Genomic DNA, 113,543 nt, shown 5'->3' on the forward strand with positions numbered 1-113,543 from the left:
CTGCGGCTGGCCGCCGCCGAACAGGAAGTCGAAGAAATTCTGCGCAGATGCCGTCTGCGGGGTCAGTCCGACGAGGCTCATCGCCGTCAGCAGCACCAGGGGACGCACGACACGCGAGGATGTTCGATTGTGACGCAACGCCAGCTCCGCGACCGCATGTCAGTGCCCGAGCGAAAACGCTCCGGTGCGGTGTCATGTTAGGGCGTCATGGTAAATGAATGGTAACCAGCGCGGCGCGCTAGATGAAAAACACCCATGTCATCACCAGGAAGACCGGGATCAGCACCGCACCCGACCACAGGATGTAACCGAAGAAGCTTGGCATTTTTATGCCCGCGTCGCGGGCGATGGCATAGACCATGAAATTCGGGGCGTTGCCGATATAGGTGTTGGCGCCCATGAACACTGCACCTGCTGAAATCGCCGCCAGCGTCGCCGCGCCCGATGCCATCAATGTCTTGGCGTCACCGCCGGTGAGTTCGAAGAACACCAGATAGGTTGGCGCATTGTCGAGGAACGACGACAGGATGCCGGTGAGCCAGAAATAGGCGGCATTGTTCGGCGTGCCGTCGGCATGGCTGACGAGCGCCACCAGCGGCGCAAACGGGCCATTGGCGCCAGCCTGCAGCATGGCCATGACCGGCACGATGCAAATGAAAATGCCGGCGAACAGCAGTGCGACTTCCTCGATCGGCCCCCATTTGAAATCGTTCGCCTTGCGGTGCTCGGTCTTTGTCAGCCACAGCGACGCAAATGTCACCAACACGAAAATCACGTCGCGCAGTAAATCCTGCAATGCGAGCGGCGTGCCGAGCACGGTGAAAGTGATGCCGGGCTTCCAGCTCGCGCTCATCAGGATCGCGCCGATGATTACGACCAGCAGCAGCAGGTTGATCTTGCCGTGCAGATGAACAGGCGAATCCGGCGTCGGGTCTTTCTTCCTGGGAAAGTTGCCTTCGCGATGATGCAAATAGACATCGAGCACCATGAAGATCGCCAGCACGATGCCGGCCGCGAACAGCGTTTCCGGAAAAATGTGCACCGTGGTCCAGAAGAAATCGACGCCGCGGAGGAAGCCAAGGAAGAGTGGGGGATCGCCGAGCGGTGAGAGCGAGCCGCCGATATTCGAGACGAGGAAGATGAAGAACACCACCACGTGGACGTTAGTGCGACGATCGTCATTGGCGCGGATCAGCGGCCGGATCAGGATCATCGACGCGCCGGTGGTGCCGACCACGCTCGCGATCAGCGTGCCGAAGCCAAGCAGCACCGTATTGGTGAACACGCTGTCATGCAGGTTGCCTTCGACATAGATTCCGCCGGCCACCGTGAACAGCGCCAGCAGGAGCAGAATGAAGGGCATGTATTCGAGCAGCACGGTGTGGGAGAGCGTGTGCACCACGGTCGTTGCATCAGTCACGAAGAACAGCGGCACGATCACCAACGCGGCCCAGAACGCGGCGAACTTGCCGTAATGGCGCTCCCACAGGTGATGATAGAGCACCGGCCCCGTGGCGATACACAGCAGGATGCCGGCAAATGGTAATGCCCACAGCAGCGACAGTCTGGTGCCATCGAGGCCGCCCTCGGCTGCATGCGCCATATCGGGCGCAAGCGTGACAATGAGGAGCAAAGCAGCGAGGGCGATGAAGCGAAGCAAAAGGTGACCTTTCACTGCGTCCTTGCGCGCATTGTGCGCGAACGGAGCCGATGAAGGATCAACCCTTCAGAAATTCCCCGGCCTTGTAAAGCGAGCGAAACGCCACGCCGGCCTTGGCAAAGGTTTCGGCTGCGCCTTCATCGCGATCAACCATGGTGAACACCAGCACGACTTCGCCGCCGGCCTCGCGCACGGCGTCGAGCGCCTTCACGGCAGAGCCACCAGTGGTGGTGACGTCCTCGACAATGACGATGCGCTTACCCTCCAGCGTCTCGCCCTTGGCGAGGCCTTCGACGGCGAGGCGCGCGCCATGTTCCTTCGGCTTCTTGCGGACGAAGAAGGCCGCGATCGGATGGTTCTTCAGCCAGGAGAGCTGCGCCAGCGCGCCGGCCAGCGGTACGGCGCCCATCTCCAGCCCGCCGACATAATCGAGATTGTCGTCGCGCAGCGCGTCGTAGGTCAGCTCGGCCAGCAGGGCCGCGCCTTCCGGGTGGCACATCGTGGGTTTCAGGTTGAAATAGAAATTGCTCTTGCGGCCCGAAGCCAGCGTGATCTCGCCATAACCGAACGAACGGTCGCGGATGATCTCGAACAGGCGGGCGCGGGCGGCTGATTTGGTCAATGGCATGTCTCTGTTGAAACGGTCTCTGTGCTGAACCGGGCGCAATCTATCGGCGCTTTCCGGCACATTCCAGACTGGCGCGGGCCTCGTCAACACTCTCGGGCCGTTTTACCGCCCATCGAGACGATGCTACAGACCGGGCAACAAGATCGGGCAAGACCGGAAGAGGAATCGCATGACTATCGAGCTGCACACCTGGAATACGCCGAATGGCCGCAAGATCTCCGTCGCACTGGAGGAAATGGGCCTGCCTTACAAGGTCTTCCCGGTGCATATCGGCAAGGGCGAGCAGATGAAGCCCGAATTCCTGAAAATCAGCCCGAACAACAAGATCCCGGCTATCGTCGATCCCGACGGCCCGGACGGCAAGCCGGTCAGCGTGTTCGAATCCGGGGCCATCCTGCTGTATCTCGGCGAGAAGACCGGCAAATTCCTGCCCAAATCCCTCGGCGAGCGCATCCCGGTGCTGGAATGGCTGATGTGGCAGATGGGGGGCTTCGGTCCGATGCCCGGCCAGGTGCATCATTTCATCGCGCTGGAGGACGAAACCCAGCGCGTCTATGGGCTGAAGCGCTATTCGGACGAGACGCGCCGGCTCTATGGCGTGCTGGATCGTCGCCTGGCCGACCATGAATTCGTTGCCGGCGCGCTCTCGGTGGCTGATTTCGCCATCCTCGGCTGGGCCTGGCGCCATGAGCGCCACAAGGTGTCGTTCGCCGATTTCCCGAATGTCGGCCGCTGGTACGATGCGTTGATGGCGCGTCCGGGTGTGAAGCGCGGCATGGACGCGAAGCTGGATTAAGCCCGCTTTGTCTCCAGCGCCATCCGCACGGCGAGACCGGCCAGCACCGTGCCCATCAGCCAGCGCTGCAGCTTGAGCCAGGTCGGTCGCTCGCCGAGAAACAGGGCGATCGACCCGGCGCCGAGCGCGATCAGCCCGTTGACGCCGACGCTGATGATCGTCTGCGTCGATCCGAGCACCAGCGACTGCGTCAGCACGCTGCCGGCCGTGGGATCGATGAATTGCGGCAGCAGCGCCAGATACAGCATCGCGATCTTTGGATTGAGCAGATTGGTGACGAAGCCCATGACGAACAGCTTGCGCGGGCTGTCGATGGCGAGCTTCTTGACCTGGAACGGCGAGCGTCCGTTCGGCTTCAGCGCCTGCCATGCCAGCCACAGCAGATAGGCCGCACCGGCGAGCCTCAGCGCGTCATAGGCGTAAGGGACTGCGAACAGCAGCGCGGTGATGCCGAAGGCCGCGCACAGCATGTAGAAGATGAAACCCAGTGCGACGCCGCCAAGCGACACCATGCCGGCCGCAGGCCCCTGCGTGATCGAGCGCGAGATCAGATAGATCATGTTCGGTCCCGGCGTCAGCACCATGCCGAGCGAGACGAGGGCGAAGCCGAGCAGGGACGTGAGATGGGGCATGGGACTACTCGCAGGCTGGGAATGGTCGTTGTGTAGCCCATGCGATGGCGTCGGACCATTTCGGATTCAGCATCGCAGATAGTCGAAATCCATCTGCAATGCCGTTCGTGGGCGGTAAAACTAGTGCGCCTCTTCCCAGTTATCCGCCGCGCGCGCATCGACCTGCAGCGGCACCGACAGCAGCACCGCCGGGAACGGCGCGTCCTGCATCGTGTGCTGCACGATCGGCAGCGTCGCCGCGACTTCGTCGTCGGGGACCTCGAAGATCAGTTCGTCATGCACCTGCAGCAGCATCTTGGCTGAGAGTTTCTTCTCCGCCAGCGCGTCTCCCATCCGCGTCATGGCGCGGCGGATGATGTCGGCGGCGGTGCCCTGCAGGCGGGCATTGATGGCGGCGCGTTCGTTGAAGGCGCGGATCGAAGCGTTGCTTGCCTTGATGTCCGGGTAGTGGCACTTGCGGCCGAACAGGGTCTGCACATAGCCGTGCTCCCGGCAGAAATCGCGCGTCTGATCCATGTAAGCGCGGATGCCAGGGAAGCGTTCGAAGTACTTCTTGATATAGGCGCCGGCTTCCTCGCGGGGGATGCTGAGCTGGTTGGCGAGGCCGAAGGCCGAAATGCCGTAGATGATGCCGAAATTGATCGCCTTGGCGCGGCGGCGGATTTCCGCCGGCATGTCCTTGACCGGCACGCCGAACATTTCCGAAGCCGTCATGGCGTGAATGTCGAGGCCGTCCTGGAAGGCCTGTTTCAGCACAGGGATATCGGCGATCTCTGCCAGCAGTCGCAATTCGATCTGCGAGTAGTCGGCCGACACCAGCTTGTGGCCGGGCGCGGCGATGAAGGCACGCCTGATCTTGCGGCCATCCTCGGTACGAACAGGGATGTTCTGCAGGTTCGGTTCGTTGGACGATAGGCGGCCCGTGGTGGTCGCCGCCAGTGCGTAGGTGGTGTGAACGCGATGGGTCTGCGGATGCACGTAATTCGGCAGCGCGTCGGTATAGGTCGAGCGCAATTTCGAGACCTGACGCCAGTCGAGAATCTTGCGCGGGAATTCGTGGCCTTGTTCGGCGAGGTCATCGAGCACCTGCGCTGAGGTCGACCACGCGCCGGTCTTGGTCTTGCTGCCGCCCGGCAGACCCATCTTGCCGAACAGGATATCGCCCAATTGCTTGGGACTGCCGATATTGACCTCCTCGCCGGCGATCTCCCGGATTTCGGCTTCGATGCGGGCAGCAGTCTGCGCGAAATCGGCAGAGAGCTTTGAGAGCACCTGACGATCGATGGAGATGCCGCGGCGCTCCATGCGGGCGAGCACGGAGATCAGCGGCCGCTCCAGCGTCTCATAGACGGTGGTCATGTGCTCGGCCGCAAGGCGCGGCTTCAGCACGTTCCACAGCCGCAGCAACACGTCGGCATCCTCGGCAGCGTAGGCCGTGGCGCGGTCGATCTTGACCTGTTCGAACGTCAGCTTGCCCTTACCGGAGCCGATCAGTTCGCCAAAGGTCAGCATGGCATGGCCGAGCCAGATCTCGGCGAGCGCATCGAGGCCATGGGCGTTGCGCCCGGCGTCGAGCGCATAGGACATCAGTTGCACGTCGTCATGATTGCGCAGGGTGATGCCGTGTTGTGCGAGCAGCACCGCGGTAAACTTGATGTTGAAGCCGATCTTCAGCAGGCCCGCGGATTCCAGCACCGGTTTCAGCGCTTCAAGCGCATCGGCAGCCTTGATCTGGTCGGGCTCGAGATCGGCGGCGAACAGGCCTGCGCCATCGCCGGATTGGCGATGGGCCAGCGGCACATAGCAGGCATCATTCGGACCGAGCGACAGCGCGATGCCGACCATGTCGGCCTGCATCGGATCGATCGACGACGCCTTGCATTCGAACGCGACGTGACCGGTATCGACAATCCTGGCGATCCACGTGTTGAGCTCGGCGAGCGTGCGCACGGACCGGTAGTTGTCGCGCTTCACCGGCATCTTGCGTGCGGCTTCGGCGCGTGCCTTGGCCAGCGAGATCGGGGTGAGCACATCCTTGCTGCCTGGACCGGTCGCATGGGCGCTACCGCTCACTGGGCCGGTTGCGCCTGTTTTGCTTTTCGCAGTGGATGTAGATGCAGGGGGTGCAGATTCGGTGTTCCCGAACAGATCGCCGCCTGCCTTATGAGCGGAGGGCGCGGAGCTGCTCTTCGTCGCGCTGTCGGCCTCCACATCCGCCGGATCGATCTCGGCATATTCAGCGACACGCCGCGTCAGCGTCGAGAATTCCATCGCCTTCAGGAACGCGATCAGCTTGCGTGCGTCGGGCTCATGCACCGCGAGGTCATCGAGCGGCACGTCGAGGGCGACCTTGTCGTCGAGCAGCACGAGCTGCCGCGAGATTCGCGCCTTCTCGGCGTGCTCGATCAGTGACTCACGGCGCTTCGGCTGCTTGATCTCGCCAGCGCGGTTCAGCAGCGTTTCGAGGTCGCCATATTCGATGATGAGTTGCGCAGCGGTCTTGATGCCGATGCCGGGGACGCCGGGCACGTTGTCGACGCTGTCGCCGGCCAGCGCTTGTACTTCGACGACCTTGTTCGGCGGCACGCCGAATTTCTCGATCACCTCGGCAATGCCGAGGCGACGATCCTTCATGGTGTCGTACATGGTGACCTGTTCGGTCACGAGCTGCATCAGATCCTTGTCCGACGACACGATGGTGGCGGTCGCGCCGCGCTCACCGGCTTCGCGGACATAGGTCGCAATCAGATCGTCGGCCTCGAAGCCTGATTGTTCGATGCTCGGCAGGTCGAAGGCGCGGACGGCGTCGCGGATCAGCGCGAATTGCGGGATCAGGTCGTCCGGCGCCGGCGGCCGGTGCGCCTTGTATTCGGGATACAACTTGTTGCGGAAGGTCACTTCCGACTTGTCGAAGATGATCGCCAGATGCGTCGGCCGGTTGTCCGGCGGCATGTCGCGGATCAGCTTCCACAGCATGTTGCAGAAGCCCAGCACCGCATTGACCTGCAGCCCGTCGGATTTGCGGTTCAGCGGCGGCAGTGCGTGATAGGCGCGGAAAATATAGGACGAGCCGTCGACCAGAAAGACATGGTCACCCTTCGCGAGGGCCTTGACGGCGGCGGGCTTGGCGGCGGTTGTTTCTGAGGTTTTCGGCATGGCCGCAACTTAAGGATTTTCGCCGGAAATGACAGTCTGTCAGCCAGTCATCCCGCCGGTTTTTGTGATGCCGCCCGGCTTGCGCCGCGCCCTGTTCCATGTGCCCTTGCGCCGGTTATTGCCAATCGAAGGACCATTCATGCCCGAGCTCGCCGAACTGATGGACAAGATGAAGGGCGTGGAGGCCGAGATCGAGGCCGAGCTGACCCGCCGGCGGGAAGAGCTGCGCTTCCGTTTCGAGCGGCGCAAGATCGTGTTCGAGCAGGATATCGAGAAGCTGCAGCGCGCCATCAAGGTGGGCGCGTCGAAATACCTCTTCAGCGCCAATCCGCTGATCGTGTTGTCCGCTCCGGTGATCTATTCGCTGATCATCCCCTTCGTACTGATCGATCTCTGGGTCATGGCCTATCAGGCGATCTGCTTTCCGATCTACGGTATCCCCAAGGTGCGGCGGCGCGACTATCTGGTGTTCGACCGGCATCACCTCGCTTACCTCAACATCATCGAAAAGGTGAACTGCGCCTATTGCTCGTATTGCAACGGGGTCGCTGCCTTTGTGCGCGAAGTTGCCGCCCGCACCGAAGTCTATTGGTGCCCGATCAAGCATGCGCGCCGCGTGCTCGGCCCGCATCCGCATTATGTCGGATTTGCGGATTTCGGCGACGCGGAAGGTTTCCGCGCCAAGATTGAGGGCATGAAGGACGGCGTGAAGCTCGATGACGGAAGGTCGCCGACGGCGGTGTAAGTTCTACTCCGCCGCCTGCAGCGTCGCGCTTTTCTTTTTCGGCGCAATCCAGAACGCGGCCGGGCGCTCGAACAGGAAGTTCGCACGGACCATCAGCGCGAGCCTCCAGATCACCAGCGCGCCGATGACGCCGCAGAGTGTCACCAGCAGCGAGATCGTGCCGATGTCGAACGGGCTGAATTTCAGCAACAGCGCGCGGGATGTCGCCATCGGCAGGAAGAAGGCGAGATAGATCACGATGGAATGCTCGCCGAAGAAGCGGATGAAGCCGAGCCACTGCATCTTCGCTAGCAGCGTGCCCATCACGATGATCGCGACCGCGCCGGCAAAGCCGAGCATCAGCGAGGTCACTGGCCATTCGCTGCAGCCGTCATAGACGAGAGCGGCATTGACCAGCGCCCAGGCCGCAAGGCCGACCAGCGCCATCACTGGTTTGGCCCGTGCGCGATCGGACAGCGCGAAGACCTGCGTCGCGAACAGGTAGCCCGAATAGAAATAGACGAAGCGCGAGCAGAACTCGTCGATCATCGTCCAGCCGGTGCTGATATGCGCCATCTCCAGTGCGGCGGCGATGCCCCAGATCAGCAGCGGCGGCACGCGCCGCGCCAGCTTGGTGACGATGAAGAACACCGGCAGCATATAGATAAACCACAGCGTACCGAACGGCTCGATGTAGGAGATCAGATAGAGATTGGCGACATAGGCCCAGCCGTGTTCGGCAGCAAAGCCGGGCGCCTTGAAGCCGAACTGGATGGTCACCCACAGCACATAGAAATACAGGAAGTGGACGACCTTGCGGTCGAGATAGGTCCGCCAGTCGCGGTCGATGACACGGGCCAGAAAGAGCCCGGAGATCAGGAAGAAATCCGGCATCCGGAACGGTTTGGCGAAGGCCACCAGCAGATGCATGTAGCCGGTCTGGCCGGCGGCCAGTTCGACGCCCAGCACCGAATGCATCATCACCACCATGATGATGCAGATGCCCTTGGCGTAATCGACCCAGTCGATTCGCTCTGTCCCTGACAGCGCCGCGCGATCGGCGACGGCGAAGGTGCCACTGGTGGTCATCGGTATCCCCTGTTCGGCGCTTCTTTTGGCCGGATCATGAGACGAGATCGGTTTCAATTGCCTTTCTCTAAACCCCAAATATGCCCCGCAAATGGTCGCGGCAGGGCGAGTTTGGCGGGGTGGTTAACGGGCGTTAAGGAGTGGGGGAATGGGGCGCAACGTCCTCTCCACCGTTATCGCCGGGCTTGACCCGGCGATCCATCTTCTCGCGAAGCAAGATGGATACGCGGGTCAAGCCCGCGTATGACACCTGAGATTGGTATGCCCCCGAGAACATCGCGAAGATGACGATTTGACCCGAACCTTCGATACATCCCTGCCCATCGATGCTGTGCTCGACGACCTGTCAGGCGCGCTGGAGGCCGGCAACGCCGCGGTGCTGGTGGCGCCGCCGGGCGCCGGCAAGACCACGCGCGTGCCGCTGGCGCTACTCGATGCGCCGTGGCTGAAGGGCAGGAAGATCATCATGCTGGAGCCGCGGCGCATTGCAGCCCGCGCCAGCGCCGAGCGGATGGCGAAAACGCTGGGCGAGCGCGTCGGCGAGACCGTCGGCTATCGCGTCCGCTTCGGCTCCAAGATCTCGCGCAACACCCGGATCGAAGTAGTCACCGAAGGCATCTTTTCGCGGCAGATCCTCGACGATCCCGAGCTGAAGAATATCGGCGCCGTGCTGTTCGACGAATTTCACGAGCGCTCGCTCGATGCCGATATGGGCCTCGCGCTGGCGCGCGATGCGCAGACCGGATTGCGCGAGGATCTGCGCATCCTGGTGATGTCGGCAACCATCGACGGCGCACGTATCGCGAAGCTGCTTGGCGATGCACCGGTCATTGCCAGCGAGGGGCGGGCCTATCCGGTGGAGACGCGCTATCTCGGCCGCAAGCCCGACATCCAGCTCGAGCGGCAGATGGCCGACGCCATCGCGACGGCCTTGCGTGCCGATCCCGGCTCGGTGCTGGCCTTCCTGCCGGGTGCCGCGGAAATCCGTCGCACGCAGAACTTTCTCGCCGAGCGCGTGCAGGACGCGTCCATCGAGATCGTCCCTTTATTCGGTGCACTCGATGCCGGCGTACAGGACCGTGCCATCCAGCCCGCGCCCAAGGGACAGCGCAAGGTGGTGCTGGCAACCTCGATTGCCGAGACCTCGCTGACCATCGAAGGCGTGCGCATCGTGGTGGATTCCGGCGTCGCGCGCGTGCCGCGCTATGAGCCGGACATCGGACTGACGCGGCTGGAGACCGTGCGGGCCTCGCGCGCTGCGGTCGATCAGCGCCGCGGCCGCGCCGGCCGGACCGAGCCCGGCATCTGCTATCGGCTATGGGACGAGCCGCAGACCGCCTCATTGCCGGCCTACACACAGCCGGAAATTCTCAGCGCGGATCTGTCAACGCTGGTGCTCGATCTCGCGCAATGGGGCGTCAGCGATCCCGCGCAACTGACCTTCCTTGATCCGCCGCCCGCGCCAGCGCTGAAGGAAGCACGCGGCCTGCTCGGCGAACTCGGCGCGCTGGATGGTGACGGCCGCATCACCGAGGAAGGCCATGCGCTGCGCGCGCTGGCGCTCCCGCCGCGGCTGGCGCGCATGATCGTGGATTCGGCGCGGTTTGGTTATGGCGAGGAGGCGTCCGAGATCGCTGCGGTCCTTACTGAACGTGGCCTTGGTGGCGACAGCGTCGATCTCGACCACCGCCTCGATCAGTTCCGCCGCGATCGCTCGCAGCGCGCCGGCAGTGCCCGGCAGCTCGCGGAGCGCTGGGCGTCGCAGGTCGAAGGCAACGAGCGCGGCGCTTCTGCTCCCTCCCCCCTTGCGGGGGAGGGCCGGGGAGGGGGGTCCACAAGTGAGGTCGGAGCGTGGGGCACCCCCATCCCCGACCCTTCCCCGCAAGGGGGAAGGGGGCTCGACCGCCGCAGCCCAACCTCGGATACGCTGACCACCGGCACCATGCTCGCTTTCGCCTTCCCGGATCGCATGGCCAAGAACCGCGGCAATGGCAGTTTCGTGCTGGCCAATGGTCGCGGGGCGTCGATCGAACAAAGCGCCGCGCTTGCGCGGGCGCCTTACATCGCCGTTGCCGAACTCACCGGAACCGCCGCCAATGGCCGCATCCTGCTGGCAGCGCCGATCGCGCAGGCCGATATCGAAACGCGCTTCGCCGATCAGATCGAGAATACCGACGATGTCAGTTTCGATCGCGCATCGATGTCGCTGCGTGGCCGTCGCAAGCGTGTGCTGCATGCGATCACGTTGTCGGAAGCACCGTTCACGCTGAAACCGTCCGAAGACACCGCGCGTGTCTTCGCCGACGGTCTGGTCGCCGCGGGTATCGACCGCCTGCTATGGTCCAAGGCGCTGCAGCAGTGGCGCGGACGCGTGATGTTCCTGCGTGCGTCGGAAGGCGACGCGTGGCCCGATCTGTCCGACACTGCGCTTGCCGCGACGCGCGAAAGCTGGCTGATGCCGGCGCTGTTCGACAAGATCTCGCTGAAGGACTTTTCGGCGGGCGATCTGTCCGACGCCGTGATGGGCCTGCTGCCCTGGGATCTGCGCGCGCGGCTCGACAAGGAAGCGCCAACGCATTTCGAGGCGCCGACGGGGACGGTGCTGGCGATCGATTACGAAGCCGAGCAGGGGCCGACCATTGCGGTCCGTCTGCAGGAATTGTTCGGGCTCAACACCCATCCGTCGGTCGCCAAGGGCAAGGTGCCGCTGGTGCTGGAATTGCTGTCGCCGGCGCAGCGGCCGGTGCAGGTGACGCGCGATCTACCGGGCTTCTGGCGGGGCAGCTACCTCGACGTGCGCTCGGACCTTCGCGGCCGCTATCCGCGACATCCCTGGCCGGAAGATCCCGCCAATGCGCTGCCGACGCGCCGCGTGAAGCCGCGCGGGACGTGATCATCAGGCAAAGTGCCGCTCATTAACGCTTCGCTCATCCTTTTCGCGAAAATAGCAGTCTGTAAGACCGTCCTGAACGGACGGTGGTGAGCCCGTGTGATGAACTCGCGGTTCCCCTGATTGCGTTCAGTGAGGTTGCGTATGCGTAGTATCATGTTCTTCGCGGCGATCCTGATCGGTCTGGGCACCGTGATGGCGCAGATGGCCGACAAGATGACGGCGACGACGCCGGCCATGGCGAAGGCGTCATCCCCTGCAGCCACCACACAGGGCAATGCAAAGGCCGGTGTCCGTAGCCTGTCGATTGCGCGCGATGCGCGCGGTCACTTCCAGACTGAGGGGAGCATCGAGGGCCAGCGCATCGGCTTCATGGTCGATACTGGCGCATCTGTCATCGCATTGAATGAAAAGTCGGCGGCACGATTTGGCCTGCGTCCCTCGCGTGCCGATTATAACGCCACGGTGACAACGGCGAACGGAACGCTGAAGGCTGCGCGCACGCGAATCGCTGTCGTGCAGGTCGGTGAGCTGACCGTGCGTGATGTCGATGCGATGGTGCTGCCCGATGAGGCACTGTCCGAGAATCTACTCGGCCTGTCGTTTCTCTCGAAGTTGAAACGCTTCGAATATGCAAATGGCCGGATGGTACTCGAACAGTAGTACCTCATATCCCCACGCATTTACGCCGCAGCCCAATTCTAAACAAACTCGCATCCTTGAATGCCCATGCGTCTTCCCACAGGCGTGCGCAAAGGCTAAGCCTGCGCATTCAAGATTGATCCCAATTGATGCGAGGTCCTGCGATGTTTCCGAAGCCGAAGCCCTTGCTCGTGCCGAATACCTACGCTTACGAATCCGAGCCGATGGTAAAGGCCACGGGTTTTCGCGAATATGACGCGCGCTGGCTGTTCGGCAAGGAAATCAACCTGATGGGCATTCAGGCGCTGGGCATGGGGCTCGGTGCGCTGATTGCAGAACTCGGCCAGAAGCAGGAAATCGTCACCGGACATGATTTCCGTGGCTACTCCGCCTCGATCAAATATGCGCTGATGACGGGCCTGATGGCCGCCGGCTGCAAGGTCCATGATATCGGTCTTGCGGTAACGCCGATGGCCTATTTCGCGCAGTTCGATCTCGACGTGCCCTGTGTCGCCATGGTGACGGCCTCGCATAACGACAATGGCTGGACCGGTGTGAAGATGGGCGCCAGCAAGCCGCTGACCTTCGGTCCGGACGAGATGACCCGGCTGAAGGAAATCGTGCTCAACGCGGAGTTCAAGAATAAGGCCGGTGGTTCCTATCAATTCCACGAAAACTATCCGGCGCGTTATATCGCCGATCTCACCAATCGCCCGAAGCTGAAGCGCAAGCTGAAGGTCGTCGTGGCCTGCGGCAACGGCACCGCGGGCGCCTTCGCGCCCCAGGTGATGGAAGCGATCGGCTGCGAGGTGATCCCGCTCGATACCGAGCTCGATCACACGTTTCCAAAATACAATCCGAACCCGGAAGACATGGAGATGCTGCACGCGATCCGCGATGCGGTGCTCGAACACAAGGCCGATGTCGGTCTCGGTTTCGACGGTGACGGCGATCGCTGCGGCGTTGTCGACAACACCGGCGAGGAGATCTTCGCCGACAAGGTCGGCGTGATGCTCGCCCGCGATATGTCCGCGGTTCACAAGGATGCGACCTTCGTGGTCGACGTGAAATCGACCGGACTGTTCGTGACGGATCCGGTGCTGCAGAAGCAGAATGCCAAGACGACCTATTGGAAGACCGGCCACTCCTACATGAAGCGCCGCACCAATGAGCTGAAGGCGCTCGCTGGCTTCGAGAAGTCCGGTCACTTCTTCTTCAATGCGCCGGTGGGGCGCGGCTATGACGACGGCCTCGTCTCGGCGATTGCGATCTGCGAAATGATGGACCGCGCGCCGGGCAAGACCATGGCCGATCTCAAGGACGCGCTGCCGAAGACCTGGTCGTCGCCGACCATGTCGCCGCATTGTGCCGACGAGACCAAATACGGCGTCGTCGCTGCGGTGGTGAAGCATTTCGAGGATGCGCAGAAGAAGGGCGACAAGGTCGCGGGACAATCGATCCGCGATCTCGTGACGGTCAACGGCGTGCGCGTCACCTGCGAGGACGGCAGCTGGGGTCTGGTGCGGGCGTCATCAAATAAGCCGGAGCTGGTGGTCGTGGTCGAAAGCCCGGTCTCCGAAGCGCGGATGCACGACATGTTCGAAGCCATGAATGTGGTGCTGCGGACGCATCCGGAAGTCGGCGCGTATAACCAGACGATCTGATTCTCGACGACGCTTGGCGGCGCTCCGCTAACCTCTCCCCGGCGGGGAGAGGTTAAGTTAGGGCGTTGCAATCATCTCCGACATCTCCCTTGCCGCTTGCGTCACATAGCGCTCCTTGTGGCGCAGCTGGATGAAGCGCCGTGTTGGCAGCGAGGCTTCGAGGGCGATGAGATCGCCGGTGCCGATCAAGGCGGCGGCAACCAGGCGTGAGATGATGCTCGCACCAGCGCCGGCCACGACGGCCGCGCAGACGGCTTCGTTCGACGGCAGCTCCATGGCGATACGGATGTCATCGGGCGAGCTTCCTGATTGGCCCAGCACCGATTGCGCGATGGCGCGTGTGCCGGAACCGGCTTCACGCAGCACCCAGTTCGTCTCGGCGAACCGACCCGGCACGACAGTGTGTTGCTTCGCCCATGGATGCGACCGGCCGACCACCAGCACGAGTTCGTCGTCGCCCACGGGCTGGGTCGCGAGTGCCGGATCGTCAACCGCGCCTTCAACGATGCCGAAATCGACTTCGCCGTCGCGCACCCAATCGGCCACCTGTTCGGTATTTCCGATGCGGAGGCTGAGGTCGATGCCGGGGAAGCGCTGGCGATAGTGCGCCATGACAGGCGGCAGAAAGTAGTTGCCGACGGTCTGGCTCGCGGCCAGCGCAAGGGAGCCGCGCGTCATGCCAGCCATATCGGTGAGGACGGTCGTCGCGGCGGCAGCGCGTGCCAGCACGGCCCGGGCTTCGATCAGAAAGGCGCGGCCAATCTCGGTCAATTCGATGCGGCGGCCGACGCGGTGAAACAGCTGCGTCGCATAGCGCGCTTCCAGCGCCGCAATGGCGGCGCTGGTGGCAGATTGGGTAAGATGCAGACTCTCGGCAGCCCGCGTCATGTGCTCGTGTTCGGCGACGGCGACGAAGATCCGGAGCTGTTCGAGCGTCATGGCATCTCCATCATGTAGTCAGTTTCACCAGCATGAGGCTGAAGCCGGCAATGAACAGGAAGGCTGCAGCACCCAGCAGCAGCGGGCGCAGGCCCTTGGCGCGCAGCTTCTGGATATTGGTTTCCAGCCCCATGGCGGCGAGCGCCATGGTCAGCAGGAAGGTCGTGATCGGAATGATCACGCTCATAGCTGCATGCGGCACGTCAACGAGGCTATTCAGGATCACCATCGCCACGAAGCCGAAGGCGAACCACGGCATCGGCACCTTGGCGCTGCCGGATTCCGCGCCGATGGAACGTGCACGTCGCGTCGCCAGCAGGCCGAGTGCAATCACCACCGGTGCCAGCATCATCACGCGCGCGAGTTTCGCGACGGTGCCGAATTCGCCGGCGTCGCGGCTGTGCTGGAAGGTGGCCGCGACCACCTGCGCGATCTCGTGGATCGATGCGCCAGCCCAAAGCCCGAAATGATGTGGGTCGAGCTGCAGCACGCTACCGAGTAGCGGATAGACGAACATGGCGATCGAGCCAAAGATGGTGACGCAGGCGACCGCGTAGGCGACATCCTCATCGGGCGCGCGGGTCACGGTGTTGGTTGCGATCACGGCGGACGCGCCGCAAATCGATGTGGCGGCGGCGATCAGTTCGACCAGTCTGCGGTCGATACCCATCGCGCGGCCAAGCCATGTGGTGAAGATGAAGGTTGTAAGGAGCGTCGCCGCGATCACCGCGAAGCCGATGCCGCCAACTTCCAGCAACTGCGCCGCGGTGAGCTGCAGGCCGAGCAGGATGATGGCGAAGCGCAGGATGCTGCGCATGGAGAAACTGATGCCGGCTTTGGCCGCAGCCGGCGCGCCGGATGTGTTCTGGATCGCGATACCGATGCCGATGGCCAGGATCATCGGACTGGCGAGGCCGATATAGGGGATTTCACGCAAGGCGAGTGCAGTGCCGGCGATGGCGCCGGTGAGCGCCAATCCGGGAAGAAGCGGGTTGCGAGCAGCAAGCGGGCTGGTGCGGTTCGCATCTTGGGCAAGAACGGTCATGGGCCAAACTCCGGTTTGGCCACATCCTCATGCCGTTTGACCAATAAATCTAATTGATCATTATTGTTGATTCAATCGAATTATATGATTGATCTGTTTCGGCGTCGTCGCCCGGTCCAACCGGGCGACGACAGCGCGGTATTTCTCAAGCAGCCGGCATCGGTGGCACCGGCAGTGCCGTGACCGACTTGATCTTCTCCATGGCGAAGCGGGAGGTGACGTTCTTCAAGGCCACGGCACTGATCAGCTTCTTGTAGAAGATGTCGTAGCTCTGCATGTCGGCCACGACCACGCGCAGCATGTAGTCGACGTCGCCGGCCATCCGGTAAAATTCCATGACTTCGGGCATGGCGCTCACGGCATCGGCGAACTTCTTCAGCCAGGCGTCGGAATGGTCGCCGCTCTCCACCGAGACAAACACCGAGATACCGAGGCCGATCTTGTTCTGATCGACCAGGGCAACCCGGCGGAGGATTACGCCATCGGCCTCGAGGCGCTGGATGCGCTTCCAGCACGGTGTGGACGAAAGTCCCACGCGATCGCCGATCTCGGCCACCGACAGCGAGGCGTCTTCCTGCAGGACGGTCAGGATCTTGCGATCGATTGCATCGAGGCGGCGGGTGGATTCAAGGGGCTGGTCGGCGACATCGGTCATGGGAAGAACTTTGTTCTAATTATGGGGTCGCGTAACCTCATATATAGAACATTCTTCCAAAGCAAGCCCTGTACCGCCTCAGCTAAGGGCGCCGACCCTGGATTCCCTCAAAAGCTGTTCGACTTCAGCACGTTGCGGGCAGGCAAAAGCACCGCCATAGCGGGTGCATTTCAGGGCCGCGGCGGCGGAGGCGAAGCGCAGCGCCTCCGGTACCGACTTGCCGCCCGCGAATTCCAGCGCGAAGGCGCCATGGAAAATGTCGCCGGCGCCGAGGGTGTCCACGGTGTGAACGGGGAAGGCCGGGGTTTCCTTGGGATGTCCGTGCTCGTCGAGCCACAGGGTACCGCGGGGGCCGCGGGTGACGGCGAGGAAAGACGAGGTCAGCGTCGCCATCTTCTGCAGCGCTTTCAGATTGTCGGTGATGCCGGCGGTCGATTGCAGCGCATCGTCCGAGAAGATCAGGTGCGAGGAGGCGGTCAGCAGGCCCTCGCGCTGCGACAGCGTGCTGTCGATATCGACGACGACGGGAATGCCGCGATGACGTGCCTCGATGCACAGCTCGGTGGCGAAGCCGGCGCAGCGGCTCTCGACCAGAATGGCGCTGCAGTCCTGCAGCAGCAGGTCGTGGTCGGGCAGTTTTACCTTCCAGAGTTCGGGATCGCGGAAGGTGACGATGGTGCGCTCGCCCGACGGGTCGATCATGACGGCCGAGATCGGTGTCACCAGGCCCGGCATATGCACCAGATGCGCGGAGTCGATGCCTTCCTTGGCGAGGTCATCGAACAGAAACTGGTCGGCGGTCTCGTTCTTGTCGCCCATCGGCCCGGTCATCGACGCCCGGCCACCCAGCCGGCTGACGCCGATGGCGGCGTTGAGCGCATTGCCGCCGATGATCTGGGCGAAACGTTGGGAGGGGAATTTCTGGCCACGCCCCGGGACGGCTTCGACGGCAAAGGTCAGGTCGCGAACCGGCAGGCCGATACACAATACGTGGACAGGCTTGGCACTCATGAAGGATTCCCCGTGGTCAGGCTTGGTCGGGATGCAGCCAGCGACCGAGCAGATGATGCGCGATGGCGAATGGGTGCGGCCCCGCGAGCCCGTCCGGGTGTTCGCGTTTCCACATCAGCATCGCCTCGTCACGGTCAAACCACCGGGCGTCCTCAAGTTCCATTTTGTCGACGGTAATCTCGTCGCTGATGGCGCGCGCCGAACAGCCGATCATCAGGGATGACGGGTAGGGCCAGGGCTGCGTCATGTAATAGGTGACGTCGGTGCAGCGAATGCCGGCTTCCTCGAAGATCTCGCGCTTCACCGCGTCCTCGATGGTCTCGGCCGCTTCGACGAAGCCGGCGAGGCACGAATACATGCCCGGCGCGAACTGCTTCTGGCGGCCGAGCAGGCATTTGTCGCCCTTCTCCACCAGCATGATGACGACAGGATCGGTACGCGGGAAATGCTCGGTCTTGCAGCTCGGGCAAACGCGCTTCCAGCCGCCTTCGGCCATTGAGGACTTGGCGCCGCAATTGGCGCAAAACCCGTGGCGCTGATGCCAGGAGACGAGCGACTTGGCCTGTGCAACCGCCGAGAGTTGTTCCGGCGGCACCATGCCCTGCATGGCCATGCCGCGGAGTTCGCTGACGACGACATCGTCGCGGGTCAACAGCTTTTCGACGGCGGGTGCGCCGATGCCCATGCCGAACACCGCATCGCCATCACGTAGGCCCAGAAAGACAGTGCCAGGATTGGCGCCGAATTTCAGCGCCTCGTCGATGGTCAGCAGCGCGCGCTGGGCATCGCCATCCTTCTTCATGACCAGCGAGTCGCGGTAGATCACATAAGCGCGCGAGGAGCTTTTGCCCTCCAGCGCGAACAGTTTCTCGTCGCTGAAGCGCAGATGCGCGGCGCGGTCGAGCGTGTTGGAGACGAAGGCCGGATGGCCGAGCGGAAACAGCTTGCTTGTCATGATGGTCAACCGAGCCAGATCTTGCGGCGGAGTTCTGAGATGAAGCGCTGCACTTCTGCCGCGTCATGGGCGAGTGGCGGCATTACGCCCCAGATCGGCCGCGGCCAGGCGGCATCGGTCTTGCGGCGCGCGATGATATGGACGTGCAACTGCGGCACCATGTTGCCGAGCGCCGCGACATTGAGCTTGTCGCATTTGGTGGTTTCTTTGAGCGCCCGGCCGACGCGGTTGATCTCGGTCATCAACTGGCCCTGCGCGACCTCGTCGAGATCGATGATCTCGGTCGTGTCGGCGCGGCGCGGCACCAGCATCAGCCAGGGGTAGTGCGCGTCCTTCACCACCAGCACGCGGCTGAGGGGGAGGTCGCCGATGTCGATGGTGTCTTGTTGCAGCTGCTCGTGCAGCGACCAGGAGGAGGGAGCGGCCATTCTGACTCTCGATTAAGGCGCACAGCGTCGCAGGAAGCGGCTGCGCAGACAACTCCCGTCATGGCCGGTTTTGCGCGTCTGGACCACGTTTTCTTGCGACTTTCCTGCGCAAAACTTGCGGCGGACTTGCGACACGCGCCGCGCTTGCTTTCCGACCATTTTGGCCCCAAATAAGCACCGGGAGATTGGCGGTGGACGAGCCACTCGCCAATCGGGTCAGGTCCGGAAGGAAGCAGCCCTAACGAGATCCGGATCGGGTCGCTCGTCAGTCTCCTACTTGTTTTATCGAGCAAATTCAGCGTCCTGCACATGGGTCGTTAGCTCGGTGGGCGCCTTGTTCGATGAGTGAGGCAGCATCGAAGGCCGGAACCTGTGTCCCGTTCCGCCTATGATGCGCCAGATGTTCCGCAAGCCGGCTTTACGAGACAACACATTGCGGATTCCTCGATGACCGACGCTGGCACGTCCCCTCCTGATGATCACCAGAACGGTTTCGATATGGGCGTTGCCCCGGCGCCTGCTGCCGCCACGCCCTATCGCGTGCTCGCGCGTAAATACCGCCCCGGCAGTTTCGACGATCTGATCGGCCAGGACGCGCTGGTCCGCACCGTTTCCAACGCGTTCGAGACCGGCCGCATTCCGCAGGCCTGGATCCTTACCGGTGTCCGCGGTGTCGGCAAGACAACGACGGCGCGTATTCTGGCGCGCGCGCTAAATTATGAAATGGCCGATGGCTCGGTCAAAGGGCCGACCATCCACATGCCAACGCCGGGCATTCACTGCCAGGCGATCATGGAAAGCCGGCATATCGACATTCTCGAAATGGACGCCGCGTCGCATACGGGTGTCGACGATGTCCGCCAGATCAATGACAGCGTGCGCTATGCGCCCTCCAGCGCGCGCTACAAGGTCTACATCATCGACGAAGTCCACATGCTGTCGACCGCGGCCTTCAACGCGTTCCTGAAGACGCTGGAAGAGCCGCCAGAACACGCCAAGTTTGTGTTCGCCACGACCGAAATCCGTAAGGTGCCGGTGACGGTGCTGTCGCGCTGCCAGCGCTTCGATCTGCGCCGCGTCGATGCCGATGTGCTAATGACGCATCTGTCGAATATTGCTGGTAAGGAAAACGTCGAGGTCGAGCCGGAAGCGCTGGGCATCATCGCGCGTGCCGCCGAAGGCTCGGTGCGCGATTCGTTATCGCTGTTCGATCAGGCCATCGCGCATGCCGCAGGCACCGTCCGCGCCGATGCGGTGCGCCAGATGCTCGGCCTTGCTGACCGCACCCGCGTGATCGACTTGTTCGATTCGCTGGCGCGCGGCGACATCGCCAGTGCATTTAAGGAATTTCGCGAACAATACGACGTCGGCGCTGATCCGATTGTGGTGCTGAGTGATCTTGCCGAATTCGTCAATTTCGTCACCCGCGTGAAGATCGTGCCGGCAACCGCCGACAATGTCGCGTTTGGAGAGACCGAACGTCTGCGCGCGCGCGATTTCGCCTCGAAGCTGTCGATGCGGGTGCTGTCGCGGATGTGGCAGATGCTGCTCAAGGGCATCACCGAGGTGCAGGGCGCGACGCGTCCCGCCGCCGCCGCAGAGATGGTGCTGGTGCGCATCGCTTACGTTGCCGATCTGCCGACGCCGGATGAAGCGATCCGGATGCTCGACCAGAATGGCGGGACGTCGCCGATGATCCCAACGAATGGTGGAGGCCGTGCCGCGCCATCGTCCGCTCCGTCGGCATCTTTGCCGTCAGCGCAGATGCCGTCCGCCATGCCGACGATGTCAGCGAGCGCGTCGCGTGGTCCGACCATGCAGCGCGGCGGCGCGGAACCATCGCCGCGGCCGCAAGTCGGCATGGCAGATGCACCGCCCGCAGCGGTGCTGAAGATTTCCACCTTCCCTGAACTCGTCGCACTGGCCGGCGAGAAACGCGACCTGATGGTGCGCGGGGCGCTCGAAGCCGATGTGCGCCTGATCAAGATCGAAGACGGGCGGCTTGAGCTGGCGATGGAGCGCACGGCGTCGCGCACGCTGATCAACGATCTGTCGCGGAAGCTCGAACAGTGGACCGGCCGGCGTTGGGCCGTGATCGTGTCCAACGAGCAGGGACAGCCGACGCTGCGCGATCAGCAGCTCGAGCAGAAGAACGAACGCCAGCGCGCGGCGGAAGCCGATCCGCGGGTCAAGGAAGTGCTGGCACGGTTTCCGCGTGCGAAGGTCGAGGTTCGTGTCATCGCCCCTGAGCCGCCGGACTTCAACGGCAGCGATAGCGACCTGATCAGCGATGACGCGACCGACGGTCTCAACGACGACGATTAATCGAACTGCGAAGGAAAACTCATGGCTGATTTTCTCGGCATGATGAAACAGGCAGCGCAGCTGCAATCAAAGATGAAGGCGATGCAGGACGAGCTCGACCATGTCGAGGTCGAAGGCATTTCCGGCGGTGGCCTCGTGTCCGTGCGGATGACCGCGAAGACCGAAGTGAAGGCTGTGAAGATCGATCCCTCGCTGGTCAAAGCCGACGAAGTCGAGATCCTTGAGGATCTGCTGGTCACAGCGCTCGGTGATGCGCGCCGCAAGGCGGAAGCTGCGATGCAAGAGAAGATGCAGGCGCTGACCGGCGGCCTCGGTCTGCCGCCGGGGATGGGCCTTACCTGAGATGGCATCCACGGCCGGTCCGGAAATCGAGCGCCTGATTCAGCTGCTGGCGCGACTGCCCGGTCTTGGCCCGCGCTCGGCCCGGCGTGCCGCGCTGCATCTGATCAAGAAGCGCGAGGCGCTGATGACGCCGCTAGCCGGTGCCTTGCAGGTGGCGATCGACCGGATTCAGGTCTGCAAGGTCTGCAGCAATATCGATACGCAGAATCCCTGCACGATCTGCACGGACCCGCGCCGCGATCCCTCGACCATCGTGGTGGTCGCCGATGTCGCGGACTTGTGGGCGCTCGAACGCGCCCATGCGACGACGGGCAAATATCATGTATTGGGTGCAACGCTGTCGCCGCTCGACGGCGTCGGCCCGCAGGATCTGACCATCGACGCGCTGGTGTCACGTGCGCATGATTCAGAGGTGAGCGAAATCATCCTGGCGCTGAATGCGACGGTTGATGGGCAGACCACGGCACATTACATCACCGACCTCCTGCAGGAGGCCAATGTGAAGGTGACGCGGCTGGCACATGGCGTGCCGGTTGGTGGTGAACTCGATTATCTCGACGAAGGCACGCTGTCGGCAGCAATGCGACAGCGGACGCTGTTTTAAGACTGGAAGAGCATTGATGACACGATATGACTTGAAGGCTTTGCCGACCTGGGCCGCTGCGATTTGTGCGGCCGGCCTGTTTGCTACGGCTGCCAGAGGCGCGACCGAAACGCCGGCTCCGCCAGCCGCACCGGTGGCACCGAAGACCATGAAGATCGGCGATGTGCTGACCGGGCAGCTCAACGCCATGCGCAGCCGCGATGCCAAGGGCAAGCGCACCAATGTGTATCAAGTGGTCAGCGAGCCGCGTCGGCTGCCGGCGCCTGCAGGGCTGTGCAATCTTGAGACCGGACCTGAGACGTTCGAGATCGTCGTTGCCAATGACGTGCAGGCCACGCAGCTGAAGAAGCTTGTCGGCCAGGAAGTTGCGCTCAAGGTTGCTGAAGTCACCTGCGCCGAGCAGGCCGGGCAGATGAGTGAAGCGCTGGTGACGAAATGGAGCGTGGTGACGAAGCCGAACTGAGTTCGCTTCGGTTAAACCCGTACCGGCCCCAGCATCTCGAAATGCGCGCGGCGCTGCAGCCAGATCAGGAGGATCAGGCTCGGCACCGCGACGACCACGCTGATGACGAAGAACATCGGCCATCCCGTCGCCTGCGCGACGTAACCTGCACCTGCCGACAGATAGGTCCGCCCCACCGCAGCGAGCGCCGTGAGCAGCGCATATTGCGTGGCTGTGTGCAGCGGGTTTTTGCACAGCGCCGAAAGGTAGGCCACGAAGATCACCGTACCGATGGCGCTGGTGAAATTCTCGACCGAGATGGCCAGTGCCAGCGCCCATTGATTGACGCCGACGATGGCGAGCCACGAGAATGCCAGGTTGGACAGCGCCTGCAACACAGCGCCGATCCACAGGCTCGCCGCCAGCGAATAGCGCCGCGCCACGAAGCCGCCAGCGAAGCCGCCGATCAGCGTGGCGGCAAGGCCGACGCCTTTGACGATGGCGGCGTAGTCGTTGCGGGTGAAGCCGAGATCAATCACGAACGGCGCTGTCATGGTGCCGGAAAAGGCGTCGGTGAATTTGAACAGCACGACAAAGGCCAGCGCGGCCCAGGCGTCCTTGCGGGCCAGAAACTCGGAGAACGCGCCGATTGCAGCCTGCAGCACGCGCGTGAAGGCGCTGTCGCCGCGCGTGGCGGCTTCGGCCTGCGCGGATTGCTCGGGCTCGGTGGCCGCAAGCGCTGTGACTGTGCCGATCAGCACCATCGCAGCCATCGCCACATAGCCCCACATCCAGGCGGTGGAGCGCGCGATGCCCGTGCTCTCGAAGGCGCTGACCAGAAACAGCACGCCGGCGGTCGAGATCAGCATGCCGATGCGATAGGCCGCGACATAAGACGCCATGCCGGCCGCCTGTTCGCTCTCCGGCAGGCTCTCCACACGAAACGCATCGACAACGATGTCCTGTGTCGACGACATCGCTGCGACCAGTAGCGCGCCGAGGGCGACGAACAGTGGCGAGCGGGCGGGGTCAGTGAGCGCCAGCAGCAGGATCGCGCCGATCAGCAGCAGTTGTGAAAATACCAGCCAACCGCGGCGGCGGCCGAACTGTCGCGTGAAGAAGGGCACATGCAGCGCATCGACCAGCGGCGCCCAAAGGAATTTCAGCGTGTAGGGCGTGCCAACAAGAGCGAACAGCCCGATGGTGCCGAGATCGACGCCGGATTCGCGCATCCACACCAGCAGCGTGGAACCGGACAATGCAAGCGGCAGACCCGACGACAGACCAAGCAGCAGCACGATCAGCACCCGCGGCTGCAGATACACCGCCATGCTCTCGAGCCAGGTGGCACGGGGCTTCAAGGCGAGGGCGGCTTCGGACGAGTCAGGCGCGCTGGTCATGGGGAAGGGTTAGCAGATTCGGGGGAAAGCGGCCTGTGGCCTATTCCCCCGCCTGCAGCTTGCGCGGCAGTGGCGCGAACATATCGGGGGCGGCGGTCTTCGCGATGACCGGGGCTATCTCGGCCGCCGGCTCGCTCTTGCTGAAATCCAGTTCCTCGATGCGGCCGGCGCGCTTTTCGATCTTGTCGGCGGAAATCAGTATCTGGCGGACGTCCTCATTGGCTTGTCCGAAATGGGTCTGCAGCTTTATCACGCGATCGCGCAACCGGGTGAGGTCGTCGCCCAGATTCAGTACCTCGGTGCGGATCTGGTCGGCGGCGTCGCGCATCCGCGCGTCCTTCAGGATTTGCTGCATCACCTGGATAGCCAGCATCAGCAGCGAGGGGGAAACCAGCACGACGCGGGCGCGATAGGCCTTCTGGATGATGTCGTCGAAGCCGTCATGGATTTCCGCATAGACGGATTCCGACGGCACGAACATCAGCGCCGTATCCTGCGTCTCGCCGGCAACCAGATACTTCTCGGCGATGTCGGTGACATGTTTCATCACGTCCGCGCGCAAGCGCTGCGCCGCGTATTTCTTCTCCTCGTCGCTGCGCGCGTCATGCAGCGCCGTGACGGCCTCCAAAGGGAATTTCGCATCGATGCACAGTGGACGCTGATCCGGCAGGAAGATCACGCAGTCCGGCCGTTTGCCCGACGATAGCGTGTGCTGGAACGCATAGGCGCCGCTCGGCATGCCGTCCTTGACGATGCTTTCCATCCGCGCCTGACCGAACGCGCCACGCGACTGCTTGTTGGCAAGTACGTCACGCAAGGTCGTCACCTGCGAGGTGAGGTCCGTGAGGTTCTTGTGGGCGTTGTCGATGATGCCCAGCCGCTCATGCAGCGCGCTCAGGCTTTCCATCGTGTTGCGGGTGGTCTGTTCCATGGATTGGCCGACGCGATGGGTCACCGAGTCCAGCCGCTCGGACACCGCGCGTGCCATGTCGGCCTGACGGCCGGCCAATGCCTGGCCCATGGCATCGACGCGGCCGGTGGCTTCGTTCTGTGCTTTCAGCACTTCGCTGAGGCGTTCTTCCAGTTCGTCGGCGCGGATCGCCTGGGCCATGGCCATGGCGGCGCCGCGGCTACCGGAGCGAGCGATGATGATGGCGATGGTGAGCAGCAAACCCAGCGCCAGAGCACTGAAGCCCATCAATGCCACGCCGGCGGTGACCGGCATGTCGCCGATCATGAAAAGAATCTCGTTCATCCCATCCTTGTAGCCGATTCGGTCGGTTGCGCGAACGAAGAGGGAACATTTATGGTTAATGCAAAATGAATTTTCCTGGTTAACCCAAGCCTAAGAAATGTGGTTAAGCAGACCTTAACCGACATGGTTAACCACACCTCAATTTTCATGGTTAGCGGGAAGTTAACGTCCTTCAAAGTCCAGCTTTTCCAGCGGATTGACCCGGACCGGCGCGCAGATTAAATCGCCGCCATGGCCATTCGTGAAATCATTATCCTGCCCGACAAACAGTTGCGGCTGATCTCCAAACCAGTCGAGAAGGTGACGTCAGAGGTGCGCAAGCTCGCCGACGACATGTTCGAGACGATGTATGACGCACCCGGGATCGGGCTGGCGGCGATCCAGATCGCGGTTCCGCTGCGGCTGATCACCATGGACATCGCCAAGAAGGACGATGAGGAGGACGGCAAGAAGCCGCGTGTCTTCATCAATCCGGAGGTCATCTCGGCCTCGGAAGAGCTCTCGGTCTATGAAGAGGGCTGCCTGTCGATTCCTGAATATTACGAGGAAGTGGAACGTCCGGCGACAGTGCGGATCCGCTATATGGACCTCGACGGCAAGACCATCGAGGAAGAGGCCTCTGGCCTGTTCGCGACCTGCATTCAGCACGAGATCGACCATCTCAATGGCGTGCTGTTCGTCGATTACCTGTCAAAGCTGAAGCGCGACCGCGTGCTGAAGAAGTTCACCAAGCTCGCCAAGCGCGCGGAGTAGGTTTCTCCGCGTAACGCTGCAACAGATCGGCTCCGACCTATGTCGCTTCGTTTGATCTTCATGGGCACGCCGGATTTCGCGGTGCCGACGCTGCTCGAACTCGTGGCCCATGGCCATGAGATCGTGACGGTCTATACCCGCGAAGCAAAGCCCGCGGGCCGTGGCATGAAGCTGCAGCCGACGCCCGTGGCGCGCGAGGCGGAACGGCTCGGCATTCCCGTGTTCACGCCGAAGACGCTGCGCACGCCGGAGGCGGAAGCCGAGTTCCGGTCGCACGAGGCCGAAGCTGCGGTCGTCGTTGCCTATGGCATGATCCTGCCGCAGAACATTCTCGATGTCCCGCCTCTCGGCTGTTTCAACCTGCACGGCTCGCTGCTGCCGCGCTGGCGCGGCGCTGCACCGATCAATCGCGCCATCATGGAAGGCGACGCCGAGAGCGGCGTCATGGTGATGAAGATGGATGTCGGCCTCGACACCGGCGATGTCGCCATGGCCGAGCGCCTGGCGATCACCGATGCGATGACGGCACTGGACCTGCATGATGCACTGGCGCCGCTCGGCGCCGACCTGATGGTGCGGGCCATGGGTGCGCTGGAAAGGGGACGGCTGAGCCTGACCCCGCAGAGCGCAGACGGCGTCACTTACGCGGCCAAGATCGACAAGGCGGAGGCCAAGATCGACTGGTCGAAGCCGGCGCGCGAGGTGCTCAGGCATTGCCATGGGCTGTCACCGTTTCCCGGCGCGTGGTGCGAAGTGCCGATCGAGGGCGAGGCGGTACGCGTGAAGGTTCTGCGCTGCGAGCTTGCAAAGGGCGCGGGTGCGCCCGGCGAGATCATCGACGATCAGCTCACCATCGCCTGCGGCGAGGGCGCGATCCGGATCATCGACCTGCAGCGCGCCGGCAAGCAGCCGATGAAGGCCAGTGAATTTCTGCGTGGCACGCCGCTGAAGCCGCCTCTGCAGGTGGGCTGATGCCGCGCTACAAGATGATCATCGAATATGACGGCGCGCCATTTTCCGGATGGCAGGTGCAGGCCAACGCGACGCTGACCGTACAGGGCGCGCTGGAGCGTGCCGCCGAGGCCATCTGCGGCGAGCCGATCCGCGTCCATGGCGCCGGTCGCACCGATGCCGGCGTCCATGCGCTCGGCCAGGTCGCCCATTGCGACGTGCCGAAAGTGCTGGTGCCGGGTCGCTTTCGCGATGGCATGAATGCCCATCTGCGGCCGCATCCGGTCGGCGTGCTGTCGGCGGATATCGTGCCGGATGATTTCGAGGCGCGGTTCTCGGCCATCAAACGCCACTATGTCTATCGCATCACCAATCGTCGCGCGAACCTCGCCGTCGATGCCGGCCGGGTCTGGCGCGTGCCGCGCCCGCTCAATGTCGCTGCCATGAGCGAGGCTGCGAAGCGTTTGCTCGGTCGACACGACTTCACGACCTTTCGCGATACCGAATGCCAGGCCAAGTCGCCGATCCGCACGCTCGATCAGCTCGATGTGGTGCAGAACGGTGAGGCGATCACTATCACGACCTCCGCACGCTCGTTCCTGCACAGCCAGGTGCGCTCGATGGTTGGCTCACTGGTCTGGGTCGGCAACGGCCGCTGGACGCCGGACGACCTGGCTGCGGCGCTTGCCGCGAAGGACCGCAGCGCCTGCGGCATCGTGGCGCCGCCGGATGGGCTGTATCTGGTAAAGGTCGACTACTAGACCTTCACGCCCTTCATCGCGTCCCAGAACAGATCCTGGCCATTCGCGACATTCGCCGTCCAATGCTCATGCGCAAAATCATTGGCGTCGTCGGTGATGAACTTGAAGGCGCGCCAGGGAATGCCGTGGCGCAGGCAGACCTGCGCGATGGCAAACAGTTCCATATCGACGATATCGACATTGTTCGTCACCAGCCAAGGATCGGTGGAGGTGACGAAACTGTCACCACTGCCGCAGATCACGCCGCGCTGGCCCGAGACCAGGCGGTCGAGATCGGGCGCAAAGGGCGTGCGGCCGCGCGGCGCCAACGGCTCGGCATTCATGTCGCGCTGGATCACGTCGCTGACCTCGATCAGGCCGTTGAGTTTGGTGTTTAGCTTGCCGGCGGTGCCGTAGTTCACGACGAGCTTTGGCTGCATGGCCTGCACAGCCTGAAGTGTTGCGATCGTGGTGTTGATCTTGCCGACGCCGGTGAAAATCACCTCGATCTCGGCAGGCGCGCGTGATTTGTCGAGCTCGCTTTCGAGCGCGGTGAGGACGAGAATCTTGCCGTTCATGCGAAATACCGATCCAGCACGCCACGATAGATTTGGGTGAGCTTCTCCAGATCGGCAACCTTCGTGTGTTCGTCGATCTGATGCATGGTCTGCCCGACCAAGCCGAATTCAATCACCGGGCAGTAGTTCTTGATGAAGCGCGCATCCGAAGTTCCGCCGCCCGTGTTGAGATCCGGTGTACGGCCGGTGACATCCTTGATCGCGGCGACGACCGTATCGGTAAAGGCGCCGGGCTTTGTGACGAAGCTATCCGAATTGCTCGGCTCCCAGATCACATGCGCGCGAATGCGATTGCCGGCGGCAGTTGCGACGCGTGCATCGATCAGGTCGCGCAATGACGCCTGCGTGTGATGGTCGTTGAAGCGGATATTGAACTTCGCCCGCGCTTGCGCGGGGATGACGTTGGTCGCCTTGTTGCCGACATCCACCGAGGTGAATTCGAGATTGGACGGCTGAAACTGCGCATTGCCCTGATCGAGCGGATCGCTGCTCAGCGCTGTGATCAACGCGGCGATATCCGGTACCGGATTCGATGCGCGATGCGGATAGGCGACATGGCCCTGCACGCCATCGACGACCAGCGTGCCTGATTGCGACCCGCGGCGTCCGATCTTGATGGTGTCGCCCATCTCCTCGACATTCGAGGGCTCGCCGACGATGCAATGATCGAACTGTTCGCCACGCTCGGCCGCCCATTGGAGCAGCTTCACGGTGCCATTGACGGCAATGCCTTCTTCGTCGCCGGTGATCAGGAAGGAGATCGAGCCGCCGCCGCCCTTTTGCGGCTTGCCGTCATTCGCCGCCAGATAGTCCAGCACGGCGGCGACTGACGCGGCGATGCCACCCTTCATGTCCACCGCGCCGCGGCCGTAGAGCAGGCCGTTCGTCACGTCGCCGGAGAAAGCGCCATGGGTCCACGCCGCTTCATCACCGGGCGGCACCACGTCGGTATGGCCAGCAAAACAGATATGCGGCGCGGAAGTCCCGATACGGGCATAGAGGTTTTCGATGTCGGCGCTGCCTTCCTCGCTGAAGGTGACGCGATGGACTTCGAAGCCGGCCGACGTCAGCAGGCTCTCAAGCACGCCGAGGGCGCCGGCGTCAGCAGGAGTGACTGAGGGGCAGCGGAGAAGATCTTGAGCGATGGAGAGAGCGTCGGTGGACATCAGACCCTTGGTGCAGTGGCAAGCGCGGCAAGCGGATCGGGACCGTATTCGTTCGGCCCGGCGGTGCCGCGCAGGAAGCCCAGTTCGACGATGGCCCAGATGGTCACGGCGAAGCTGGCGATATGAAAGACGAAGCTGGTGCTCGCGCTGCTGGTGCTGCCGATGCCGCTGAGGACGCTCGGCCCAAGCCAGAACACCAGGATCCACCAGCCGCTCTTCTCGCGGTCGTGCAGCCGCTTGATGCCGGTGGCGATGCCGGACCAGGTGCCGGCGACGATCAGGACGATAGCGGCCAGCCACAGCAGCAACGCGCCGCCGACCATGCTGAACAGCCGGTCGGTGTCGAATCCGCCGAGCCACATCACGGCAGCAGCCACGAAGGCGATCCAGGCCACTATGTAGATCAGGATCGCGAGCCAGTATTTGCCGCGGTTGATCCGTCCCTTGAAGCTGAAAAGCAGCGTGGTCCAGTCCATGGCAGCCCTCAATTCAACGGATCGGTCCGGTTTGCACGATGCTACGCGCAAACCGGACGAAACGACAAATCAGTCGCGCAGCAGTTCGTTGATGCTGGTCTTGGAGCGGGTGCGCTCGTCGACACGCTTCACGATCACGGCGCAGGCGGTGGAGGGGCCGATCTGGCCGTTCTTCATCGGCTTGCCGGGCAGGTTGCCGGGGACCAGCACCGCATATTCCGGCACTTCGCCGACGAACACTTCGCCCGTTTCGCGATCGACGATCTTGGTCGATGCGCCCAGGAAGACGCCCATGGCCAGCACCGCGCCCTTGCGCACGATCACGCCTTCAGCGACTTCCGAGCGGGCGCCGATGAAGCAGTCGTCTTCGATGATCACCGGGCCCGCCTGCAGCGGCTCCAGCACGCCGCCGATGCCCACGCCGCCCGAAATGTGCACGCGCTTGCCGATCTGGGCGCAGGAGCCCACCGTCGACCAGGTGTCGACCATGGAGCTCTCATCGACATAGGCGCCGAGATTGACGAAAGACGGCATCAGCACGACGTTCCTGGCGATGAAGGCCGACTTGCGCACGATGGCGCCCGGTACAGAGCGGAAGCCGGCGTCGCGGAAGCTGTTGTCGCCCCATCCCTCGAACTTCGAGGGCACCTTGTCCCACCAGGCCGCGCCGCCGGGACCACCAGAGATCTGCGCCATGTCATTGAGGCGGAACGACAGCAGCACGGCCTTCTTCAGCCACTGGTTCACGGTCCACTTGCCGTTGTCGGCGCGGACGGCGACGCGGGCCTCGCCCTTGTCGAGCAGGTTCAGCGCCTGATCGACAGCGTCGCGGACTTCACCCTTGGTCGAGGCGTTGACGTTATCGCGCGCGTCGAAGGCGGCATTGATGGTGGATTCGAGGGCGGTCAGCGACATCGCGATTTCCTTGGGCAGATCGTGGGTAAAAGGTGATTTCTTGAAGCTTTTGTCGGGATTTGGCCGGGGAGAGTCAAGACGCGCGGGCGGCCATCCCGTCCTACCGCGCCGCGTTCAGCGCGGCCAGAAAACCCGTCAGATCGTCGGTGACGTGGTCGACATGGTCGTCGTCGCGGCCTTCCAGCTCCCAGTCCTCGCGCACGACCTCCTTGGCGCCGTCGGGCACGATCAGCACGGTGGTCATGCCGAGTTTGTGCGGCACCACGAGGTTGCGCGACAGGTCCTCGAACATGGCGGCTTTGGACGGATCGACGCCGTGTAGGCGCAAGAATTTATCATAGGTCTGCTGAGCGGGCTTCGGTTCAAGATCGGCGGCGATGATGTCGAAGATCGCTTCGAACTGGTCGGCGAAACCGAGGCGCTCCAGTACCGCGCCGGCATGGGCGACCGAGCCGTTAGTCAGGATCAGTTTGCGGCCTGGCAGTTGTGCGATCGCGGCGCCCATCACCGGATTGGGCTCGAGAGGCGAATGATCGATCTCGTGGACGAAAGCCAGAAAGTCGTCGGCGCGGACGCCGTGTTCGGTCATCATGCCGCGCATGGTGGTGCCGTAACGCTTGTAATAGTCCTTCTGAACCTTGAAGGCCGCGTCGGGCGAAATCCTGAGGAAGTTCGCGACGAAGTCGCGGATCTTGCCATCGACCTGCTGCCACAGGTTCACGTGGTGTGGATACAGCGTGTTGTCGAGATCGAACACCCATGTCTCGACATGGGTGAAGGCGCGCGGCGATTTGGTCGGCAGGGTCATTGATTGTCTCTGTTGTCCGGTCGTCACGGCGTCGCAAAGCGCAGCGTCTTGCCGCCGCCCGACATGTCGACGATAGCGAAGCCGGCGCTGGTGAGGCCGCGAGTATTGCAGTCATTGTGTTCGCGAATCTCGAATTTGCTCTCGCGCGTGCACAGCATGCGAACGCCGCCCCAGTTCAGCGGCTTGTCGTTGAGCTTGATGCCGCGGCCATTGTCGTCGACGGCCTCGGCGAAACTGAGGATCTGGCGGGGTTGGCCGACAACATCCGGTCGCAGGCATTTGCCTGGTTCGATGCGATACCAGCCGCGGCTGACAACGCCCTTGCCATCATCGGTCGCGACTGACGCCATCACCTTGTAGGACGTGTCGTTGCACCAGGTGAGGCCTGTTGCGGAGGGCGCCTGCACGGCGGCGATCATTGTCTCGAAGAAATTCGGCGTTGAAACCACATCGGCAGCAAGACTACGGCTCTTGAGGAAGGACGAGAGCGCGCTCTGGGTCTTCGGCCCATCCACGCCGTCGATGGGCGCGGCGTCGTAACCGGCGATCACCAGCAGGCGCTGGATCGCGGCGAGCTTGGCCTGTTCGTCGTCATATTCGCTGTCTTCCGCGAGATAGGCGACCATGTTGCCGTCGTCGGTCTGCGTCGGCTTGATCATCGTGAACGGCACTTGTGACTGTCCGGCACGGCATTGCCGGGCAGCAGCGATGACGAAGTTATCCGGCGCGATGCACAGGTTGTCGGTGCCGTTCTGCGCCACGGGTGAGGCGCCATAGATGCTGAGCGCGCGGGCATGCAGCAGGATGCGGTCGGCTGTCAGCGTGCCCTGTACGACGACGCGGCACTGCGCGGGGTCGATGCGAAACCAGCCGCGCGTCGCGCTGGCGCTCTTGTCGTCGATGCCGATGGCGGCTTCGACGACATAGCTCATGCGGTTGCAAAGTTTGAGATCGGCGCGGGCGGCCGTGTTGGCAAATAGCCAGATGATGCTGGCGAGAAGCGTCAACGATGTTTTTCGCGCCCACCAGCCAGACGCGAATGGCCGGGACAAGCCCGGCCATGACGACGTGTGATGTGGTGCGTCCATCACTTGTGAATCAGTGTGCCCGTGCCCTGATTGGTGAAGAGTTCGAGCAGCACGGCATGCGGGGTCTTGCCGTCGATGATGACGACGCCTTCGACGCCCTGTTCGAGCGAATAGATGCAGGTCTCGACTTTCGGGATCATGCCGCCGGAAATAGTGCCGTCGGCGATCAGCTTGCGGGCATCCTTGATCGACAGTTCCGGGATCAGCTTCTTCGACTTGTCGAGCACGCCCGGCACGTCGGTGAGCAGAAGCAGGCGCTTGGCCTTCAGCGCGCCTGCGACGGCGCCGGCAAAGGTATCGGCATTGACGTTGAAGGTCTTGCCGTCTTTGCTTGCTGCGAGCGGCGCCAGCACCGGGATCAGCTCATAGCCGATCAGCTGGTTCAGCAACGTCAGGTCGACTTTTTCGGGCTCGCCGACAAAGCCGAGATCGACCACCTTCTCGATGTTCGAATCGGGATCGACCATGGTGCGCGTCGCCTTCGACGCGGTGACCATGTTGCCGTCCTTGCCGCAGAGACCAACGGCCTTGCCGCCGGCTTCGTTGATGTAGCTGACGATCTGTTTGTTGATCGAGCCGGCCAGCACCATCTCGACGATCTCGATGGTCGCCGCGTCGGTGATGCGCAATCCGGCGGCGAATTCCGACTTGATGCCGAGGCGCGTCAGCATCTGGGCGATCTGCGGGCCGCCGCCATGCACGACCACCGGATTGATGGCGGTCTGCTCCAAGAGGACGATATCGCGGGCAAATGCGCGGGCCGTATCCTCGGCGCCCATGGCATGCCCGCCATATTTGATGACGATCGTCTCTTCGTCATATTGCTGCATGTGGGGCAGCGCCTCCGACAGGATGCGGGCCTGGTCGAGAGCACTGATGATGGGCGCGTCGGTCATGAAGCGGATCTCACGGTGAGCAATCTGCGGCGCGTTCTAGCCGATTGATTGCCGCCGCGCAAAGCATCGCTGCTCTGTCCAGTGGCCCGGCGTCAGGTGGGGCGCGGCCAAGCTGCGGATACCGCCAGCGCCAGCCAGCTCAGGATCAGCAGGGTGCCGCCGGTCGGGGCGGCCATTGTGAACAAGCCGTGACCGACATATTGGCGCAGGGTCAGGTCGCCGGCGAAGATCGCGGCAGCAATGACGAAGCCGAACGCAGCTGTCAGGCCGATCTGCAGATGGGCGACGCCGCGCTCGATCAGGGCGACGGCACCGAGAATGGCGGCGGCATGAAACAGCAGCATCGAGGAGGCCGAGGCCAGCCGCGTCGCGTCCGGCTGATGCGCCGAAGCGGCGGCGAGAATGACGCCGTCGGCGCCCATCACGCCAGCCAGGATGACAAGAATGCGAAACAGGCTAAAGCGGGTCATCAGTTGCGCTCGTTCAACAGGCGGACCATTGCAGCCCGCAATTCGGCCATGCCGTCACCGGTGCGCGACGATGTAACCAGCACGTCCGGAAAGGCTGCCGGATGAGTCCGCAACTCGGTGCGGACCTCTTCGAGGGTCTTGTCGAGTTCGCTCTTCTTCACCTGATCAGCCTTGGTCAGCACGATCTGGTAGCTGACCGCCGAGCGATCGAGGGACTTGAGCACGTCGAGGTCGACATCCTTCAGGCCATGCCGGGAGTCGATCAGGACGTAGACGCGCGCGAGGCTCGCCCGGCCCTGGAGGAAATTGTAGATCAGCTTGGTCCAGGACGCGATCTTGACCTTTGGCGCCGAGGCATAGCCGTAGCCGGGCATATCGACGAGCCGAAAGTCGGAGCCATCAGGACCTTCGAAGAAGATCAGCTCCTGTGTGCGGCCCGGCGTATGCGAGGTCCGCGCCAGCGCGTTGCGGCCGGTCAGCGAATTGATCAGGCTGGATTTGCCGACATTGGAGCGGCCGGCAAAGGCAACTTCCATCCCTGCCATTGGCGGCAGCGTCTCGATCGAGGGCGAGGCCCAGATGAACGTCCATTCGCCTGCAAAAAGCAGGCGGCCCTGTTCGATCAGCTTCGCATCGGTGTCAGTGGTCATGCGAAGTGGCTTTCTGTGCTGCTCCGGCCCTCATGGTGAGGAGGCGCGCAAGCGCCGTCTCGAACCATGAGCGCCCCGCCCTCGTCCTTCGAGACGCGGCCAAGTGGCCGCTCCTCAGGATGAGGGCTCCAAGGGTTACGTCTTCTTTTCAGCCGGCTTCTTCGCGAAGGTCGACTTCACGTTGTCGAACAGTTCGACCTTCACGCCGTTGCGATTCATGATGTAGGCCTGCTGCAGCACCGAGAGGGTGTTGTTCCAAGCCCAGTAGATCACGAGACCAGCCGGGAAGCCGGCGAGCATGAAGGTGAAGATCAACGGCATCCAGTCGAAGATCATCTTCTGCGTCGGATCCGGCGGTGTCGGATTCAGCTTCATCTGGAACCACATCGTGATGCCCATGATGATCGGCCAGATGCCGAGCGCGAGGTAGTGACCGAACACCGGAATCGTCGTCGGATCGAAGGGGATCAGGCCGAACAGGTTGAAGAGATTGGTCGGATCATGCGCCGACAGATCCTTGATCCAGCCAAAGAACGGCGCGTGGCGCATTTCGATGGTGACGAACAGAACCTTGTAGAGCGAGAAGAACACCGGGATCTGCAACATGACGGGAAGACAACCGGCGATCGGGTTGATCTTCTCCTTCTTGTAGATTTCCATCATCTCCTGCTGCTGCTTCATCTTGTCGTCAGGGAAGCGCTCCTTGAGCGCCGCCAGCTGCGGCTGCACGGCCTTCATCTTCGCCATTGAGGCGTAGGACTTGCTGGCCAGCGGGAAGAAGATGATCTTCACCAGCACCGTCACCAGCAGAATGGCGATGCCGAAATTGCCGAACAGGTGGAAGAACCAGTCGAGCGCCAGGAACATCGGCTTGGTGATGAAGTAGAACCAGCCCCAGTCGATCAGAAGGTCGAAGTGGTTGAGGCCGAGCGCCTGATTGTAGCCGCCGAGGCCAACCGCCAGCGGGAAGTTGATGCCGACAGTGGCCGCTTCCTTGGCGCCGGCGAACAGGCGGGCATTGGCCGTGCCGGTGCCGCCGATGGCGATGGTCTGCGCGTCCTGCAGATAGTCGGTCTGGTAGGTCCGCTGGGTGCCGGTCAGGTTCGATGAGAAACGGGCTTGCAGCTGTGCATTGGTGTCGGGCAGCAGCGCCGAAGCCCAATATTTGTCGGTGATGCCGAGCCAGGCATTGGTGACCTTGAAATTCACCGCCTTGGCTTCGTCGATCTTCTTGTAACCGTATTCCTGCAGGCCCTGGTCGCCGAGATAGCCGACGAGGCCTTCATGCAGGATGTAATAGCCTTCGACATGCGGCGTGCCGTGGCGCGAGATCAGCGCGAAGGGATACAGCGTCACCGGCGCGTTGCCGATATTGCTGACGTCATCCTTGACCGAGAACAGGTAGCGGTCGTCGATCGAGATGGTGCGGGTGAAAGTCAGGCCGTCGCCGTTGTTGTACTTGAGCACGACAGGCGTGGTCGGCGTCAGGGCGTTGGAGCCTTCCTGCTGCCACTGGGTGTTCTGGTCGGGAATCTTGGTGTTCGCACCGGCGGCGGCGACCCAGCCGAACTCGGCATAATAAGGCGCGGCAGTGCCGGAGGGGGAGAACAACACGATCGCCGGCGACTTCGGATCCACGGTGTCGCGGAACTTGGTCAGCGAGATATCGTCGAGGCGCGCGCCCTTCAGCGCGATGCTGCCGGAGATGCGCGGCGTGTCGATCTTGACGCGCTGCGACGCGGCAATGGCACTATCGCGGCTGACGATCGGAGCGTTGGCCGGCGCCACATTCGTGGGTGCGCCGCCTGCGGCGGTGGAATTCGCGGTCGGCGTCGTGCTGCCGGGCGTGGCGTTTGGCTGTGCGGTCGGGTTGGCGAGCTGGGTCTGCGTCGCGGTCTGTGCGCGCTGCTTCTCCATCTGCGGGATGTTGTAGAAATATTGCCAGCCGATCAGCACCAGGCCGGACAGAATGACGGCAATGATGGTGTTGCGATTGTCGGTCATCGTTCAGGTCTCGTCATTCAAATGCGGGTGCGGCTCTCGCTTCCGGCTGCGCGCTTGTCGCAGGCTGAAAGCGTCAGGTCACGCTGGTTTTAGAAGATTGCGTCTTAGAAGATTGCCGATCGAGGCGGTGCAGCGCCGAGCGGAGGTCGTCGAGCATCATCGTGAAATCGCGTTGGAGCGCGACACGACGGCCGACTAGCACATAATCGCTGTGGGGTCGCATGGATAAGACATCGACGCGCTTCACCAGTTCGCGAAGCCTGCGCCGGATACGGTTCCGCTCGGTGGCGGTTCCGTTTTTTTTGGTCACGGTAAAGCCGACCCTGATCGGGCCGTCGTCGTCACGTCGCCGGGTTTGCATCACAAAGGCAGGGCTGTTCACCCGCGGCCCATTGGCAGCGGCGAGAAAGTCCGCCCGCTGCCGTAACCGGTCCATGATGAACTCTCGGAAGAGATCCGATCAGGCGCTGAGGCGCTTGCGGCCACGTGCGCGGCGCGCAGCCAGAACCTTGCGGCCGCCAACGGTCGCCAAGCGAGCGCGGAAGCCGTGACGGCGCTTGCGCACCAATTTGCTGGGTTGATAAGTCCGCTTCACGGGTCGTTCTCCGCTGACCGGGCAATTCGCCGAGTAATTTGAGGTAAGTCCTAAGATGTTGGCTCAACGAGCCATTTCCGGCCCAAAGACGAGCCGCACCCGATCCAAAACCGGGTCATCGCGGACAGTTGGCGGGCTTATACGGGAGCGTCCTGTTTTCGTCAATGTTGCCCTGTAGCGGTGTTCTGATCCGCCAAATTCTTGGAACCATGGGATTAATCCCAATTTCCCGGTGTTTTCAGGTTTTGGCGGTTGTGAAATTGCTCTATGGCTTAAGCGTGTTCGCTCAGCGGACAAATTTAAGAACTGGTCGCAAACATCATCGTAACAAATCGTCGTTGGACCCGTATCTCTCGATAGTTCAGCGTCAGACCGTGAGATCAGAGGCCAATATTGTGTCTTCGGCCGGCGAAAAGCCCATCGAGCCCGCGTTCAGGCTCGGCCCCATGCGACGGCTGGGGCTGTCGGGCAAGCTGTTGCTGCTCACTATTCCGCTGGTGCTGATTGCCGAAATTCTCATTTATGTGCCCTCGATCGCCAATTTCCGGATCAATAGGCTGAACGACAGGCTGGCCGCGGCCAATACGGCAGCACTGGTGCTGGACGCCGCGCCGCTCGGCATGGTCCCGGAATCGCTGTCGCGACAAATCCTGAGCAGCATCGGCGCCCGTGCGGTGGCCATCAAGATGGGCCAGCAGCGCCGTCTGCTCGCCAGCGCTGATCTGCCGGCGCAGATCGATCATGACATCGACATGCGGTCGATGACGGTGTGGTCGGCGATCGTCGATGCCTTCGAAGTCATGCTGGAAACTGGCGATCAGACGATGCGCATCATCGGGCCGGCGCCCGGCGGGGCGCAATTCATTGAAGTGGTGGTCGATGAATTGCCGCTGCGGCAGGCGATGTATCGTTTCTCCAGCAATCTATTGTGGGTGTCGCTCGGACTGGCGATTCTCTCTGCCGGGCTGGTCTATCTGGCGCTGCATTATCTGTTCGTGCGGCCGATGCGGAATTTGACGGCTAATCTCGTCGCTTTCCATGAAAACCCCGAGAGCTCGGCGCGGATCATCGTGCCGAGCCAGCGCGCCGACGAAATCGGCGTGGCGGAGCGCGAATTGTCCGACATGCAGCGCGATCTCGTTTCGATGCTGCATCAGAAGAGTCGTCTCGCTGCGCTCGGCCTCGCGGTCTCGAAGATCAATCATGACCTGCGCAACCTGCTTGCGTCGTCACAATTGCTGTCGGATCAGCTCGCCAGCGTGCCCGATCCGCGCGTGCAGCGCTTCGCGCCGAAGCTAATGCGCTCGCTGGAGCGCGCCATCGCCTTCTGCCAGTCGACACTCTCTTATGGCCGCGCGCAGGAAGCTGCCCCTGATCGCAAGATGATTCTCGTTGAGCCGGTGGTCAACGAAGTCCGCGAATCGGCCGGGCTTGCGACCGACGTGTCGATCGGCTGGGTCAACGCCATCGAGCGCGGGCTGATGATTGATGCCGATCCCGACCAGTTGTTTCGCATTTTGCTCAATCTGGTCCGCAATGCGGCCCAGGCGCTGGAGGGGCAGCCGCAGAGCGACGTCGCCCCGCAGCAGATTCGCATCACCGGCCGCCGCGAAGGCGCTGTCACCATTCTCGAAGTGTCCGACACCGGCCCCGGCGTCCCGCAGCGGGCACGCGACCACCTGTTTGAAGCATTTCAGGGCTCGTCTCGCCCCGGCGGTAGCGGGCTGGGCCTCGCGATTGCGGCCGAACTGGTCCGCGCCCATGACGGCGATATTCACCTTGTGGAAGGCACTTTGGGCGCCACCTTCCGGATCAGCCTTCCGGACCGGCCGGTGGAACTGCACAGCATCCGCAACGAACGCGCGCGGGCCTGAGCCGTTTTTTCCGGCTATGTCACGGTAGTGAAATAAGCGGCTCAGGGCGCTTGCCAAGCCGGGCTCGACCCGGTAGCTATGGCCCGCTTTCGCAAACATCGTTTCCGAAACGCATCCGGTGCTGGCGGCTTTCGCCCCACATCGCGGCACGCGCCCGTAGCTCAGCTGGATAGAGCACGTGACTACGAATCACGGGGTCAGAGGTTCGAATCCTTTCGGGCGCGCCATTTCCGCTTCATTGTGATGCGCCAATCATCGTCGCCATTGCTGCGCTTCTCGTAGCTTACGGGATCCTTGCCACAACGTCGGGCCGGTTTTTCTCGAGCCAGGCTACGGCCTCGGGTCCATCGACGACGCACTCGAAGGTTTCCCAGGTGGGGTCCTCCAGGGATTCCGGTTGCAGTCGCTTCGCTGCATACTCAACGAGGTCGTGCAAGCGTTCGTATCCTCGTCGGCTCTCGAGGGAATCTGCAATCGCTGTGCTGGCCCATCCGCGTTCGGCCAAATCGATAATGCTCGGAGCGTTAGCCTCGCTGAACCAGGGTGTGGCATCGAACTCGATGCAGCGGACATTATCAGCGGTATGGCAAGTAGCGTGGATCATTGGGGGGCTCCGTTCGCTGGCTAACAACCTGCGCTAGCATTGCTCTTTAGAGTTTCACATCGCTGCTACGCACGCCTCAGCCTTTGACCAAGTCCCCCAGCAGGTTTGCCGCCACCATCAGTTTGGCGAGCGTCAGGCCGCCAGCAGCAATCTCCTCGACTGCGCGGCGGATGCGCGTCGCCTCGGGATGAGCTGCAAGCCAGGTCTCCGCAGCCTGTTGGCCGGATTGGCCGGTTGCCAACATATCCGCAGCGAGGCCTCTTTCGGCAGCCGCGATCAGGTCGACGGCGCGGTCGATGGCGAGGCGTTCGAAACGATCGCTGGCCGGCACGCTGCGCGCGGCGACGATGATGCGATCGAGACGGAAATTGGCCTCGGCGGCAAAGAACGTCGCGGCGGCATCGCCGATGCTGCGGCCGGTGCGCTCGGCGACCGTCACGATGTCCGGCGCCGAGACCAAGGTGTCGAGATCGGCCAGTTCGCCGGCGAGGCCATACGGGACGCCGGCATCGGTCAGCTCCTGCCGGCGCTTGCCACGCGCGGCCTGCAAGTCCGGTGGCAGGGTGTTGTCGAGAGAGGCGCTGATCTCGCGGATACCCGGGCCGAAACGTGCGATCACCGCCTCGAGGCCATCCTTGAAATCAATATTGCGCACGTACCAGACCATGCGGGAAAGCAGAAGGTCCTGGACCGCCTCATAGAGGGACAATTGCAACTGCCCTTCGATGCAGGCGTCGAGCGTATCGATCGCATCATTTAGCCACTTGAGCCCGTAGGATTCATCCACCGCCACATAGGCCATGACGATGGTGGGGATATCGGCATCGGTTTCGTCGATCAGGCGCACGATACACGCCGGGCCGCCGCGGTTGATGACCGTATTGACGAGGCTGGTCGCGATGATTTCGCGTCGGAGGCGATGGAACTCTACCGCTGTCGGGAACCTGTCCTGAACCTGGCCCGGAAAATACCTGGAGAGCTCGCGGGCGAGATAAGGATCGTCCGGCACGCTGGTGCCGAGCAGGTCGTCGTAGAGCGTCAGTTTGGCGTAGGCGAGCAACACGGCAAGTTCAGGCCGCGTCAGGGACTGCCCGCGTCGTGTGCGCTCGGTGATCGCGGCGTCGTCGGGCAGGAATTCGACTGCGCGGCTGAGCAGGCGGCGCTGCTCGAGCGACTGCATGAGGCGAGTGAGGAAGCCGGTTTCGGCCACGCCCTTGCGTTCAGCGAGCGAGAGCGCGAGCGTCTGCAGATAGTTGTTGCGCAGGACCAGCGCACCGACATCGTCGGTCATCGCGGCAAGCAGGGTGTTACGGTCAGCCGGGCTGAGGCGTCCCTCGCGCTCGGGGCGGGCCAATGCGATCTTGATATTGACCTCGACGTCGGACGTATTCACACCGGCCGAATTGTCGATCGCGTCGGTGTTGAGCTTGACGCCCGTCTGCGCCGCTTCGATGCGGCCGCGCTGAGTGACGCCGAGATTGGCGCCTTCGCCGATCACCCTGGCGCGAACGTCGGTCCCGGTGATGCGGATCGGATCATTGGCGCGGTCGCCGGCCTGATCGTCGCTCTCCACCGACGCCCGGATATAGGTGCCGATGCCGCCAAACCACAGTAGGTCTGCGCGCGTCTTCAGGATCGCCGTCATCACCTCGAAGGGCGTCGCCTGCGGCTTGTCGAGATCGAGCAGGATGCGCACTTCCGGTGCGAGCGGAATCGCCTTGAGGGAGCGCGAGAACACGCCGCCGCCTTGGGAGATCAGCGATTTGTTGTAGTCCTGCCAGCTCGATCGCGGCATGTCGAACATGCGCTTGCGTTCGGCGTAGCTGATCGCCGGATCGGGAGAGGGATCGATGAAGATGTCGCGGTGATCGAACGCCGCAACCAATTTCGTCGCGGGCGAGAGCAGCATGCCATTGCCGAAGACGTCGCCGGACATATCGCCCACGCCGACCACGGTGAAAGGCATGGTCTGAATGTCGGTGCCGAGCTCGCGGAAGTGGCGTTTGACCGCCTCCCAGGCGCCTCGCGCCGTAATCCCCATCTTCTTGTGGTCGTAGCCCTGGCTGCCGCCGGAGGCGAAGGCATCGCCGAGCCAATGGTTCTTCTCGGCCGAAATCGCGTTGGCGATGTCGGAGAAGGTGGCGGTGCCCTTGTCGGCGGCGACGACCAGATAAGGATCGTCGCCATCATGCCGCAAGGTCGAGTCGGGCGGGAGGAGGTCGTCGCCGTCGAGATTGTCGGTGAGTTCGAGCAGTGAGCGAACGAAGATGCGATAGGCTTCGGTGCCTTCCGCGAGCCACGCATCGCGGCTGGAGAGAGGCGGCAGGCGCTTGGGCACGAAGCCGCCTTTGGCGCCGACCGGCACGATCACGGCGTTCTTGACCTGCTGGGCTTTGACCAGGCCGAGAATCTCGGTGCGGAAATCCTGCGGCCGATCGGACCACCGTAGTCCGCCGCGCGCAACCTTGCCGAAGCGCAGGTGAATGCCTTCGACGCGGGGGGAATAGACGAAAATCTCGTAGAGCGGTCGTGGAGCGGGCAGGTCCTCGATTCCGCGCGCGTCGAACTTGAAGGAGATCACCGGACGCGGATGTCCGTCCTCGCCGACCTGCCACAAATTGGTGCGGATGGTGGACTGCACCAGATTGGTGAAACGGCGAAGGATGCGGTCTTCGTCGAGCGATGCGACGGATTTGAGCTGCTCCTCGATATCGGCAAGGAGCGCGGTCTGCCGGGCCGAGCGCTCGGAATCAGTAAGGGTGAGCCGTGGATCGAGGCGGGCCTGGAACAGCGCGACGAGGTTGGCGGTGATCGCTGCATTCTTGCGCAGAGTCTCCCACATATAATCCTGGCTGAACGGCGCGCGGATCTGGTGCAAATAGCGGGACAGCGCCCGGATGGTCGAGACTTCGCGCCAGCCCAGGGCCGTACGCAGGATCAGCCCGTTATATCCGTCGGATTCGGCTCGATCACCGACCACCGCCATGATCGAGGCTTCGAGCCGATGGCTGAATTCCCGGTTGATCTCGATCGGCTGGCCGTCGCTGGTCTCGATCGTCATGTCGTGCAGCCACACCGGCTCAGGCCTGGCACCGGGCACGATCTGATAGGTACGTTCATCGACCACGCGCAGGCCGTGATTTTCGATCACCGGCACGCGATAGGACAGCGACAGCGGCGCGGCATCCGAGAACACCTTCAGGCCGAAGCGTCTGGGATCGTCCTCGCCCTCGAAGCGATGAACCGAAATCGTCACCGGGCGGGTTGGCGTGAGCCTTTCGATGGTGGCGATATCGGCTATCGCCTGTTCCGCCGTGGAAACCTCGGTATAGCCGCCGGTAAAGGCCTGGGCATAGCGATTGGCGAGCATGCGCGCCCGCATGCCATCGGTAGAAGCAGTCAGCGCGGCCTTCAGCTTGTCGGCCCAGGTCGCGGCAATGGCGCTGATCCCGGCTTCCAGCGTGGCGCGCTCGACGGCAGGAGTCTTACCTTCATAGCGTCCGATGATGTAGTGAACGCGCGTCAATGCTCCTTCGGGGAAAGACACGTAGGAGGCCGCCTGCATCCCTTTGTAGATCTGCGACAGGAAGGCGCCGACGCGCATGCGCACATCAGTGTCGTATTTGTCGCGCGGAATGAAGACGAGGATGGAGACGAAGCGATCGAACTTGTCGACCCGAGCGAGGGCCCGGACGCGGGGGCGCTCATAGAGGATCAGGATCTCCATGACGAAATTGAAGAGGGTGTCGACGTCGACCTGGAATAGTTCGTCTCGCGGATATTCCTCGAGGATATGCATCAGCGCCTTGCCCGAATGGCTGTTCGGATCGAAGCCGGCGCGCTGGAGCACCCGCGATACCTTGTGGCGAACATAGGGGATCTGTCGTGCCGAGCGCGTATAGGCGCCTGAGGTGAACAGGCCGACGACTCGTAGTTCACCCTCGAGCCGGCCGTCGGGCGCATAGAGCTTGATGCCGATATAATCCATCCGGATGCGGCGATGAACGCGACTACTCACATTGGCCTTGATGACGATGAGTAGGGTCGGCTCGCGCATGAACTCGCGAATTTCCGACGTCATCACCACCATTTCGTTGCCCCGGCGCAGGACCTTTACATCGGGGTCGCGGAGGATGCCGAGGCCCTCAGCGGTCGTGATGTCGTCCGACGCATCGCTGTCGGGCGAGAAGCGATATTCGCGCACGCCGAGAAAGGTGAAATTGTCCGCGCACAGCCATTGCAGGAACTGGTTGGCCTCGGCGACCTCGTCGATCGGCAGCGGCGGTGGATTGGAAGAGAAAGTCTTGATCGCGTTCTCGACGCGGTCGCGCATGACGCGCCAGTCCGCGACGCTGGCGCGCACGTCGCTTAACGTCCTGGTGAGGCCGTCAATCAGCCTCTCGCGGTCAGCGTCGGCGTCGAGGCGGGTGATGTGGAGGTGAATCAGGCTCTCGCGCGCGCCCTTTGCCCCTTCAGGCAGTGCTTCACCGTGGAAGTGCAGGAGCTTGCCTTGGTCATCGCGCTCCACCGCGATGATGGGGTGAGCGACGAGGGTGACTTCGATGCTCTGCTCGGCGAGCTCCGCCATGATGGAATCGAACAGGAAAGGCATATCGTCGTTGAGAATTTCGAGCACGGACATTTCGCGTCCGTCCGGCATCATCGGATTGACGACGCGGATATCGGCACGACCCGCCGTGCGTCGCTGTACATGCTCCCAGGCTTGCTCCGCCAGGAAGGCAAGCGAGGAGGCATCGTAACTGGCGAGGTCCTCGGCATTGGTGTAGCCGAACATAAGCTCGGCAAAGGTTCGGGGAGCCTTGCCCGGCTGCACGCTTCCCGCCGCGTCGCGGATCAGAGTTGCCCGGGCCTTGTCGTCACGCCACGCCATAGCGTCCTCCACGTCCCAGCCAACTCACCGCAATTACGGTCGGCCGTTGTTTTTGGAGTGCATCTCTTCGTGCGCCATCGTTTCCCGACCGCGTTTCAATCGCACAGGTGAAATCTTCGGTCGTGCGGTCTTGACTATGTTAGCACCCCGGAGCCGCCGTGGCGCGCGGAGTTGTGAGGTGTGTCTTGAGGCCGGAATCGATGCTGACGAGCCTCACGCCATGGGGCGTCTTATGAAATCACAAGCAATTTCAATCATGTATAAGTTCGTGGCTGTATTCCGAATGGCGCGTCAGACTTTTCCGTTCAGATTAGAACAGCTAGCCGTCGATTGGCTGCTCAATCGCTGCTGATCGCAAGCGGACCTTTGCCTTGGATTGGGCCCGCGTCCCTTACCGGATTTTCTGCTCGACCTCGTAAGCTGCCTTCAGAAGCGTTTCGACAACTTCCTGCTCGCGTCGCGGGCCGAGCCGTGTTCGGACGGCCGATATGGTGAGGGCCGCCGCCGGGTCGCCGTCGGCTGTCTTGATCCAGGTCGAAATCGATTTCGTGCCCTGGACCAACCCGACTTCGCGCACGCCATAGCCCCTGCGCCGGGCGTCGGTGATTTCTGACAACACGGTCTGCCGGTCGGTCCGATATCCCGCGAATCGAGGTTCATTCGTCGCAGCGATCCGGCGTGATTCTTGAGCCGGTAACGCGGCCAGGATGGCGACCCCTGCGCTGCTGACGCCGAGCGGCCGCCGCGCACCGACGGCGATCGAGAGTACCTGGATCGGATATGAGCCAATTCTCCTATCCACGCATAAAGTGTCGTTGCCGGTGCGCACCGTTAGAAACAGTGTATCGCCGACCCGTTGCGACGTTTCGCGCAAAATGTCGTCCGCCGCTGCGAGCAATGGCGAGCGCGATGGGCGAGCGAGTGCCAATTCAGGGACCTGCGTGCCGATGGCGTAGCGACCCGAGCGCTCGTGGCGCTCGACGAGGCCTTCCTCCATCAGGACATGGAGGATCCGGTGTACGGTAGGGCGCGATAGACGCGTCGCTTGGACGACTTCTTTCAGCGGCAATCCGCTCTCACCGCCCGCTGCAAGCACGCGCAGGAGGAAGAGCGCGCGCCGGATCGCCTGTGCGCCTTGTCGCGGCTCCGGGTCGAGTGTTGTCGGCAATCCATTGTCCATAATGTGGACAATAACCGCACATTGGCATCGACAAGTAAAGCGGGTGAACCAATGGTCCGCCGTAAGAGCGCTGGTCCCAATCGGCGTCGAACATACGGTTAGCGGCGTGAAAGCCGCATCTGGCGGGAGGAAATGATGAGGTCGCTATGGATCGCTGCAGCCATTGTTGCGACGCTGGTTAATGGCGCGGCGACGGCTCAGGAATGGCCCACGCGCATTGTCAAACTGATCGTGCCCTATCCGGCCGGCGGCAATGTCGATAGCGCGGCGCGCATCGTCGCGGATCGGCTGCAAGAGAAATTGGGCCAGCCCTTCGTGATCGAAAACAAGTCGGGCGCTGGCGGCATGATCGCCGGGGAAGCGCTGGCGAAAGCGCCGAATGATGGCTACACGCTCATGGTCGGCGCCAACGGTCCGGTTCTCTTCGCTCCCGAAATCAACAAGCGCGACGCCTACAACTGGAAGCGCGACTTCCTGCCGATCTCGAGCATCTCGATGACGCCGCTGGTGCTCGAGGTTCATCCTTCCGTGAAGGCTACGTCGTTCGCCGAATTGCTCGAACTCGCGAAGCGCGATCCGGGCAAGCTGACGATGGCCTCTCCGGGGCCGGGCACCACCAATCACCTGCTTAGCGAACTCATGCAGTCCAAGCTCGAGATTCGTTGGGTGACGGCGCATTATCGCGGCAACGCGCCCGCGACCAATGACCTTCTCGGCGGACAGGTTCAGTTCGCATTCGATCAACTGTCGGTCAGCCTTCAATATATCAAGAGTGGAATGGTGCGCGCCTTGGCGGTCACGAGCCCACATCGACTGAAGACGCTTCCGGACGTGCCCACTTTCGCTGAGCTCGGCTATCCGGATTTCGACGGCCAGACCTTCACGGGGCTGTTTGCCCCGGCGGGCACCCCCGCTCCCATCGCCGATAAATTGAACAAAGTGCTGGTTGAGATACTCAAAGAGCCAGGCGTGATCGACAAGTTCGAAAAGCTTGGCGCCGAAGCGCTCCCGATGACGCCAGGTGAGTTCAGAGCCTATCTCGATCGCGAGGACGCCAAGTGGATTCCGGTCGTGCGCAAGGCCAACGTAAAGGCGGATTGACGAATGAAGATCGATCCCGCTGAACTTGGTGCCGAAAAGGCTTATCGTCTGCTCACCGGCATCGTCGTCCCGCGACCGATCGCATGGGTGACCAGCCTGTCGCAGGCAGGTACCGTCAACCTTGCGCCGTTCAGTGCTTTCACCTTCGTCTCGCCCAAGCCGCCGATGCTGGCAATCAGCGTCGGCCGCAAATCAGGCGTCTACAAAGACACGGCGCGCAACATCCTGGATCGCGAAGAATACGTCATTCACATCGCGGATTCGCCGTTGATGTCTGCGGTTCACGAAAGCTCCGCCGAACATCCGCCGGAGGTGAGCGAGGTTGAAGTCCTCGGTCTCGAGACGACTCCCAGCGACCATATCGGGGTGCCGCGGCTGACGGCGGCGCCTATTGCGATGGAATGCCGATTTCGGCAATGCCTCGAATTCGGCGATACCCGCAGCCGGTTGATCGTCGGCGAAGTGGTCGCATTTCACATCAAGGATGATCTGCTCGCCAACGGCAAGATTGAAACCGAGAGCCTCGATCCGATCGCCCGCATTGCCGGCCCGCGTTACGCGCGGCTAGGCGAGATCTTCACGTTGAAGTCCGTATTCCAGACATCGAAGTAATTGGAAGAACGCCGCGGGCGCAGCTCGAGCAGCCGGTCCGGCACCGCGATCCGGCGGCAATCGATCCAGTGAATTATTCAGGAGCCTTCATGAAACTATGCAGCTATTCGACCGGCGGAAACAGCCGCTACGGCGTGGTGGCCGATGACGGCGTTATCGATCTCAGTGCATTGCTTGGATCGGAGTTTCCCGATCTGCGCAGCTTGATCGCCGGCAACGGGCTGGCAAAGGCGAAACGGGTGAGCGCCGGCCACAAGCCCGATCATCGACTGTCGGATCTGGTCTTGCTGCCGCCGATCCCGGCGCCGGAGAAGCTCTGGTGCATCGGGGTCAACTATAAGGACCGCAATGCTGAATACAAAGACAGCTCGGATTTGCCGAAATATCCGAGCCTGTTCGTCCGCAACCCGTCGTCGGTGGTCGGCTCCGATCAGCCGATCGAAAAGCCGAAGATCTCCGAGCAGCTCGACTACGAAGGCGAGCTCGTGATCGTCATCGGCAAGGAAGGTCGTCACATTACGCGAGAGAATGCGTGGTCGCACATCTTCGGCATGACTCTCTGCAACGAAGGCTCGGTGCGGGATTGGCTGCACCACGGCAAGTTCAACGTCACCCAGGGCAAGAATTTCGATCGGTCCGGCAGCGTCGGGCCGTGGATCGTCACGGCGGACGAATGCGATCCGCAAGGGACGCACGATATCGTCACGCGAGTGAACGGGGAGGAGCGTCAGAACGACTCGACAGAACGGCTGATGTTCACCTTCGACTATCTGATTTCCTATCTGTCGACTTTTGCCACCTTGAAGCCCGGCGACATGATCGCGACCGGAACGCCGACCGGCGCCGGCGCCCGCTTCACGCCGCCGCGTTGGCTCAAGCCAGGCGATGTCGTCGAGGTCGAGTCCAGGCAGATCGGCATTCTTCGCAACGTCGTCGCAGAGGAGAAATAACGGTGCTTGATCAGACGGTCATCGATACGCTGGCGCGTCGCCTCGACGAGGCGGAGCGGACCAAGACGCTCATCACCATGTTCACCGCTGACTATCCCGATCTCACCATCGAGGATGCCTATGCGATCCAGCGGACCTGGACAGCGCTGCAGCTCGAACGCGGGCGGGTGATCAAAGGCCACAAGATCGGCCTGACCTCGAAGGCGATGCAGAATGCGGTCAGCATCTCCGAGCCGGATTATGGCGTGCTGTTCGCCGACATGTTCTATCAGGATGCCGGCACCATCCCTTATGAGCGGTTCTTCGCGCCGCGCGTGGAGGTCGAATTGGCCTTCGTGCTCAAGACCGATCTGCGCGGGCCGGATTGTACGATCTTCGACGTGCTGAACGCGACAGCCTACGTCACGCCGGCGCTCGAAATCCTGGAAACGCGCATGCACCGCGTGCATCCGCAAAGCAAGAAGCCCCGCACGGTGGTGGACACGATCTCCGACAACGCAGCGAATGCCGCGCTTGTGGTCGGCGGTCGTCCATTCCGTCCGCTGGATGTCGATCTGCGCTGGGTCAGCGCGCTGCTGTTCCGGAATGGCCAGATCGAGGAGACCGGCGTCGCCGCCGGCGTGCTGAACCATCCGGCAAACGGCATCGCGTGGCTCGCCAATCGCCTCGCGCCGCACGACGAATATCTCGCTGCAGGCGAGGTGGTGCTCGCCGGATCCTTCACGCGTCCGATCGAGGTCAGCCGCGGCGATACGATACATGCCGATTACGGGCCGTATGGCTCGGTGTCGTGCCAATTCGTTTGACCGTTATCCGGAGACTGCAGCCATGACATCTTCCAGGCGCCGCCGCAGCGTTCATATCGGCGAGTTTAAGCACGCAAATCCGATTCCCAATGCCTGCCGCATCAACAATCTGCTGATGTCCGGCGTCATCCTCGGCCGCGATCCCAAGACAAGCGAGATGCCGCCCGATCTCGAAAGCCAGTGCGCCAACATGTTCGTGCATATGAAGGCGATCGTGGAAGCCGGGGGCGGCAGCACCGACGACATCATCAAGATGACGGTCTGGCTCAAGGATCGCAGCAATCGTGGGCCGGTCAATGTCGAGTGGCTCAAGATGTTTCCGGACGAACATTCGCGCCCGGCCCGTCATGCGCTCTCCATGGAGATGGAGGGCGGCGCCCTGGTGCAATGCGATTTCACTGCGGTGATCGATTAAAGGAGCAGACAGATGCCCGACTATCTTCCATTTGATCCAAACCCGCGCACGCCATCCCGCAAGCCGCCGCCGAAGAGCATCGACAGTCAGTTCCATGTGCTTGGTCCCGTGGAGCGCTATCCCGTCCGGTCCGGCGCTGCCTATCAGATGCCGACGGCGACCTGGGAGGCTGCGCTTCGGGTACACAAGGCGCTTGGTATCGAGCGCGGCATCATCGTGCAGACGACGACATATGGTGCCGATCATTCGGTGGTTCTGGACGGGCTGGCGGCGATGGGGCCGAACTACAAGGCCTGCGCGAATGCGCTGGTTTTCGCCGAACGCGACGATGCATATCTCGCCAAGCTGAATGACGCCGGCGTCGGCGGGGCGCGGTTCAGCTTCCGCAAGGAGCTCGGCGCCGTGCTTTCGGACAGCGACTACGAGCGCGCCATCGCACGTATTTCCGAACTCGGCTGGTACGCTAAATTCCAGCCGGAGAAGGACGGCATCGTCGCCAACCTCGACAAGATCGCGTCCCTCAAGGTGCCGGTCCTCATCGATCACATGGGCCGCCCGGATCCAACACTCGGCAAGAACGATCCGAATTTACGTGCGGTTCTCGATCTGCTGTCGAAGGGCAATTTCTGGGTGATGCTCTCGCTCGGCGAAAAGACGTCCAGGAAAGGTCCGCCGTGGGACGACGTCGTTCCTATCGCGCAAGCCTATCTCGAAGCCGCGCCCGATCGCTGCGTCTGGGCAAGCGACTGGCCGCACCCGGTATCGGTCGTCCAGCCGCCGAACGACGCCGACCTGCTTGGATTGCTCTATCGCTACGCGCCGGACGATGCCTTGCTGGAAAAGATACTAGTCACAAATCCGGCAAAGCTGTTTGGGTTCTCTTAATAGATCGTGGGCGGACACCCTGCCGGGAGCGGAGTCCGCTTCCGGCGGATATCCGGGATCGCCCCTTACCCGGGCTGGATTTCGTCCGCGTGGGGCTGCTCGACCGATAGTGGAGCCGACACGTGCGTCCCGGTGGTTTGTTTCGACCTACGGCTTATCACGGCCCCACGGGAAGAGAGAGACCGGAAAATCGGCCGCATAGCGCCGCCCTTTCGGTGGACGGGGAGGGTCCTGCCGAGGATTCGGGTCTGGTTCCAGCACCTTGCGATAAAGATGCCAGGTGGCATGACCGAGTAGCGGCAGAACAACGGCGAGACCGACGAATAACGGCAGCGAACCCACCACCAGCAGCGCGGCAACAATCAGGCCCCATGCGGCCATCGTCACAGGATTTTTCATCACGACCCGCAGCGAGGTCTGAACTGCGTCTGTCACGCTCGCATGTCGGTCGAGCATCAGCGGAAACGCCACGACGCTAACGCACAGGGCCATGATAGCGAACAATAGTCCGACGCCGCAGCCCTGGACGATCAGTTGGTGCCCCTCTGTGGTTGTGAAGATGCGTGATGCGAAATCAGGAATGCTGGCCGCAGGGGCATTGCCGAACTTGGAAACGTAAATCGCATTCGCAGTGGTCACCCAGACCACGAACAGAATGAGCAGGAGCGTGCCGAGGCCAAGCATGGCTCCAAAGGACGGCGAGCGCAGCACGCCGAGTGCATGCCACGCCGACGCCTCTTCGCCGCGTTCGCGGCGGCGGCTGAGTTCATAGAGACCGAGGGCTGCAAAAGGACCGATCAACGCAAAGCCCGCGGCTAGCGGGAAAAGCAGTGGTAACACCGAATAGCCCAAGGTCATTCTGGCCAGCACAAGCCCGAGAACAGGATAGATGACGCACAGAATAATGGCGTGACTCGGAACCGCCTTGAAGTCCTCCCAGCCCAGCCGCAACGCATCATGCAGATCGGACAACCCGATCTTGCGAATGACGGGCGCGGCAACGCTATCGGAAGCGCTTGGTACTGTCTGCGAGATCTTGTCAGAATACGGAGTAGCCATGGTCACGATCTCCCATGCGTTCGCACCGGCGAGATCGGGTCATTTTCAAATGACGAGCATTCGCCTTCGTGCGCAGAAATCGCGACTGGTTCTGGAAGACGGCTTCGTTCAACGAAGAGAGCTTTGCCGAGCAAAACCTGTCGCAACCTGTGCAGCAAATTTAGCGCAATCCGGAAAGAATAGCACGCACTGTTCGGTGAATTCTTCCTTTGTAAGGTTTACGTTTCACCGCGTGGCTGATGTCAATTGACGCATCACTTTGTCTGTCATGCGGACGCACGGTGTCGTGTATTGCAATGCGATATGGGAATCCGTTGCGCGTGCCATTGCTCAACGGTTCGATCGTGGTGCTATCATCGTCGTGAGGAATAAGCCGGTCTATTGACAATCAAGCCTGCCGGGGAACATCCTGTAGTGGCAAGTGCCCGTAGTTCGACGACACCAGCGATCGCAACTTTTCGAATTTGATGTTGCGACCGGTTAGAGGGCAAGGCGGCCAGCATTGTGATGGCGAGCTCGAAATCAGCCATCGATGCAGACGTGAACTGCGCCCTTTTCTAAGTCTTGTCCGCAGCCTCTAGAGGCAAGGATGAACAAGGGATGGCTGTAGCATTCATACTGCTGTTGGTCGCAGTCGCTTCGGTGCTGTTTCACCTCCTAAGCCCATGGTGGTGGACACCGATCGCATCGAACTGGAGTTACATCGACGACACGATCACCATGACGTTCTGGATCACCGGGGCGGTCTTCTTCGCGATCGTCGCATTCATCGCCTATTGCATCTTCCGTTTTCATCACAAAGAAGGAAGACAAGCGGCCTATGAGCCCGAAAACAAAAGGCTGGAATGGTGGCTCACCATAGGGACTGCGATCGGTGTCGGAGCGATGTTAGCGCCCGGTTTGGTTGTCTGGCATCAGTTTGTGACGGTGCCGTCCGATGCAACAGAGATCGAGGTCATGGGCCAGCAATGGCGCTGGAGCTACCGGCTGCCCGGAAAGGACGGCCGGCTCGGGACGGTCGATGCCCGCAACGTCAGTGCCGAGAATCCACTGGGCTTGAATCCGAACGATCCCAATGGTCAGGACGACGTCGTGGTTGAGAACGACGATTTGCATCTCCCGATCGGGAAGCCGGTCAAGGTATTGCTCCGTTCAATCGACGTTCTGCACGATTTCTACGTGCCTGAGTTCCGGGCGAAGATGGATATGGTGCCGGGCTCGGTCACATACTTTTGGTTCACTCCCACGCGCACAGGAACATTCGAGGTTCTTTGCGCGGAATTGTGCGGCATCGCGCATGCGCAAATGCGGAGCAACGTCATCGTCCAGGAAGAGAGCGAATATCATGCATGGCTGGAGAAGCAGCAGACATTCGCAGCGTTATCCGGCCACCGACCCATCACGAAGGCGACTTACAAGACCCGCGGCAAATAGCAGGGCCGGCGCGGCGGCGTTGCACGTTGTAACACTTACGATGAGCGACGATCAGAGGATAAATCCGGGAGGACATTTTAATGGTTGATGTCCCGTCTGACGTACTCGCAGGAATTCCGCCGGCCGAAGTGGGGGAGGTCGATCTCTATCACCCACGAAGTTGGTGGACGCGATATGTCTTCTCGCAAGATGCCAAGATCATTGCGGTCCAGTATGCGATTACAGCAATGGCCATCGGTATGGTCGCGCTGGTGCTGTCGTGGCTGATGCGGCTGCAGCTCGGATTTCCCGGAACGTTTTCGTTTATCGATCCGAGCCAGTATCTTCAGTTCATCACCATGCATGGCATGATCATGGTGATCTACCTTCTCACGGCGCTGTTTCTCGGAGGCTTCGGGAATTATCTCATCCCGCTGATGGTCGGTGCTCGCGACATGGTGTTCCCCTATGCGAACATGCTGAGCTACTGGATCTATCTGCTTGCCGTGCTGGTGCTGGTTGCGACCTTCTTTGTACCGGGTGGGCCGACCGGCGCTGGCTGGACGCTGTATCCGCCGCAGGCCATTCTTTCCGGAAGCCCCGGACAGGAAGCAGGCATCATCATGATGCTGGTGTCGCTGATCCTGTTCATTATCGGCTTCACCATGGGCGGCTTGAATTACGTCGTGACGGTGCTGCAGGGTCGCACGCGCGGAATGACGCTGATGCGGCTGCCTTTGACGGTGTGGGGCATTTTCACAGCAACCGTAATGGCATTGCTTGCATTTCCAGCCTTGTTTGTTGCCTCGGTGATGATGCTGTTCGATCGGCTTCTTGGCACCAGCTTCTTCATGCCAACGCTCGTGGAGATGGGTCAGCTGGGGAAGTACGGCGGTGGCAGTCCGCTGCTGTTCCAACACCTGTTCTGGTTTTTCGGCCATCCCGAAGTCTATATCGTTGCTTTACCTGCTTTCGGCATTGTCTCGGACCTCATCAGCACGCATGCGCGAAAGAATATTTTCGGTTATCGCATGATGGTGTGGGCGATTGTCGGCATCGGAGCGATGAGCTTCGTGGTGTGGGCGCACCACATGTATGTCAGTGGCATGAATCCGAAATTCGGATTTTTCTTCGCAACAACGACCCTCATCATCGCGATCCCAACGGCGATCAAGGTTTACAATTGGATCCTGACCCTGTGGCGTGGCGACATTCACCTCACCGTTCCGATGCTGTTCGCGCTCGCATTCATCATCACGTTCGTCAATGGCGGTCTGACTGGCCTGTTCCTTGGCAACGTCGTCGTGGACGTTCCGTTGTCCGATACCATGTTCGTGGTCGCCCATTTTCACATGGTCATGGGTGTTGCGCCGATCATGGTCGTGTTTGGCGCGATCTATCACTGGTATCCGAAAGTGACGGGACGGATGCTGAACGAGACAATGGGACGCTTCCATTTCTGGGTCACATTCCTTGGAGCATACGCGATCTTCTTCCCCATGCACTATCTCGGGCTGCTGGGTGTGCCGCGCCGCTATCACGACATCGGCGGGACGGCATTCGTCCCCGCGTCGGCCCACGACCTGAACGCATTCATGAGTATCGCTGCGCTCATCGTCGGCTTTGCCCAGCTCGTATTTGTGTTCAACATGATCCGGAGCCTGTCCAAGGGCGAGGACGCCGGCGGTAATCCGTGGAACGCGACCACGCTCGAGTGGCAAACGCCGCAGACGCCGCCGGCACATGGCAACTGGGGCAAGGAACTCCCGGTCGTCTATCGCTGGGCTTATGATTATAGCGTGCCCGGCGCAGCACGGGATTTTATCCCCCAGAATGAACCGCCGGCCAGCTCGACGCCGAAGGGAGCGCATCCATGACGGCCATCGTCCTGTTCATGGCTGGAATAGCGGCCATTGCGGGATGGTGGCTCTCGCAGCAACGGCTTGCGGCCAAGCCCTGGCTGGAGGAGGGGGCGGTCGGCGATTTTCCCGGCGGAAGTTCGATGTCGTTGCCGGCGGCGAAAATAGGTTTGGGTGTGTTTCTCGCGGTCGTCGGGTCGTTGTTTGCGCTCTTCGTCAGCGCTTACTCCATGCGCATGCAACTGATCGACTGGCGGTCGCTGCCCGTGCCCGGGTTGCTGTGGTTCAACACCGGTGTTCTGGTCGTGAGCAGCGGCGCGCTGCAATGGGCGCAGGTTTCCGCCCGTCGCAACGACAGCGAAAATGTGCTGACCGGCCTGCTTGCAGGCGGCGTTTCGGCCGTTGTTTTCCTGATAGGTCAGTTGCTGGTGTGGCAGCAGCTCAACACCCGGGGCTACTTTCTGGCGGCCAATCCTGCCAACGCCTTCTTCTATCTGATCACCGCGATTCATGGACTGCACTTGCTCGGCGGTCTCGTCGCTCTGGGCAGAACCATCGTCAAGGCATGGCGTGGTGTTGAAATCCCGCGCCTGCGTTTGAGTGTGGAACTGTGCACGATGTATTGGCATTTCCTGCTTTTGGTTTGGTTGATCCTGCTCGCTCTGCTGACAGGCTGGGCGGATGACTTCGTCACCATCTGTCGCCAGTTGCTGACATAGGGAAGGCTTCGATGCGATGACAGAGACTGTGCTGACAAACATCGAAAAGCGCCGAACGACGACCGTAGGCTGGCAAGGTATTGTCGCCGACTGGTCCTCGGATCAACGGGCATTCAAGAATGTATCCTGGGGAAAGGCCATGATGTGGATCTTTCTCCTCAGCGATACCTTTATCTTCGGTTGCTTCCTGCTGTCGTACATGACGGCGCGCATGTCCACGACGGTGCCCTGGCCAAACCCGAGTGAAGTCTTCGCTCTGACGATTGCAGGACAACACATCCCGCTCATTCTGATTGCCATCATGACCTTCGTGCTGATCAGCAGCAGCGGGACCATGGCGATGGCCGTCAATTTCGGCTACCGCCACGATCGCCGCAAAACGGCGATTCTGATGCTGGTGACCGCCGCGTTCGGTGCGACATTTGTCGGAATGCAGGCTTTCGAATGGACCAAGCTGATCATGGAGGGGGTGAGGCCCTGGGAAAATCCGTGGGGGGCGGAGCAATTCGGCTCATGCTTTTTCATGATTACAGGATTCCACGGCACGCACGTAACGATTGGCGTGATTTTCCTGATCATCATTGCGCGAAAGGTCTGGCGCGGAGATTTCGAGACTGGACGTCGGGGATTTTTCACAAGCAGGAAGGGGAACTACGAGATCGTCGAAATCACTGGCCTGTATTGGCATTTCGTCGATTTGGTATGGGTGTTTATCTTTGCCTTTTTCTATCTTTGGTGAGGGAAAAACATGGCTGAAGTCACGCTACATGCAACACCTCATGCAACTCCCGCAGCACATGCCGAGGGACATCAGCACCCGATCAAGCTCTATCTTGTGGTCTGGGGATGGCTGTTTGTTCTGAGTACATGCTCTTACCTCGTCGACTACTTTAACCTGCAGGGATATCTGAGGTGGTCTCTCATCGTGCTGTTCATGATGTTGAAGGCGGGCTTGATTGTTGCGGTCTTCATGCACATGGCGTGGGAGCGTCTGGCTTTGGCCTATGCCATCCTGCTCCCGCCGTTGGTGTTGTTGGTTTTTGTCGGGATCATGGTGTTTGAATCGGACTACACGTTGTTGAGCCGGATCATTTTCTTCAAGACTGGGGCGTGAAGATGAGCGGGGGTCTCGTGCGTAAGGAGGACTTCCATGACCACATATATCATGCTTGCAAACTGGACTGATCAAGGTGTCCAGCATGTCAAGGACTCGCCGCGTCGTCTCGACTTGGCGAAGAAAGCTCTCAAGGATATGGACGGCGAGTTCAAATCGTTTTTTCTGACCATGGGCGACTATGACATCGTCGCGGTTTACGAAGCGCCGGACGATGCCGTCGCCGCGCGATTCAACTTGCAGCTGGGTATGCTGGGAAACATTCGAACGCATACATTGAAAGCGTTTCCCGAAACGGCCTACCGGGAGATCATAAAGTCGCTGGACTGATTGCGGATGGGAAACGCGTCCGCGAGGTGCTACGCGCCGGTCAAATGATATGTCGACAGGAACGACGGCCGAGATGGCGCCCGCTGGCGGAAAGTAGGCGAGGACACAATTGCAGTGAAGACGAGGTGATGCGCAGATGCAATTTACCGTTGGATTCAAGTTAAAGGGCAAGGCGGGCCATGTCGTCGTGGACGCCGAGGACGCGCTTGTCGCCGCTCTGAAAGTCAAGGCGGAGCTCCCGGAAGCGATGACAATGTACGTGCGTCCACAAAACCGGCGCGGCGACGCACGACACCCGTCACATGTGCCTGCCGACGAGCGCGCCGAGGATACTCATTGATGGTAAATTGGGGGATGAGCAAGCCAGCGCAAGCCATGGTTCGTTCGGGCCATGACAGACTTCAGCTGGCGCTGAAGCACAAGAAGTAGATTCACGGTACTCCGCCCGGCCGCGGTGTCATATGGCTGAGCAGATCCATCGGCAACGGAAAGACCACAGTCGATGATCGCTCGCCTGCAATGTCGTGCAACGCCGCAAAATAGCGCAGCTGCATCGCCTGCGGCTCTTGAGCGAGGATCCGGCCAGCCTCGACAAGCTTCTCAGCGGCTTGCTGCTCGCCTATCGCATTGATCACTTTCGCCCGCCGCAGCCGTTCCGCTTCGGCCTGCTTGGCGATGGCACGCACCATGTTCTCATTGAGGTCGATATCCTTGATCTCAATGTTGGTGACTTTGATCCCCCACGCGTCAGTTTGCTGATCGAGGATCTCCTGAATGTCGGCGTTGAGTTTGTCGCGCTCTGCGAGCATTTCATCCAGCTCATGCTTGCCGAGCACCGAGCGCAGCGTGGTCTGTGCCAACTGGCTGGTCGCGGCCATGAAATTCCCGACCTTGATGATCGCACGTTCCGGGTCGACGATGCGGAAATAGAGAACGGCATTCACCTTGACGGAAACGTTATCGCGGGAAATGACGTCCTGCGGCGGCACATCTTGCACCATCACCCTGAGATCGGCCTTCACCATCTGCTGCACGAACGGAATCAGGATGATGAGGCCCGGACCTTTCACGCCGGTGAAGCGTCCGAGCGTGAAGACGATGCCGCGCTCGTATTCCCGCAGGACACGAATGGCGGAGGAGAGAAAGGCGATCACGATGATCGCGAGCAGCGAATAGGCTATGTAATCGAGCATCATCGCACACCTCCTTCGCCGGCGCTGAGTGCCGGCCGGCGACGCACCATCAGCGTCAGATCCGTGATGCTGGCGATCTCGACCATCTCTCCGGGCTTGAATGTTTCCATGCCGCGGGCTCGCCAGCGCTCACCCTGCGTGAAAACGTGACCTTCGATGTCATTCCAGTCGAGAACTTCGGCAGCCAGGCCGCGCATGGCCTGCGCGCCGACTCGTGCCGGAGCTTTGCGCGCGCGCTGAAGCGAGCCGAGCACAATGAGCAGCAGTCCGATGAACATCGCCGTCACGATGCCGACGAGTGTCCATGACAGCCGGTATCCGGGCGCTTCGATCCTGAACAACATCAACCCACCAAGGACGAGGGCGATGGCTCCGCTGAGGCCAAGAACCACGGTCGGGTTGAAGGCCTCGATAATCAGAAGCGCGATCCCCAACATCATCAGCCCAAGGCCGGCATAGCTGATCGGCAGCAGGTTGAAGGCATAGAGGCCCAGCAGCAGACAGATCGTACCGACCACGCCGGGCGCGACGGCGCCAGGAGACATGAATTCAAAAATCAGGCCGTAGATGCCAACCAGCAGAAGAATGAAGGCGACGTTGGGGTTGGTGATCACAGACAGAAATTGCGCGATCCATCCGGAATCGATCGTCTCGATCATCGCATCCTTCGTCGCCAGATGCCGTCTGTCCCCACCGGGAAGCTCCACGACGCGACCATCGACTTGCCTGAGCAGTTCGACCGGGTCGCGCGCAATGAGATCGATGACATTCGCTTGCAACGCAGCACTGGCGGAAAGACTGGCTGCCTCCCGGACAGCCTTCTCTGCCCAATCGGCGTTACGTCCTCGCAATTCGGCCAGGCTGCGGATAAAGGCGACGGCGTCGTTCGTCGCCTTCGCCATCATCGCGTCCTTCGGCTCCGTTTGCTGGGAGCTGTCTTTCTTGTCCTTGCCGTCTTTGTCTGGGGTGATGCCCGGCAGGCCTGGCACCGGACTGCCGATTTGCACTGGCGTCGCTGCGCCAAGATTGGTGCCCGGCGCCATTGCGGCGATATGCGTTGCATAGAGGATATAGGTGCCGGCGCTGGCAGCATGGGCTCCCGACGGGGCGACATAACCTATGACAGGAACGGGCGAGGCCAGCACGTCGGCGATGGTCTCGCGCATGCTGGTGACGAGACCGCCCGGCGTATTCAGACGCAGAATAACAGCTTCGGCACGCCGTTCGCTTGCCTTGGCGAGTGCGTCTTTCACGTAGCTGGCGGTTGCCGGTCCGATCGCTCCGTCGATTGCGATCGTCAGCACAAGTTTTCCACTCCCCTCCGCCGAGACAGGCGTGGTGGGGGAGACGGCCAGAGCGACAATCGCAATTGTCGCCGCAAGAGTGGCCTGTACGGTTTGCACAGCCTGGACTCCCTTATCAAGATGATGTGGGAGGTCCTGGCAGAATCTCAATACGACCGGGATTGGCGAGCCATCGCCCGTTGTCGAGACGAATGTGAGGGCTGCGCAAGACGAGAAGAATCGTCGATATTATCAGGCAGTCTCAATGGCATAAGAAGTTCGCAGTTTCGATCCACGCCCTTGCTTCGTCTCCAAACAATGGCGCGACCGCGTAGGCACGACCTTCTTCATCGCGGCTCGATGAGCAAAGTTCTGTCATCGAACTGTTCGACGATCGTGCCGACTGGCCGCGCCCCTCCGCCGGATCGCAAGAGGAGCGCTGGCCGTGTTTCAGTGATGGGCCGAAACGCTCTTGACGCATTCGGACAACAAATCACCTGACGCAGAATGGCTGACGTCGCCCAGACTGACGATACCGACCATCCGTTTACTCTTGTTGATCACCGGCAGCCTGCGGACCCGCAGTTTCTCCATGTGATGTATTGCCTTTGCGAGATCGTCGTCCTCCCGGCAACAATGGATACCTTCGGTCATCACATCGCGCGCCGTCGCGCGGCCGGCATCGAAGCTGTTCCTCGCGAGCCCTTTGCAGACAATGTCGCGGTCGGTCACCATCCCAATCAGGCGGTCGTCCTCGCCAACCGGAACGCAGCCAATGTCATGCCCCCGCATCAATTTCGCGAGTTCGGTGACAGGGGTATCGGGGCTGACCCAGTCGACACCTTTGTGCATCACCTCTTTGACTTTCATGGCGAACCTCCGTTCCTAGAGTTCAGGTGAATTGATGCAATGCAGTATGTCTCGCCTCCCTCCATGTCCTCCAACTATACAATCAATTACGTGCGAGGTCGCAGAAGAAAACATCATTCCTGCGCGATCAGACCGGACAAACGCGGCCGCTGTTGCAATCCACCCTCCTGAACAGCGCGCATTCGACGCAAGGCCCGGACCATCCACGGTTGCAAGTGGATTAATGGAACCCAAATAATCCAAGAGTGTCTCATTGGACAGGGAGCGGTCCTATCCACTAGTTTGGCAGGCGGCGGTGTTGCACACCTCCGGACGAGATCATTGGGAATGAAAGAGAAAAAGGATATCGTAGAAAACTGGTTGCCGCGTTACACCGGCACGCCGCTTGCTGAGTTCGGAGAGTATGTTCTCTTGACCAACTTCGACAACTACGTCGAATGGTTCGCCACGGCGTATGGCAGTTTAGTAAAGGGCGCAGATCGACCGATGCCCAATGCGACTGCCGACGGTATCACTCTGATTAACTTCGGCATGGGAAGCCCGAATGCTGCAACCGTGATGGATCTGTTAAGTGCCATCGCGCCGAAAGCCGTGTTATTTCTCGGCAAATGCGGTGGGTTGAAACGCAAAAATAAAATTGGCGATTTGGTTCTACCGATTGCGGCTATTCGGGGCGAAGGCACCTCAAATGATTACTTGCCCCCGGAGGTTCCTGCGTTGCCCGCGTTCCAGTTGCAACGCGCGGTGTCGACCATGATCCGCGATCTCGGTCACGACTATTGGACCGGTACCGTGTACACGACCAATCGTCGTGTCTGGGAACATGATGATCGCTTCAGGGATATATTGCGTCGTACACGGAGCATGGCGATCGACATGGAGACCGCAACAATCTTTGCTGCGGGATTTGCCAATCACATTTCGACTGGCGCACTGCTTCTCGTGTCCGATCAGCCAATGATTCCCGAGGGTGTGAAGACCGAAGCGTCGGATCAGGAGGTGACCGCGAACTATGTCGAAAGGCATATCAGGATCGGGGTGGAGGCCTTGAAGCTTGTGCGGCGCCGCGGCCGCAGCGTCAAGCATTTGCGTTTCGAAGACGATTTCGATGCAGGGCATGAGACGTAAGGAGGCGTCGCACCGCTGCGGCGACAATTAAGCAGCGGCACGATCTTTCCATTCGGGACCGCGACGGTCGCCGCGGATCGCCGGACTAATCCTCAGTCATGCGCGCTAAAGCGCCCGTGCTGCGCGTTGGCTATCAGGCGCGCAAACTGCGCGTGACCCATATGAAGCAGCGTCTCGTGATCGCCAGCTTCCAGATAGACCTCCGGCTGCGCCTGGATGCTGTCGTCGACGATGATATCCAGCCCGTAGCATTTACCGACGGCAGGAACTGCACCGTGTGCGCAGTCGCGGAACAGCTGATGGATCTCGGTTTCATCGGCCATGTGGACATTGTCGCCGAGTGATGTCCTCAGGTCCGACAGGCGGAGGTGATGCGATGCGGGCAAGACGGCCAGTATATATTCGCCGTCGCGCCGCAACACGATGCCCTTGGCGAGGCGATCGCCCGAGATGTGGCATGCCTCAGCCGTGCCGGACGACGTCATGCGGAGTTCGTGCGGGATCACCTCGTATTGGATGTTTTCAGCGGCCAGGTATTTCTGGAGTGTGGGAGCAATGGTCATGGCGTGACCTCCGGGGCAAAATGCAAGCCATCCATCGTAAGGTCTTTGTCTGCAGACTCTCGCCGTGCGATGGGCGGCTGCGTGGTTATAGGCTCAGCATAGGCCTCCCATCCGACAGCTGCAATTCGTTATCGGTGACTCTCTCTTGCAAGATAATCAGAATGCCCGCGCTGTCGGTGGTGACTGCGAGCGCCGCGACACTTCTTCCCCAAACGAGAGTGGCTGCTGTCCATTTGAGCGCATGCGGGGGCGCATGAGGTGTTCAATCGAATTATGTATCTGTTTCAACAGCATAAGGGGGCGCCGTCGTATTCTGAATGGCGTGCCATTTTCCAGAACGCTCAGCATTCACAGGCAGGCCGATCGATCACGATGTCGATCATGTGGTGGCGCGAATCTCGCAGCCGCTAATCTCAACTGCTTGGTGTCACCACGGGTCAGCGCCGAAGTAAGTGGGGCGCGCAGCGTGTGCGGCCGGTTGGTTGCGAGGGCATGATCACCGGGCTAGCCTATGGGCAGGACAAGTCCAAAGGTGAGAGCATATGACCCCGCGCGAACGTCTCGACCAATTGCACCCGGAAATGACCGCATGGCGCAGGGATTTCCATGCACATCCGGAGATTGGCTTCGAGGAAGAGCGCACCAGTGCGCTGGTCGCGGAGCGATTGTCCGAATGGGGTATCGAGGTGCATCGCGGTTTCGGCGGCACCGGTGTGGTGGGCGTGATCCGCGGCCGTCACCAGGCTGCCGGCAGCAACCGGGCCATTGGATTGCGTGCGGATATGGACGCGCTGCCGATGGAGGAGGGCGATGGTGTCGAATATCGCTCGCAGAATCCTGGCCGCATGCATGCGTGCGGCCATGACGGTCACACCACGATGTTGCTTGGTGCTGCGAAATATCTTGCCGAGACGCGCAATTTCGCCGGCACGGTGCATCTGATCTTTCAGCCGGCCGAGGAAGGGCTCGCTGGCGCCAAGGCGATGATGGACGACGGGTTGTTCGAGCGTTTCCCCTGCGATTCCATCTATGCGATCCACAACAGCCCGGACATGCCGCTCGGTACGGTCAAGGCGCTGACCGGCACGGCGCTGGCGGCGATCGACTATTTCAAGGTGACGCTGCGTGGCCGCTCGTCCCACGGCGCGCATCCGCATCAGGGTATCGATACGGTGGCCATGGCTGCGCAGGTGGTGAATGCGCTGAACGCGATTCCGTCCCGTCAGGTCGATGCACTGGAATCCGCCATCATCAGCATCGGCCAGATCCATGGCGGTACCTCGGATATCGTGCTTCCCGAGACGGTGGAATTGCGTGGCTCGGTGCGCACGCTGAAGCCCGAGGTGCGCGAACGCGTCGAGGAGTTGTTCATGCGCGCGGTGACGCTGACCGCGCAAGCCTGCGGCGGCATGGCGGAGATCGAGTATCGCCACGCCTATCCGGCCACCATCAACACGGCCGACGAGACGGTGCGCGCGGCAGAAGCCGCGGCGGCGGTGCCGGGCGTTACCGAGGTGCTGCGCGAAGGCAATCCAATTCTTGCCGGTGAAGATTTCGCGTTCATGCTCGAACGCAACCGTGGTGCCTATCTGATGTTCGGGCAGCGCACCGCCGACAAGGGCGGCGTGCCCGTTCACAATCCCGGCTACGATTTCAACGACGATCTGCTGCCGATCGGTGCGAGCTATCTCGCCGGGCTGGTGGAGCAAGAGCTCGCATAGACCGCGATCAGCGCGATTCGAGCGGCGCGTCTATGCCGCGCCGCTCTTCGGAATGGTGCGGCCGATCACGCGCAAAAGGTCTGCGCGCACCGACTCGATGTGACGTTCAAGGAAACGGCAGGCGTCATCGATCTTCTGGCTGCGGCACAGCGCGATGAGTTCGGCGTGTTCTTTCTCAGCGATGCCCATCGCGGTGGTGGTCGAGAGTTGCATGCGCGTGTAGCGGTCGCTGGTTTGCAGCAGCGCCATCACGATCGTCTGTGTGCGCGGCTGCCGCGCCCGGACATACATCGCCATGTGGAAATCGGCGTTGAGCTGTCCCCATTCGCTGATATTGCCGGCGGCAATCGCCTTCTCGAAGCGGTGCTGGATGTCGTCGAGTGCAGCGAAGTCGTTGTCGACAAAATGCGGCGCGGACTGCGCCAGCATCCGTGGCTCGAGGATGACCCGGAGATCGAACACGTCGTTGATTTCGTCGAGCGACAGTTCCGAGACGATGGCGCCCTTCTGCGGGACGATCTTCACCAGCCCTTCGGCCTCAAGCTGAAACAGGGCTTCCCGCACCGGAATCCGGCTGACGCCATAGGCCTCGCCCAAGGCGTCCTGGCGCAACTGCGCGCCGGCCGGGTGGGTGCCGTCGAGGATGGCCTGGCGGAGTTGATCCGCGATCATAGCCGACAGGGTGCGGTGCTTTAGCGGCGCGCTCATTGATTTATCGAGCCTTTTCTCTGGATTTCGGCCGGATTGATCTCAGATCTCGTCCCGTCTTCGCTGCCGCACAAAAACTCCTCAAGGCGCGAATTTGTGCAAATCAGCGTTTGACAGGGAAATTGTATAAATTATACGATCCAAAAATCATATCACAATCGTGACAGCGGGGGCAGTTTATGAGTGACCAGACGATGTCGACGGCCCCGGCCATCGGGGCCCGCCGGGTCATCCTGGTGGCGTCCGCCGGGCTGCTGGCCTTCGAGCGGCTGGCTCTGATGGGCCTGATGTATCTGCTGACGGCGCTGATCCTGGTGAATGTCGTCACCCGCTATTCGCACTTCCCGATCTACTGGATCGATGAGTCGGCGGTGTATTCGGTGGTCTGGCTGACCTTCATCGGCGCCTCCGCGATGACCCGCCTGCGGCTCGACTTTGCGGTCACCATGATGACCGAACGTCTGTCGGCCAGAAGCCAGCAGATCTTCAAGATTATCGCCACGAGCACGGTGATCGTGTTCGGTGTCGGCCTGATCGTCACCTGCATGCTCTGGATGGACCCGATCGGCCTTGCGCAAGCAGGCTTCGACGCGAAGAAGTTCGCGGGCCAGACCTTCAATTTTCTCTACACCGAGCGCACCCAGACGCTGAACTGGCCGACATGGGTCCTCTATCTGACACTGCCCATTTTCGCGGTGTCGATCACCATCCATGGCATTGCGAATCTGCTCGAGGACCTCGGCCTCGTCGCCAAGGTGCCGCCGAAAGGCTTCCAGCTCTCCGAACTCGACGGGGTGAACTAATATGATCACCTTCGCCGCATTCACGGTGATCATGCTGGTCGGCGTGCCGATCGGTCTTTGCCTTTGCCTCGCCGGCTTCGTCTACATCATGGCGTCCGGCAATCCGGTGCTGTTCCAGTCCTATCCGCTGCAACTGTTCGGCGGCGTCGACAGCTACGGTCTGATCGCGATCCCGCTGTTTATCCTGATCGGCGAGATTATGAATGGCGGCGGCATCACCAAGCGCATCGTCGACATGGCGATGGCCTTTGTCGGCTCACTGAAGGGCGGACTGGCTTACGTCAACATTCTCGCCAACATGTTCATCTCCTCCATTCTCGGCTCGGCGACCGCGCAGGTCGCGATCATGGCGCAGATCATGGTCCCGGAGATGGAGAAGAAGGGCTACGACAAGACCTTCGCGGCCGGCCTCACCGCCTATGGCGGCATGCTCGGCCCTATCATTCCGCCCTCGGTGATGTTCGTGGTCTACAGCGTGTTGGCGCAGGTGTCGGTCAGCGACATGTTGATCGCGGGCATCATTCCCGGTGTCATCCTCACGGTGATGTTTTGTGTCGTCATCGCGCTGATGGGCTACGTCTACAACTATCCGCGTGCGGACTATCAGACGCCGAAACAGCGTGTGATGACCATCCTGCGCACCTCGCCGACCCTTTTGATTCCCATCGTCATCGTCGGCTCCATCCTCGGCGGTCTGGCGAACGCAACGGAATCGGCTGCCGTCGGCGCTGTCGCCGCTGCTGTTGTCGGCAAATACTGGACCAAGGAATTCGAGTGGTCGCAACTGCCGCAAATGATGCTGCGCTCGGGCATCTATTCGGCGATCGTGCTGTTTCTCGTTGCCGCTGCCGCCGTGTTTTCCTGGGTTCTGATCTTCGGCAAAGTGCCGCAGGAGACCGCAGCCTGGATCCAGACCGTTGCCAAGGATCCGATCAGCTTCATGCTGATCTGCAATGTCATCCTGCTGGTCATCGGCACGGTGATCGACGGCGTGCCCGGCCTGATCATGACCGTGCCGATCCTGCTGCCGGTGGCGACCGAGATCTACCACATCGACCCGCGTCACTTCGGCGTAGTCGTCGTGATCAATCTCGTGCTCGGATTGCTGTCGCCGCCGGTCGGACTCTGTTTCTTCGTTGCCGCCGCCGTCACAGGCGCCAAGCCCGGCAAGATGTTCATGGTGACGCTGCCGTTCTTCTTCATCTCCTGCATCCTGTTGGTGCTGCTCTCGCTCTATCCGTATCTGTCTCTCGCCCTCATCAAGTAAGCCCCATACCCATCAAGGAGCCTCCGTCATGACCATCTCACGTCGTCGCTTCCTCGCCGCATCGGCAGCTGCTTCGGTGTTTGCGCCGTCGCTCGCATTGGCGCAGGCCAAGGAGCTGCGTCTCGGCCTGATCACGCCGAACGGCCATTCCTGGAACAAGGCTGCGCTGAAGCTCGCCGATCAGCTCAAGGAAGAGACCAAGGGCCGTCTCACCATGACGGTGTTTCACTCCGGCCAGCTCGGCAACGAAGCAGCGATGATGCAGCAGTTGCAGACCGGCGCGCTCGATATGGGCTTCATCCAGGCTGCCGAACTCGGTTCGCGCGTGCCGCATATCGCGGCGATCAACGCGCCCTATATCGTGCGCTCCACGCCAGCCGTGGCGAAATTCGTGCGTCATCCGGCGGCCGTCAAACTGTTCGACGTGCTTCCTGCGGAAACCGGCACCATTGGCCTCGGGTGGGGCATCACCGGCATGCGCGCGGTCTTCGCGGTCAGGGATCTCAACACGCTCGCTGACATCAAGGGCATGAAGCTGCGTATCAATCCGACGCCGGTCTATCGCGACTTCTACTCATCGCTCGGCGCCGCACCGACGCCGATTCCGACGCCGCAGGTGTTCGACGCCATGTCGAACGGCCAGGTCGATGGTCTTGAAGCCGATCTGGAATTCTCCTGGAACCAGCGCTTCGACAAGGTGTCGAAGTCGATCCTGCAGATGAATGCCGTCTTCATGCCGATGGCCGCGGTCGTGTCCGGCCGCGTCTGGCAGTCGCTGCCCGCCGCCGACAGGGAACTGATCACCAAGGCTGTCAAATCGACGCTCGATGCGCAGATCGACGAATTGGCCGCTGGTGAGCCGGCGCTGATCGAGAACTTCAAGGGCACGTCGGTGCCCGTGCGTCAGGTGGCCGTCAAGGATACCGAAGCCGTCATTGCCGAATTCGACAAGATCTGGCTGCCGAAAGCGCCTGTGCTTGCCGAGCTGCGCAAGGTCGGCGCGACGATCTGATCCTCTAATTCTCGCCCATCATCCTCATCAGCCGGCGCGCTATGCGCGCCGGCATCACACGGAGTTTTGCCATGAGTCCCCGCATTTCCTGGGAAGGCGTCTTCCCGGCTGTCACCACGCAATTCCATGACGATCTGTCGCTCGACATCGACGCCACCGCGAAGGTCATGGACGGCCTGATCCGTGACGGTGTGTCCGGCCTGATCATCTGCGGCTCAGTCGGCGAGAACACCTCGCTCGAGCGCAAGGAAAAGATCGCGATCATGGAAGCGGCCAAGTCGGTCGCGAAGGGCCGCGTGCCCGTGCTCTGCGGTGTCGCCGAATTCACCACGGCCTTTGCCGTGGATACCGCCAAGGAAGCCGCGCGCGTCGGCATCGATGGCATCATGGTGATGCCCGCTTTGGTCTATTCGTCCAAGCCGCACGAGACTGCCGCGCACTTCCGTTCGGTCGCCACCGCCACCGATCTGCCGGTGATGCTCTATAACAACCCGCCGATCTACAAGAACGATGTCACCCCCGACATTCTCGCCACGCTGGCCGATGTCGACACGGTCGTCTGCTTCAAGGATTCGTCAGGCGATACACGCCGCTTCATCGACACGCGCAATATGGTCGGCGACCGCTTCGTGTTGTTCGCCGGCCTCGACGACGTGATCGTTGAGAGCGTGGCGATGGGCGCAGTCGGCTGGGTGTCCGGCATGTCCAATGCGTTCCCGCGCGAGGGCGAGACGCTGTTCCGTCTGGCCAAGGCCGGACGACTCCAAGAGGCGATGGCGATCTATGAGTGGTTCATGCCGCTGCTGCATCTCGATGCGCGCCCGGATCTCGTCCAGTGCATCAAGCTGTGCGAAAACATCATGGGCCGCGGTACCGCACTGACCCGGCCGCCACGTCTGGCGCTGCTGCCGCATGAAAAGGCGGAAGTGGAGGGGATCATGACCAAGGCGCTGCGTCACCGTCCGATGCTGCCGGATGTCGGCCTCAAGGCAGCTTAACGACTCGTCGCTATCTGAAATTTATCGGCGCGTCAGTCGTGGCGCGCCGATGTCTTATGTAGCGATGCCTTCGCACAGCTAGATATCTTCGTCGTCGCGATCGCGTTTCGGTGTGGCGATATCGCCGTCTTCGTCGTCGTCGTCAGGCCGCGGCGGCGTGGGGACGGGTTTTTGCTTGTCGTCCTTGGCCGGTTTGTCGTCGCGGGCTCCGCCCACTCGTCCGCTCATCATTTTCCCCGCCGGATTGCTTGTGTTGACCTCATTCTGACCGTGATTGAAGCAGATATTGCCGTAATCCCGCAATTGCCCTGTGTTTTTCCGCATGACCGTGTAAACGGGGGCGAATCCTGCCCGCTTTGAAATCGGGCGAATCTTGTTCTGGAGTGACGATGAAAAAACCGAAGTTAGAGCTCGACGAACCGCAGGCGCGCAAATTCATTCGCGCCGACAGGGCGCCGACCGAAGGTTATTCACTGGTGGTGGATGGCCATTTCAAATCCCATCACGATACGGTCGAAGCCGCGGAAGAAGCCGGCATGAAGCTGAAGAACCAGTTTCAGATGCTTCAGATCCAGGTCTACGATTCTGCGACCAAGACCCGTACCATGATCGAATGGCCTGCGCCGAGCGCGGCCTGAGATAGATCAGACCCTGCGAAAGCAGGTCCTGCGATAGTCAGGTCCTGCGGCCGCCGCTGCGCTGATCGGCGAGCCACGCTGCCAGGGCCTGTGCTTTTTCCGTCGATTTGCTTGACGATGTCTTGCTCGAAGACGTCTTGCCCGATTTCGTTGCGGTCTTCTTCTTGGCCGGCGCGGGGGGCGATACCGCTTCGCGGGCAAGGCGCATGGCCTTCAGTCGGGCCATGTTGTCGAGTACCGCTTTGGCCGCGGCGTCGCGTTCGGATTTCGTCGCTTTGTCGTCAGTTGACATCAGCTCGTTTTCTTTTTTCTGGTAGCTTTCGGTTTGGGTTCGGGCGGGTTGGCCAGTTCTTCGGCTTCTCTGGCAAGGCGAAGCGCGCGCAGTTCCTCGGTCCGCTTGCGGATGGCGACATCGGCGGCCGCAATGTCGGCCATCGCCTTCACGCCTTCGGCTTCCTGCGCCGCCTTGCGGGCGAGCCGGATTTCCTTCAGTTCTGCGGGTGTCTTCTGTTCCTGTTCGGTGTCCATCAACGCCTCGGGTTAGGCCGCGCGATCGGCGCGCAGCGAACTCTGTGTCATTCTTATCACGTAGATATAGGAAGCGGCACCCCTGCTGCCACCTAACTGGCCGCTGCAGTTAATCGCTTTGTGCCGGAAATGCGGCGAATTCGACGCGAATGAGGCCAGGTTGCGTCCGTCAGGCCTTCCTGAGACAATCCGGTGGTAATCCGGACTGCAAGAATCTCCATGATCCGCACACTGTTCAACGATGGCGCCGACAACCTGCGCGGCCGCATCATCGCCATCTACGCCATTCTGATCCCGGCCAATGTGCTGGCCTGGATATGGGCCCTGATCGCCTTCCGCGACCAGCCGGTTCTGCTGGGCACCGCGCTGCTCGCCTATACCTTCGGCCTGCGCCACGCCGTTGACGCCGACCACATTGCAGCCATCGATAATGTGACGCGCAAGCTCATGCAGTCCGGCAAGCGGCCGCTGTCCGTGGGCCTGTTTTTCTCGCTCGGTCACTCCACTGTGGTCGTCGTGGCATCCATCTTCGTGGCGCTCGCAGTGTCGGCACTGCAGGAGAAATTCGCGGACTTCAAGGAAATCGGCGGCCTGATCGGCACGAGCGTCTCGGCTTTCTTCCTGCTGATCGTGGCAGTGGCCAATATCTTCATTCTCGTATCGGTGTATCGGCTGTTCAAGGCAGTGAAGCGCGGTGAGCGATTCATCGATGAAGATCTCAATGTTTTGCTTTCGCAGCGCGGCGTCATCGGCCGCATGCTGCGTTCGGTCTTCGCCGTGATCTCGAAGAGCTGGCACATGTATCCGCTCGGCATCCTGTTCGGCCTCGGCTTCGATACAGCGACCGAGATCGCACTGCTGGGCATCTCAGCCTCGCAAAGCGCCGATGGCATGTCGATGTGGTCGATTCTCGTGTTTCCCGCACTGTTCACGGCGGGAATGTCACTGGTCGATGCGACCGATTCGGTGCTGATGGTGCGCGCCTATGGCTGGGCTTTCGTGAAGCCGATCCGCAAGCTGTATTACAACATGATCATCACGCTGGTGTCGGTGATCGTGGCGCTGGTGATCGGCGGCGTCGAGGCGCTCGGCCTGATTGGCCGCAAGCTCGATCTGTCAGGTAGCTTCTGGGACGGCATCGAAGCGCTGAACGAGAATTTCGGCGCGCTCGGCTATCTCATCATCGCGATTTTCATCCTGAGCTGGATGATCTCGGTGATCGTCTATCGCGTCAAAGGCTATGACGACATCGAGGTACGGGTTCACGAGGCCTGATGCGGCGTCGTTATTTGGGCGTCATCTTTTCCAGCGTTGCGCGCTTCCACAGATCCCAGGCCCGGCCATGGATCTGGTCGATCACAGCCAGCGTTTTCTGGCTTTCCTCGCCCAGCAGATAGCTCACGGATCCGCCAAGCGCGAGCGCCTGCGACTGCAGCTGCGCATTGACGTTGCTGTAATGGGCGCGAAACACTGCCATCGGAATTGTGCTCGCCACGACGACACTGCCATGGCCCCGCATCAGTGCCACGCTGCGGTCACCGAGCGTACTGGCCAGCGCCTTGCCCAGCTGCGTGTTACTGACCAGCATGTTGCTCATGCCGGCGCTGTCGCGAATCTCGAATACCGGCACGTCAGGGAAAAGGAAGGCGCCGAGGTGGAACACTGGCCGTAACTGCGTGCTGCTGACGCTGAAGGGGATGATCCCAGGCGAATGCGTGTGGACGATGGCTTTGACGTCGGGCCGCGCCTTGTAGATTTCGCCGTGGATGAAGCGTTCGAGGAAACTGGCGCGTCCCTTCGCATCGACCGGATTGGAGTCGAGGTCGTATTCCATGATGTCGTCGACCGTGACCAGCGCCGGAGCCACGGAGCGCCCCATCAGGTAGCGATTGGGATCGGTCGGGTGGCGCATGCTGACATGGCCGAAGCCGTCGATCACGTTGAGGTCGGTGAGGACGCGGTTCGCCACCACGAGGTCTTGCATCAACGCTGGGTCGACGGCGCCGGCAGATGTTGGCGCGGGGGGCTGTGCTGCGGTCTGTGCGGAAGCCGATTGCAGGGAAAACGCGAACACCATTGCCAGCAGCATTGGCGCAGCCGATCGTGTCGACGCCATTGTCATCCTCCCCCTGTCGAGTGGCGGGTTGGTCCGCCTTGCTCGCTATATCATGCGGCCAACACCGGGCCGCCAGCTTTCTTCCACGCATCGATGCCGCCGTCCAGATGTGCGGCATTGTCGATCCCCGCATCCTTCGCGGCATTGACCGCCATGGCCGAACGTTCCCCAAAGGCACAGAAGAACACGATGCGGCGCTTGGTGGCAGTGGCGACCTCCCGCAACATGCCGCCGGGCTTGAGGCTGTCCGATATCGACGGGTAGGGCGCATGCAGCGCGCCAGCGAGCACGCCGTGCTTGGCGCGTTCGCTGCTCTCGCGCAGATCAACCAGCAGGATGGCGGGATCGCCGAGATGAGCAATGGCCTCCCGCGGAGACAGCGCCAGGCCTTGCTTCTTCAGCGCGTCCGGCTTCAGCCCGACTTTCATATTGGCCGGGATCACCACATCCATCAGCTTCGGGTTCGGCAGGTTGAGCTTGCCCATCAGCTCGATGTAGTCCTCCACGGACTTCACCTGCAGCCGCGGATTGTAGCGCTTCTCTTCGCCGATGGTGCTGACGGAGTCCCCCTTGTAGTCGTGCGCAGGGAATACCATCGTCTCGTCCGGCAGCTTGAGCAGGCGGTTGAACAGTGAATCATATTGCGCCCGCGCGCTGCCGTTCTGGAAATCGGTACGGCCGGTGCCACGGATCAGCAGCGTGTCGCCGGTGAAGACGCGGTCGCCCATCAGATAGCTGTAGGAGTCATCGGTGTGGCCGGGCGTATACATCACGTCGAGCTCGACGCCTTCGATCGTCACCTTGTCGCCGTCGCTGACACGCATGGCGACGACGTCGGCCTTGCTCTGGTCGCCCATGATGGTGACGCAATGGGTGCGATCGCGCAGTTCGGCAAGGCCGGTGACGTGGTCCGCATGGAGATGCGTATCGACCGCCTTCACGAGCTTCAGGTCGAGCTCGCGCAGCAACTGGCAATAGCGATCGACCTTTTCCAGGACAGGATCGAGGATCAGCGCCTCGCCGCCGTGGCGGCTGGCAAGCAGGTAGCTATATGTGCCGGACACACTGTCAAACAGCTGGCGGAAGATCATGGGCGCACCAATTCTGCGTGGTCGATCCTTCTTCAGATCGTGTATTCGTCAGAATATTAACCCATTTGGCTGCATTTGGACGACCTCTTTCTTCTCTTGTTCGTGAACGCAAGTTCGGGATACTGCCCGCAGCAGTGAGGGCCTGATGGCGGAATATGTGGTCGAGTTCGGTCGGGATGGCCGGCGCGTGGAAGATGATGGCCGGCTCGATGCCGCGGCGTTCTATCGCAACCACGAGGCGATCTGGCGGGTTCTTGCGACTTTCCTGCAACAGGCTTGCGGCGACGTTGTGGAAGTTGGCAGCGGCACCGGCCAGCATGTCATTCACTTCGCTGGACAAACGCCCGACATCACCTGGTGGCCGAGCGATCTCAATGACGCCCATCTCAAAAGCATCGCCGCCTGGCGCACCCATGCGCAATTGACGAATGTCAGACCGCCGCTGCGGATCAATCTCTTGGATCCCACATGGTGTCCGGAGATGGAGAACGGTAGCGGGCCGGATGCTCTGCTCGCGGTGTTCTGCGCCAATGTCGTTCACATCGCACCCTGGCCCGTCGCCGAAGGTTTGATCGCGGGCGCAGCAAGATATCTGCGGCCGGACGGGCGTCTCTTTATCTATGGCCCGTTCAAGCGCGGCGGCAAACATACGGCCGTGAGCAACGCCGTGTTCGACACCAGCCTGCGCGAGGGTAATCCTGACTGGGGCGTGCGCGATGTCGAGGATCTGGAGCACGTCGCGCAGGGCGTCGGCCTTCGGCTGGCTGAGATCATCGAGATGCCCGCCAACAATCTGATCCTTGTATTTGCCCGGTTGCCCGGATGATCAGCGCATGGTGCGTGCGCGCTGGCGTGTGTTGATCTGCCGCAGGGCGGTCGTCATAGTCGCGCTGAACAAAGGCCCCGGGACGAACCGGGCCACATCCGGGCGGACTTCCCCATGATCGATGCGGCCACCCCAGAGATTCACGATGATGCACGCGCACGTTCCAACGTGATGCGGCTGGCTGCGGCGCAGGCGCTTGGCGGTGCCAATTCGGCGGTCATCTTCGCCACCGGCGCCATCGTCGGTGCAACACTGGCGCCCAGCGTCTCGCTCGCGACGGTGCCGATCTCGGTCTATGTCGTCGGACTTGCCTGCGGGACGCTGCCGGTCGGCATGATCTCCCGCGCCTATGGCCGCCGCGTCGCCTTCATCATCGGCAGTGGCGCCGGTGCGATCTGCGGCCTGCTCGGCGCCATCGCGATCCTGAAAGCATCATTCGCACTGTTCTGCTGCGCGACATTCTTCGGCGGCTTCTACGGTGCTGTCGCGCAATCCTATCGCTTCGCCGCGGCCGATGGCGCCAGCCCGTCCTATCGCCCGAAGGCTGTCTCCTGGGTGATGGCTGGTGGCGTATTCGCCGGCGTGCTTGGCCCGCAGCTCGTGCAATGGACCATGGATATCTGGTCGCCCTATCTGTTTGCTGCGAGCTTCGCGGCGCAGGCGGTGGTTGCCCTGATCGCGATGGCGCTGCTCTCGACCGTGGATGCGCCGAAGCCTGCGCCTGCGGACATGCATGGTGGCCGGCCGTTGCTCGAGATCGTGCGGCAGCCACGCTTCATCGCAGCCGCGATTTGCGGCGTGGTGTCGTATTCGATGATGAATCTCGTGATGACCTCGGCGCCGCTGGCGATGAAGCTTTGCGGGCTGACGCTGAGCGATTCCAATTTCGGCCTGCAGTGGCACATCGTGGCGATGTACGGTCCGAGCTTCTTCACGGGATCGCTGATCGCACGCTTTGGCGCGTCGAAGGTCGTGGCCGCAGGTCTGGCGCTGGAGGCGATCGCCGCGGTGATCGGCATCGCCGGCATCAGCGCGATGCATTTCTGGGTCTGTCTCGTCGTGCTCGGCCTCGGCTGGAATTTCGGCTTCATCGGCGCTTCCGCGCTGGTGCTGGAGACCCATCGGCCCCAGGAGCGCAACAAGGTGCAGGCCTTCAACGACTTCCTGGTGTTCGGCCTGATGGCGGTAGGCTCGTTCTCGTCCGGCCAGTTGCTCGCGAATTACGGCTGGTCGACAGTCAATGCTGTGGTTTTCCCGCCGGTCGTTCTCGGGCTCGTGGCGCTGGTCATGGCCGGTTTCATCAAGCGCCGCGCGGTGCAGCAGGCTGCGGCGTTTCCCGATCCGGCGGTCTAACCAAGGCGCATCACACACTTGCCGGCCGGGCGATCACCATCGCCCAAGCCGGCATTTGTGAACGACACTCTGGGACGTCCGGACGTCGTCAGGCCGTTCCTGTGTTTCCAGTGATCGAGGCAGCAACCAGTTTCTGGGTGATGCCTTGTCCGCTCAGCAGGCGGACAGCCGGACTTCTTGTTTCGGGAAAGATGGCCAGCAGGGTGTTCGACCCTTTCACTTCAGACCAGCCAAGCTCCTGCGCGTGAACCGCAGCACGCTGAGACACACGCACAAATGCTGCCGTCGGCTGGCCATTCTTGCCGGTCTCGATCATCAGATTTTTCAGTTCCTTATCGAGGTAGCGCATCAGGTCGGCTTTCAACGTGCCGAAATCGGCATTGCAATCCCGCAGCACCGCCGCGGCATCGGCGTCATCGACCAGTGCGAGTAACAGGTGCTCCAAGGTTGCATATTGATGACCTCTCTGGTCGGCATATTCGATTGCGCGTCGCCGCGTCGCGTGAAGCGCGGGCGAAAGCGGCAGCGTCGACAGGTCGATAAGGGCATCGGCGCTTTTCAGCCTCTTTACGGGGTCGAGGGTCGCCAGCAGCCTCTGCTTTTCGCTGATCGGCAGGACGATATGCGAGGCGATGACGTCGGCAACCCGTCCGGGGTCGAGGGTTCTCTCCAGTGGCGGCCAAATTAGTGGCACGCGCATGTCGTGAGCCGAAACGTAGCTCTCGAACCGCTTGACTGCCTGCTGGATCAGTTCGGGCTCATCAGGAATAGGACCCTCACTCACGCCTGTAACATCGGCTCTATACGAGCCAGTCTCGCCTACGAAACGCTGAATCACGACGCGTTGACGCCCCTGTGCCAGAACTCTGAGCGTGCCGTCATCAATCCTTTGAATTTCAAGCAACTGGGCGAGAACGCCAATGTCGTAGATGTCCTCGAAGCCAGGTTCGTCAACAGTTTCGTTCTTTTGAATAGCAAGCACGACCTCGCGCTGCCGATCGAAGGCATCTTTCAGAGCGAGTATTGTTTTCTCCCGTCCGACAAAAAGCGGGTAGGTCGCTGTCGGGAATGGAACGAGATCTCTCAGCGGAATGGCCGGGTAGCTTGATATTCCGCTTTGAAGCTTGATAGTCGGCGTTTCTGGCGAAGTTCGACCGACCTGCAACATCGCCGACAAGGTATTCCAGTCAGCGACGCCTAATATTCTCGATATCAGCTCCAGGCTTTCGCTGTGACTGATCGTGACGGCTTTGGTGGTGAGGTTTTCGCGCAGGGTCTGCGCCATAGCCTTTGCATCGCGAAAATCGCGCATCTGTTTCGTCCTTTGCGTGAGCGAACCAGGGGGCATCAGGTGGTTGCGTTGCTGACCCGGTCGCTCGGACAAAGGGTGTCGGCAAAGGAAGTGATACGTTCACCGTCCCGTTCAGGGCGCAACCGGCAGGTCGTATCAACCGAGATAAAATTGGCTCAAAGGCGTCTAGCTGTCAATGAGGTGCAACTGTCGGCTGCGTTCACGCGACAGTGAGACCTGTATCAGTCGACATCGGCCAATTGGTCCGCAGTCTCGAACGCGTCGCGCGGCCACGAGATTTGCACCACCGCGCCGTGATCCGGAAAGACACGATTGCTGAACGTTACCCTGGCGCCGGTGCGCTCCAGCAGCGTGCGCGCGATGAATACGCCGAGGCCGAGGCCGCGATGTTCGCCCTCTTCGGCGGGGCGACGACGCGACAGATAGGGCTCGCCGATCCGCTTCAGCAGGTCCGGTGGAATGCCCGGGCCATCGTCCGAGATCGAGATCACGATACTTTCCGCATTCCACCAAGCGTTCACTTCGACCTGCTCCCGCGCGAAATCGACCGCATTCTCCAGAATGTTGCCGACGCCGTAGAGGATCGCCGGATTGCGCATGCCGGCCGGTTCGGGGGCGTTGGCGACGGCGATACGTATCTTGATGGCAATGCCGAAGTCGCGATGCGGCGCCACGGCTTCCTCGATCAGCTGCGAGAGCGGCATACGGTCGAATGGCGCGCCGCTCGAATTCAGCTGCGTGATCTTGGAAAGAATCTCGCGGCAGCGCTGCGCCTGTTCGCGGACGGTCTTCAGGTCATCGGCAAGTTCCGGGTTGTTGTGGATGTTCTTCTCGAGCTCCCGGGAGATTAGGAAGATGGTCGAGAGCGGCGTTCCCAATTCATGCGCGGCAGCGGCGGCGAGACCGTCGATCTGGGTCAAATGCTGCTCGCGCGTCAGCACCAGTTCGGTGGCGGCAAGCGCATCCGAAAGCTTGCGGGCTTCCTCGGTGACCTGAAACGCATAGAGGCTGGTCACGCCGATGGCGGTCAGGATCGAGAACCAGACACCAAGCAGATAGATCTGTGGCAGCACCAGCGGTTCTGCGGAGTCCCACGGTAGCGGCAGATGAAAGAAGGCCAGTACGGTGGCAGAGGCTGCCGCGAGAACGCCGAGCGCGATGGTGAACCGCGTCGGCAGTGCCGTCGCGGAGATCAGCACCGGTGCCAGAAACAGGAACGAGAACGGATTCTGCAATCCGCCGGTGCAGTAGAGCAGGCCCGCCAGCTCGATGATATTGAGCGCGAGCAGGGCGGCTGCGAAAAGCGGTTCCAGCCGGTGGACCGGATTGAACAGCGTCTGCAGCACGAGGTTGAGGGTCGCCGACAGGCCGATGATCGTCACGCAGGGAATGATGGCGACGTCGTATTCGAGCCCCTGCACCACGACGAAGATCGCAGCCAACTGGCCGAGCGCCGCGAGCCAGCGCAAACGCAGGATCGTGTCGAGGCGAACATAACGGCGCGGCTGGCGAAAGTCGGAGGCGGAAATATCGGTCATATCAGGACATTAGACGCCCCGGGCGATGACCACAAACCCATGCGGGCTGCGGCCACTTGAAGCGCCCAAGCTTGCCTTCGCCGCCACAATGCCGCATGGAACGGCAGCAATGACGATTGAAGACACCAAGTCAGGCCATGCGGCGACGGTTGATCGCAATGCTGCGGCGGCGATCGACGTCGCTCATCTCGTCAAATTCTACAAGACCAACTGCGCCGTGGATGACATCTCGTTCAAGATCGCGCGCGGCAGCATCACCGGTCTCCTGGGCGGCAATGGCGCGGGCAAGACCACCACCATTGCCATGATCATGGGGCTGACGCTGCCGACCTCGGGAAAGGTCTCGGTGCTCGGCTGCGCGATGCCGGCGCAATCAGCCGAAGTGCTTGGCCGGATGAATTTTGAAAGCCCCTACGTCGACATGCCGATGCGGCTCACGGTCCGGCAGAACCTCACCGTGTTCGGAAAGCTCTATGCCGTGTCTGACCTCAAGGGCCGCATCGCGCAACTGGCCGAAGACCTCGATCTCACCGATTTTCTCGACCGCGCCAGCGGCAAGCTCTCTGCAGGCCAGAAAACGCGCGTCGCGCTGGCCAAGGCGTTGATCAATGCGCCGGAGCTGTTGCTGCTCGATGAGCCGACGGCCTCGCTCGACCCGGATACGGCCGACTGGATCAGGCGGCATATCGAGACCTATCGCAGGAGCAACAACGCCACGATCCTCTTGGCCTCGCACAACATGCTGGAAGTCGAGCGGCTATGCGACCGCGTCATCATCATGAAGAAGGGCCGCATCGAGGACGACGACAGTCCGGAGCAGATATTGCTGCGCTATAACCGCACGACTCTGGAAGAGGTATTTCTCGACGTCGCGCGCGGTCGCGACCGGGAGCAGGCGCCATGAGCCTCGTAGAGCGGTCACACGGCATCGCCATGCATCGCATCAATGCGATGGTGCTGCGCTACTGGTATCTGTTGGTGTCGTCGTGGCCGCGCATGCTGGAGCTGGTCTATTGGCCGGCGCTGCAGATCATCACCTGGGGATTCCTGCAGAATTACATCTCGCAGAACGCCGGGTTCTTCGCCCAGGCCGGCGGCACGCTGATCGGCGCAGTGATCCTGTGGGACATCCTGTTTCGCGGCCAGCTTGGTTTGTCCATCTCCTTCCTCGAGGAAATGTGGGCGCGCAATCTCGGTAACCTGATGATGAGCCCGCTGAAGCCGATCGAGTTTCTGATCTCGCTGATGATCATGAGCCTGATCCGCCTCGCCATCGGCGTCATCCCGATGGTGATTCTCGCAATGTTCTTCAAATTCAACCTGTTCGCGCTCGGCCTGCCGCTGATCGCGTTCTTCTGCAACCTGATCTTCACCAGTTGGTCGCTCGGTATCTTTGTGTCGGGTCTGGTGCTGCGCAACGGCCTCGGCGCCGAGAGCATTGTCTGGACGCTGATGTTCGGGCTGATGCCGCTGGCCTGCGTCTACTATCCAGTCTCGGTGCTGCCGACGTGGCTGCAATATGTCGCCTGGGCCTTGCCACCGACCTATGTGTTCGAGGGCATGCGGGCGCTGCTGTTCGATCACACCTTCCGCGCCGACCTGATGTTGACTGCGCTGGCCATCAACGTCGTGCTGTTTATTGTTTCATTCGCGATATTTCTTGGGCTTTTGAACAGCGCCAGGCGCGCCGGAACGCTGATCTCCGGCGGCGAATAAGACCATTTATCAAGGGATAACCGCCGTTTTTACCGCCAATGGCCTGAAAGCCATGCGTGCGGCGCATTGACGCTTTCTTACGCAGACACCAGTATATAGTGCAGCGCAAAAGTAGACGCTCAACGAGTGAGGACAGATGCCGATAGGTGAATTTGGCAGGCCGCCAGCCCTGCCGTCCGAGACGAGCCCGGCTCTGACCACCCCGATGTACTGGATGTATGAGATGGCCTACGCGTCGCTCAATCCGGCGCGCGCGATGACAGACGCTACCAGGATGCTGTTTCAGAATCCGCTGAATCCGTTCTCGCAGACTGAGTTCGGCAAGTCGGTGACGGCGGGCTGCGAATTGTTCGAACGCACCACGCGCCGCTACGGCAAGCCGGAATGGGGCCTGCACGATACCGACGTGAATGGTGTGCGGACGCCGATCGAAATCCGTTCGGTGTGGGAAAAGCCGTTCTGCCGTCTTCTCTATTTCGATCGCAAACATCCGCGTCCGCTGCGCGCACCGCAGCCGCGCGTGTTGATCGTGGCGCCGATGTCCGGCCATTATGCGACATTGCTGCGTGGTACCGTCGAGGCCTTCCTGCCGACCCATGAGGTCTACATCACCGACTGGTCGGATGCGCGTCAGGTACCTCTGGCCGCGGGCCGCTTCGATCTCGAAGACTACATCGACTATGTGATCGAGATGTTCCACGTGCTCGGCGGCAACGTCCATGTTCTCGCCGTCTGTCAGCCCGCCGTGCCGGTGCTTGCTGCGGTGTCGGTGATGGAAGCCGAGAACGATCCCTATGTGCCCCTGTCGATGACGCTGATGGGCGGCCCGATCGATACGCGCCGCAATCCGACCGCTGTGAACAATCTCGCTGCCGAAAAGGGCATGGATTGGTTCCGCAACAACGTGATCACCAAGGTGCCGTTTCCGCATCCAGGTATCATGCGCGACGTCTATCCAGGCTTTTTGCAGCTCAGCGGCTTCATCAGCATGAATCGCGACCGCCACGTGGAAGCACACAAGAAGCTGTTCGAGAACCTGGTGAAGGGCGATGGCGATCTCGTGGACAAGCATCGCGAATTCTACGACGAATATCTGGCGGTGATGGATCTGACTGCAGAGTATTACCTGCAGACCGTCGATACCGTGTTCGTCAAACATGCGCTACCGAAGGGCGAGATGACCCATCGCGGCAAGCCTGTTGATCCGTCGAAGGTCGTCAATGTTGCGCTGATGACCGTCGAAGGCGAGAACGACGATATTTCCGGCCTCGGTCAGACCGAAGCGACGCATATGTTGTGCAGTTCGATCCCCGATGAGCGTCGTGTGCATTACGTTCAGAAGGGCGTTGGACACTACGGCGTGTTCAATGGATCGCGATTCAAATCTGAAATCGTGCCGCGCGTGTCTGACTTCATGCTGAGCGCAGCAAGCGCGCGCCATCGCGCCGCTGCTGCGGAGTGATTCAACACGCGCACATGCGGTGACGATGCATCGTCATCGCATGTGCGCGATCACCATCGATGAATCGAAAACAACATCGTTGAAATGCGCGATGATCGCGTGTGAGTTGCGATGGCGCGCTTTCTAAGCCCTTGAAAATAGGCATGGAAACCGGATTTTCCGCCTATTTCTAGCAGCGGTGCGCGATTCACTCTTAGATTCCGAAATTCAACGTTCTTTTGAATCCAGATTCCTGTTCCGGACCCCATCCGGTAGGGGACAAATCGCCTTTTGACCCCGTATATTGGGCAAATGATTTGTTTTTGCGCCGAGCAATTTCCGTGGCGGCGGTTATGGCAGAATCCGGTCGATCTACTGACGACCGGGACTACTGACATGGCCTTCCGCGCACTTCTCTACCGCCGCCCCACCGAACCAGACACGCTTGCCGTCAAACACGGCTCCCAGATCTTCGCCATACGCCTGCGCAGGCACCGCCGTGCGACGCGTTATACGCTGCGCATTCATCCGAGCGAGCGCGAAGCGATCCTGACCATGCCGCCGCGTGGGTCATTGGCCGATGCGAAGGACTTCGCACAGCGTCATGGCGCCTGGATCGCGGCGCGTCTTGGCCGTTTGCCGAAGGCAGCACCATTCGAACACGGCACAACAGTTCCGTTGCGGGGAACTCCGCATAGAATCGTGCATCGGGCAGGGCGGGGGACGGTGTGGACCGAGACCCGCGACAACGGCGAGAAAATCATCTGCGTCGCCGGCGATGTCGAGCATATCGACCGACGTATCCACGATTTCCTCAAGCGCGAAGCCAAGGCCGATCTCGTCAAGGCATCGAACCGCTATGCGGCGCAGCTGAACGTCAAGGTGAAGCGGATCTCGATCCGCGATCAGTCGAGCCGCTGGGGGTCGTGCACCACCGAGGGCTCGCTGTCGTTCTCCTGGCGTCTGATCCTCGCGCCGCCCTTCGTGCTGGATTATCTCGCGGCCCATGAAGTCGGGCATCTCGTCGAGATGAACCATTCGGTGAAGTTCTGGCGCGTGGTCGGGCGCATCTGCCCGGCGACCGAACGCGCCAAGGCCTGGCTCGATACCCATGGCAACGACCTGCATCGCTTCGGCGTGCAGGATTGAGCTCTTGGTCCCGGCCGCGGTGCTGTGCATCGCGTGTCCGGGACGCTCGCTCACTATCTCCCGAACAGTCTCTCCGTCAGCCAGCCATCCAATCCGCTCGCGGCTTCCGGCCGCACGTTCTGTTGTGGCTGCTGGCGCGCGGCGGGGTAGTTGGTCTGGGTCGGCGCCGGTGGCTGCGGGCGATAGCCGTTATAAACGGGGGCGCTTGGCACATAGCCGCGTTCCGGTGGCGCTGATGGCGACGGTGCGTTCGATCCGGGCAGCAGGCTCGACAGGGCCTGGCCGATCGGATTGGTGCTGAACGAATTCGACGGCGCCAGGCCCGGCACCGGCTGCGGCTGCAGGCCCTGATGCGCCGTCTTCATGAAGCGCGACCAGATCTCCACCGGCAACCCGCCGCCGGTCGCCTTCTTGGTCGGCGAATTGTCGTCATTGCCGAGCCAGACGCCGGTCACGAGTTGCGAGGTGTATCCGATGAACCAGGCGTCGCGGAAATCCTGGCTGGTGCCGGTCTTGCCCGCGGCCTGCCAGCCCGGCAGTTCGGCCTTCTTGGCGCTGCCGGACAGGATGGTCTGCTGCATCATCGTGTTCATCATCGCCACGGCGCGGCCATCGATCACCTGGCTCGCGGTCTCCGCCGGCCGCGTATACAGCGTCTTCTTGCCTTCCACCGTGCGGATGCGGTTCACCACATGGGGCGACACGGCGAGGCCGCCATTGGCGAAGGGCGCATAGGCGCCGACCAGTTCGGTCATCGACACTTCCGACGTGCCGAGCGCGATCGAGGCATTGGCCTCGAGCTTGGAGGCGATGCCCAGCCGATGCGCGGTGCGCACCACAGAGGCGGGGCCGACCTCGATGCCGAGCCGCACGGCCACCGTGTTCAGCGACATCGACAGCGCCTGGGTCAGCGTCACCGAGCCGAAATATTCGTGGGTGTAGTTCTCCGGCTTCCAGCCCTTGATGTCGATCGGCGCATCGGTGCGGATCGTCTCCGGCGTCAGCCCCGCCTCGATGGCGGTGAGATAGACGAACGGCTTGAAGCTTGATCCCGGCTGGCGCTTCGCGGTGACCGCGCGGTTGAACTGGCTTTCGCTGTAATTCCGGCCGCCGACCATGGCGCGGACCGAGCCGTCCGGCGTCATCGCCACCAGCGCGCCCTGGGTCACGTTGAACTTCACGCTCTTGGCGGCCAGTTCGTCGATGATGGCGGCTTCTGCCACGCTCTGCAGCTTGGGATCGATGGTGGTCTCGACAATGATGCTCTCGTCGACCTGGCCGACCAAATCATCGAGTACTTCGCCGATCCAGTCGGCCACATAATTCACCGTGCCGGCGCCGACCGGCTTGACGTTGTATTGCGGCACGCCGGTCGCGCCCTTGGCCTGCGCGGCCGTGATGAATTCCGCGTCCTGCATCGCCGTCAGCACCACCTTGGCGCGCGCTTCCGCGCCTTCCGGATTGCGGTTCGGTGCCAGCCGCGACGGCGACTTCACGAGCCCCGCCAGCATCGCCGCTTCCGCCACCGTGACGTTCTTCGCCGGCTTGCCGAAATATTTCTGCGCCGCAGCTTCCACGCCGTAAGCGCCGGAACCGAAATAGACCCGGTTGAGATACAGTTCCAGGATCTCGGCCTTGGAATGCTTGCGCTCCAGCCAGAACGCCAGCTCCACTTCCTGCAGCTTGCGCGCCATGGTGCGCTCCTGTGTCAGGAACAGGTTCTTGGCGAGCTGCTGCGTCAGCGTCGAGCCGCCCTGCGACACGCCGCGATGCATCAGGTTGGTGGCTGCCGCGCGCGCGATGCCGATCGGGTCGACGCCGTAATGCGAATAGAACCGCCGGTCCTCGATGGCGATGAAGGCCTTCGGCAGATAGGGCGGCAGATCCTTCAGCGACACATTGGCGCCGGCCTGTTCGCCGCGCGTCGCCAGCACCGTGCCGTCCATGCCGACGATCTGGATCGTCGGCGGGCGCTTGGGAATTTCCAGCGACTGGATCGGCGGCAGATGCGCGCCGACATAGATCACGACGCCGACAATGGCGATCGCCGCCCACAGGCCGAGCACCGCGCCCCAGTAGAACAGCCGCTTGACGCCCTTGCCGAAACCGCCGCTGCGCGCCTTGCTCGAAGTTCTGGATTTGCGCGGCTTGTCGCCGCCACTATTGGACTCGCGTTTCGGCGCCTGTTTGGGAGTCTTCTTGGGCCGATCATCGCCGCCGCCGGGCACGCGATCATCCGCCGTGAGGCGCAGATCGGACAGCGCCGCGCCGATCCCGAAGGTCGGCTCCTTGCGCCCGCTCTTTTTCTTGCCCCACGCCATACGCAAACACCACGCCACCCGATACCGCGGAGCCTAGCCGCCGCGGTTTAAGGGGCGGTTACGCAGAAGTTAACGTAAGGGAAACGCGGTTCCATTCTCACCTCTCCCCGCGCTTTGCGGGGAGAGGTCGAAAGCTTCGCGCAGCGAAGGTTTCGGGTGAGGGGCCATGCACGATGCGCAACAGATGCGCGGTCTTCGCGGGTCGTTCTGTACGAAGAGCGTTGCCGATCCGAGAGTGATCCCTCGCGGAGACCTTGTGCCACGCCCCTCACCCGGAGTCGTCGCTTCGCGCCGTCTCCGACCTCTCCCCGCAAAGAGCGGGGCGAGGTTAAGAGGACCCGCCTCGCACGGTCACGCACCGTTTCAACTGTCAAACAGCCACGTTCTGAAAAAGGGAAATCTCATCACCGCCCACGCGCCGTCCGTATCGCGCTCGTGGCGCAAAGCGGGTGGATCGGTTTTCCCCCTCGACAAATGAGGGGGATGACGCGCCGAAAGGCGCAACTTGGTCGTTCTCGCGTGTCGCTCCGGCCTTGCGAAGGCCCTTGCGATCCGCGCATCGCCTTTCGGCGCGCCATCGCGGCTTTTCTGTTCGAGGGACCGTGCTTCCGGGTATTGGGCAGGACTAATGAAAGTCCTTCGTTCCGGACAGGCTTTCGCCTGCCTTCACCCGCACCCGTCCAGCCGTTTCCGGCAGAGCCCCGTAGTGGGCCCGGACGGTGACCCCCGACCTCCCGAGTGCGTGCTTGCGAGGCACGTCCGCAGGCGCCGCATCCCAACTCCACTTCGAAAGCGCCCTCGAGAAGCGCCCCTCGTGAGTAGGACGAAGAGGAATATAGTCTAGCTTGCTTGGCTTTCAACCTTAAGATGGATAAATCCGACTCTCATGGTAACAGGTTGTAATCGCCCTTTCGCTGTATGTGAGAGTTGGTGCAACTTGAATAGACGCGCAGGTTTAGCGCAAAGAAACATTTTTGATGGGGGAAATATGGGAAGCGTAATCACAATAATGAACATGAAAGGAGGAGTAGGAAAAACGACTATTGCTGCTCACCTTGCTGGAATTTTAGCGCGTTATGCAATGGGAGGTAAGCCAAGAAAAGTTCTCGTAATAGATTATGATCCTCAGTTTAATCTTTCGCAGGCTTTCCTCCCAGCGAAAATATACTTCGCTCTAGAGAAAGCCAGAAAAACGACGTTGTCGATCTTGCTTGATGATGACGTAAATCTGAATCCGTACCAATTACAGGTTTCGGGAAATCACACCCCTCCCAGTGTTGGAAGTATAGTAACGCGGGTGTTTGGGACGCACGGAAACAAAAGCTTCCTAGATATTTTACCGTCAACTTTGGATCTCATGTACGTTGCTCTCGGCCAAGGGGCTGCGCAGACCGCGCCCTTCGAGGAACGTTTTGAAAAATTTATCGACGAGGCGAAGTCGATATATGACGTAGTCCTTATTGATTGTCACCCAGCTGGGTCGCTCTTTACAAAGACTTCCTTGAGGAACTCAGATCACGTGGTAATTCCGGTCGTGCCCCAGCAGTACGCACTACGTGGAATTGGTCTGATGTTGAATTTCATTAAGTCTAAGAAAACAGGTGCGAGTTCGACAACGCCTCATATTCTATTCAATCTTACTTCGAGAGTAAAAATCTCAGCTCAGGAAACAGCTATTCGGGCAAACGCTGAGTTTTCGGATCTCTGCATGGTCAACACGCTGAAGAAGTACAAGGGGCTATCTGAGCCAGAAGGTGGGAAGGGATTTGTTTGGTCGAGCAAAAAGCCCTACAGCACCGAGGCGTTTACGAATCTTCTGAAGATTGGCCGAGAGCTTTTGGAGCGGACTGGAGTGAAATGATGAATACGAAAGCGCGTCAACGAACGATTCGAAACTTTATAGCCTCTATGCTGATGTCGGATTTGAATCGATCAGAATTGCGCCAAGTTGCGGATGATCTTCAGCACGGTGAACTGGCGTTTGAGCTCGCTACATTGGTGAGAGAGGCTTCCGAAATGCTCAAAGAATCTCCGGCCGATCTGCGGCCCGATAGGACACTTGCGCGTCTCAAGGATAATATACTTGAAATGGTCACCAAGCAGAAAATTACAAGAAAGAATTTAGGTGACGTCATCCTGCTCGCCGCACCGAGATTGAAAAAACTTGTCGCGGTGGCATCAACTACAAGGGGGCTTCTCAATAAATTCCTGGATGCCGCAAATGAGCAGGAGATAGCGCGTCTCGGGAATATCCTGAATGGAGAATTCCAGGATGCGTATCTAAAAGGTATCGTTGGCCGTTAGTGGAAAGCAATCATGCCTATTGCTAAGTTAAGTGCAGCGTTAACTGCGGTCGATTGGGCTGGCAATGTGGCTTCGTTTTTGGGGCAGTCGCAAGCTAAGGATCTGGCCGAAGCCAATCTCCGAATGGCTATTTGGGCAAAGCAACTAGAGACAGTGGACAAGGGGAATCCTGCTCTGTGCTTCGTTCGAGAGATGCAAATTGAAGGCCAGTATGTGGCGACGCTCATCGCGCTTTCTTTGTACAAGCCTGCTGCAAGTTCGATGAGGGCGATGTTGGAGACGGCATTGTACTATACATTTTTTCGTACTCATCTTTCTGAGCTTGAGACGTTAGTCCGAGACGATGATTACTATATAAGTAAAAAATACATCTTGGAGTATCATAAGAAGCATACCCCTGACTTCTCTACGTTTCAGAATAAGCTTGGTGTGGTAGATCGCCTTGATAAATGGTACAGTAAGGTTTCAGCCGTTATACATGGCCAGATACCGGGGGCTTGGGTTGAGCACAAGTCGCTTGCCGAAATAGCGCCTATAGCCGCTACTCAAAATCTAGTTGTAGATGCCTTCAAAGAAGGCGAAGAATTGGTCCATAGGTTTTTTCTATGCACCGTAGCGCAAACTCATTGGCACTCGTTCTCAACTACAGCAAAGCAAAAGTTTCTGCATGGCCTTACTGGTGAGGTTAAGACCCTCCTTGATTTGGATGCGGCTTGAAAGGAACGCGCTGATTTGAGTGACACGCCCAGCCCTCTTGATCTCGATCTCGCCTTATTCCTTTCACGGCGCTGCCGCTTCCTCATCAGACCTTCCGCACACTTCCCCGCTATTACTTCGCTCCTTCCCAACCGGAAAGGACCAACCATGCGCATTATGACAGCGACGGCCCTCGCGGCAGTTCTCTCGCTCGGCACGCCGGGTTTCGTGCTCGCACAGGGAGCCGCGACCCAGGCCGAAAAAGCGCCGGCCAAATCCGGCGAGCGGACCAGTGCTAAGATTTCCAGCATACAGGTGGTGGATGTGAAGCAATTGCCGGAGGCGGTGAAGAAGCAGGTCGAGGAGGTCGTGTCGAAATCCAGCGAGGAGGATCTGAAGGCGCTGCGCGCCTCGATCGATGCCTCGCCGGCGGCCGCCAATGCGCTCAAGGAAAAGGGCATCAGTTCGGCGCAGGTGGTGGCGATCAATATCGCCGATGGTGTGCTGACGATGTTCGCGAAGACGGCGTAGGATCGCGATGCGGTGTTTGCGCCAGACGCCTCTGCCACACGCACCAAACTTTCGTCATGGCCGGGCTTGTCCCGGCCATCCACGTCTTATGTGCGCTGTGCCCAAGATGTGGATGCCCGGCACAAGGCCGGGCATGACGGCGTTTCTGATACTTATGACGGCGTGTGCTAACCCGCCGAGTCATCCTCGATGATCGGGCCGAACAGTTCCCAGCGCTCGCCGTTGAAGCGCTGCATCTGCAACTGCTTGTTGACGCGGTAGTCGGTAGGTGAGGTGGAGAGGCTCATGCCGGGCAGGCCGAGATCGGTCTTGAAGCCCGAAATGCTGCTGGCCTGCTTCATCACATTGGCGCGGGTGAGATCGTCGCCGCAGCGCTTCAGCACTTCCACCATCAGCTGGGCATTTCCGTAGCCATAGGTGTTGAAGTTCGAGTTCTTGTCGCCGTCGGGATAATATTTGTCCATGAAGGCCATGTAGCGCTTCATGCCCTCGTCGTCCTTCCACTGCGGGTCCAGCGGGTCCTTGCCGTAATTGGTCGAGATGAGGCCCTTGGAATTGTCGAGCCCCGCAGGCACCAGCACGGCGCCGACCGATGTCGCATTGATGTCGACGATGTGGACCGGCTTCCAGCCGAGATCAGCGACCTTCTTGATCGCCTGGGCGGCGAATTTCGGCGTCGAGGCGTTGAACAGCAGGTCGGCGCCAGAGGACTTCAGCTTGACGATCTGCGAGTCGATGGTCGGGTCGGCCAGTTCATAGGACGCCTCCGAGACGATCATCGACGCGGCCTTGTCGCCGAGTCCGGCTTTCATGCCGGTGAGATAGTCGCGTCCGAGATCGTCATTCTGCCAGAGGATCGCGATCTTGGCGGTCGGATGGTTCTTCAGGATGTATTTGGCGTAGATCCGGCCTTCGGTCTGGTAGTTGGGATTGTAGCCCATGGTCCAGGGGAAGTTCTTCGGATCGGTGAAGCGCGTGGCGCCGGTGGCGGCGAACAGTTGCGGCACCTGCTTCTGGTTCAGATATTTCTGCACGCCTGCATTGGACGGCGTGCCGATGATCTGGAAGGTCAGCAGGACTTCATCGGACTCCACCAGTTTGCGCACCTGTTCCACGGCCTTGGGCGGCGAATAGGCGTCGTCATACTGGATCAGGTTGATCTTGCGGCCGTTGACGCCGCCCTGGTCGTTGACCATCTTGAAATAAGCGAGCTGCGTCTTGGCGATCGACGAATAGGCCGAAGCGGGGCCTGAGAACGGCACGGTCTGGCCGATCTTGATCTCGGTGTCGGTGGCGCCGGGATCGTATTTCTTCTGCGCGGATGCCGGATTGATAGCGGCGGATGTGGCCGTGAGCGCAATCGCCGCCATCCCGAAGAATTTGGCCGATGTGGCGAAGCGATGAAGAAGCGAAGTTCTCATGTCGTTGCCTCCCTGATGATATGTCACTCGACAGTCGTTCCCGTGCGGGCGCCGTCGTTATCGGGGAGTGTGAGGCAAGGATTTCGCGTTGGCAAGGCGAGGAGATGGGCACTTTCCTTAACCTCTCCCCGCTCCCGGCGAAGCGAAGCTTCGCTAGGTGGGAGAGGTCGCCGCGCCTTCGCGGCGGGTGAGGGGCCATGCACACGGGTTGACCCTAACTCCGTCGGTGCGGGTCAGTGAGCCGCTGCGCAGTTTGTGCGATCCGAGGGCGAGGGTTTGTCGCGGCTGCGTGCCATGCCCCTCATCCCACCCTTCTCCCCGCAAGCGGGGAGAAGGAGACGCGCGGCGCTCCGGGCTAACTTGCCAGCCACAACACGATCAGCGCCAGCGCTGCCGGCGCGGCCTGCACATAAAGAATGCGCTTGCTCACCGTCGCTGCTCCATAGGCGCCGGCGACGATTACACAGAGCAGAAAGAACGCCTTGATCTGGAATGCGAAGGCGGGCGCGGAATGCAGCAGGCCCCAGATCAGACCGGCAGCGAGGAAGCCGTTATAGAGGCCCTGATTGGCCGCGAGCACCGCGGTGATCTCGGCCTTCTCGGGCGTGTTCCTGAAGGTCTTCAGGCCCTGCGGCTTCTGCCAGAGAAACATTTCCAGCACGAGAAAATAGATGTGCAGCGCCGCGACCAGCGCGGTCAAAAGATTACCGATGAAGTTCATGATGAGGCCCCATAAAAAAGCTGTCATTCCGGGGCGGGCCGGCGCCGAAGGCGACGGGACCGAACCCGGAATCTCAATGTGTTCGTACTATATCGGGATTCCCCACCACTCCCATTGGAGTGGCTGAGGTTCGCCCGCAGCTAACGCTGCGTTCGCCCCGGAATGACGCGTGAACTATCCCACCGCCGGCTTCGGCACCGTCGCCGGGTCCAGCCACGGACGCGCGGATGAGGCGAGGCCGGTAAGGCGACCCTGAATGTAGTCGCAGCCCCAGTCGCGCAGCATCAGGCCGGACTCCTCGTCCTGCACCCATTCGGCGACGGTCTTGATGCCCAGCCGGTGGCACAGATCGATCAGGGTCTGCACGAAAGCGCGGTCGTCGGCGGAATGCGCGATGTTCTGCACGAAGGCGCCGTCGATCTTGACGATGTCCACGCCGAGCTTGCGCAAATTGCGGAACGAGGTGTAGCCGGCGCCGAAATCGTCGATGGCGATGCGGCTGCCGAAATTCTTCAGCCGCGTGACAAAGCCGCGGACGTCGTCGAGGTCCTGGATGGCCACGGTCTCGGTGATCTCGACGATCAGCCGCTGCGCGACGCCGGGATGGGCCGCCATCATCGACTCGATGGAGGTCCACCAGTCCGGGTCCATCGTCGTGTCCGGCGAGATGTTTAGCGACAGCTGCACATCCGGCGCGGCGGCGAGCTCGGCGACGACGAGTTCGAGCACGCGGTGATCGACCAGCCGGATCAGGCCGAGCTTCTCGGCGACAGGCACGATATCCGGCGCCAGCAGCAATTGCCCGTCATCCTGCTTCATGCGCACCAGCGCTTCATAGAAAGCGGGGGTGCGGCTGTCGGCATGCATCACGGGTTCGAAGGCCGTGACGATACGGCGCTCGTTCAGCGCAGTCACGATCTCGTCGGTGACGCGGATATTGACGCGGCGCTGCGCATCGCGCTCCACATTCGGCCGCCACAAAGCAAAGCTGCCGTGGCGGCGGCGCTTGGCGCCGTTCAGGGTTTCCTGCGCGCGGTTGACGGCTTCGTTGACGTTCTGCGCATAGCGGGGAACGCTGACGGCGCCGATGGTGGCGGTCACCGAGACCGGGCCGGATTGCGTCGGAATGACGTCGTCGCGGATGCCGACCAGAAAACGCTCGGCGGCGATCGTGGCATCGTCAACAGTGCAGTTCTTCAGGATCAGGCCGAACTTGTTGCCGGAGAAGCGGCCCATCACGTCGCCGCCGCGCAGCCGCGCGCGAATCCGCCTGGCGATCTCGACGATCACTTCGTCGGCGATATCGAAGCCGAAGGCGTCGTTGATCCGGGCCAGATGATCGATGCCGATCAGCATGAAGGCAAAGGACGAGCGGAAGCGCGTTGCTTCCTCGATGGCTTCGGCAAGCGACGCCAGAAGATGCGCACGATTGAGTTCGCCGGTGACGGGATCGTGCTGCGCCAGTTTCAGCAGTTGTTCGTCGCGGGCATGGCGTTCGCTGTCGATGCGGACGACGCCTTCGACGCGCACTGCTTTGCCCGCGGCATCGGCACGGCAATTGCCGCTCTCCTCGATCCACAGCACGGCGGCGGTGGTGGACGCGCGTAGTCCGTATTCGATCCGGTAGGTGCCGCCGCCGGAAGCGAGTGCCTTGGCCAGTGCCTCGGTGCGAATGCCACGCTGCGGCTCAATCAGCGTCGCAAGCTCGGCGCCGCTGGCGATGGTGGCCGGGGAAATGTCGGTGAAGATGGCGGCGGCCTGGTCGGTCCAGGTGATCCGGTCGCTGGCAATGTCCCAGATGAAGGCGGCCTGGCCGAGTGCGGCCAGAATCTCTGCTGCCTGCGGCTCGGAAGCGCGACCTGCCTGCAAGGAAGAATCGGCGCTCTGGGAAACAGCGGATGTCAAAGTCGCCTCGTTTTGGGACGTCATCGGGTGATTCGCCCCCCGACAATACGGCTCAGATCGCTACAATCGTTAGTCAAAGTTCCTAAAGACTTAAGAAAGTGTAGCCGGGCAGGCCTTCGCAAACCTGATGAGGCCTCGATCTGAGTTGTGGAGAGCCGCGGCACGACCCTTGCGACGCAGAGGGTGGAGGGGCAACCCTCGTCCCGTATTGAGACGCGAGCACTGTTAACGATGTCGATTTCCGCGACCCGCGCTTACGCCACGACGCCGCAGCCGATGCGGCGCGCCGGCGATTTCGTGGTCGAAAAAGAGTCGGTCATCGTGGAGGCCGTCGCGCTAACGCGGCTTGAGCCGGTGCAGCATACCACCCCGGTGTCGTCGCGCGTGGCACGGCCCGACGCATCTTTCATTGCGCATCTGATCGCGACGGCCGAACAGGCACCGCAAACGCGGGTGCTGCGCCGCGCTGATGTGGCGGATGTGGAGGCGGCTTACCGGTCGGTGGCAAATATGTATGTTGCGGGATCGGCGATCAACCGCACGCAGCGTATGGCCTGACTCGGCACTCTCCGCTTACGTCTTCGGCTTGTCGTCCGGCGACGCGACGCCACCCGGCTGCAAATCCGGTGACGTGATTTGCGGCGACGTATGCGCCACGACTTCCGGGACCGGGGTCGGCTCAAGTTTCGGCTCGATCCGTTCGAGCTTCTCGATCTTTGGCTCCGGACGATCGGTCAACACGGCTTCGGCGACGGACGTCGCGGCCGGAACGTGAGCGGGCGGAGGCGTCGGAGCGACCGGCGCTGGCGCAGGCTCATAACGCGGTGCCGGCTCCGGTGCATAGACCGGCGCGGCGGCGCGGCGCGGACGGCGAGCGCGGAGCGAGATGCCGGCGAGGAAATCCACCATCGCCGTCAGGGTGATCAGGAAGAAGGTCGCGTTGCCGAATTTCGGCAGCATCACGAATTCAGTAGCTGCCGCGCCGAACACCAGCAGCGACAGGAAATGATCGGTGAAATATTTCGGCGCCGGGCGCGCGGCGCGCATCACTTCGAGCCACAGCAAGAGAATGCTGAGCGCAACGAGCAGGTCGTTGAGCGTCACCATCCAGATGTCCTTGGACATCAGCGTGATCGGGAAGAGGGGGATCGGACCCGACAGCGCGAGGTCGGGCATCAGGAAGGCGATGATGTTGCAGATCGCCACTGGAATCAGCAGCAGCGGGAAACCGATCGACGCCATCGAAGGCCTTCTTTGCGAGCGAGAGAACCAGAACGCATGTGGGCGATGCAGGACATCACCGGGACAACGCATTAGCTCCAGAGTTGGAGCGAATTCGGGCGGAAAACCAGTTCAGAATTATAGTCTGAACAGCTTTCTCGGCTTGCCCGCTGGCGCTTCGACCCGCCTGACCCGGACCTTACGTGGACGAGCGAAGGCGGCGCCACCTGACGTGGCGCTGCCCTCCATCCAGTGGTCAGGATTCTTTCTTCACCTTCAGAACCTGACGACCCTTATACATGCCGGTCTTCAGGTCGAGGTGGTGCGGACGGCGCAGTTCGCCGGAGTCCTTGTCCTCGACATAGGTCGGGGTCTTGAGTGCGTCAGCCGAACGACGCATGCCACGCCGCGACGGCGATGTTTTTCTTCTCGGAACGGCCATAGGAAAAGTCCTTGCAGGTTCTTGGCAGATGGTTTCGATCGGCGCCCGGTGACAGGCGGCCAGCACAGAACGCGCGGGCAAAATCGCTGATAAGGCCGGGCTTATAACGGAATGACGACGCGATGGCTAGGGCGGGGCCGCGGGAATTTTAGGGCAAATGGGGCCCCGAACTCGTCGTTCCGGGACAGGACCGGCGGCAAAGCCGACGGGCATGGGCCCGGAACCTCGAAGTGTTTTGAACATATCGGGATTCCGGGCTCGTTCGCAGCTGGCGCTGCGCCTGTCCCGGAATGACAGCCTAGTTCCAGCACCTCTGCAGCTCCGCCGCCTGCGCCCGCGCCATATAGGTTCCCGCCAGACGCCGCACCCCCGGCCCCGGCGTCCGGGCGCTGCGGGTGACCGGATTGGGTAGGATCGCCGCCAGAAGCGCGGCTTCCCGGGCCGACAGGTTTGAGGCCGGCCGATTGAAGGCATATTCGGCGCCGGCCTGGGCGCCAAACTGCCCGGATGGGCCCATTTCGGCGATATTCAGGTAGATTTCCAGGATCCGCTGCTTGGACAGCATCAGATCGACCCACATGGCCAACGGGATTTCGAGGCCCTTGCGGATCACGCTGCGGCCCGACCACAGGAACAGGTTTTTCGCCACCTGCTGGGTGATGGTGGAACCGCCGCCGGAAACTTCGCCGTCCTGGGCGTCCTCAATGGCATTTTGCAGGGAATCCCAGTCGATGCCGCGATGGCTGCAGAATTTGGCGTCTTCGGACGCGACCACGCTGCGCGGCAGGGCCGCCGACATGGCCTTGAGGGCAACCCAGGTCCGCTCCACGGGGGAACCAGTGATCCAGCGCCAAGCCATCAGCGCCGAAATCGGCCGGCCGACGGCATAAAGCGGCGTCAGCAGATAGGGCAGCGCGACAAGCAGGATCCCGATCAGGATGAGGCGGCGGATGAGGCGCAAGAGGGGCGTTCCCGGTCGGAGCTATGCCGCTGATAAAGCGGGCTTTCCCCGCTCTTTTCAAGCCGGTTAAGCTTGCCGCGACCAATCGCGGCGGGACGCCGCAGGCGCAATTGACGTGGCCTTTGCCATAGAGGATTGTCCGGCCAAATTGTTCTGGAGCTATTCTTAATGTCGACCGGTGCTTCCACCAAAGATTTTGCCTCGCGCCTGGACCAGACCGCGGACGATACCGAAGCCGTACTGACCAAAGTGCTCGCCGATGGCGTGCTACCCGATGAAATCGCCCGGCCGAAGCGGCTGATGGATGCGATGCGTTACTCCTCGCTCGGCGGCGGCAAGCGGCTGCGTCCGTTCCTGGTGGTCGAGAGCGCGGCGGTATTCGGCGTGCATCGCGAGCAGGCGCTGCTGGTTGGCGCCGCCCTCGAATGCATCCACTGCTATTCGCTGATCCATGACGACCTGCCGGCGATGGACAACAGCGACCTGCGCCGCGGCCGCCCGACCCTGCACAAGGCTACCGACGACGCCACCGCAATCCTCGCCGGTGACGCGCTGCTGACGCTGGCCTTCGACATCGTCACCCGCGACGAGATCCATTCCGATGCGACGGTGCGCCTGCTGCTGACCCGCGCGCTGGCGCGCTGCGCTGGTTTGGGCGGCATGGTCGGTGGCCAGATGCTCGATCTCGCCGGCGAAGGCCGCTTCGGCGACAAGGGTCCGGTGGACGTCGCGCGTGTTCAGCAGATGAAGACCGGTGCGCTGCTGCGTTACGGCGTCATCGCCGGTGCGCTGCTCGGCCAGGCCACGCAGAAGGAATACAAGGCGCTCGACGATTACGGCCGCGCGCTCGGCGAAGCCTTCCAGATCGCCGATGATTTGCTCGACGTCGAAGGCGACGCCGCGGCGCTCGGCAAGCCCGCCGGCGCCGATGCCGCGCTCAACAAGACCACCTTCGTGACGCAGCTTGGCGTCGAAGGCGCCAAGAAGCGTGTCGCCGATCTGATCGCCACCGCCGACGCATCGCTGTCGATCTTCGGCGCCAAGGGCGACGTGCTGCGCGCCGCCGCCCGCTTCGTGGCCGAGCGCAAGAACTAAGGAAGCCCTGATCATGTCGGAGACGGGCAAGGATCTCGATGAGCTCCTTGTCCGTTTTCGCAAGATGCCGGCGCCGCTCCGCGTCGTCTATGGGCGACCGCGCACGTTTCTGGCGCTTCTGATCGGCATCATCGCGTTCTTCGTCCTGCCGTCGTCGCTGCGGCTGGTGACGCGTCTGCTGATCGGCTGGGACGTGTTCATCGCGTTCTATCTCATGCTGGTCTACGGCATGATGCTGTCAAGCGGCGGTCAGAAACACATCCGCCGCAACGCCGCCCTGCAGGACGATGGCAGTTTCATCATCCTGCTGGTGGCAGCCCTGGGTGCCTTCGCCAGCATCGCGGCCATCGTGTTCGAACTTGGCGAGGGTCATCGCACGGGCTGGGAGTTGACGCTGGCGATCGTCACCATCGCCTCGTCCTGGGCCGCCGTGCACACGACCTTCTCGCTGCATTATGCCCATCAATTCTATCGCGGCGCCAAGCCCGGCGGGCTGGCATTTCCGTCTGGCGATGACGACACGAAGGAACAGCCCGATTATTGGGACTTCGTGTATTTCTCTTTCGTCATCGGCATGACCGCGCAGGTCTCCGACGTCGGCATCACCGTGAAATCCATCCGCCGCACCGCCACGGCCCACGGCATCGTCTCCTTCATCTTCAATACCGCGCTGGTCGCGCTGATGGTCAATATCGCGGCAAGCGCGATCTAGGCTCGACCTCTCAGCCGTCATTGCGAGGAGCTCTTGCGACGAAGCAATCCAGTCTTCCTCAGCTTGTGGTTTCTGGATTGCCGCGTCGCTTCGCTCCTCGCAATGACGGATACATTGACCTCACTTCCCATCCGGGCAAATTAGGCGTGTAGAGGATGCCGCCCGCGTGGAAGCCAAATTTCAGATTTTCCTGGTTTTGATCGCTGCGCTCGCAGGTACGGCGTGGCTGGCCAAGCGCGTCAGCATCGCCCCCGCGATCCTGCTGCTGCTGGCCGGCATTGCACTGGCCTTCGTGCCGGGCATGCCCTCGATCCAATTGCCGCCGGATGTGGTGCTGCTGGGCGTGCTGCCGCCGCTGATCTATTCGGCCTCCGTCGCCATGAGCTGGCGCGAATTCCGCGCCAACCTGCGCATCATCACGCTGCTGGCGGTGGGCTGCGTGATCTTCACCGCGTGCCTCGTTGCCACGGCGACGCATTTTCTGATCGGGCTGCCGTGGTCGGTCGGCTTCCTGCTCGGCGCCATCGTCGCGCCGCCGGACGTGGTGGCGCCGCTGGCGATTGCGCGAAAAATCGGTCTGCCGCGCCGGATTCTGGTGGTGCTGGAAGGCGAGGGTCTCGCCAATGATGCGACGACGCTGATCCTGTATCGCTTTGCAGTGGTGGCGATCACCACCGGGGCGTTCTCGCTGCCGAAGGCGGCCGGTACCTTCGTCGCCATCCTCGCCTGCGAACTCGTTTTCGGCCTCGCCATCGGCTGGATCAGTCTGCGCATGCGTCACCGCGCGCGCGATCCGCAGGTCGAAATCACGCTATCGCTGCTGACACCCTATGTCGCCTATCTCATTCCCGAACATTTCGGTGGCTCCGGCATCATCGCCACTGTGGCCTGCGGTCTCTACATCTCCTGGAACGGCCCGCTGCTGATCTCGGCGGCGACGCGCCTGCAGGGCATCTTCTTCTGGGACTTGGTGATCTATCTGGTCGAAGGCCTGCTGTTCCTTTTGACCGGCTTCCAGATGCGGGCGCTGATCGAGAAATCGAAGGCGTTTCCGTTTGCCGAGATCATGTGGGCCACGGTGCTCGTCACCGTCGTGATCATCGTGGCGCGTTTCGTCTGGGTCTATGCGGCGATTTATGTGCCGCGCTGGCTCAGCGCAGACCTGCGCAAGCGCGATCCCGCGCCGAACTGGCAATGGACCTTCGTCGTCGCCTTCACCGGCGTGCGCGGTGCCGTATCGCTGGCCGCAGCGCTGGCGCTACCATTCACGCTGGTCTCGAACGAAGGCTTTCCGTCGCGCGACCTGATCCTGTTCGTCTCCTTCAACATCATTCTCATCACGCTGGTTGGCTTCGGCCTGTGCCTACCCATCGTGGTGAAGTGGCTCGGCGTGACCAAAATCGGCCGCGAGGAATATATCGCCGAGCACGAGGCCGAGCTCGCGACACGCCGCGAGGCGCTGGCCACAGCCCTGGCGCGGCTCGATGCCATGACCGACGATCGCGAACTGTCCGACGAGGTCGTGAAGCTGCTGCGCGCGCGCCATGAAAGCCGCTCGAACCAGTTGCCGGGCGAACTCGATCCCGACGTCGACGTCTCGGCGGTCGGCATCGATTTGGTGCGCGAACTCATCAAGGCCGAGCGCAAGTTCATCCACGCGCAGCTGCGTGACGGCAAGATCACCGACGAGAGCCGCCGCCGCATCGAGCGCGATCTCGATCTGGAAGAGGCGGGGCTGAGCAATCGCGAGTTTCGGCGAATTCCGCTATAGCGCGGTCAAACGAAAATGGCCGGGACGATGCCCGGCCGTTCAATTCAACCTACGTAATTGTGCGACTTACTCGGCCGCGGTCACGACTTCCGGTGCCTTGGCGTTGGCGCCGTAGCGCTGGTCGATATAGTCGATCACCAGCGCCTTGAAGTCGGCCGCAATGCTCGGACCGCGCAGGGTGCGGAATTTCTCGCCATCGACGAACACCGGAGCGGCCGGGCTTTCGCCGGTGCCGGGCAGTGAGATGCCGATATTGGCGTGCTTGGATTCGCCGGGGCCGTTGACGATGCAGCCCATGACCGCAACGTTGAGGTTTTCGACGCCGGGATACTGCGTCTTCCAGCCTGGCATCGAGTCGCGGATGAAATCCTGGATCGAACGCGCCAGTTCCTGGAACGTGGTCGAGGTGGTGCGTCCGCAACCGGGGCAGGCTGCAACCAGCGGCACGAAGGTGCGGAAGCCCATGGTCTGCAGCAGCTCCTGCGCGACCTGAACTTCCACCGTGCGATCGCCGCCGGGCTCGGGGGTGAGCGAAATGCGGATGGTGTCGCCGATGCCCTGCTGCAGCAGAATGCCCAGCGCGGCCGAGGAGGCGACGATGCCCTTCGAGCCCATGCCGGCTTCGGTCAGGCCAAGATGGATCGCATAGTCTGAGCGCGACGCCAGCGTCTGATACACCGCGATGAGGTCCTGCACCGCCGAGACCTTGGCGGAGAGGATCATCTTGTTCTTCGGCATGCCGAGTTCTTCGGCGCGGGCCGCCGACAGCAACGCCGACTGCACCATCGCTTCACGCGTCACCGCGCGAACGTCTTTCGGATTCGCGGACAGCGCGTTCTCGTCCATCAGCTTGGTGAGCAGTTCCTGATCGAGCGAACCCCAGTTCGCGCCGATGCGGACGGCCTTGTTGTTCTTGTTGGCGATCTCGATGATGTCGGCGAACTGGCTGTCACGCTTGCTCTTGAAGCCGACATTGCCGGGATTGATGCGGTATTTGTCGAGCGCCGCGGCGCAGGCCGGATATTCGGCGAGCAGCTTGTGGCCGATGTAGTGGAAGTCGCCCACCAGCGGCGTGGTGATGCCCTGCTTGTCGAGCGCCTCGCGGATATGCGGAACGGCGGCGGCAGCCTCGTCGCGGTCGACGGTGATGCGGACCATTTCCGAGCCCGCGCGCGACAGCGCTGCGACCTGGTCGATGGTGCCCTGGATGTCGGCCGTGTCGGTGTTGGTCATCGACTGCACGACGATCGGGGCGCCGCCGCCGACAGCGACGTTGCCAACCATGACCTGTGTGGTGAGGTGCCGGGGCGCCGGACCGGCGATATCAGACGGAATTTCAATCTTGTTCATGGGGTCTCGAATATCAGATTTAGATGACATCCAGCAATGCGTTAGTGGCCTAGGCCCTGACCGGTCGGTTAACGAGGACCAGCCCGGCAACGACCAATAACGCAGCGAGGCCGAAGGCGGGGGTCAGGTGGTCGCCCATGATGAGATAGCCTGCCGCGACGCCAAACAAAGGGGTAATGAAGGTAAAAGCCGACAATTTGCTGGCGGAATAGGTCTTGATCAGCCCGAACCAGAGCAAAAACGTGAAGCCGACCACCCAGAAGGCCTGAAACGAGAGCAGGGACAGCGCCAGCGGACCGGGAACCCGGGTCACGGTCTCGCCCGCCAGCAGCGCCGCCAGGCCCAGAATCGGGACAGACAGCCCGACCTGGTATCCCAATGCCTTTTCAGGCGCGACGTAGAGCAACGGGGTCGTTTTAACCACCAGCGTGGTCGCGGCCCATAGCCCCGCACCGGCGACGATCATCAGATCCCCGATCAGCACATCGGCGGTGACGTCCGGCTGCGGGACGCCGATCGCGACGGCGACACCGGCAAAACTCACCGCGAGTCCGGCCCATTGCACCGGGCGCAGGCGTTCGCCCAGGAATTGATAGGAGCCGAAGGCCACGAAGAACGGCATCGTGTAGAGGAAAACCGCGGCGCGTGAGGCCGTCGTGAATTGCAGGCCGTGAAAGATCAGCACGAATTCGATGCCGAACAGCACGCCGGCAAACAGGCCCGCTTTCAGCGTGCCGTCGCGTTCGAACAGCTTGACGCCGCGCATGCGCGCAATGGCCAGGATGACCAGCAGTGCGCCGGCCGAGCGCAGCATCGCCTGCGTGTAAGGCGGGATATCGTGCAGCACCAGCTTGATGGCGATCTGGTTGAAGCCCCAGGTCAGGCACAGCATCAGCACGAGGGCGATGGCGCCGGCGGTGAGTGCGCGTCCGCCGGGTGGGCTGATGATGGTTTCTGCAGACATGAAGCCTCGGGCCCGGCTTGTCGCCGTGTTGTTATGGGATCATCACGCCTGACAGTGCGCGCAGGTTCCGGTGATTTCGACAACAGACAGTTTTGGGACGAAGCCAGTCGTCCGTGCGGCATCATTCAGGCTCTGCGCGACTTTCGTTGCGGGCACTTCGCCGACCGACCCGCACTGGTCACAGATCAGAAACGCGACCATCGAGGCCGTGCCGTGGTCGTGCGCGCAGGCCAGGAAGGCGTTACGGCTCTCGATGCGGTGAACGAGGCCGTTCTCCATCAGGAAATCAAGTGCGCGATACACGGTGATGGGCGCCGGACGCGAAGTGGTCTTGGCCAACTCATCGATGATCTCGTAGGCCCCAAGCGGCCGATGGCTCGCGAGCAGCGCTTCAAGCACCTGCCGGCGGATCGGGGTCAGCTTTTGCGACCGGGCTGCACAGACATGCTCGGCATGATGCATCGCGTCCGCCGTACAGCGGTCGTGATCGTGGCCAGGAGCCGGGAAAGTTGGTTTCGGAACTGCCATATGGAGGTAGCTTAACCCGTTGGGTGTGATTGTGCCCGTCTTTTTGGCGCTGAGCCCCAGTCTTACACCAAATCCTGCGCCGCCAAACGACGAGCGTTCCCTGCAGATGGGGGGACAGTCGGGCGATTGCAAAGGTTGAACGGGCGATACCGGGCCGATCAGGTGGAGCTTTTGCGCTCCTGGCGCAGATCCGATGGCGAGGTGGCATATCGGCGCCGGAATGTCCGGTTGAAATACGACAAATCGTTGAAACCGGCCTCGTCCGCGATCTTCCCGATCCGCTCATCGGCCCGCAATGGGTCGAGTAGCAATGCATGAGCAAGGGCCAGACGCCGTTCGAGCAAATATTCCGACAGGCTGAGGCCGTGTTCGCGAAACAGCTTGCGGACATAGTCCGGCGAGATTTTCTGAGCCGCCGCCAGCGTTTCGGCCGAGAGGTCGTGATTTCCGAGGCCTGCTTCGATGGCTGCCTTGATCGCCTGCAAGCGCAGCATGCGGGTGCTGGAAGGTGGAGATGTCTCGGAGCGGTTCTCGCAACCGATTGTCAGAAGTGCGATCAGGCTACACAGATCGGCCACGACATGGTGCTGAAGATGGGTGGGGGCGGACCCGTCGAGGTCGATTGCTTCCTGAGAATGCGCCATCAATAGCCGCAACGTCTGAGCCTCCAGGAGGACAGGTCGCATGAGCCAGGCGCCGAGATTGGGCACCTTGATCGACAGTGCAGCACGGTCGATCTGAACGATCAGATGCTGCGTCTCACAAGATGACGTATGCCAACCGGCGTCCCTGGTTGTCATCAAGACTGCATGGTCCTGCTCGATGATTTCTTCGCGGCCATGCTGCGATGCGCGGGCACGACCTTTCAGAACGACCGCAAACACAACATCGTCGGGCGACGACGCAGTCGCAGCATCCGGCATGCGATCGTTCGCCGGAAATCCTGTGCCGATAAAAACAATCGCGCCCGGCAACCTGTGCAAAGCAGTATCGGCCGAAAACGGGGAGTCCGTCGGAAGAGGGGATTCGACGTTGAATGTCAGGCGCCCGAATTGAAGCTGCGGCGTCAGATTTTCCGAGGTCGCCTCGATCGAGGAATCGGGCGCTTCGGGACCGGGCCTTGAAGTCACGAGGATCAGTCCTGCAAGCATTGAACTATATCTTGGTCGTGCCAGTACGGATCGCGTTCATATTCATCGCTTTGCTGCGTCTTTGGGCGGTTTCTCTTTTGATAGTTCGCGATGCGCCATGTGGCCTGAACGCAACAAGCAGAACGAATTGCGGTGCCAGTCTCGCCCAGTCCTGCCGCGTCGCGTCCGTTCCAAGTCGCTGATGTCTCATTCAACTACACATCATCGAAGCAGGGCCTTGGGCCTGCCTTCGTTGATCTGTTGCTGAGGAGACTGATGGTGAAACGTACCGTATTGGCCGCTGCAGGCCTCGCCATCATGGCGTTTTCGTCGACCGCCGGCGCTGCGGATCTGTCGCCCCGCATGTACGCCAAGGCGCCGGTTCTGGTGGACCCCGGCATCAACTGGACCGGATTCTATGTCGGCCTCAACGGCGGCTACAGCTGGGGCAAGGGCGACGCCACTTTCCTGCCAGGCACCGCCTTTGCGTCGCCGGTCAAGCAGGACGTCAATGGCGGCCTCGGTGGCGGCCAGATCGGCTATAATTGGCAGCTCGATCGCACATGGGTCGTCGGTCTCGAAGCCGATATCCAGGGGACCGGTGAACGTGGCAGTGCGAACTCTCCGGTGAGTTCGCTGCGGACCACGTTGCCCGGCGGTGACTTCAATCTGTTGACGCAGACATCGGCAAACAGCTCATGGAGCTTCCCGTGGTTCGCCACATTCCGCGGCCGCGTCGGCCTGCTGGCAACGCCGGATCTGCTGCTTTACGGTACCGGCGGTCTGGTTGTCGGTGAGGTCAAATATTCCACCCAGACGACAGTAACGGGCCAGATCTTCGGGCCGGGCTCTGCTGGCACGACACCGGCCAGCGCCGCCGTGACGATTCCTGGCACGCTGCTGTCGGAATCGCAGACCCGTGTCGGCTGGACCCTGGGCGCCGGTCTGGAAAAGAAGTTCGGCACCAACTGGTCGGCCAAGCTCGAATATCTTTATCTCGATCTGGGCTCGGCGACCTATTTCGGAGGGACGGCCAACCAGACCTCGGTCGGCTTCCATGACCACGTCTTCCGCGCCGGCATCAATTACGCCTTCAGCCCGGCTGTTGTGGCCAAATACTGACCCTTTCGACCCTCCTGACGACTTCAAGCCCGGCCTCGTGCCGGGCTTTTTGCTGTGCCGCCCATTCTGGGGAGGTCCGGGAGATCTAGCCATGCGCTTGTCGCGGGGCTGCGTCGTATCGTCCACCGATGCATTATTCATAAGCTTGCTTATAATAAGCTAAGTTTACGGAGCCCCTCCATGTCCTGCCAGCCTGACACCGGCACCGATTTCCTGTCCGCCTTGTTCGAGACCCAGCGCATGTTGCGGCTGCTGGCCGACAAGGAAGCGCGCCAGTTCGGCATGACCCGCGCCCAATGGGCGGTGCTCGCCAAGGTCGAGCGCAATGAGGGGCAAAAACAGACCGATCTCGCCGACGCCATGGAAATGGCGCCGATCAGCCTGACGCGGCTGATCGACAAGCTCTGCGACAGCGGCCTGATCGAACGCCGCAATGATGACACCGACCGCCGCATCAAGCGCCTCTATCTCACCGAGGCCGCGCGCCCGCTGACGGCAAAGCTGGCGGTGCTGCGCGGCAACCTGATGCAGGTCGCGTTCGGCGGCGTGAGCGAGGCCGACATGCACCAGCTGGTCGCGCATCTGGAAACCATCAAAGACAATATCCGCGCTGCGCTGAGCCCCGCAGCCACAAAGACCAAGGAACAAGTCTATGGCTGAGCCCGTGCTGAAATTTCCCGACAAGGATGCGCCCGAGGGCGGATCCGATGGCGCCGCGACCACGCAGCGTCAGGGCGCAAAAGGTTTCCTGAAGCGCTATAGGCGAACGTTGCTGCTGGTCGTACTGCCTGCCATCGTTCTTGTTGGCGGCGTCGCCTTCTATCTGTCGGGCGGTCGCTATGTCGGCACTGACGATGCCTATGTCGGTGCGCAGAAGGTGCTGATCACGCCGGATATCTCCGGCAAGGTCGACAAGGTCGTGGTGCGCGAAGGCCAGCATGTCAAAGAAGGCGACGTGCTGTTCGAGATCGATCCGGTGCCGTTCCGGCTGGCGCTCGACGATGCCAGGGCCAAGCTCGCCCAGGCCAAGACCACCTATGACAACCTCGTCAGCAACGTGAAGATCTACGGCCAGATGCAGGATCTGGCACAGCAGGGCGTCGACTTCAAACAGCGCGACGTCGAACGCAAGTCGACCCTGGTCAAGAGCAATTTCGGCTCGCAGCTCGATCTCGACAATGCGGCGACGGCGGCGGTGACCGCGAAAGCGCAGCTCGAACTCCTGAGGCAGCAGCTCGCGACCTCGATGAACCAGCTGCTCGGCAATCCCGACCTGCCGCTGGCCCAGTTCCCGCCTTACGCGCAGGCGCAGTCGGCGCTCGATCAGGCGCAGCGCAATCTCGACCACACTGTGCTGAAGGCGCCGATCTCCGGTGTCGCGACGCAGGTCGACAACATCCAGCTCGGCCGCTTCGCCATGGCCGGCACGCCGATCCTCACGGTGATCGACGACAACAGGCCGTGGGTCGATGCCAACCTGAAGGAATCCGATTTCACTTACATCGCCGTCGGACAGACTGTGGAGATCGACGTCGATGCGTTCCCGAACCACGCCTTCAAGGGCACTGTCGGTTCGCTGAGCCCTGGCACCGGCGCGCAATTCGCGATCCTGCCGCCGCAAAACGCCACCGGCAACTTCGTCAAGGTGGTGCAGCGCGTGCCGGTGCGGATCTATCTCGATTATGCAGATCCCTTCGTGAAGCGACTGAAGGCCGGCATGAGCACTTACACGACAATCGATACCAAGCATCATCGCTCGCTGGCGGGCCTGCTCGGCCTGTCATCGGCCAAGGCTGCTCAGGACTGATCCCATGAGTACGTCGGCGCCATCTCCCAGTGCGGTCCCCGGCTTTCGCCGGAATATGGTGACGATCTGCGCCATGACCGCGACCATCATGCAGGCGCTCGACACCACCATCGCCAATGTGGCTCTGCCCTATATGCAGGGCACGCTGTCGGCGTCGCAGGATCAGGTCAACTGGGTGTTGACGTCCTACATCGTCGCGGCGGCGATCATGACCGCGCCGGTCGGCTGGATCGCCAATAGATTTGGCCGCAAGAAGATCTTCATCGTCTGTTCGGCGGGCTTCACGGTCGCCTCGGTGCTGTGCGGCCTCGCACAGGACATCAACCAGATGGTCGGCTTTCGCCTGTTGCAGGGCGTGTTTGGCGCGGCACTCGTGCCGCTGTCGCAGGCGGTAATGCTCGACAGTTACGCGCTGCATGAACGCGCCAAGGCGATGTCGATCTGGGGTATGGGCGTGATGCTCGGCCCGATCATGGGGCCTTCATTGGGCGCCTGGCTGACTGAAACCTATTCCTGGCACTGGGTGTTCTTCGTCAATCTGCCCTTCGGCATCGTCACGGTGTTTGGTCTGCTGGCCTTCATGGACGAGACCAAGACCAATGCAGAACTGAAATTCGACTGGTTTGGCTTTGGCGCGCTGGCTATCGGAATCGGTGCGATGCAGCTCGCGCTTGACCGCGGCGAGCAACTCGGTTGGCTCGAATCCAACGAAATCGTCATCGAGGCGATCGTCTCGATTATCGGCTTCTATTATTTCTTCGCGCATTCCTTCACGACCTCGAAGCCGTTCATCCAGTTCGCCATCTTCAAGGACAAGAATTTTGTCGGCGGCTGCGTGTTCATGGCTGTCATGGGGCTGGTGTTGTATTCGACGATGGCACTATCGTCGCCCTATCTGCAGAACGTCATCGGCTATCCGATCCTCACGGCAGGTCTGCTGCTGGCGACGCGTGGCTCCGGCACCTTCGTGGCGATGATGCTGGTCGGGCGCATTATGAAATATGTCGAGGCGCGTACACTGATCATGGTGGGAATGGCGCTGATGTCGGTGTCGCTGTTCTTTACGTCGATGTGGACCGACCAGACCGGCGTGCCGGAGATCGTCATCGTTTCGATCGCGCAGGGATTTGGCCTCGGTCTCGTCTTCGTGCCGCTGTCCACCGTGGCGTTCCTGACACTGCCAAATCATCTGCGCACCGACGGCACCTCGATGCTCACGCTGCTGCGCAATGTCGCGAGTTCGATCGGCATCTCCATTGTAATCGCGCAGCTCACCTCAAACACCCGTATGGCCCATGCGGTGCTGGTCGAGCACATCACGCCGTTCAGCAATGCGCTGCAGATGCCCAATGTCACCAGCGCGATCAACCTCGCCACCGACAGCGGCCGCGCCATGATGGACGCCATCGTCACGCTGCAGGCCACGATCATCGCCTTCGGGTTGGATTATCAGATGGTGATGCTGGTGACGCTCTGCGCGATTCCGATGGCGCTGATCATCGGCTCGTCCAAGGCGACCTTGCGCGCGCAGGCGGCGAAGCCGGGCGCGGATGAGCATCCGGCGGTGATGGAGTAATTGAAGCGGAGACGCTGATGGTTTCCCTCCCTCAAGTCCAGCGAAGCTGGACGCAGTGGGGAGGGGCGGCCGATAGGCCGGGGTGGGGTCTCTCCCCAAGCGAGGACGCCGTGTGTGGCTCCCCACCCGTCTCGACCGCTTCGCGGTCGATCCACCCTCCCCACCTGCGCGGCTCCGCCGCTTTGGGGGAGGGATAAGAGAGACATCACACGTCGAAGAACACCGTCTCGTTGTCGCCTTGCAGGTGGATATCAAACCGATACACGCCAGGCGCCGTCTTCTTCGCGATGATCGTTGCGCGGCGGTCGGCCGGCACGAGGTTCATCACGGCGTCGCTCGCGTTCGCCGCTTCGTCCTCGAAATAGATGCGCGTCATCGACTGCATCGTCATGCCGCGGCCAAACACGGCCATCACGATATGCGGCGCCTGCGGCTTGCCGTCATGGCCGGGCACGGCGCCGGGCTTGACAGTGTCGAACGAATATTCGCCGGCATCGGTGGTGCCGGAGCGGCCGAAACCCCTGAAGCTCGAATTCGGCAGCCCGCGGGTATCCTGCGGATCGGCGAAGCGGCCCTGCGCGTCGGCCTGCCAGATTTCCAGCACGGCATCGGGCACAACCTTGCCATCGCCGTCATAGATCACGCCTTCGATGCGGATCTTGTCGCCGGTGACATCGGGCGTCAGCAGGTTGTTGGTGAAGGCGTCGTTCCAGGCGTATTCGCCGTTCGGTGTCAGGCCGTAGGCATAGAACGGACCGACGGTCTGCGACGGGGTAATTCCGGGCATCAGTGATTCTCCGTCGGGGTAGCGTTGCGGCCGCGCAGCACGATATTGAAACGATAGGCCAGCGCCCAGCCGGGCTCGGTGACGTCGAGGTCGAAATCCGACACCATGCGCAGGCGTGCCTTTTCGTCGGTGACCGAGTTGAAGATCGGGTCGAACGGAAACAGCGGATCGTTCGGGAAATACATCTGCGTCACGAGGCGCGAGACGAAGGAGTGGCCGAACACCGAGAAGTGGATGTGGGCAGGGCGCCAGGCATTATGGTGATTGCCCCACGGATAGGCGCCGGGCTTGATAGTGACGAACTTGTAGTTGCCCGCGGCGTCGGTGACGGTGCGGCCGGCGCCGGTGAAGTTCGGATCGAGCGGCGCGGGATGCTGGTCCCAGACATGCACGTAACGTCCGCAGGCATTGGCCTGCCAGAGTTCGACCAGCGTGTTCGGCACGCCGCGGCCGTCCTCGTCCATCACCGTGCCGTGCACGATGATGCGTTCGCCGAGCGGCTCGCCCGCATGCATGGTGGTGAGGTCATGATCGCCGGGTCGTACCGTCTCGTGGCCATAGACCGGTCCTGTCGTTTCCGACAGTGTGTGAGGCATCAGGATGCGCTGCTTCTGCGGCGCGCGCTTGATGGTGCTCTTGTAGCCGGGTGAGAGGCGCGGCGCGTGCGCCGCATTGCTCTCGACGGGATAGATTAGCGTCATGCTGGTTTCCCCTTTGGCCGCCGCGGATCCCGCGGCGGCTTGCTTGTGGACGTAGTTTTTTAGTTCAGTTTCTCGATCGCCATGGCGACGCCCTGGCCGACGCCGACGCACATGGTGGCGAGCGCGAGCTTGCCGCCGCGCTTCTCCATGCCGTGCACGGCGGTCATCGCGAGGCGGGCGCCGCTCATGCCGAGCGGATGGCCGAGTGCGATGGCGCCGCCATGCGGATTGACGAAGTCAGCGTCTTCCTTGACGCCGAGCTGGCGCAGCACCGCGATGCCCTGCGACGCGAAGGCCTCGTTGAGCTCGATCAGGTCGAAATCGCTGATCTTCAGACCGAGACGCTCCATCAGCTTCTTGGTCGCCGGCACGGGGCCGATGCCCATGATGCGCGGCGCGACGCCGCCCGAGGCGAGGCCGAGAATGCGGGCGCGGGCCTTGAGGCCGTGCTTCTCGACCGCAGCGGCTGAGGCGAGGATCATGGCGCAGGCGCCGTCATTGACGCCCGAGGCGTTGCCGGCGGTGACCGTGCCGTCCTTGCGGACAATCGGGCGCAGCTTGGCGAGGCCTTCCAGCGTGGTTTCGGGGCGCGGATGCTCGTCCTTGTCGACGGCGATCGGGCCGGCCTTGCCGCCGGGCACCATCACCGGGATGATTTCTTCGGCGAAATAGCCCGAAGCGATCGCCTTGCCGGCGTTCTGCTGCGAGCGGATCGCAAAGGCATCCTGGTCGGCGCGGGAGATCTGGAAATCCTGCGCGACGTTTTCGCCGGTCTCAGGCATGGCGTCGACGCCGTATTTTTCCTTCATCAGCGGGTTGATGAAGCGCCAGCCGATGGTGGTGTCGAAGATTTCCGCCGAACGGGAGAAGGCTTCGGTGGCCTTGCCCTGCACGAATGGCGCACGGGTCATGGATTCGACGCCGCCGGCAATGGCGAAATCGATTTCACCGGCGCGGATAGCACGGGCGCCGGCGCCAACGGCATCGAGGCCCGACGCACAGAGGCGGTTCAACGTGGCGCCGGGAACGGAATCCGGCAGGCCGGCCAGCAGCGCGGCCATGCGGGCGACGTTGCGGTTGTCTTCACCGGCCTGGTTGGCGCAGCCGAAATAGACTTCCTCGACGGCAGCCCAATCCACGCCGGGATTGCGGTCCATCAGGGCTTTAATGGGGGCGGCGGCGAGGTCGTCGGCGCGAACTTTGGCAAGGGAGCCGCCGAAACGGCCGATGGGGGTGCGGACGGCGTCGCAAATGAAGACATCGCTCATCAATTCTCTCCCTGGAGACTGCATCCGCGCTCGATTGCCGGATTTTCGCGGTGGTTTTAAGAACCCCCGCTGACCCGGTCAAATGCTGCCGCTGGATGGCAGCGTTGTCCTTGGAATTGCGGATATGAAATCGCAGTTGACTTGTCAACTGCCTCGCCGCGGTGGGGAAAACTACGGTTTGCGACAGCTGCGGGTGGGATCGGCGGAGCAAAATTTGCTAGCGTCCGCCGCCATGACGATCCAGCAGCCCATTACCGCCCCAGAACCCGCTCCCCGCGTGGATGACACCGCAAAAGTGTCTCCCATGATGGAACAGTACCTCGAGATCAAGGCCGCGAATCCCGGCCTCTTGCTGTTCTACCGGATGGGCGATTTCTACGAGATCTTCTTCGAGGATGCGGAGGTCGCCTCGCGCGCCCTGGGCATCGTGCTGACCAAACGCGGCAAGCATCAGGGCATGGATATCCCGATGTGCGGCGTGCCGGTGGTTCGCGCCGATGATTATCTGCACCGCCTGATCTCGCTCGGCATCCGTGTCGCCGTCTGCGAACAGATGGAGGATCCGGCCGAGGCGAAGAAGCGCGGCGGCAAGAGCGTGGTCCGCCGCGACGTCGTGCGCGTGGTCACGCCGGGCACGCTGACCGAAGAAAACCTGCTCGACGCGCGGGCCAATAATTATCTGCTGGCGATTGCGCGCAGCAAGGGCTCAAGCGGTGCGGATCGCATCGGTCTGGCCTGGATCGATATTTCGACCGCCGAATTCATTGTCACCGAATGTGCGACAGGCGAACTCGGCGCGACGCTGGCGCGGATCAATCCGAACGAGGTGCTGGTTACGGATGCGCTCTACAGCGATCCTGATCTCAGCCAGTTGCTGCGCGAATTGCCGGCGGTGACGCCGCTGACCCGTGACGTGTTCGATGGTGCCACCGCCGAGCGCCGGCTGTGCGATTACTTTGCCGTCGCCACCATGGACGGCCTCAGCGCCATGTCGCGGCTTGAAGCGACCGCTGCGGCGGCGTGCGTCACCTATGTCGAGCGCACCCAGGTCGGCAAACGCGTGCCGCTGTCGCCGCCGACCCACGAAGCGGTCGGCACCACCATGGCCATCGATCCGGCGACGCGCGCCAATCTCGAACTGACGCGCACGCTATCAGGCGAGCGCAAGGGCTCGCTGCTGGATGCGATCGACTGCACCGTGACCGCGGCTGGATCGCGGCTGCTGGCGCAACGGCTGGCCGCGCCGCTGACCGATGAAGCGGCCATCGGCCGCCGGCTCGATGCCGTCGCGAGTTTCGTATCGGACAGCGGGCTGCGCGACGATCTGCGCTCGGCCCTGAAGACCGCGCCGGACATGTCCCGCGCATTGGCCCGCCTCTCTGTCGGCCGCGGTGGTCCGCGCGATCTCGCCTGCTTGCGTGATGGTGTGCTTGCCGCCGATCAGGTGCTTGATCGTCTCGGCGTCATCGACAATCTGCCAGCGGATATCACGGCTGCCATGGCCGGCCTGCGCCGTCCGTCGCGTGAGCTCGCGGCGACCTTCGCCCGCGCACTGGCCGACGATCTTCCGCTGCTGAAGCGCGACGGTGGTTTTGTCCGCGAAGGCTTCGAGGCCGCGCTCGACGAGACCCGCAATCTGCGCGACGCCTCGCGCCTCGTGGTCGCTGCGATGCAGGCGCGGTATGCCGACGACACCGGTGTGAAGGGTCTCAAAATCCGCCACAACAACGTGCTCGGCTATTTCGTCGAAGTCACCGCGCAGCATGGCGACAAGTTGATGCAAGCCCCGCTGAACGCGACCTTCATCCACCGCCAGACGCTGGCCGGGCAGGTGCGTTTCACCACCTCCGAACTCGGCGAGATCGAAGCCAAGATCGCCAATGCCGGCGACCGCGCGCTCGGGCTCGAGCTCGAAATTTTCGAACGGCTGTCGGCGATGGTCGCCGAGGCGTCGGAAGATCTGCGCGCTGCGGCGCATGCTTTCGCGCTGCTCGATGTTGCAACGGCTCTGGCGAAGCTGGCGGTCGATGACAACTATGTCCGCCCCGAAGTCGACAACTCGCTGCTCTTCGCCATCGAGGGCGGCCGGCATCCCGTCGTCGAACAGGCGCTGCGCCGCGACGGCCAGCCGTTCATCGCCAATGCCAGCGATCTGTCGCCCGGGCCGGGGCAGAAGTCCGGCCAGATCTGGCTGATCACTGGTCCGAACATGGCCGGTAAGTCGACCTTCCTGCGCCAGAACGCTTTGATCGCGCTGCTCGCGCAAATAGGCAGTTTCGTGCCGGCCTCGCGCGCCCGCATCGGCATTGTCGACAGGCTCTTTTCGCGCGTCGGCGCCGCCGACGATCTGGCGCGCGGCCGTTCGACCTTCATGGTCGAAATGGTCGAGACCGCCGTCATTCTCAATCAAGCGACCGAACGTGCGTTGGTGATCTTGGATGAAATCGGCCGCGGCACTGCGACCTTCGACGGTCTATCGATCGCCTGGGCCGCGATAGAGCATCTGCATGAGAGCAATCGCTGCCGCGCACTGTTCGCAACGCATTATCACGAGCTCACCGCGCTCTCCGCCAAGCTGCCGCGGCTGTTCAATGCCACGGTGCGGGTCAAGGAATGGCACGGCGACGTGGTGTTCCTGCACGAGGTGCTACCCGGCTCAGCGGATCGCTCCTATGGCATTCAGGTGGCCAAGCTCGCGGGCCTGCCGCCGGCGGTAATCGCGCGCGCGAAGTCGGTGCTGGCCAAGCTTGAAGCGCAGGATCGCGGCCAGAGCGCCAAGGCGCTGATGGATGACCTGCCGCTGTTCGCAATCACCGCGCGTGCACCGGTCGAGGCGGCTCCTCCGTCGGAGGCGGAATTGCTGATGGACGCCGTGAAGGCGCTGCATCCCGACGAGATGTCGCCAAGGGAGGCGCTGGATGCGCTCTATGCGCTGAAGGCGAAACTGCCGAAGTAACATTCTCTATCGTCATGCCCGGCCTTGTGCCGGGCATCCACGCCTTGTTTCTCTGCGCCAAAGACGTGGATGGCCGGGACGAGCCCGGCCATGACGGGGTTTCAAATGAAGCGCGCGCGCCTGCGTCCCCACGACCACAGGCCGAGATTCCACACCACGCAAGTCGCCAGCGCGAGGCTCAGGGCGACCACCGAGCCGAAGCGCGTGGCGGTGACATGCATCACGGCCACCGCGATGCCGAAACCCATCAGGCCCCAGCCGCCATTGGCGATCACCGCAGCGGTGGGCGGGCCGCCGATGCGCGGATGCAGGATCAGCATCAGGCTGGTGAACACGACGGGATAAAGTGCGAGAATGCCGCTGCCGGTCGGGCCGATGGTCGAGGACAGCGTTACCACGGTAGCGACAAGCGTTGCGACGAGAGCGGCACGCAGCGGGATGTCGTACCAGCGCCTGGTGACGAGCGGCATCCTCGCATGGCGAAACCGCGCCATCAGCGGCAGGCAGATGCCGAAGGCCACGACATTGGCCGCGATGCCGCCAAGCAAAGTCCATTCGAACTGCCGCACCAGCAGGGCGAGGGCGAACCACACCAGCACAGCGGCGCCGAGGCTGACGATCACGTTGTGGCGTTGCGCCAGCAGCACGTAAGTCAATCCGAGAAACATCGTCGCGCCATTGATCGGCAGGCTGGCCAATGCACCTTGCGCGATGAAGGCGGCGTCATGATCGAGCGCAAGAAAGACATAGGATGGACCCGCCGAAATCGGCAGCGTTGCCACCAATGCACCGATCACCGGGCCGGATCGTTCGGT

Annotated in this window: 109 protein-coding genes, 1 tRNA gene and 1 other RNA gene (2 of these 111 only partly in view); 55 read left to right on the forward strand and 56 right to left on the reverse strand. The window is 61.7% G+C overall.

The features are described 5' to 3' along the window. From HP556_RS22210 to pyrE, 3 genes are all read right to left on the reverse strand, one after another. A protein-coding gene (locus HP556_RS22210; RefSeq protein WP_420878691.1) for a DUF2865 domain-containing protein crosses the window boundary here: on the reverse strand, window positions 1-138 show its 5' portion. It extends 684 nt beyond the left edge of the window; 138 of the gene's 822 nt are visible here — the first part of the coding sequence; its start codon is at window positions 136-138; its stop codon lies beyond the left edge, outside the window. A gap of 100 nt (window positions 139-238) precedes the next feature. Continuing rightward, window positions 239-1,603 carry a sodium:proton antiporter gene (locus HP556_RS22215; RefSeq protein WP_175368841.1) on the reverse strand — a complete coding sequence of 455 codons (1,365 nt, stop codon included), beginning with the start codon at window positions 1,601-1,603 and terminating at the stop codon, window positions 239-241. 115 nt (window positions 1,604-1,718) lie between these two features. Next, window positions 1,719-2,282 (reverse strand): orotate phosphoribosyltransferase, encoded by a 564-nt coding sequence (gene pyrE, locus HP556_RS22220; RefSeq protein ID WP_089263651.1) that lies wholly within the window; start codon window positions 2,280-2,282, stop codon window positions 1,719-1,721. 175 nt (window positions 2,283-2,457) lie between these two features. Between pyrE and HP556_RS22225 the strand changes: the two genes are divergently transcribed. Beyond that, entirely contained in the window at window positions 2,458-3,084 is a 627-nt protein-coding gene (locus tag HP556_RS22225; protein ID WP_175368562.1) for a glutathione S-transferase family protein, read from the forward strand. Here HP556_RS22225 and HP556_RS22230 read toward each other — a convergent pair. Both HP556_RS22230 and polA read right to left on the reverse strand, forming a co-directional pair. Continuing rightward, a complete protein-coding gene (locus tag HP556_RS22230; protein WP_175368563.1) occupies window positions 3,081-3,716 on the reverse strand; it encodes a LysE family translocator in 636 nt (211 codons plus the stop codon). The genes HP556_RS22225 and HP556_RS22230 overlap by 4 nt on opposite strands. Before the next feature lie 120 nt (window positions 3,717-3,836). Continuing rightward, the gene (gene polA, locus HP556_RS22235) at window positions 3,837-6,872 is read right to left on the reverse strand and encodes a DNA polymerase I (RefSeq protein ID WP_175368564.1); all 3,036 of its coding nucleotides are present in this window, start codon (window positions 6,870-6,872) and stop codon (window positions 3,837-3,839) included. 139 nt (window positions 6,873-7,011) lie between these two features. Here polA and HP556_RS22240 point away from each other — a divergent pair, with 139 nt between their 5' ends. Beyond that, window positions 7,012-7,617, forward strand: a complete 606-nt coding sequence (locus HP556_RS22240; protein ID WP_175368565.1) for a hypothetical protein — start codon at window positions 7,012-7,014, stop codon at window positions 7,615-7,617. Between the two features lie 3 nt (window positions 7,618-7,620). Here the strand turns inward: HP556_RS22240 and HP556_RS22245 are convergent, their stop codons facing one another. After that, a complete protein-coding gene (locus tag HP556_RS22245) occupies window positions 7,621-8,685 on the reverse strand; it encodes an acyltransferase family protein (protein WP_175368566.1) in 1,065 nt (354 codons plus the stop codon). 292 nt (window positions 8,686-8,977) lie between these two features. Here HP556_RS22245 and hrpB point away from each other — a divergent pair, with 292 nt between their 5' ends. From hrpB to HP556_RS22260, 3 genes are all read left to right on the forward strand, one after another. Next, window positions 8,978-11,578, forward strand: coding sequence for an ATP-dependent helicase HrpB (gene hrpB / locus HP556_RS22250; RefSeq protein WP_175368567.1), 2,601 nt, complete (start codon window positions 8,978-8,980; stop codon window positions 11,576-11,578). A gap of 141 nt (window positions 11,579-11,719) precedes the next feature. After that, window positions 11,720-12,238, forward strand: a complete 519-nt coding sequence (locus HP556_RS22255; protein WP_175368568.1) for a TIGR02281 family clan AA aspartic protease — start codon at window positions 11,720-11,722, stop codon at window positions 12,236-12,238. Between the two features lie 143 nt (window positions 12,239-12,381). Continuing rightward, window positions 12,382-13,881 (forward strand): phosphomannomutase/phosphoglucomutase, encoded by a 1,500-nt coding sequence (locus HP556_RS22260; protein ID WP_089262839.1) that lies wholly within the window; start codon window positions 12,382-12,384, stop codon window positions 13,879-13,881. A gap of 57 nt (window positions 13,882-13,938) precedes the next feature. Here HP556_RS22260 and HP556_RS22265 read toward each other — a convergent pair whose 3' ends face one another. From HP556_RS22265 to HP556_RS22290, 6 genes are all read right to left on the reverse strand, one after another. Continuing rightward, on the reverse strand, window positions 13,939-14,820 hold the full coding sequence (locus HP556_RS22265; RefSeq protein WP_175368569.1) for a LysR substrate-binding domain-containing protein: 882 nt from the start codon (window positions 14,818-14,820) through the stop codon (window positions 13,939-13,941). Between the two features lie 10 nt (window positions 14,821-14,830). After that, complete coding sequence (locus tag HP556_RS22270) at window positions 14,831-15,865, reverse strand: YeiH family protein (RefSeq protein WP_175368570.1); 1,035 nt, start codon at window positions 15,863-15,865, stop codon at window positions 14,831-14,833. A 145-nt stretch (window positions 15,866-16,010) separates the two neighbouring features. Beyond that, a complete protein-coding gene (locus HP556_RS22275) occupies window positions 16,011-16,520 on the reverse strand; it encodes an Lrp/AsnC family transcriptional regulator (protein WP_089262825.1) in 510 nt (169 codons plus the stop codon). 78 nt (window positions 16,521-16,598) lie between these two features. Beyond that, the gene (locus HP556_RS22280; RefSeq protein WP_175368571.1) at window positions 16,599-17,531 is read right to left on the reverse strand and encodes a sugar kinase; all 933 of its coding nucleotides are present in this window, start codon (window positions 17,529-17,531) and stop codon (window positions 16,599-16,601) included. Window positions 17,532-17,547: 16 nt separating this feature from the next. Further along, window positions 17,548-18,486 (reverse strand): NAD(+) diphosphatase, encoded by a 939-nt coding sequence (nudC, locus tag HP556_RS22285; RefSeq protein WP_175368572.1) that lies wholly within the window; start codon window positions 18,484-18,486, stop codon window positions 17,548-17,550. Between the two features lie 5 nt (window positions 18,487-18,491). Then, window positions 18,492-18,914, reverse strand: coding sequence for an HIT domain-containing protein (locus tag HP556_RS22290; RefSeq protein WP_175368573.1), 423 nt, complete (start codon window positions 18,912-18,914; stop codon window positions 18,492-18,494). Between the two features lie 180 nt (window positions 18,915-19,094). On the opposite strand from HP556_RS22290, the gene ffs reads away from it, so the two are divergent. From ffs to HP556_RS22315, 5 genes are all read left to right on the forward strand, one after another. Next, an RNA gene (ffs, locus tag HP556_RS22295) (signal recognition particle sRNA small type) lies at window positions 19,095-19,191 on the forward strand. A 170-nt stretch (window positions 19,192-19,361) separates the two neighbouring features. Then, window positions 19,362-21,239, forward strand: coding sequence for a DNA polymerase III subunit gamma/tau (locus HP556_RS22300; RefSeq protein WP_175368574.1), 1,878 nt, complete (start codon window positions 19,362-19,364; stop codon window positions 21,237-21,239). A gap of 21 nt (window positions 21,240-21,260) precedes the next feature. Beyond that, window positions 21,261-21,581: a YbaB/EbfC family nucleoid-associated protein gene (locus tag HP556_RS22305; protein WP_089262819.1), complete on the forward strand. Its 321-nt coding sequence runs from the start codon at window positions 21,261-21,263 to the stop codon at window positions 21,579-21,581. Between the two features lies 1 nt (window position 21,582). Continuing rightward, window positions 21,583-22,185, forward strand: a complete 603-nt coding sequence (gene recR, locus HP556_RS22310; RefSeq protein WP_089262818.1) for a recombination mediator RecR — start codon at window positions 21,583-21,585, stop codon at window positions 22,183-22,185. Between the two features lie 16 nt (window positions 22,186-22,201). Next, entirely contained in the window at window positions 22,202-22,648 is a 447-nt protein-coding gene (locus HP556_RS22315) for a hypothetical protein (RefSeq protein WP_244628381.1), read from the forward strand. A gap of 11 nt (window positions 22,649-22,659) precedes the next feature. On the opposite strand, the gene HP556_RS22320 is transcribed toward HP556_RS22315, so the two are convergent. Further along, complete coding sequence (locus HP556_RS22320; protein WP_175368575.1) at window positions 22,660-24,027, reverse strand: AmpG family muropeptide MFS transporter; 1,368 nt, start codon at window positions 24,025-24,027, stop codon at window positions 22,660-22,662. 40 nt (window positions 24,028-24,067) lie between these two features. Next, the gene (locus HP556_RS22325) at window positions 24,068-25,282 is read right to left on the reverse strand and encodes a DNA recombination protein RmuC (RefSeq protein WP_175368576.1); all 1,215 of its coding nucleotides are present in this window, start codon (window positions 25,280-25,282) and stop codon (window positions 24,068-24,070) included. 231 nt (window positions 25,283-25,513) lie between these two features. Here HP556_RS22325 and def point away from each other — a divergent pair, with 231 nt between their 5' ends. The 3 genes from def to truA are packed head-to-tail and all read left to right on the forward strand — an operon-like array spanning window position 25,514 to window position 27,747. Beyond that, window positions 25,514-26,035 (forward strand): peptide deformylase, encoded by a 522-nt coding sequence (gene def / locus HP556_RS22330; RefSeq protein WP_175368577.1) that lies wholly within the window; start codon window positions 25,514-25,516, stop codon window positions 26,033-26,035. A gap of 39 nt (window positions 26,036-26,074) precedes the next feature. After that, window positions 26,075-27,007, forward strand: a complete 933-nt coding sequence (fmt, locus tag HP556_RS22335; RefSeq protein ID WP_175368578.1) for a methionyl-tRNA formyltransferase — start codon at window positions 26,075-26,077, stop codon at window positions 27,005-27,007. After that, complete coding sequence (gene truA / locus HP556_RS22340; protein WP_175368579.1) at window positions 27,007-27,747, forward strand: tRNA pseudouridine(38-40) synthase TruA; 741 nt, start codon at window positions 27,007-27,009, stop codon at window positions 27,745-27,747. Before fmt ends, truA begins: the two co-directional genes overlap by 1 nt. On the opposite strand, the gene HP556_RS22345 is transcribed toward truA, so the two are convergent. From HP556_RS22345 to rpmH, 12 genes are all read right to left on the reverse strand, one after another. Next, the gene (locus HP556_RS22345) at window positions 27,744-28,304 is read right to left on the reverse strand and encodes a phosphorylase family protein (protein ID WP_175368580.1); all 561 of its coding nucleotides are present in this window, start codon (window positions 28,302-28,304) and stop codon (window positions 27,744-27,746) included. The two genes, truA and HP556_RS22345, sit on opposite strands and share 4 nt — an antisense overlap. Beyond that, entirely contained in the window at window positions 28,301-29,470 is a 1,170-nt protein-coding gene (gene dapE, locus HP556_RS22350; RefSeq protein WP_175368581.1) for a succinyl-diaminopimelate desuccinylase, read from the reverse strand. Before dapE ends, HP556_RS22345 begins: the two co-directional genes overlap by 4 nt. Continuing rightward, complete coding sequence (locus tag HP556_RS22355) at window positions 29,470-29,946, reverse strand: DUF805 domain-containing protein (protein ID WP_068732787.1); 477 nt, start codon at window positions 29,944-29,946, stop codon at window positions 29,470-29,472. The genes dapE and HP556_RS22355 overlap by 1 nt, the downstream gene beginning before the upstream one ends. A gap of 69 nt (window positions 29,947-30,015) precedes the next feature. Continuing rightward, complete coding sequence (dapD, locus tag HP556_RS22360; protein ID WP_175368582.1) at window positions 30,016-30,861, reverse strand: 2,3,4,5-tetrahydropyridine-2,6-dicarboxylate N-succinyltransferase; 846 nt, start codon at window positions 30,859-30,861, stop codon at window positions 30,016-30,018. Between the two features lie 100 nt (window positions 30,862-30,961). Then, complete coding sequence (locus tag HP556_RS22365; RefSeq protein ID WP_175368583.1) at window positions 30,962-31,669, reverse strand: pyrimidine 5'-nucleotidase; 708 nt, start codon at window positions 31,667-31,669, stop codon at window positions 30,962-30,964. Window positions 31,670-31,692: 23 nt separating this feature from the next. After that, complete coding sequence (locus HP556_RS22370; protein ID WP_246297865.1) at window positions 31,693-32,676, reverse strand: DUF1036 domain-containing protein; 984 nt, start codon at window positions 32,674-32,676, stop codon at window positions 31,693-31,695. A gap of 80 nt (window positions 32,677-32,756) precedes the next feature. Beyond that, entirely contained in the window at window positions 32,757-33,653 is an 897-nt protein-coding gene (argB, locus tag HP556_RS22375) for an acetylglutamate kinase (protein WP_120288257.1), read from the reverse strand. A gap of 92 nt (window positions 33,654-33,745) precedes the next feature. After that, on the reverse strand, window positions 33,746-34,123 hold the full coding sequence (locus HP556_RS22380; protein WP_175368585.1) for a DUF423 domain-containing protein: 378 nt from the start codon (window positions 34,121-34,123) through the stop codon (window positions 33,746-33,748). Then, a complete protein-coding gene (gene yihA / locus HP556_RS22385) occupies window positions 34,123-34,773 on the reverse strand; it encodes a ribosome biogenesis GTP-binding protein YihA/YsxC (protein WP_120288259.1) in 651 nt (216 codons plus the stop codon). Before yihA ends, HP556_RS22380 begins: the two co-directional genes overlap by 1 nt. 135 nt (window positions 34,774-34,908) lie before the next feature. Then, the gene (gene yidC, locus HP556_RS22390; protein ID WP_093759796.1) at window positions 34,909-36,777 is read right to left on the reverse strand and encodes a membrane protein insertase YidC; all 1,869 of its coding nucleotides are present in this window, start codon (window positions 36,775-36,777) and stop codon (window positions 34,909-34,911) included. A gap of 73 nt (window positions 36,778-36,850) precedes the next feature. Beyond that, on the reverse strand, window positions 36,851-37,213 hold the full coding sequence (gene rnpA / locus HP556_RS22395) for a ribonuclease P protein component (protein WP_089262790.1): 363 nt from the start codon (window positions 37,211-37,213) through the stop codon (window positions 36,851-36,853). 24 nt (window positions 37,214-37,237) lie between these two features. Then, window positions 37,238-37,372: a 50S ribosomal protein L34 gene (gene rpmH, locus HP556_RS22400; RefSeq protein ID WP_011471298.1), complete on the reverse strand. Its 135-nt coding sequence runs from the start codon at window positions 37,370-37,372 to the stop codon at window positions 37,238-37,240. A gap of 446 nt (window positions 37,373-37,818) precedes the next feature. Between rpmH and HP556_RS22405 the strand changes: the two genes are divergently transcribed. Next, window positions 37,819-39,246: an ATP-binding protein gene (locus HP556_RS22405; protein WP_175368586.1), complete on the forward strand. Its 1,428-nt coding sequence runs from the start codon at window positions 37,819-37,821 to the stop codon at window positions 39,244-39,246. Between the two features lie 150 nt (window positions 39,247-39,396). Beyond that, window positions 39,397-39,473: transfer RNA gene (locus tag HP556_RS22410), tRNA-Arg, on the forward strand. Between the two features lie 453 nt (window positions 39,474-39,926). Here the strand turns inward: HP556_RS22410 and HP556_RS22415 are convergent. Continuing rightward, entirely contained in the window at window positions 39,927-44,753 is a 4,827-nt protein-coding gene (locus tag HP556_RS22415; protein ID WP_175368587.1) for an NAD-glutamate dehydrogenase domain-containing protein, read from the reverse strand. Window positions 44,754-45,132: 379 nt separating this feature from the next. Next, a complete protein-coding gene (locus tag HP556_RS22420; protein ID WP_175368588.1) occupies window positions 45,133-45,921 on the reverse strand; it encodes an IclR family transcriptional regulator in 789 nt (262 codons plus the stop codon). A 135-nt stretch (window positions 45,922-46,056) separates the two neighbouring features. Here HP556_RS22420 and HP556_RS22425 point away from each other — a divergent pair, with 135 nt between their 5' ends. From HP556_RS22425 to HP556_RS22450, 6 genes are all read left to right on the forward strand, one after another. After that, complete coding sequence (locus HP556_RS22425; protein WP_175368589.1) at window positions 46,057-47,022, forward strand: Bug family tripartite tricarboxylate transporter substrate binding protein; 966 nt, start codon at window positions 46,057-46,059, stop codon at window positions 47,020-47,022. A 3-nt stretch (window positions 47,023-47,025) separates the two neighbouring features. Beyond that, the gene (locus HP556_RS22430) at window positions 47,026-47,634 is read left to right on the forward strand and encodes a flavin reductase family protein (RefSeq protein ID WP_068732840.1); all 609 of its coding nucleotides are present in this window, start codon (window positions 47,026-47,028) and stop codon (window positions 47,632-47,634) included. A gap of 89 nt (window positions 47,635-47,723) precedes the next feature. Further along, on the forward strand, window positions 47,724-48,584 hold the full coding sequence (locus HP556_RS22435; RefSeq protein WP_175368590.1) for a fumarylacetoacetate hydrolase family protein: 861 nt from the start codon (window positions 47,724-47,726) through the stop codon (window positions 48,582-48,584). Beyond that, window positions 48,581-49,390 (forward strand): 2-oxo-hept-4-ene-1,7-dioate hydratase, encoded by an 810-nt coding sequence (gene hpaH / locus HP556_RS22440; RefSeq protein WP_420878692.1) that lies wholly within the window; start codon window positions 48,581-48,583, stop codon window positions 49,388-49,390. The genes HP556_RS22435 and hpaH overlap by 4 nt, the downstream gene beginning before the upstream one ends. Before the next feature lie 22 nt (window positions 49,391-49,412). Then, window positions 49,413-49,805, forward strand: a complete 393-nt coding sequence (locus tag HP556_RS22445; RefSeq protein WP_175368592.1) for a RidA family protein — start codon at window positions 49,413-49,415, stop codon at window positions 49,803-49,805. Window positions 49,806-49,817: 12 nt separating this feature from the next. Then, entirely contained in the window at window positions 49,818-50,690 is an 873-nt protein-coding gene (locus HP556_RS22450; protein ID WP_175368593.1) for an amidohydrolase family protein, read from the forward strand. Between the two features lie 147 nt (window positions 50,691-50,837). Here the strand turns inward: HP556_RS22450 and HP556_RS22455 are convergent, their stop codons facing one another. Continuing rightward, entirely contained in the window at window positions 50,838-51,749 is a 912-nt protein-coding gene (locus tag HP556_RS22455; RefSeq protein WP_175368594.1) for a DUF2189 domain-containing protein, read from the reverse strand. Between the two features lie 600 nt (window positions 51,750-52,349). Here HP556_RS22455 and coxB point away from each other — a divergent pair. The 7 genes from coxB (at window position 52,350) to HP556_RS22490 (ending at window position 57,524) form a co-directional block, all read left to right on the forward strand. Continuing rightward, window positions 52,350-53,183, forward strand: coding sequence for a cytochrome c oxidase subunit II (gene coxB, locus HP556_RS22460; protein WP_089262772.1), 834 nt, complete (start codon window positions 52,350-52,352; stop codon window positions 53,181-53,183). Window positions 53,184-53,263: 80 nt separating this feature from the next. Beyond that, complete coding sequence (locus tag HP556_RS22465; RefSeq protein ID WP_175368595.1) at window positions 53,264-55,039, forward strand: cbb3-type cytochrome c oxidase subunit I; 1,776 nt, start codon at window positions 53,264-53,266, stop codon at window positions 55,037-55,039. Beyond that, window positions 55,036-55,740: a cytochrome c oxidase subunit 3 gene (locus HP556_RS22470; RefSeq protein WP_175368596.1), complete on the forward strand. Its 705-nt coding sequence runs from the start codon at window positions 55,036-55,038 to the stop codon at window positions 55,738-55,740. The genes HP556_RS22465 and HP556_RS22470 overlap by 4 nt, the downstream gene beginning before the upstream one ends. Window positions 55,741-55,756: 16 nt before the next feature. Then, a complete protein-coding gene (locus HP556_RS22475; RefSeq protein ID WP_175368597.1) occupies window positions 55,757-56,479 on the forward strand; it encodes a heme-copper oxidase subunit III family protein in 723 nt (240 codons plus the stop codon). A 9-nt stretch (window positions 56,480-56,488) separates the two neighbouring features. Continuing rightward, window positions 56,489-56,854, forward strand: coding sequence for a cytochrome C oxidase subunit IV family protein (locus tag HP556_RS22480; RefSeq protein WP_175368598.1), 366 nt, complete (start codon window positions 56,489-56,491; stop codon window positions 56,852-56,854). Window positions 56,855-56,890: 36 nt separating this feature from the next. Continuing rightward, on the forward strand, window positions 56,891-57,184 hold the full coding sequence (locus HP556_RS22485) for a GYD domain-containing protein (protein ID WP_089262762.1): 294 nt from the start codon (window positions 56,891-56,893) through the stop codon (window positions 57,182-57,184). A gap of 136 nt (window positions 57,185-57,320) precedes the next feature. After that, entirely contained in the window at window positions 57,321-57,524 is a 204-nt protein-coding gene (locus HP556_RS22490) for a hypothetical protein (protein WP_175368599.1), read from the forward strand. A gap of 91 nt (window positions 57,525-57,615) precedes the next feature. Here HP556_RS22490 and HP556_RS22495 read toward each other — a convergent pair whose 3' ends face one another. The 3 genes from HP556_RS22495 to HP556_RS22505 form a co-directional block, all read right to left on the reverse strand. Then, window positions 57,616-58,380 (reverse strand): slipin family protein, encoded by a 765-nt coding sequence (locus tag HP556_RS22495; protein WP_175368600.1) that lies wholly within the window; start codon window positions 58,378-58,380, stop codon window positions 57,616-57,618. After that, the gene (locus tag HP556_RS22500; RefSeq protein WP_175368601.1) at window positions 58,377-59,780 is read right to left on the reverse strand and encodes an NfeD family protein; all 1,404 of its coding nucleotides are present in this window, start codon (window positions 59,778-59,780) and stop codon (window positions 58,377-58,379) included. The genes HP556_RS22495 and HP556_RS22500 overlap by 4 nt, the downstream gene beginning before the upstream one ends. Window positions 59,781-60,110: 330 nt before the next feature. Further along, the gene (locus tag HP556_RS22505; RefSeq protein ID WP_120288271.1) at window positions 60,111-60,530 is read right to left on the reverse strand and encodes a CBS domain-containing protein; all 420 of its coding nucleotides are present in this window, start codon (window positions 60,528-60,530) and stop codon (window positions 60,111-60,113) included. Window positions 60,531-60,857: 327 nt separating this feature from the next. Here HP556_RS22505 and HP556_RS22510 point away from each other — a divergent pair, with 327 nt between their 5' ends. Next, window positions 60,858-61,658 (forward strand): AMP nucleosidase, encoded by an 801-nt coding sequence (locus tag HP556_RS22510; protein ID WP_089262752.1) that lies wholly within the window; start codon window positions 60,858-60,860, stop codon window positions 61,656-61,658. 92 nt (window positions 61,659-61,750) lie between these two features. Here HP556_RS22510 and HP556_RS22515 read toward each other — a convergent pair whose 3' ends face one another. Further along, a complete protein-coding gene (locus HP556_RS22515; protein ID WP_175368602.1) occupies window positions 61,751-62,221 on the reverse strand; it encodes an aminoacyl-tRNA deacylase in 471 nt (156 codons plus the stop codon). Between the two features lie 542 nt (window positions 62,222-62,763). Here HP556_RS22515 and HP556_RS22520 point away from each other — a divergent pair. After that, the gene (locus HP556_RS22520) at window positions 62,764-63,942 is read left to right on the forward strand and encodes a M20 aminoacylase family protein (RefSeq protein WP_175368603.1); all 1,179 of its coding nucleotides are present in this window, start codon (window positions 62,764-62,766) and stop codon (window positions 63,940-63,942) included. A 30-nt stretch (window positions 63,943-63,972) separates the two neighbouring features. On the opposite strand, the gene HP556_RS22525 is transcribed toward HP556_RS22520, so the two are convergent. Further along, entirely contained in the window at window positions 63,973-64,650 is a 678-nt protein-coding gene (locus HP556_RS22525; protein WP_089262746.1) for a GntR family transcriptional regulator, read from the reverse strand. A 179-nt stretch (window positions 64,651-64,829) separates the two neighbouring features. Here HP556_RS22525 and HP556_RS22530 point away from each other — a divergent pair, with 179 nt between their 5' ends. The 4 genes from HP556_RS22530 to HP556_RS22545 all read left to right on the forward strand — a co-directional run bounded on the left by HP556_RS22530 (window position 64,830) and on the right by HP556_RS22545 (window position 68,730). Continuing rightward, the gene (locus HP556_RS22530) at window positions 64,830-65,453 is read left to right on the forward strand and encodes a TRAP transporter small permease (protein WP_120288274.1); all 624 of its coding nucleotides are present in this window, start codon (window positions 64,830-64,832) and stop codon (window positions 65,451-65,453) included. Between the two features lies 1 nt (window position 65,454). Beyond that, window positions 65,455-66,720 (forward strand): TRAP transporter large permease, encoded by a 1,266-nt coding sequence (locus tag HP556_RS22535; RefSeq protein ID WP_093759765.1) that lies wholly within the window; start codon window positions 65,455-65,457, stop codon window positions 66,718-66,720. Window positions 66,721-66,748: 28 nt separating this feature from the next. Continuing rightward, entirely contained in the window at window positions 66,749-67,732 is a 984-nt protein-coding gene (locus HP556_RS22540) for a TRAP transporter substrate-binding protein (RefSeq protein ID WP_175368604.1), read from the forward strand. 71 nt (window positions 67,733-67,803) lie between these two features. Beyond that, on the forward strand, window positions 67,804-68,730 hold the full coding sequence (locus tag HP556_RS22545) for a dihydrodipicolinate synthase family protein (protein ID WP_175368605.1): 927 nt from the start codon (window positions 67,804-67,806) through the stop codon (window positions 68,728-68,730). A 78-nt stretch (window positions 68,731-68,808) separates the two neighbouring features. Here HP556_RS22545 and HP556_RS22550 read toward each other — a convergent pair whose 3' ends face one another. Further along, window positions 68,809-68,958 (reverse strand): hypothetical protein, encoded by a 150-nt coding sequence (locus tag HP556_RS22550; protein ID WP_175368528.1) that lies wholly within the window; start codon window positions 68,956-68,958, stop codon window positions 68,809-68,811. A gap of 161 nt (window positions 68,959-69,119) precedes the next feature. Here HP556_RS22550 and HP556_RS22555 point away from each other — a divergent pair, with 161 nt between their 5' ends. Then, complete coding sequence (locus tag HP556_RS22555) at window positions 69,120-69,368, forward strand: hypothetical protein (protein ID WP_068732883.1); 249 nt, start codon at window positions 69,120-69,122, stop codon at window positions 69,366-69,368. 37 nt (window positions 69,369-69,405) lie between these two features. Here HP556_RS22555 and HP556_RS22560 read toward each other — a convergent pair whose 3' ends face one another. Both HP556_RS22560 and HP556_RS22565 read right to left on the reverse strand, forming a co-directional pair. Further along, entirely contained in the window at window positions 69,406-69,660 is a 255-nt protein-coding gene (locus HP556_RS22560) for a hypothetical protein (RefSeq protein WP_175368606.1), read from the reverse strand. After that, a complete protein-coding gene (locus tag HP556_RS22565) occupies window positions 69,660-69,896 on the reverse strand; it encodes a hypothetical protein (protein WP_068732887.1) in 237 nt (78 codons plus the stop codon). Before HP556_RS22565 ends, HP556_RS22560 begins: the two co-directional genes overlap by 1 nt. A 219-nt stretch (window positions 69,897-70,115) precedes the next feature. Here HP556_RS22565 and HP556_RS22570 point away from each other — a divergent pair, with 219 nt between their 5' ends. Next, window positions 70,116-71,171: a HoxN/HupN/NixA family nickel/cobalt transporter gene (locus HP556_RS22570; protein WP_175368607.1), complete on the forward strand. Its 1,056-nt coding sequence runs from the start codon at window positions 70,116-70,118 to the stop codon at window positions 71,169-71,171. A gap of 10 nt (window positions 71,172-71,181) precedes the next feature. Here the strand turns inward: HP556_RS22570 and HP556_RS22575 are convergent, their stop codons facing one another. Both HP556_RS22575 and HP556_RS22580 read right to left on the reverse strand, forming a co-directional pair. After that, window positions 71,182-72,012 (reverse strand): class II aldolase/adducin family protein, encoded by an 831-nt coding sequence (locus HP556_RS22575; protein ID WP_246297867.1) that lies wholly within the window; start codon window positions 72,010-72,012, stop codon window positions 71,182-71,184. Window positions 72,013-72,062: 50 nt separating this feature from the next. After that, window positions 72,063-73,103, reverse strand: coding sequence for an MBL fold metallo-hydrolase (locus HP556_RS22580; protein ID WP_175368608.1), 1,041 nt, complete (start codon window positions 73,101-73,103; stop codon window positions 72,063-72,065). 145 nt (window positions 73,104-73,248) lie between these two features. Here HP556_RS22580 and HP556_RS22585 point away from each other — a divergent pair, with 145 nt between their 5' ends. Both HP556_RS22585 and HP556_RS22590 read left to right on the forward strand, forming a co-directional pair. Beyond that, window positions 73,249-73,929, forward strand: a complete 681-nt coding sequence (locus tag HP556_RS22585) for a DUF938 domain-containing protein (protein ID WP_175368609.1) — start codon at window positions 73,249-73,251, stop codon at window positions 73,927-73,929. A 114-nt stretch (window positions 73,930-74,043) separates the two neighbouring features. Beyond that, entirely contained in the window at window positions 74,044-75,282 is a 1,239-nt protein-coding gene (locus HP556_RS22590) for an MFS transporter (protein WP_175368610.1), read from the forward strand. Between the two features lie 88 nt (window positions 75,283-75,370). Here HP556_RS22590 and HP556_RS22595 read toward each other — a convergent pair whose 3' ends face one another. Together HP556_RS22595 and HP556_RS22600 are read right to left on the reverse strand one after the other, a co-directional pair. Beyond that, a complete protein-coding gene (locus HP556_RS22595) occupies window positions 75,371-76,594 on the reverse strand; it encodes an LON peptidase substrate-binding domain-containing protein (RefSeq protein WP_175368611.1) in 1,224 nt (407 codons plus the stop codon). Between the two features lie 221 nt (window positions 76,595-76,815). Further along, the gene (locus HP556_RS22600) at window positions 76,816-78,132 is read right to left on the reverse strand and encodes an ActS/PrrB/RegB family redox-sensitive histidine kinase (RefSeq protein WP_089262725.1); all 1,317 of its coding nucleotides are present in this window, start codon (window positions 78,130-78,132) and stop codon (window positions 76,816-76,818) included. A 109-nt stretch (window positions 78,133-78,241) separates the two neighbouring features. Here HP556_RS22600 and HP556_RS22605 point away from each other — a divergent pair, with 109 nt between their 5' ends. From HP556_RS22605 to HP556_RS22620, 4 genes are all read left to right on the forward strand, one after another. Next, window positions 78,242-79,036, forward strand: coding sequence for an ABC transporter ATP-binding protein (locus HP556_RS22605; RefSeq protein ID WP_175368612.1), 795 nt, complete (start codon window positions 78,242-78,244; stop codon window positions 79,034-79,036). Next, on the forward strand, window positions 79,033-79,848 hold the full coding sequence (locus HP556_RS22610) for an ABC transporter permease (RefSeq protein ID WP_175368613.1): 816 nt from the start codon (window positions 79,033-79,035) through the stop codon (window positions 79,846-79,848). Before HP556_RS22605 ends, HP556_RS22610 begins: the two co-directional genes overlap by 4 nt. Before the next feature lie 136 nt (window positions 79,849-79,984). Further along, the gene (locus HP556_RS22615; protein WP_089262721.1) at window positions 79,985-81,310 is read left to right on the forward strand and encodes a polyhydroxyalkanoate depolymerase; all 1,326 of its coding nucleotides are present in this window, start codon (window positions 79,985-79,987) and stop codon (window positions 81,308-81,310) included. Window positions 81,311-81,601: 291 nt separating this feature from the next. Next, a complete protein-coding gene (locus HP556_RS22620) occupies window positions 81,602-82,438 on the forward strand; it encodes a M48 family metallopeptidase (protein WP_089262719.1) in 837 nt (278 codons plus the stop codon). A 53-nt stretch (window positions 82,439-82,491) separates the two neighbouring features. On the opposite strand, the gene HP556_RS22625 is transcribed toward HP556_RS22620, so the two are convergent. Continuing rightward, on the reverse strand, window positions 82,492-84,759 hold the full coding sequence (locus HP556_RS22625; protein WP_175368614.1) for a transglycosylase domain-containing protein: 2,268 nt from the start codon (window positions 84,757-84,759) through the stop codon (window positions 82,492-82,494). 988 nt (window positions 84,760-85,747) lie between these two features. Here HP556_RS22625 and HP556_RS22630 point away from each other — a divergent pair. The 4 genes from HP556_RS22630 to HP556_RS22645 all read left to right on the forward strand — a co-directional run bounded on the left by HP556_RS22630 (window position 85,748) and on the right by HP556_RS22645 (window position 88,290). Continuing rightward, on the forward strand, window positions 85,748-86,620 hold the full coding sequence (locus HP556_RS22630) for a ParA family protein (protein WP_175368615.1): 873 nt from the start codon (window positions 85,748-85,750) through the stop codon (window positions 86,618-86,620). Continuing rightward, a complete protein-coding gene (locus HP556_RS22635) occupies window positions 86,620-87,063 on the forward strand; it encodes a hypothetical protein (RefSeq protein WP_175368616.1) in 444 nt (147 codons plus the stop codon). The genes HP556_RS22630 and HP556_RS22635 overlap by 1 nt, the downstream gene beginning before the upstream one ends. Before the next feature lie 12 nt (window positions 87,064-87,075). Beyond that, window positions 87,076-87,780, forward strand: a complete 705-nt coding sequence (locus HP556_RS22640; RefSeq protein WP_175368617.1) for a hypothetical protein — start codon at window positions 87,076-87,078, stop codon at window positions 87,778-87,780. Window positions 87,781-87,927: 147 nt separating this feature from the next. Next, window positions 87,928-88,290: a hypothetical protein gene (locus HP556_RS22645; protein ID WP_175368618.1), complete on the forward strand. Its 363-nt coding sequence runs from the start codon at window positions 87,928-87,930 to the stop codon at window positions 88,288-88,290. Between the two features lie 167 nt (window positions 88,291-88,457). Here the strand turns inward: HP556_RS22645 and HP556_RS22650 are convergent, their stop codons facing one another. The 3 genes from HP556_RS22650 to HP556_RS22660 form a co-directional block, all read right to left on the reverse strand. Next, window positions 88,458-89,660: an ABC transporter substrate-binding protein gene (locus tag HP556_RS22650; RefSeq protein WP_244628701.1), complete on the reverse strand. Its 1,203-nt coding sequence runs from the start codon at window positions 89,658-89,660 to the stop codon at window positions 88,458-88,460. A gap of 406 nt (window positions 89,661-90,066) precedes the next feature. Beyond that, window positions 90,067-90,432: a DUF1304 domain-containing protein gene (locus HP556_RS22655; protein WP_089262707.1), complete on the reverse strand. Its 366-nt coding sequence runs from the start codon at window positions 90,430-90,432 to the stop codon at window positions 90,067-90,069. Between the two features lie 174 nt (window positions 90,433-90,606). Then, window positions 90,607-92,361 (reverse strand): phosphodiesterase, encoded by a 1,755-nt coding sequence (locus HP556_RS22660; RefSeq protein ID WP_175368620.1) that lies wholly within the window; start codon window positions 92,359-92,361, stop codon window positions 90,607-90,609. Window positions 92,362-92,568: 207 nt separating this feature from the next. Between HP556_RS22660 and HP556_RS22665 the strand changes: the two genes are divergently transcribed. Continuing rightward, window positions 92,569-92,895, forward strand: a complete 327-nt coding sequence (locus HP556_RS22665) for a hypothetical protein (RefSeq protein ID WP_175368529.1) — start codon at window positions 92,569-92,571, stop codon at window positions 92,893-92,895. Window positions 92,896-92,910: 15 nt separating this feature from the next. Here the strand turns inward: HP556_RS22665 and HP556_RS22670 are convergent, their stop codons facing one another. The 3 genes from HP556_RS22670 to mtgA form a co-directional block, all read right to left on the reverse strand. Next, window positions 92,911-93,579: a hypothetical protein gene (locus HP556_RS22670; protein ID WP_175368621.1), complete on the reverse strand. Its 669-nt coding sequence runs from the start codon at window positions 93,577-93,579 to the stop codon at window positions 92,911-92,913. 235 nt (window positions 93,580-93,814) lie between these two features. Continuing rightward, entirely contained in the window at window positions 93,815-94,000 is a 186-nt protein-coding gene (gene rpmF, locus HP556_RS22675) for a 50S ribosomal protein L32 (protein WP_068732923.1), read from the reverse strand. A 298-nt stretch (window positions 94,001-94,298) separates the two neighbouring features. Further along, window positions 94,299-94,961, reverse strand: coding sequence for a monofunctional biosynthetic peptidoglycan transglycosylase (mtgA, locus tag HP556_RS22680; protein WP_175368622.1), 663 nt, complete (start codon window positions 94,959-94,961; stop codon window positions 94,299-94,301). 168 nt (window positions 94,962-95,129) lie between these two features. Here mtgA and HP556_RS22685 point away from each other — a divergent pair, with 168 nt between their 5' ends. The 3 genes from HP556_RS22685 to HP556_RS22695 all read left to right on the forward strand — a co-directional run bounded on the left by HP556_RS22685 (window position 95,130) and on the right by HP556_RS22695 (window position 98,539). Further along, window positions 95,130-96,056 carry a polyprenyl synthetase family protein gene (locus tag HP556_RS22685; protein ID WP_089262697.1) on the forward strand — a complete coding sequence of 309 codons (927 nt, stop codon included), beginning with the start codon at window positions 95,130-95,132 and terminating at the stop codon, window positions 96,054-96,056. Between the two features lie 13 nt (window positions 96,057-96,069). Next, on the forward strand, window positions 96,070-96,768 hold the full coding sequence (locus HP556_RS22690; protein WP_175368623.1) for a DUF1345 domain-containing protein: 699 nt from the start codon (window positions 96,070-96,072) through the stop codon (window positions 96,766-96,768). Between the two features lie 166 nt (window positions 96,769-96,934). Beyond that, entirely contained in the window at window positions 96,935-98,539 is a 1,605-nt protein-coding gene (locus HP556_RS22695; RefSeq protein WP_175368624.1) for a Na+/H+ antiporter, read from the forward strand. A gap of 66 nt (window positions 98,540-98,605) precedes the next feature. Here the strand turns inward: HP556_RS22695 and ispG are convergent, their stop codons facing one another. The 4 genes from ispG to HP556_RS30515 form a co-directional block, all read right to left on the reverse strand. Further along, a complete protein-coding gene (gene ispG / locus HP556_RS22700) occupies window positions 98,606-99,889 on the reverse strand; it encodes a flavodoxin-dependent (E)-4-hydroxy-3-methylbut-2-enyl-diphosphate synthase (protein ID WP_089262692.1) in 1,284 nt (427 codons plus the stop codon). A gap of 49 nt (window positions 99,890-99,938) precedes the next feature. Beyond that, window positions 99,939-100,853, reverse strand: coding sequence for a DMT family transporter (locus tag HP556_RS22705; protein ID WP_093759721.1), 915 nt, complete (start codon window positions 100,851-100,853; stop codon window positions 99,939-99,941). A 42-nt stretch (window positions 100,854-100,895) separates the two neighbouring features. Then, entirely contained in the window at window positions 100,896-101,381 is a 486-nt protein-coding gene (locus HP556_RS22710; RefSeq protein WP_092139844.1) for a Fur family transcriptional regulator, read from the reverse strand. Between the two features lie 158 nt (window positions 101,382-101,539). Then, window positions 101,540-102,511 (reverse strand): helix-turn-helix transcriptional regulator, encoded by a 972-nt coding sequence (locus tag HP556_RS30515; protein ID WP_175368625.1) that lies wholly within the window; start codon window positions 102,509-102,511, stop codon window positions 101,540-101,542. Window positions 102,512-102,787: 276 nt separating this feature from the next. On the opposite strand from HP556_RS30515, the gene HP556_RS22720 reads away from it, so the two are divergent. From HP556_RS22720 to HP556_RS22735, 4 genes are all read left to right on the forward strand, one after another. Beyond that, window positions 102,788-103,633, forward strand: coding sequence for an outer membrane protein (locus HP556_RS22720; protein WP_210269289.1), 846 nt, complete (start codon window positions 102,788-102,790; stop codon window positions 103,631-103,633). A 180-nt stretch (window positions 103,634-103,813) separates the two neighbouring features. Beyond that, complete coding sequence (locus HP556_RS22725; protein WP_093759716.1) at window positions 103,814-104,293, forward strand: MarR family winged helix-turn-helix transcriptional regulator; 480 nt, start codon at window positions 103,814-103,816, stop codon at window positions 104,291-104,293. Further along, window positions 104,286-105,440 (forward strand): HlyD family secretion protein, encoded by a 1,155-nt coding sequence (locus HP556_RS22730; protein WP_175368626.1) that lies wholly within the window; start codon window positions 104,286-104,288, stop codon window positions 105,438-105,440. Before HP556_RS22725 ends, HP556_RS22730 begins: the two co-directional genes overlap by 8 nt. A 4-nt stretch (window positions 105,441-105,444) precedes the next feature. Beyond that, on the forward strand, window positions 105,445-107,016 hold the full coding sequence (locus tag HP556_RS22735) for a DHA2 family efflux MFS transporter permease subunit (RefSeq protein WP_089262678.1): 1,572 nt from the start codon (window positions 105,445-105,447) through the stop codon (window positions 107,014-107,016). A 205-nt stretch (window positions 107,017-107,221) separates the two neighbouring features. Here HP556_RS22735 and pcaG read toward each other — a convergent pair whose 3' ends face one another. The 3 genes from pcaG to pcaF are packed head-to-tail and all read right to left on the reverse strand — an operon-like array spanning window position 107,222 to window position 109,772. Next, complete coding sequence (pcaG, locus tag HP556_RS22740) at window positions 107,222-107,803, reverse strand: protocatechuate 3,4-dioxygenase subunit alpha (RefSeq protein ID WP_175368627.1); 582 nt, start codon at window positions 107,801-107,803, stop codon at window positions 107,222-107,224. Next, the gene (gene pcaH / locus HP556_RS22745) at window positions 107,803-108,504 is read right to left on the reverse strand and encodes a protocatechuate 3,4-dioxygenase subunit beta (RefSeq protein WP_068732948.1); all 702 of its coding nucleotides are present in this window, start codon (window positions 108,502-108,504) and stop codon (window positions 107,803-107,805) included. Before pcaH ends, pcaG begins: the two co-directional genes overlap by 1 nt. A gap of 59 nt (window positions 108,505-108,563) precedes the next feature. After that, the gene (gene pcaF / locus HP556_RS22750) at window positions 108,564-109,772 is read right to left on the reverse strand and encodes a 3-oxoadipyl-CoA thiolase (RefSeq protein WP_175368628.1); all 1,209 of its coding nucleotides are present in this window, start codon (window positions 109,770-109,772) and stop codon (window positions 108,564-108,566) included. A 232-nt stretch (window positions 109,773-110,004) separates the two neighbouring features. Here pcaF and mutS point away from each other — a divergent pair, with 232 nt between their 5' ends. Beyond that, window positions 110,005-112,728, forward strand: a complete 2,724-nt coding sequence (gene mutS, locus HP556_RS22755; protein WP_175368845.1) for a DNA mismatch repair protein MutS — start codon at window positions 110,005-110,007, stop codon at window positions 112,726-112,728. Window positions 112,729-112,829: 101 nt separating this feature from the next. On the opposite strand, the gene HP556_RS22760 is transcribed toward mutS, so the two are convergent. Further along, window positions 112,830-113,543, reverse strand: partial view of a hypothetical protein gene (locus tag HP556_RS22760; RefSeq protein WP_175368629.1) — the 3' portion only. 84 nt of this gene lie beyond the right edge of the window; only the last 714 of its 798 coding nucleotides appear in the window; its start codon lies beyond the right edge, outside the window; its stop codon occupies window positions 112,830-112,832.

This window comes from Tardiphaga robiniae (assembly GCF_013359755.1).
Taxonomy (GTDB): Bacteria; Pseudomonadota; Alphaproteobacteria; order Rhizobiales; family Xanthobacteraceae; genus Tardiphaga; species Tardiphaga robiniae.

Coding starts and splice junctions, on each gene's coding strand:
- polA (WP_175368564.1), bottom strand. CDS start 6,872: ATGCCGAAAACCTCAGAAACAACCGCCGCCAAGCCCGCCGCCGTCAAG.
- HP556_RS22475 (WP_175368597.1), top strand. CDS start 55,757: ATGACAGAGACTGTGCTGACAAACATCGAAAAGCGCCGAACGACGACC.
- HP556_RS22530 (WP_120288274.1), top strand. CDS start 64,830: ATGAGTGACCAGACGATGTCGACGGCCCCGGCCATCGGGGCCCGCCGG.
- HP556_RS22290 (WP_175368573.1), bottom strand. CDS start 18,914: ATGGCCGCTCCCTCCTCCTGGTCGCTGCACGAGCAGCTGCAACAAGAC.
- dapE (WP_175368581.1), bottom strand. CDS start 29,470: ATGTCCACCGACGCTCTCTCCATCGCTCAAGATCTTCTCCGCTGCCCC.
- HP556_RS22505 (WP_120288271.1), bottom strand. CDS start 60,530: ATGAAAGTCAAAGAGGTGATGCACAAAGGTGTCGACTGGGTCAGCCCC.
- HP556_RS22420 (WP_175368588.1), bottom strand. CDS start 45,921: ATGGACAATGGATTGCCGACAACACTCGACCCGGAGCCGCGACAAGGC.
- HP556_RS22380 (WP_175368585.1), bottom strand. CDS start 34,123: ATGACCCGCTTTAGCCTGTTTCGCATTCTTGTCATCCTGGCTGGCGTG.
- pcaH (WP_068732948.1), bottom strand. CDS start 108,504: ATGACGCTAATCTATCCCGTCGAGAGCAATGCGGCGCACGCGCCGCGC.
- HP556_RS22595 (WP_175368611.1), bottom strand. CDS start 76,594: ATGCGCGATTTTCGCGATGCAAAGGCTATGGCGCAGACCCTGCGCGAA.
- HP556_RS22570 (WP_175368607.1), top strand. CDS start 70,116: ATGATCCGCACACTGTTCAACGATGGCGCCGACAACCTGCGCGGCCGC.
- HP556_RS22215 (WP_175368841.1), bottom strand. CDS start 1,603: ATGGCGCATGCAGCCGAGGGCGGCCTCGATGGCACCAGACTGTCGCTG.
- HP556_RS22625 (WP_175368614.1), bottom strand. CDS start 84,759: ATGGCGTGGGGCAAGAAAAAGAGCGGGCGCAAGGAGCCGACCTTCGGG.
- HP556_RS22685 (WP_089262697.1), top strand. CDS start 95,130: ATGTCGACCGGTGCTTCCACCAAAGATTTTGCCTCGCGCCTGGACCAG.
- HP556_RS22355 (WP_068732787.1), bottom strand. CDS start 29,946: ATGGACTGGACCACGCTGCTTTTCAGCTTCAAGGGACGGATCAACCGC.
- HP556_RS22225 (WP_175368562.1), top strand. CDS start 2,458: ATGACTATCGAGCTGCACACCTGGAATACGCCGAATGGCCGCAAGATC.
- HP556_RS22555 (WP_068732883.1), top strand. CDS start 69,120: ATGAAAAAACCGAAGTTAGAGCTCGACGAACCGCAGGCGCGCAAATTC.
- yidC (WP_093759796.1), bottom strand. CDS start 36,777: ATGACCGACAATCGCAACACCATCATTGCCGTCATTCTGTCCGGCCTG.
- HP556_RS22575 (WP_246297867.1), bottom strand. CDS start 72,012: ATGGCGTCGACACGATCGGCTGCGCCAATGCTGCTGGCAATGGTGTTC.
- HP556_RS22365 (WP_175368583.1), bottom strand. CDS start 31,669: ATGACCCTGCCGACCAAATCGCCGCGCGCCTTCACCCATGTCGAGACA.
- HP556_RS22565 (WP_068732887.1), bottom strand. CDS start 69,896: ATGGACACCGAACAGGAACAGAAGACACCCGCAGAACTGAAGGAAATC.
- ispG (WP_089262692.1), bottom strand. CDS start 99,889: ATGAACAAGATTGAAATTCCGTCTGATATCGCCGGTCCGGCGCCCCGG.
- HP556_RS22670 (WP_175368621.1), bottom strand. CDS start 93,579: ATGGCGTCGATCGGTTTCCCGCTGCTGCTGATTCCAGTGGCGATCTGC.
- HP556_RS22480 (WP_175368598.1), top strand. CDS start 56,489: ATGGCTGAAGTCACGCTACATGCAACACCTCATGCAACTCCCGCAGCA.
- HP556_RS22640 (WP_175368617.1), top strand. CDS start 87,076: ATGCCTATTGCTAAGTTAAGTGCAGCGTTAACTGCGGTCGATTGGGCT.
- recR (WP_089262818.1), top strand. CDS start 21,583: ATGGCATCCACGGCCGGTCCGGAAATCGAGCGCCTGATTCAGCTGCTG.
- truA (WP_175368579.1), top strand. CDS start 27,007: ATGCCGCGCTACAAGATGATCATCGAATATGACGGCGCGCCATTTTCC.
- HP556_RS22305 (WP_089262819.1), top strand. CDS start 21,261: ATGGCTGATTTTCTCGGCATGATGAAACAGGCAGCGCAGCTGCAATCA.
- HP556_RS22425 (WP_175368589.1), top strand. CDS start 46,057: ATGAGGTCGCTATGGATCGCTGCAGCCATTGTTGCGACGCTGGTTAAT.
- pcaF (WP_175368628.1), bottom strand. CDS start 109,772: ATGAGCGATGTCTTCATTTGCGACGCCGTCCGCACCCCCATCGGCCGT.
- HP556_RS22405 (WP_175368586.1), top strand. CDS start 37,819: ATGCGACGGCTGGGGCTGTCGGGCAAGCTGTTGCTGCTCACTATTCCG.
- HP556_RS22720 (WP_210269289.1), top strand. CDS start 102,788: ATGGTGAAACGTACCGTATTGGCCGCTGCAGGCCTCGCCATCATGGCG.
- HP556_RS22535 (WP_093759765.1), top strand. CDS start 65,455: ATGATCACCTTCGCCGCATTCACGGTGATCATGCTGGTCGGCGTGCCG.
- coxB (WP_089262772.1), top strand. CDS start 52,350: ATGGCTGTAGCATTCATACTGCTGTTGGTCGCAGTCGCTTCGGTGCTG.
- nudC (WP_175368572.1), bottom strand. CDS start 18,486: ATGACAAGCAAGCTGTTTCCGCTCGGCCATCCGGCCTTCGTCTCCAAC.
- HP556_RS22545 (WP_175368605.1), top strand. CDS start 67,804: ATGAGTCCCCGCATTTCCTGGGAAGGCGTCTTCCCGGCTGTCACCACG.
- HP556_RS22560 (WP_175368606.1), bottom strand. CDS start 69,660: ATGTCAACTGACGACAAAGCGACGAAATCCGAACGCGACGCCGCGGCC.
- HP556_RS22470 (WP_175368596.1), top strand. CDS start 55,036: ATGACGGCCATCGTCCTGTTCATGGCTGGAATAGCGGCCATTGCGGGA.
- HP556_RS22580 (WP_175368608.1), bottom strand. CDS start 73,103: ATGATCTTCCGCCAGCTGTTTGACAGTGTGTCCGGCACATATAGCTAC.
- HP556_RS22635 (WP_175368616.1), top strand. CDS start 86,620: ATGAATACGAAAGCGCGTCAACGAACGATTCGAAACTTTATAGCCTCT.
- rnpA (WP_089262790.1), bottom strand. CDS start 37,213: ATGGACCGGTTACGGCAGCGGGCGGACTTTCTCGCCGCTGCCAATGGG.
- HP556_RS22520 (WP_175368603.1), top strand. CDS start 62,764: ATGACCCCGCGCGAACGTCTCGACCAATTGCACCCGGAAATGACCGCA.
- HP556_RS22300 (WP_175368574.1), top strand. CDS start 19,362: ATGACCGACGCTGGCACGTCCCCTCCTGATGATCACCAGAACGGTTTC.
- HP556_RS22540 (WP_175368604.1), top strand. CDS start 66,749: ATGACCATCTCACGTCGTCGCTTCCTCGCCGCATCGGCAGCTGCTTCG.
- HP556_RS22265 (WP_175368569.1), bottom strand. CDS start 14,820: ATGACGCTCGAACAGCTCCGGATCTTCGTCGCCGTCGCCGAACACGAG.
- rpmF (WP_068732923.1), bottom strand. CDS start 94,000: ATGGCCGTTCCGAGAAGAAAAACATCGCCGTCGCGGCGTGGCATGCGT.
- fmt (WP_175368578.1), top strand. CDS start 26,075: ATGTCGCTTCGTTTGATCTTCATGGGCACGCCGGATTTCGCGGTGCCG.
- HP556_RS22605 (WP_175368612.1), top strand. CDS start 78,242: ATGACGATTGAAGACACCAAGTCAGGCCATGCGGCGACGGTTGATCGC.
- HP556_RS22515 (WP_175368602.1), bottom strand. CDS start 62,221: ATGACCATTGCTCCCACACTCCAGAAATACCTGGCCGCTGAAAACATC.
- HP556_RS22280 (WP_175368571.1), bottom strand. CDS start 17,531: ATGAGTGCCAAGCCTGTCCACGTATTGTGTATCGGCCTGCCGGTTCGC.
- HP556_RS22260 (WP_089262839.1), top strand. CDS start 12,382: ATGTTTCCGAAGCCGAAGCCCTTGCTCGTGCCGAATACCTACGCTTAC.
- HP556_RS22240 (WP_175368565.1), top strand. CDS start 7,012: ATGCCCGAGCTCGCCGAACTGATGGACAAGATGAAGGGCGTGGAGGCC.
- HP556_RS22655 (WP_089262707.1), bottom strand. CDS start 90,432: ATGAACTTCATCGGTAATCTTTTGACCGCGCTGGTCGCGGCGCTGCAC.
- HP556_RS22325 (WP_175368576.1), bottom strand. CDS start 25,282: ATGAACGAGATTCTTTTCATGATCGGCGACATGCCGGTCACCGCCGGC.
- HP556_RS22660 (WP_175368620.1), bottom strand. CDS start 92,361: ATGACGTCCCAAAACGAGGCGACTTTGACATCCGCTGTTTCCCAGAGC.
- HP556_RS22600 (WP_089262725.1), bottom strand. CDS start 78,132: ATGACCGATATTTCCGCCTCCGACTTTCGCCAGCCGCGCCGTTATGTT.
- HP556_RS22490 (WP_175368599.1), top strand. CDS start 57,321: ATGCAATTTACCGTTGGATTCAAGTTAAAGGGCAAGGCGGGCCATGTC.
- HP556_RS22665 (WP_175368529.1), top strand. CDS start 92,569: ATGTCGATTTCCGCGACCCGCGCTTACGCCACGACGCCGCAGCCGATG.
- HP556_RS22455 (WP_175368594.1), bottom strand. CDS start 51,749: ATGGCTACTCCGTATTCTGACAAGATCTCGCAGACAGTACCAAGCGCT.
- HP556_RS22315 (WP_244628381.1), top strand. CDS start 22,202: ATGACACGATATGACTTGAAGGCTTTGCCGACCTGGGCCGCTGCGATT.
- HP556_RS22230 (WP_175368563.1), bottom strand. CDS start 3,716: ATGCCCCATCTCACGTCCCTGCTCGGCTTCGCCCTCGTCTCGCTCGGC.
- HP556_RS22510 (WP_089262752.1), top strand. CDS start 60,858: ATGAAAGAGAAAAAGGATATCGTAGAAAACTGGTTGCCGCGTTACACC.
- HP556_RS22585 (WP_175368609.1), top strand. CDS start 73,249: ATGGCGGAATATGTGGTCGAGTTCGGTCGGGATGGCCGGCGCGTGGAA.
- HP556_RS22710 (WP_092139844.1), bottom strand. CDS start 101,381: ATGGCAGTTCCGAAACCAACTTTCCCGGCTCCTGGCCACGATCACGAC.
- HP556_RS22345 (WP_175368580.1), bottom strand. CDS start 28,304: ATGAACGGCAAGATTCTCGTCCTCACCGCGCTCGAAAGCGAGCTCGAC.
- HP556_RS22320 (WP_175368575.1), bottom strand. CDS start 24,027: ATGACCAGCGCGCCTGACTCGTCCGAAGCCGCCCTCGCCTTGAAGCCC.
- pcaG (WP_175368627.1), bottom strand. CDS start 107,803: ATGCCCGGAATTACCCCGTCGCAGACCGTCGGTCCGTTCTATGCCTAC.
- HP556_RS22450 (WP_175368593.1), top strand. CDS start 49,818: ATGCCCGACTATCTTCCATTTGATCCAAACCCGCGCACGCCATCCCGC.
- HP556_RS22620 (WP_089262719.1), top strand. CDS start 81,602: ATGATTTGTTTTTGCGCCGAGCAATTTCCGTGGCGGCGGTTATGGCAG.
- HP556_RS22495 (WP_175368600.1), bottom strand. CDS start 58,380: ATGATGCTCGATTACATAGCCTATTCGCTGCTCGCGATCATCGTGATC.
- HP556_RS22270 (WP_175368570.1), bottom strand. CDS start 15,865: ATGACCGTTCTTGCCCAAGATGCGAACCGCACCAGCCCGCTTGCTGCT.
- HP556_RS22430 (WP_068732840.1), top strand. CDS start 47,026: ATGAAGATCGATCCCGCTGAACTTGGTGCCGAAAAGGCTTATCGTCTG.
- HP556_RS22610 (WP_175368613.1), top strand. CDS start 79,033: ATGAGCCTCGTAGAGCGGTCACACGGCATCGCCATGCATCGCATCAAT.
- HP556_RS22275 (WP_089262825.1), bottom strand. CDS start 16,520: ATGACCGATGTCGCCGACCAGCCCCTTGAATCCACCCGCCGCCTCGAT.
- HP556_RS22550 (WP_175368528.1), bottom strand. CDS start 68,958: ATGAGCGGACGAGTGGGCGGAGCCCGCGACGACAAACCGGCCAAGGAC.
- HP556_RS22465 (WP_175368595.1), top strand. CDS start 53,264: ATGGTTGATGTCCCGTCTGACGTACTCGCAGGAATTCCGCCGGCCGAA.
- HP556_RS22525 (WP_089262746.1), bottom strand. CDS start 64,650: ATGAGCGCGCCGCTAAAGCACCGCACCCTGTCGGCTATGATCGCGGAT.
- HP556_RS22650 (WP_244628701.1), bottom strand. CDS start 89,660: ATGGCGGCGATTGCGCTCACGGCCACATCCGCCGCTATCAATCCGGCA.
- mutS (WP_175368845.1), top strand. CDS start 110,005: ATGACGATCCAGCAGCCCATTACCGCCCCAGAACCCGCTCCCCGCGTG.
- HP556_RS22435 (WP_175368590.1), top strand. CDS start 47,724: ATGAAACTATGCAGCTATTCGACCGGCGGAAACAGCCGCTACGGCGTG.
- HP556_RS22485 (WP_089262762.1), top strand. CDS start 56,891: ATGACCACATATATCATGCTTGCAAACTGGACTGATCAAGGTGTCCAG.
- yihA (WP_120288259.1), bottom strand. CDS start 34,773: ATGACCACTGACACCGATGCGAAGCTGATCGAACAGGGCCGCCTGCTT.
- HP556_RS22630 (WP_175368615.1), top strand. CDS start 85,748: ATGGGAAGCGTAATCACAATAATGAACATGAAAGGAGGAGTAGGAAAA.
- HP556_RS22735 (WP_089262678.1), top strand. CDS start 105,445: ATGAGTACGTCGGCGCCATCTCCCAGTGCGGTCCCCGGCTTTCGCCGG.
- HP556_RS22725 (WP_093759716.1), top strand. CDS start 103,814: ATGTCCTGCCAGCCTGACACCGGCACCGATTTCCTGTCCGCCTTGTTC.
- dapD (WP_175368582.1), bottom strand. CDS start 30,861: ATGTCGCTGACCGCCCTCGAATCCACCATCAATGCCGCCTTCGACGCG.
- HP556_RS22255 (WP_175368568.1), top strand. CDS start 11,720: ATGCGTAGTATCATGTTCTTCGCGGCGATCCTGATCGGTCTGGGCACC.
- HP556_RS22615 (WP_089262721.1), top strand. CDS start 79,985: ATGCCGATAGGTGAATTTGGCAGGCCGCCAGCCCTGCCGTCCGAGACG.
- HP556_RS22245 (WP_175368566.1), bottom strand. CDS start 8,685: ATGACCACCAGTGGCACCTTCGCCGTCGCCGATCGCGCGGCGCTGTCA.
- HP556_RS22645 (WP_175368618.1), top strand. CDS start 87,928: ATGCGCATTATGACAGCGACGGCCCTCGCGGCAGTTCTCTCGCTCGGC.
- HP556_RS22690 (WP_175368623.1), top strand. CDS start 96,070: ATGTCGGAGACGGGCAAGGATCTCGATGAGCTCCTTGTCCGTTTTCGC.
- HP556_RS22445 (WP_175368592.1), top strand. CDS start 49,413: ATGACATCTTCCAGGCGCCGCCGCAGCGTTCATATCGGCGAGTTTAAG.
- HP556_RS22590 (WP_175368610.1), top strand. CDS start 74,044: ATGATCGATGCGGCCACCCCAGAGATTCACGATGATGCACGCGCACGT.
- HP556_RS22730 (WP_175368626.1), top strand. CDS start 104,286: ATGGCTGAGCCCGTGCTGAAATTTCCCGACAAGGATGCGCCCGAGGGC.
- def (WP_175368577.1), top strand. CDS start 25,514: ATGGCCATTCGTGAAATCATTATCCTGCCCGACAAACAGTTGCGGCTG.
- argB (WP_120288257.1), bottom strand. CDS start 33,653: ATGACCGACGCGCCCATCATCAGTGCTCTCGACCAGGCCCGCATCCTG.
- HP556_RS22705 (WP_093759721.1), bottom strand. CDS start 100,853: ATGTCTGCAGAAACCATCATCAGCCCACCCGGCGGACGCGCACTCACC.